The sequence below is a fragment of the Amycolatopsis sp. NPDC098790 genome (assembly GCF_044759945.1).
Classification (GTDB): domain Bacteria; phylum Actinomycetota; class Actinomycetes; order Mycobacteriales; family Pseudonocardiaceae; genus Amycolatopsis.
In genome coordinates this window covers 736173-849706 of the sequence record NZ_JBIWAI010000002.1, presented here as the reverse complement: position 1 = coordinate 849706, position 113534 = coordinate 736173, and the positions used below count along the sequence as shown (strand labels likewise).

Annotated in this window: 99 protein-coding genes, 2 tRNA genes and 3 pseudogenes (2 of these 104 cut by a window edge); 44 read left to right on the top strand and 60 right to left on the bottom strand. The window is 72.2% G+C overall.

Annotation, left to right across the window (positions count from 1 at the left end; translation table 11 throughout):
* The 10 genes from pabB to ACIQWX_RS17535 all read left to right on the top strand — a co-directional run.
* A protein-coding gene (gene pabB, locus ACIQWX_RS17580) for an aminodeoxychorismate synthase component I (RefSeq protein WP_400871516.1) crosses the window boundary here: on the top strand, nt 1-813 show its final stretch. It extends 1281 nt beyond the left edge of the window; 813 of the gene's 2094 nt are visible here — the last part of the coding sequence; the start codon falls outside the window, past its left edge; the stop codon is at nt 811-813.
* Entirely contained in the window at nt 810-1607 is a 798-nt protein-coding gene (locus ACIQWX_RS17575) for an aminotransferase class IV (RefSeq protein WP_400871513.1), read from the top strand. Before pabB ends, ACIQWX_RS17575 begins: the two co-directional genes overlap by 4 nt.
* Nucleotides 1585-2550 carry a diiron oxygenase gene (locus ACIQWX_RS17570; protein WP_400871510.1) on the top strand — a complete coding sequence of 322 codons (966 nt, stop codon included), beginning with the start codon at nt 1585-1587 and terminating at the stop codon, nt 2548-2550. Before ACIQWX_RS17575 ends, ACIQWX_RS17570 begins: the two co-directional genes overlap by 23 nt.
* Nucleotides 2534-3676, top strand: coding sequence for an acyl-CoA dehydrogenase family protein (locus tag ACIQWX_RS17565; protein ID WP_400871507.1), 1143 nt, complete (start codon nt 2534-2536; stop codon nt 3674-3676). The genes ACIQWX_RS17570 and ACIQWX_RS17565 overlap by 17 nt, the downstream gene beginning before the upstream one ends.
* On the top strand, nt 3673-4782 hold the full coding sequence (locus ACIQWX_RS17560; protein WP_400871504.1) for a Glu/Leu/Phe/Val dehydrogenase: 1110 nt from the start codon (nt 3673-3675) through the stop codon (nt 4780-4782). The genes ACIQWX_RS17565 and ACIQWX_RS17560 overlap by 4 nt, the downstream gene beginning before the upstream one ends.
* The gene (locus ACIQWX_RS17555; RefSeq protein WP_400871501.1) at nt 4779-6137 is read left to right on the top strand and encodes a class II 3-deoxy-7-phosphoheptulonate synthase; all 1359 of its coding nucleotides are present in this window, start codon (nt 4779-4781) and stop codon (nt 6135-6137) included. Before ACIQWX_RS17560 ends, ACIQWX_RS17555 begins: the two co-directional genes overlap by 4 nt.
* On the top strand, nt 6134-6694 hold the full coding sequence (locus ACIQWX_RS17550; RefSeq protein WP_400871498.1) for a MarR family winged helix-turn-helix transcriptional regulator: 561 nt from the start codon (nt 6134-6136) through the stop codon (nt 6692-6694). The genes ACIQWX_RS17555 and ACIQWX_RS17550 overlap by 4 nt, the downstream gene beginning before the upstream one ends.
* Entirely contained in the window at nt 6678-7781 is a 1104-nt protein-coding gene (locus tag ACIQWX_RS17545; RefSeq protein ID WP_400871495.1) for a phenazine antibiotic biosynthesis protein, read from the top strand. The genes ACIQWX_RS17550 and ACIQWX_RS17545 overlap by 17 nt, the downstream gene beginning before the upstream one ends.
* The gene (locus tag ACIQWX_RS17540; RefSeq protein WP_400871492.1) at nt 7781-9127 is read left to right on the top strand and encodes an aldehyde dehydrogenase family protein; all 1347 of its coding nucleotides are present in this window, start codon (nt 7781-7783) and stop codon (nt 9125-9127) included. Before ACIQWX_RS17545 ends, ACIQWX_RS17540 begins: the two co-directional genes overlap by 1 nt.
* 95 nt (nt 9128-9222) lie before the next feature.
* Nucleotides 9223-10038 carry an IclR family transcriptional regulator C-terminal domain-containing protein gene (locus tag ACIQWX_RS17535; protein ID WP_400871489.1) on the top strand — a complete coding sequence of 272 codons (816 nt, stop codon included), beginning with the start codon at nt 9223-9225 and terminating at the stop codon, nt 10036-10038.
* Between the two features lie 4 nt (nt 10039-10042).
* Here ACIQWX_RS17535 and ACIQWX_RS17530 read toward each other — a convergent pair whose 3' ends face one another.
* Nucleotides 10043-12211, bottom strand: coding sequence for a CoA transferase (locus ACIQWX_RS17530; protein WP_400871486.1), 2169 nt, complete (start codon nt 12209-12211; stop codon nt 10043-10045).
* 9 nt (nt 12212-12220) lie between these two features.
* A complete protein-coding gene (locus ACIQWX_RS17525) occupies nt 12221-12706 on the bottom strand; it encodes a MaoC family dehydratase (protein ID WP_400871483.1) in 486 nt (161 codons plus the stop codon).
* Nucleotides 12707-12826: 120 nt separating this feature from the next.
* Here ACIQWX_RS17525 and ACIQWX_RS17520 point away from each other — a divergent pair, with 120 nt between their 5' ends.
* From ACIQWX_RS17520 to ACIQWX_RS17510, 3 genes are read left to right on the top strand one after another with little or no spacing between them, the layout of a single operon-like run.
* Nucleotides 12827-14287 (top strand): aldehyde dehydrogenase family protein, encoded by a 1461-nt coding sequence (locus tag ACIQWX_RS17520; RefSeq protein ID WP_400871480.1) that lies wholly within the window; start codon nt 12827-12829, stop codon nt 14285-14287.
* Entirely contained in the window at nt 14284-14871 is a 588-nt protein-coding gene (locus ACIQWX_RS17515; protein ID WP_400871477.1) for a TetR/AcrR family transcriptional regulator, read from the top strand. The genes ACIQWX_RS17520 and ACIQWX_RS17515 overlap by 4 nt, the downstream gene beginning before the upstream one ends.
* Nucleotides 14868-15332 carry a hypothetical protein gene (locus tag ACIQWX_RS17510; protein ID WP_400871474.1) on the top strand — a complete coding sequence of 155 codons (465 nt, stop codon included), beginning with the start codon at nt 14868-14870 and terminating at the stop codon, nt 15330-15332. The genes ACIQWX_RS17515 and ACIQWX_RS17510 overlap by 4 nt, the downstream gene beginning before the upstream one ends.
* A 13-nt stretch (nt 15333-15345) precedes the next feature.
* Here ACIQWX_RS17510 and ACIQWX_RS17505 read toward each other — a convergent pair whose 3' ends face one another.
* The gene (locus ACIQWX_RS17505; protein ID WP_400871471.1) at nt 15346-16677 is read right to left on the bottom strand and encodes an MFS transporter; all 1332 of its coding nucleotides are present in this window, start codon (nt 16675-16677) and stop codon (nt 15346-15348) included.
* A gap of 476 nt (nt 16678-17153) precedes the next feature.
* Between ACIQWX_RS17505 and ACIQWX_RS17500 the strand changes: the two genes are divergently transcribed.
* Complete coding sequence (locus tag ACIQWX_RS17500) at nt 17154-17648, top strand: hypothetical protein (protein WP_400871468.1); 495 nt, start codon at nt 17154-17156, stop codon at nt 17646-17648.
* A gap of 81 nt (nt 17649-17729) precedes the next feature.
* On the opposite strand, the gene ACIQWX_RS17495 is transcribed toward ACIQWX_RS17500, so the two are convergent.
* Together ACIQWX_RS17495 and ACIQWX_RS17490 are read right to left on the bottom strand one after the other, a co-directional pair.
* Complete coding sequence (locus ACIQWX_RS17495; protein ID WP_400871465.1) at nt 17730-19394, bottom strand: helix-turn-helix domain-containing protein; 1665 nt, start codon at nt 19392-19394, stop codon at nt 17730-17732.
* Nucleotides 19395-19590: 196 nt separating this feature from the next.
* The gene (locus ACIQWX_RS17490) at nt 19591-20172 is read right to left on the bottom strand and encodes a TetR/AcrR family transcriptional regulator (RefSeq protein ID WP_400871462.1); all 582 of its coding nucleotides are present in this window, start codon (nt 20170-20172) and stop codon (nt 19591-19593) included.
* A 114-nt stretch (nt 20173-20286) separates the two neighbouring features.
* On the opposite strand from ACIQWX_RS17490, the gene ACIQWX_RS17485 reads away from it, so the two are divergent.
* Both ACIQWX_RS17485 and ACIQWX_RS17480 read left to right on the top strand, forming a co-directional pair.
* Nucleotides 20287-21021 (top strand): SDR family NAD(P)-dependent oxidoreductase, encoded by a 735-nt coding sequence (locus ACIQWX_RS17485; RefSeq protein WP_400871459.1) that lies wholly within the window; start codon nt 20287-20289, stop codon nt 21019-21021.
* Nucleotides 21022-21107: 86 nt separating this feature from the next.
* Entirely contained in the window at nt 21108-21491 is a 384-nt protein-coding gene (locus tag ACIQWX_RS17480; RefSeq protein WP_400871456.1) for a hypothetical protein, read from the top strand.
* Between the two features lie 25 nt (nt 21492-21516).
* On the opposite strand, the gene ACIQWX_RS17475 is transcribed toward ACIQWX_RS17480, so the two are convergent.
* The gene (locus ACIQWX_RS17475; protein ID WP_400871453.1) at nt 21517-22020 is read right to left on the bottom strand and encodes a hypothetical protein; all 504 of its coding nucleotides are present in this window, start codon (nt 22018-22020) and stop codon (nt 21517-21519) included.
* Nucleotides 22021-22064: 44 nt separating this feature from the next.
* The gene (locus ACIQWX_RS17470) at nt 22065-25139 is read right to left on the bottom strand and encodes an AfsR/SARP family transcriptional regulator (RefSeq protein ID WP_400871450.1); all 3075 of its coding nucleotides are present in this window, start codon (nt 25137-25139) and stop codon (nt 22065-22067) included.
* A gap of 121 nt (nt 25140-25260) precedes the next feature.
* Between ACIQWX_RS17470 and ACIQWX_RS17465 the strand changes: the two genes are divergently transcribed.
* The 6 genes and pseudogenes from ACIQWX_RS17465 to ACIQWX_RS17440 all read left to right on the top strand — a co-directional run bounded on the left by ACIQWX_RS17465 (nt 25261) and on the right by ACIQWX_RS17440 (nt 34006).
* Nucleotides 25261-26625: an FG-GAP repeat domain-containing protein gene (locus ACIQWX_RS17465; RefSeq protein ID WP_400871447.1), complete on the top strand. Its 1365-nt coding sequence runs from the start codon at nt 25261-25263 to the stop codon at nt 26623-26625.
* Between the two features lie 27 nt (nt 26626-26652).
* Nucleotides 26653-28245 carry a GH25 family lysozyme gene (locus ACIQWX_RS17460; protein ID WP_400871444.1) on the top strand — a complete coding sequence of 531 codons (1593 nt, stop codon included), beginning with the start codon at nt 26653-26655 and terminating at the stop codon, nt 28243-28245.
* 116 nt (nt 28246-28361) lie between these two features.
* Nucleotides 28362-29119, top strand: a pseudogene (locus ACIQWX_RS17455) (SDR family NAD(P)-dependent oxidoreductase).
* Between the two features lie 131 nt (nt 29120-29250).
* A complete protein-coding gene (locus ACIQWX_RS17450) occupies nt 29251-31065 on the top strand; it encodes a flavin-containing monooxygenase (RefSeq protein WP_400871441.1) in 1815 nt (604 codons plus the stop codon).
* Nucleotides 31062-32576 (top strand): hypothetical protein, encoded by a 1515-nt coding sequence (locus ACIQWX_RS17445; RefSeq protein WP_400871438.1) that lies wholly within the window; start codon nt 31062-31064, stop codon nt 32574-32576. Before ACIQWX_RS17450 ends, ACIQWX_RS17445 begins: the two co-directional genes overlap by 4 nt.
* Nucleotides 32573-34006, top strand: a complete 1434-nt coding sequence (locus tag ACIQWX_RS17440; RefSeq protein ID WP_400871435.1) for an MFS transporter — start codon at nt 32573-32575, stop codon at nt 34004-34006. Before ACIQWX_RS17445 ends, ACIQWX_RS17440 begins: the two co-directional genes overlap by 4 nt.
* Before the next feature lie 19 nt (nt 34007-34025).
* Here ACIQWX_RS17440 and ACIQWX_RS17435 read toward each other — a convergent pair whose 3' ends face one another.
* A complete protein-coding gene (locus ACIQWX_RS17435) occupies nt 34026-34844 on the bottom strand; it encodes a tyrosine-protein phosphatase (protein ID WP_400871432.1) in 819 nt (272 codons plus the stop codon).
* A 298-nt stretch (nt 34845-35142) separates the two neighbouring features.
* Here ACIQWX_RS17435 and ACIQWX_RS17430 point away from each other — a divergent pair, with 298 nt between their 5' ends.
* Complete coding sequence (locus tag ACIQWX_RS17430; protein ID WP_400871429.1) at nt 35143-36369, top strand: DUF222 domain-containing protein; 1227 nt, start codon at nt 35143-35145, stop codon at nt 36367-36369.
* A 337-nt stretch (nt 36370-36706) separates the two neighbouring features.
* On the opposite strand, the gene ACIQWX_RS17425 is transcribed toward ACIQWX_RS17430, so the two are convergent.
* From ACIQWX_RS17425 to ACIQWX_RS17405, 5 genes are all read right to left on the bottom strand, one after another.
* Nucleotides 36707-37435, bottom strand: a complete 729-nt coding sequence (locus ACIQWX_RS17425; protein WP_400871426.1) for a hypothetical protein — start codon at nt 37433-37435, stop codon at nt 36707-36709.
* Complete coding sequence (locus tag ACIQWX_RS17420) at nt 37428-40439, bottom strand: DEAD/DEAH box helicase (protein ID WP_400871423.1); 3012 nt, start codon at nt 40437-40439, stop codon at nt 37428-37430. The genes ACIQWX_RS17425 and ACIQWX_RS17420 overlap by 8 nt, the downstream gene beginning before the upstream one ends.
* 84 nt (nt 40440-40523) lie before the next feature.
* Entirely contained in the window at nt 40524-40793 is a 270-nt protein-coding gene (locus tag ACIQWX_RS17415) for a DUF1048 domain-containing protein (protein WP_400871420.1), read from the bottom strand.
* Nucleotide 40794: 1 nt separating this feature from the next.
* Nucleotides 40795-41151: a DUF1048 domain-containing protein gene (locus ACIQWX_RS17410; RefSeq protein ID WP_400871417.1), complete on the bottom strand. Its 357-nt coding sequence runs from the start codon at nt 41149-41151 to the stop codon at nt 40795-40797.
* Nucleotides 41148-41474, bottom strand: coding sequence for a PadR family transcriptional regulator (locus tag ACIQWX_RS17405; RefSeq protein ID WP_400871414.1), 327 nt, complete (start codon nt 41472-41474; stop codon nt 41148-41150). Before ACIQWX_RS17405 ends, ACIQWX_RS17410 begins: the two co-directional genes overlap by 4 nt.
* A gap of 136 nt (nt 41475-41610) precedes the next feature.
* On the opposite strand from ACIQWX_RS17405, the gene ACIQWX_RS17400 reads away from it, so the two are divergent.
* Genes ACIQWX_RS17400 through ACIQWX_RS17390 form a run of 3 tightly spaced genes read left to right on the top strand, consistent with a single transcriptional unit; the run spans nt 41611 to nt 43288 of the window.
* On the top strand, nt 41611-42369 hold the full coding sequence (locus tag ACIQWX_RS17400; protein ID WP_400871411.1) for an ABC transporter ATP-binding protein: 759 nt from the start codon (nt 41611-41613) through the stop codon (nt 42367-42369).
* A gap of 5 nt (nt 42370-42374) precedes the next feature.
* Nucleotides 42375-43136, top strand: coding sequence for an ABC transporter permease (locus ACIQWX_RS17395; RefSeq protein ID WP_400871408.1), 762 nt, complete (start codon nt 42375-42377; stop codon nt 43134-43136).
* Between the two features lie 2 nt (nt 43137-43138).
* Entirely contained in the window at nt 43139-43288 is a 150-nt protein-coding gene (locus tag ACIQWX_RS17390; protein WP_400871405.1) for a hypothetical protein, read from the top strand.
* Between the two features lie 4 nt (nt 43289-43292).
* Here the strand turns inward: ACIQWX_RS17390 and ACIQWX_RS17385 are convergent, their stop codons facing one another.
* The 3 genes from ACIQWX_RS17385 to ACIQWX_RS17375 form a co-directional block, all read right to left on the bottom strand.
* Complete coding sequence (locus ACIQWX_RS17385; RefSeq protein WP_400871402.1) at nt 43293-44285, bottom strand: HEAT repeat domain-containing protein; 993 nt, start codon at nt 44283-44285, stop codon at nt 43293-43295.
* Entirely contained in the window at nt 44279-44932 is a 654-nt protein-coding gene (locus ACIQWX_RS17380; protein ID WP_400871399.1) for a HEAT repeat domain-containing protein, read from the bottom strand. Before ACIQWX_RS17380 ends, ACIQWX_RS17385 begins: the two co-directional genes overlap by 7 nt.
* A 116-nt stretch (nt 44933-45048) precedes the next feature.
* Nucleotides 45049-45561: a lytic polysaccharide monooxygenase auxiliary activity family 9 protein gene (locus tag ACIQWX_RS17375; protein WP_400871396.1), complete on the bottom strand. Its 513-nt coding sequence runs from the start codon at nt 45559-45561 to the stop codon at nt 45049-45051.
* A 260-nt stretch (nt 45562-45821) separates the two neighbouring features.
* Between ACIQWX_RS17375 and lexA the strand changes: the two genes are divergently transcribed.
* Complete coding sequence (gene lexA, locus ACIQWX_RS17370; protein WP_400871393.1) at nt 45822-46475, top strand: transcriptional repressor LexA; 654 nt, start codon at nt 45822-45824, stop codon at nt 46473-46475.
* 6 nt (nt 46476-46481) lie between these two features.
* Here the strand turns inward: lexA and ACIQWX_RS17365 are convergent, their stop codons facing one another.
* Nucleotides 46482-47687: a cytochrome P450 gene (locus ACIQWX_RS17365; protein ID WP_400871390.1), complete on the bottom strand. Its 1206-nt coding sequence runs from the start codon at nt 47685-47687 to the stop codon at nt 46482-46484.
* A gap of 101 nt (nt 47688-47788) precedes the next feature.
* Between ACIQWX_RS17365 and ACIQWX_RS17360 the strand changes: the two genes are divergently transcribed.
* Nucleotides 47789-49237 carry an MFS transporter gene (locus ACIQWX_RS17360; protein WP_400871387.1) on the top strand — a complete coding sequence of 483 codons (1449 nt, stop codon included), beginning with the start codon at nt 47789-47791 and terminating at the stop codon, nt 49235-49237.
* A 34-nt stretch (nt 49238-49271) separates the two neighbouring features.
* On the opposite strand, the pseudogene ACIQWX_RS17355 reads toward ACIQWX_RS17360, so the two are convergent.
* Together ACIQWX_RS17355 and ACIQWX_RS17350 are read right to left on the bottom strand one after the other, a co-directional pair.
* Nucleotides 49272-49547, bottom strand: a pseudogene (locus ACIQWX_RS17355) (DUF4287 domain-containing protein); the annotation flags it as partial.
* A 52-nt stretch (nt 49548-49599) separates the two neighbouring features.
* Entirely contained in the window at nt 49600-50382 is a 783-nt protein-coding gene (locus ACIQWX_RS17350; protein WP_400871384.1) for a class I SAM-dependent methyltransferase, read from the bottom strand.
* 77 nt (nt 50383-50459) lie between these two features.
* Here ACIQWX_RS17350 and ACIQWX_RS17345 point away from each other — a divergent pair, with 77 nt between their 5' ends.
* On the top strand, nt 50460-51059 hold the full coding sequence (locus tag ACIQWX_RS17345; RefSeq protein ID WP_400871381.1) for a TetR/AcrR family transcriptional regulator: 600 nt from the start codon (nt 50460-50462) through the stop codon (nt 51057-51059).
* Nucleotides 51060-51127: 68 nt separating this feature from the next.
* Here ACIQWX_RS17345 and ACIQWX_RS17340 read toward each other — a convergent pair.
* A tRNA-Val gene (locus ACIQWX_RS17340) sits at nt 51128-51199 on the bottom strand.
* 38 nt (nt 51200-51237) lie between these two features.
* Nucleotides 51238-51312, bottom strand: a tRNA-Val gene (locus tag ACIQWX_RS17335).
* Nucleotides 51313-51494: 182 nt separating this feature from the next.
* Here ACIQWX_RS17335 and ACIQWX_RS17330 point away from each other — a divergent pair.
* Nucleotides 51495-52943 (top strand): DHA2 family efflux MFS transporter permease subunit, encoded by a 1449-nt coding sequence (locus ACIQWX_RS17330; protein WP_400871378.1) that lies wholly within the window; start codon nt 51495-51497, stop codon nt 52941-52943.
* A 544-nt stretch (nt 52944-53487) separates the two neighbouring features.
* Here the strand turns inward: ACIQWX_RS17330 and ACIQWX_RS17325 are convergent.
* The gene (locus tag ACIQWX_RS17325; RefSeq protein WP_400871375.1) at nt 53488-53895 is read right to left on the bottom strand and encodes a MarR family winged helix-turn-helix transcriptional regulator; all 408 of its coding nucleotides are present in this window, start codon (nt 53893-53895) and stop codon (nt 53488-53490) included.
* A gap of 74 nt (nt 53896-53969) precedes the next feature.
* Here ACIQWX_RS17325 and ACIQWX_RS17320 point away from each other — a divergent pair, with 74 nt between their 5' ends.
* The gene (locus tag ACIQWX_RS17320) at nt 53970-54884 is read left to right on the top strand and encodes a zinc-binding alcohol dehydrogenase family protein (protein WP_400871372.1); all 915 of its coding nucleotides are present in this window, start codon (nt 53970-53972) and stop codon (nt 54882-54884) included.
* Here ACIQWX_RS17320 and ACIQWX_RS17315 read toward each other — a convergent pair.
* The 13 genes and pseudogenes from ACIQWX_RS17315 to ACIQWX_RS17255 form a co-directional block, all read right to left on the bottom strand.
* Nucleotides 54874-58215 carry a serine hydrolase gene (locus tag ACIQWX_RS17315; protein WP_400871369.1) on the bottom strand — a complete coding sequence of 1114 codons (3342 nt, stop codon included), beginning with the start codon at nt 58213-58215 and terminating at the stop codon, nt 54874-54876. The genes ACIQWX_RS17320 and ACIQWX_RS17315 overlap by 11 nt on opposite strands.
* A gap of 26 nt (nt 58216-58241) precedes the next feature.
* Nucleotides 58242-59171, bottom strand: a complete 930-nt coding sequence (locus ACIQWX_RS17310; protein ID WP_400871366.1) for an ABC transporter ATP-binding protein — start codon at nt 59169-59171, stop codon at nt 58242-58244.
* The gene (locus ACIQWX_RS17305) at nt 59168-61057 is read right to left on the bottom strand and encodes a dipeptide/oligopeptide/nickel ABC transporter permease/ATP-binding protein (RefSeq protein WP_400871363.1); all 1890 of its coding nucleotides are present in this window, start codon (nt 61055-61057) and stop codon (nt 59168-59170) included. Before ACIQWX_RS17305 ends, ACIQWX_RS17310 begins: the two co-directional genes overlap by 4 nt.
* Nucleotides 61057-62037: an ABC transporter permease gene (locus tag ACIQWX_RS17300; RefSeq protein ID WP_400871359.1), complete on the bottom strand. Its 981-nt coding sequence runs from the start codon at nt 62035-62037 to the stop codon at nt 61057-61059. The genes ACIQWX_RS17305 and ACIQWX_RS17300 overlap by 1 nt, the downstream gene beginning before the upstream one ends.
* Entirely contained in the window at nt 62034-63623 is a 1590-nt protein-coding gene (locus ACIQWX_RS17295; RefSeq protein WP_400871356.1) for an ABC transporter substrate-binding protein, read from the bottom strand. The genes ACIQWX_RS17300 and ACIQWX_RS17295 overlap by 4 nt, the downstream gene beginning before the upstream one ends.
* Complete coding sequence (locus tag ACIQWX_RS17290; protein WP_400871353.1) at nt 63620-64510, bottom strand: serine hydrolase; 891 nt, start codon at nt 64508-64510, stop codon at nt 63620-63622. Before ACIQWX_RS17290 ends, ACIQWX_RS17295 begins: the two co-directional genes overlap by 4 nt.
* Nucleotides 64507-65886: a serine hydrolase domain-containing protein gene (locus ACIQWX_RS17285; RefSeq protein ID WP_400871350.1), complete on the bottom strand. Its 1380-nt coding sequence runs from the start codon at nt 65884-65886 to the stop codon at nt 64507-64509. The genes ACIQWX_RS17290 and ACIQWX_RS17285 overlap by 4 nt, the downstream gene beginning before the upstream one ends.
* A 118-nt stretch (nt 65887-66004) precedes the next feature.
* Nucleotides 66005-66157 (bottom strand): hypothetical protein, encoded by a 153-nt coding sequence (locus ACIQWX_RS17280; protein ID WP_400871348.1) that lies wholly within the window; start codon nt 66155-66157, stop codon nt 66005-66007.
* Entirely contained in the window at nt 66154-67260 is a 1107-nt protein-coding gene (gene menC / locus ACIQWX_RS17275; RefSeq protein ID WP_400871346.1) for an o-succinylbenzoate synthase, read from the bottom strand. The genes ACIQWX_RS17280 and menC overlap by 4 nt, the downstream gene beginning before the upstream one ends.
* A complete protein-coding gene (locus ACIQWX_RS17270) occupies nt 67257-68141 on the bottom strand; it encodes a GNAT family N-acetyltransferase (protein ID WP_400871344.1) in 885 nt (294 codons plus the stop codon). Before ACIQWX_RS17270 ends, menC begins: the two co-directional genes overlap by 4 nt.
* Before the next feature lie 32 nt (nt 68142-68173).
* A complete protein-coding gene (locus ACIQWX_RS17265) occupies nt 68174-69295 on the bottom strand; it encodes a M20 family metallopeptidase (protein WP_400871342.1) in 1122 nt (373 codons plus the stop codon).
* A pseudogene (locus ACIQWX_RS17260) lies at nt 69292-70767 on the bottom strand (amidohydrolase family protein); the annotation flags it as partial. The pseudogene ACIQWX_RS17260 and the gene ACIQWX_RS17265, both read right to left, overlap by 4 nt.
* 288 nt (nt 70768-71055) lie before the next feature.
* Entirely contained in the window at nt 71056-71694 is a 639-nt protein-coding gene (locus ACIQWX_RS17255) for a TetR/AcrR family transcriptional regulator (RefSeq protein ID WP_400871339.1), read from the bottom strand.
* Between the two features lie 126 nt (nt 71695-71820).
* On the opposite strand from ACIQWX_RS17255, the gene ACIQWX_RS17250 reads away from it, so the two are divergent.
* The 3 genes from ACIQWX_RS17250 to ACIQWX_RS17240 all read left to right on the top strand — a co-directional run bounded on the left by ACIQWX_RS17250 (nt 71821) and on the right by ACIQWX_RS17240 (nt 73851).
* Nucleotides 71821-72243, top strand: coding sequence for a DUF6010 family protein (locus tag ACIQWX_RS17250; RefSeq protein WP_400871336.1), 423 nt, complete (start codon nt 71821-71823; stop codon nt 72241-72243).
* A complete protein-coding gene (locus ACIQWX_RS17245; RefSeq protein ID WP_400871334.1) occupies nt 72240-72440 on the top strand; it encodes a hypothetical protein in 201 nt (66 codons plus the stop codon). Before ACIQWX_RS17250 ends, ACIQWX_RS17245 begins: the two co-directional genes overlap by 4 nt.
* A gap of 103 nt (nt 72441-72543) precedes the next feature.
* On the top strand, nt 72544-73851 hold the full coding sequence (locus ACIQWX_RS17240; RefSeq protein ID WP_400875795.1) for a jacalin-like lectin: 1308 nt from the start codon (nt 72544-72546) through the stop codon (nt 73849-73851).
* On the opposite strand, the gene ACIQWX_RS17235 is transcribed toward ACIQWX_RS17240, so the two are convergent.
* On the bottom strand, nt 73836-75023 hold the full coding sequence (locus ACIQWX_RS17235; protein ID WP_400871331.1) for an MFS transporter: 1188 nt from the start codon (nt 75021-75023) through the stop codon (nt 73836-73838). The two genes, ACIQWX_RS17240 and ACIQWX_RS17235, sit on opposite strands and share 16 nt — an antisense overlap.
* 69 nt (nt 75024-75092) lie before the next feature.
* Between ACIQWX_RS17235 and ACIQWX_RS17230 the strand changes: the two genes are divergently transcribed.
* A complete protein-coding gene (locus ACIQWX_RS17230; protein WP_400871328.1) occupies nt 75093-76061 on the top strand; it encodes a DUF5937 family protein in 969 nt (322 codons plus the stop codon).
* Here ACIQWX_RS17230 and ACIQWX_RS17225 read toward each other — a convergent pair.
* From ACIQWX_RS17225 to ACIQWX_RS17175, 11 genes are read right to left on the bottom strand one after another with little or no spacing between them, the layout of a single operon-like run.
* Nucleotides 76058-77284, bottom strand: coding sequence for a hypothetical protein (locus ACIQWX_RS17225; RefSeq protein ID WP_400871325.1), 1227 nt, complete (start codon nt 77282-77284; stop codon nt 76058-76060). The two genes, ACIQWX_RS17230 and ACIQWX_RS17225, sit on opposite strands and share 4 nt — an antisense overlap.
* A gap of 48 nt (nt 77285-77332) precedes the next feature.
* Nucleotides 77333-78148, bottom strand: coding sequence for an HpcH/HpaI aldolase/citrate lyase family protein (locus tag ACIQWX_RS17220; RefSeq protein ID WP_400871322.1), 816 nt, complete (start codon nt 78146-78148; stop codon nt 77333-77335).
* A complete protein-coding gene (locus tag ACIQWX_RS17215; RefSeq protein ID WP_400871319.1) occupies nt 78145-79353 on the bottom strand; it encodes a CaiB/BaiF CoA transferase family protein in 1209 nt (402 codons plus the stop codon). The genes ACIQWX_RS17220 and ACIQWX_RS17215 overlap by 4 nt, the downstream gene beginning before the upstream one ends.
* A complete protein-coding gene (locus tag ACIQWX_RS17210) occupies nt 79350-81197 on the bottom strand; it encodes a formylglycine-generating enzyme family protein (protein ID WP_400871317.1) in 1848 nt (615 codons plus the stop codon). Before ACIQWX_RS17210 ends, ACIQWX_RS17215 begins: the two co-directional genes overlap by 4 nt.
* Nucleotides 81194-82132, bottom strand: coding sequence for a ribokinase (locus ACIQWX_RS17205; protein WP_400871314.1), 939 nt, complete (start codon nt 82130-82132; stop codon nt 81194-81196). Before ACIQWX_RS17205 ends, ACIQWX_RS17210 begins: the two co-directional genes overlap by 4 nt.
* On the bottom strand, nt 82129-83421 hold the full coding sequence (locus tag ACIQWX_RS17200) for an ADP-ribosylglycohydrolase family protein (protein WP_400871311.1): 1293 nt from the start codon (nt 83419-83421) through the stop codon (nt 82129-82131). The genes ACIQWX_RS17205 and ACIQWX_RS17200 overlap by 4 nt, the downstream gene beginning before the upstream one ends.
* Nucleotides 83418-84572, bottom strand: coding sequence for an ADP-ribosylglycohydrolase family protein (locus ACIQWX_RS17195; RefSeq protein ID WP_400871308.1), 1155 nt, complete (start codon nt 84570-84572; stop codon nt 83418-83420). Before ACIQWX_RS17195 ends, ACIQWX_RS17200 begins: the two co-directional genes overlap by 4 nt.
* Before the next feature lie 13 nt (nt 84573-84585).
* Nucleotides 84586-85866, bottom strand: coding sequence for an ABC transporter substrate-binding protein (locus ACIQWX_RS17190; protein WP_400871305.1), 1281 nt, complete (start codon nt 85864-85866; stop codon nt 84586-84588).
* A gap of 32 nt (nt 85867-85898) precedes the next feature.
* Nucleotides 85899-86726 carry a carbohydrate ABC transporter permease gene (locus ACIQWX_RS17185; protein ID WP_400871302.1) on the bottom strand — a complete coding sequence of 276 codons (828 nt, stop codon included), beginning with the start codon at nt 86724-86726 and terminating at the stop codon, nt 85899-85901.
* Nucleotides 86726-87670, bottom strand: a complete 945-nt coding sequence (locus ACIQWX_RS17180; protein WP_400871299.1) for a carbohydrate ABC transporter permease — start codon at nt 87668-87670, stop codon at nt 86726-86728. The genes ACIQWX_RS17185 and ACIQWX_RS17180 overlap by 1 nt, the downstream gene beginning before the upstream one ends.
* Nucleotides 87667-88671: a LacI family DNA-binding transcriptional regulator gene (locus tag ACIQWX_RS17175; RefSeq protein ID WP_400871296.1), complete on the bottom strand. Its 1005-nt coding sequence runs from the start codon at nt 88669-88671 to the stop codon at nt 87667-87669. The genes ACIQWX_RS17180 and ACIQWX_RS17175 overlap by 4 nt, the downstream gene beginning before the upstream one ends.
* 335 nt (nt 88672-89006) lie before the next feature.
* Between ACIQWX_RS17175 and ACIQWX_RS17170 the strand changes: the two genes are divergently transcribed.
* Nucleotides 89007-89864: an alpha/beta hydrolase fold domain-containing protein gene (locus tag ACIQWX_RS17170; protein WP_400871293.1), complete on the top strand. Its 858-nt coding sequence runs from the start codon at nt 89007-89009 to the stop codon at nt 89862-89864.
* Nucleotides 89865-89868: 4 nt separating this feature from the next.
* Here the strand turns inward: ACIQWX_RS17170 and ACIQWX_RS17165 are convergent, their stop codons facing one another.
* Both ACIQWX_RS17165 and ACIQWX_RS17160 read right to left on the bottom strand, forming a co-directional pair.
* Nucleotides 89869-90687 carry a hypothetical protein gene (locus ACIQWX_RS17165; protein ID WP_400871290.1) on the bottom strand — a complete coding sequence of 273 codons (819 nt, stop codon included), beginning with the start codon at nt 90685-90687 and terminating at the stop codon, nt 89869-89871.
* A 256-nt stretch (nt 90688-90943) separates the two neighbouring features.
* Nucleotides 90944-91780 carry an NAD(P)H-binding protein gene (locus tag ACIQWX_RS17160; RefSeq protein WP_400871287.1) on the bottom strand — a complete coding sequence of 279 codons (837 nt, stop codon included), beginning with the start codon at nt 91778-91780 and terminating at the stop codon, nt 90944-90946.
* A gap of 78 nt (nt 91781-91858) precedes the next feature.
* On the opposite strand from ACIQWX_RS17160, the gene ACIQWX_RS17155 reads away from it, so the two are divergent.
* Nucleotides 91859-92482, top strand: a complete 624-nt coding sequence (locus ACIQWX_RS17155; RefSeq protein WP_400871284.1) for a TetR/AcrR family transcriptional regulator — start codon at nt 91859-91861, stop codon at nt 92480-92482.
* Nucleotides 92483-92574: 92 nt separating this feature from the next.
* On the top strand, nt 92575-94866 hold the full coding sequence (locus ACIQWX_RS17150) for a PQQ-dependent sugar dehydrogenase (protein WP_400871281.1): 2292 nt from the start codon (nt 92575-92577) through the stop codon (nt 94864-94866).
* A 31-nt stretch (nt 94867-94897) separates the two neighbouring features.
* Here ACIQWX_RS17150 and ACIQWX_RS17145 read toward each other — a convergent pair whose 3' ends face one another.
* The gene (locus ACIQWX_RS17145; protein WP_400871278.1) at nt 94898-96172 is read right to left on the bottom strand and encodes a sigma-70 family RNA polymerase sigma factor; all 1275 of its coding nucleotides are present in this window, start codon (nt 96170-96172) and stop codon (nt 94898-94900) included.
* Between the two features lie 286 nt (nt 96173-96458).
* On the opposite strand from ACIQWX_RS17145, the gene ACIQWX_RS17140 reads away from it, so the two are divergent.
* Nucleotides 96459-97847 carry an alpha/beta hydrolase domain-containing protein gene (locus tag ACIQWX_RS17140; RefSeq protein ID WP_400871275.1) on the top strand — a complete coding sequence of 463 codons (1389 nt, stop codon included), beginning with the start codon at nt 96459-96461 and terminating at the stop codon, nt 97845-97847.
* 52 nt (nt 97848-97899) lie between these two features.
* Here ACIQWX_RS17140 and ACIQWX_RS17135 read toward each other — a convergent pair whose 3' ends face one another.
* The gene (locus ACIQWX_RS17135) at nt 97900-98763 is read right to left on the bottom strand and encodes a DUF4394 domain-containing protein (protein ID WP_400871272.1); all 864 of its coding nucleotides are present in this window, start codon (nt 98761-98763) and stop codon (nt 97900-97902) included.
* A 158-nt stretch (nt 98764-98921) separates the two neighbouring features.
* Between ACIQWX_RS17135 and ACIQWX_RS17130 the strand changes: the two genes are divergently transcribed.
* Nucleotides 98922-99338 carry a hypothetical protein gene (locus ACIQWX_RS17130; RefSeq protein WP_400871269.1) on the top strand — a complete coding sequence of 139 codons (417 nt, stop codon included), beginning with the start codon at nt 98922-98924 and terminating at the stop codon, nt 99336-99338.
* 365 nt (nt 99339-99703) lie between these two features.
* Here the strand turns inward: ACIQWX_RS17130 and ACIQWX_RS17125 are convergent, their stop codons facing one another.
* The 3 genes from ACIQWX_RS17125 to ACIQWX_RS17115 form a co-directional block, all read right to left on the bottom strand.
* Nucleotides 99704-102808: a tetratricopeptide repeat protein gene (locus ACIQWX_RS17125; protein WP_400871266.1), complete on the bottom strand. Its 3105-nt coding sequence runs from the start codon at nt 102806-102808 to the stop codon at nt 99704-99706.
* A 102-nt stretch (nt 102809-102910) separates the two neighbouring features.
* Entirely contained in the window at nt 102911-104359 is a 1449-nt protein-coding gene (locus tag ACIQWX_RS17120) for a DUF6119 family protein (RefSeq protein WP_400875793.1), read from the bottom strand.
* Between the two features lie 11 nt (nt 104360-104370).
* A complete protein-coding gene (locus ACIQWX_RS17115) occupies nt 104371-104610 on the bottom strand; it encodes a hypothetical protein (protein ID WP_400871263.1) in 240 nt (79 codons plus the stop codon).
* A gap of 290 nt (nt 104611-104900) precedes the next feature.
* Here ACIQWX_RS17115 and fadD8 point away from each other — a divergent pair, with 290 nt between their 5' ends.
* The gene (gene fadD8 / locus ACIQWX_RS17110; RefSeq protein ID WP_400871261.1) at nt 104901-106490 is read left to right on the top strand and encodes a fatty-acid--CoA ligase FadD8; all 1590 of its coding nucleotides are present in this window, start codon (nt 104901-104903) and stop codon (nt 106488-106490) included.
* Between the two features lie 4 nt (nt 106491-106494).
* Here fadD8 and ACIQWX_RS17105 read toward each other — a convergent pair whose 3' ends face one another.
* Nucleotides 106495-107370, bottom strand: a complete 876-nt coding sequence (locus ACIQWX_RS17105) for an RNA polymerase sigma-70 factor (RefSeq protein WP_400871258.1) — start codon at nt 107368-107370, stop codon at nt 106495-106497.
* Nucleotides 107371-107494: 124 nt separating this feature from the next.
* Here ACIQWX_RS17105 and ACIQWX_RS17100 point away from each other — a divergent pair, with 124 nt between their 5' ends.
* Nucleotides 107495-108238: an SDR family oxidoreductase gene (locus tag ACIQWX_RS17100; RefSeq protein ID WP_400871255.1), complete on the top strand. Its 744-nt coding sequence runs from the start codon at nt 107495-107497 to the stop codon at nt 108236-108238.
* Between the two features lie 47 nt (nt 108239-108285).
* On the opposite strand, the gene ACIQWX_RS17095 is transcribed toward ACIQWX_RS17100, so the two are convergent.
* A complete protein-coding gene (locus ACIQWX_RS17095; RefSeq protein WP_400871253.1) occupies nt 108286-109122 on the bottom strand; it encodes a protocatechuate dioxygenase in 837 nt (278 codons plus the stop codon).
* Nucleotides 109123-109288: 166 nt separating this feature from the next.
* Here ACIQWX_RS17095 and ACIQWX_RS17090 point away from each other — a divergent pair, with 166 nt between their 5' ends.
* Together ACIQWX_RS17090 and ACIQWX_RS17085 are read left to right on the top strand one after the other, a co-directional pair.
* A complete protein-coding gene (locus ACIQWX_RS17090) occupies nt 109289-109678 on the top strand; it encodes a nuclear transport factor 2 family protein (RefSeq protein WP_400871250.1) in 390 nt (129 codons plus the stop codon).
* A 27-nt stretch (nt 109679-109705) separates the two neighbouring features.
* Nucleotides 109706-110242 (top strand): PadR family transcriptional regulator, encoded by a 537-nt coding sequence (locus tag ACIQWX_RS17085; RefSeq protein ID WP_400875791.1) that lies wholly within the window; start codon nt 109706-109708, stop codon nt 110240-110242.
* On the opposite strand, the gene ACIQWX_RS17080 is transcribed toward ACIQWX_RS17085, so the two are convergent.
* The 4 genes in view from ACIQWX_RS17080 to ACIQWX_RS17065 are tightly spaced (at most 25 nt apart) and all read right to left on the bottom strand, a layout consistent with a single transcriptional unit that may run on beyond the window.
* Nucleotides 110239-110883 carry a response regulator gene (locus ACIQWX_RS17080; protein WP_400871248.1) on the bottom strand — a complete coding sequence of 215 codons (645 nt, stop codon included), beginning with the start codon at nt 110881-110883 and terminating at the stop codon, nt 110239-110241. The two genes, ACIQWX_RS17085 and ACIQWX_RS17080, sit on opposite strands and share 4 nt — an antisense overlap.
* Nucleotides 110880-112013: a sensor histidine kinase gene (locus tag ACIQWX_RS17075; RefSeq protein ID WP_400871245.1), complete on the bottom strand. Its 1134-nt coding sequence runs from the start codon at nt 112011-112013 to the stop codon at nt 110880-110882. Before ACIQWX_RS17075 ends, ACIQWX_RS17080 begins: the two co-directional genes overlap by 4 nt.
* A 25-nt stretch (nt 112014-112038) precedes the next feature.
* Entirely contained in the window at nt 112039-112722 is a 684-nt protein-coding gene (locus ACIQWX_RS17070) for a hypothetical protein (RefSeq protein ID WP_400871242.1), read from the bottom strand.
* Nucleotides 112719-113534, bottom strand: the 3' portion of a protein-coding gene (locus tag ACIQWX_RS17065) for an ATP-binding cassette domain-containing protein (protein WP_400871239.1). It continues 87 nt past the right edge of the window; only the last 816 of its 903 coding nucleotides appear in the window; the start codon falls outside the window, past its right edge; the stop codon is at nt 112719-112721. The genes ACIQWX_RS17070 and ACIQWX_RS17065 overlap by 4 nt, the downstream gene beginning before the upstream one ends.

Genomic DNA, 113534 nt, shown 5'->3' with positions numbered 1-113534 from the left:
GACATCGAGGAGTGCCGTCGCCAGCTGGTCCGGGGCGAGAGCTACGAAATCTGCCTCACCAACCAGCTCACGGTCCCCTTCAACGAGGACGACGCTTCCTTCTACCGCAGGCTGCGGCGGGTGAACCCGGCGCCCTACTCGGCCTTTCTGCGCGTGGAGGACGTCTCCGTCTTCTGCTCTTCACCCGAGCGCTTCCTCAAGATCGAGCGCGACCGGAACGTGCAGAGCAAGCCGATCAAGGGCACCGCGCCGCGGCACCCGGACCCGGAGCAGGACGCCCGGATCGCCGCCGAACTCGCCGCGAGCGCCAAGACCCAGGCCGAGAACCTGATGATCGTCGACCTGCTGCGCAACGACCTCGGCCAGGTGTGCGAGATCGGCACCGTGCACGTCGACCCGTTCATGGCGATCGAGAGCTACCAGACGGTGCACCAGCTCGTCTCGACCGTGCGCGGGGTGCTCAAGCCGGACGTCACGCCGATGGCGACCGTGCGGCACTGCTTCCCCGGCGGGTCGATGACGGGCGCGCCGAAGCAGCGCACGATGGAGATCATCGACCGGCTGGAGACCGAGGCCCGCGGGGTCTACTCGGGCACGCTCGGGTTCTTCGGCCTCACCGGCGGGGCGGACCTCAACATCGTCATCCGCACCGCGGTCCGCCAGGGCGACCGGCTGACCATCGGCGCGGGCGGGGCGATCGTGCTGGACTCCGACACCCGCGAGGAGTACGAAGAGATGCTCCTCAAGGCCATGGCGCCGCTGCGGGCCTACCGGGCGCCCGCCGTGTCGTCGGACCCCGGGACCACCTCGTGACCAGCACCTGGCGGTGGCTGCCCGGACCCGGCCGGCTGACCCCCACCGACCGGCCGGCCGAGGTCGAAGTCGTCGACTCCTGGCTGGTCGAGGACGGCCGGTCGCGCGGCCTCGCCGAGCACCGGCGGCGGTTTTCCGCGTCCTGCCGGCGGTTCGGGCCGTCCGACGGCGAGGTCGGCCGGTTCTTCGACGCCGCCGTGCGGACGATCCCGTACCCCGGCCGCTGGTTCCCGCGGGTGGAACTGGTCCGCGAAGACGGCGAACCCGGTTTCCGGTTGCTGGTGCGGCAGGCCCCGCCGCGCACCGCCTCGGTGCGCCTGTGGGTGTGCGCCGACCGGCGGCGGGAGCCGGTCGTGAAGGGGCCGGACCTGCCGTGGCTGGCCGAGGTGCGCGCGGCCGCGCGGACCGCGGGCGCGGACGAAGCGGCGCTCGTCTCGCCGTCGGGCCACGTGCTCGAAGGCGGCACGACCAGCCTCGTCTGGTGGCGGGCGGACACGCTCTGCGTGCCGCCCGCGGAAGCCGTGCTGCCCGGGGTGACCCGGCGGCTGCTGGTGGCCGCCGCCGAGGCGGCCGGCTCCCCGGTGTCGGAAGAGGAAGCGACTCCGGCGGAGCTGGCGGACCTCCCGGTCTGGGCGGTCAACGCCCTGCACGGCATCCGGCCGGTGACCGGCTGGGCCGGGCTCGCCGAAGCGCCACCGGTCCGGCCGCCGGGCCGGTGGCAGCGGCACCTGGACGACCTCTCTGTCCCCCTGACCGAAGGAAGCGGTACCGATGCCCATCGAGTCCACCACTGAGCGCCCCGCGTTCGAACGCGACCTGCTCGGCGAGCTGGCCCGGCGCTGGGGCCGCCGGGTCGCGGTGAAGAAGGACGAACTCGACCTCGACGGCCACTTCGACGCCGGGATGCCGGACTTCCCGGAGCACCTCGTCCCGGTGCTCGACCTGCCCGGCGCCGAGAAGCTCGACCACGACGACCGGCGCCGGATCCTGGCCGCTTCCTGGATCGCCTACAACGCCAAGACCGCGGCGATCGAAGACGAGGTCATCCTCCCGGCCTGCCGGCTCATGCTGACCGGGCGCCTGCCCGTGCGCGGCGACGACAACGCTGTCGCGGCCCTGCACCAGACGATCATCGACGAGCACTACCACATCCTGATGTGCCACAACGCCGTCGGCGTGACGCGCCGCCGCCGCGACCTCGAAGACCTCGAGTTCGACCCGAAGGGCTGGTCGGTGGTCCGCGGCCTCGAAGAAGCGCGGGCCGGCACCTCCGGGTTCGAGCGGGACCTCGTCGAGATCGCCTTCTCGCTGGCGGCCGAGACGACGATCAGCGGGTTCCTCTCGACGCTGGCCTCGGCCGAGGACATCCAGCCGATGAACCGGATCACCACCGACCTGCACCGGCGGGACGAGAGCGGGCACGCGGTCGTGTTCCGCGAACTGTGCGGTTCGCTCTACCGCGGTCTCGACGCGCCAGACCAGGCCCTGTTCCGGGACGCGCTGGTGCGCGGCCTGACGGCCTTCCGCGCGGCGGACTTCGAGCCGTGGGTACTGGTCGCCGCCGAGGGCGGGCTCGGCATCGGCCCGGACGACCTGGCCGCCTGGGCCGCGAACCGGCCGGCTCCGGCCCGCGACACCGGGCCGCTGCAGCTGCTCCTGAACGACCTCGGCATCAGCAACGACCTCGTCGACCTGACCCGCCAGCGGAAGCAGCCCGGCGATGCCCGTGCTCACTGACGACCAGCTGGCGATCGCCAGGACCGCGGAGCAGTTCGCCGCCGAATACCTCGCGCCGCAGGCGGTCGAGTGGGACGAGCACCACACGTTCCCGGTCGACGTCCTGCGCAAGGCGGCGCAGCTGGGCATGGGCGGGATCTACGTCCGCGAAGACGCGGGCGGCAGCGGGCTGTCCAGGATGGACGGTCTGCTCGTCTTCGAGGCGCTCGCCGCCGGCTGCCCGTCCGTCGCCGCCTACCTGTCCATCCACAACATGGTCGCGTGGGTCGTCGACACCTACGGCGACCGGGCGCAGCGCGACCGCTACCTGCCGCACCTGTGCTCGATGCAGTTCCTGTCGAGCTACTGCCTCACCGAACCCGGGGCGGGCTCGGACGCGGCGGCCCTGCGCACCTCCGCCCGCCGGGACGGCGACGACTACGTCCTCAACGGCACCAAGCAGTTCATCTCCGGGGCCGGCACGTCGGACGTCTACCTCGTCATGGCCCGCACCGGCGCGCCCGGTCCCGGCGGCATCTCCGCCGTGCTCGTCGAACGCGACGACCCGGGGCTGTCCTTCGGGCCGGAAGAACGCAAGATGGGCTGGAAGGCCCAGCCGACGCGGCAGGTGTTCTTCGAGGACGTCCGGGTGCCCGTCACCCGGCGCCTCGGGCCGGAAGGCGCCGGGTTCCGGATCGCGATGAGCGGGCTCAACGGCGGACGGCTCAACATCGGGGCCTGCTCGCTCGGCGGCGCCGCGGAAGCGCTGCGCCGGACCGTCGCCTACCTGACCGACCGCAGCGCCTTCGGGCACCCGCTGATCGAGGCCCAGGCCCTGCAGTTCCGGCTGGCGGACATGGCCACGGAGCTGGAGTCCGCGCGTTCGCTGCTGTGGCGGGCCGCGCGCGCCCTCGACGACGGCGACGAGGACGCGCTCCGGTTGTGCGCCATGGCCAAGCGGGTGGCCACCGACGCGGGGTTCGCCGTCGCCGACGGCGCGCTGCAGCTGCACGGCGGCTACGGCTACCTGGCCGAGTACGGCATCGAGAAGATCGTCCGGGACCTGCGCGTGCACCGGATCCTCGAAGGCACGAACGAGATCATGCGCCTGATCGTGGCCCGCACCCTCCGGGAGGGAACCCGATGAGAACCGTCATCTTCGACAGCGATTCCGAACACGAGCAGGTCGTGTTCTGCCAAGACGTCCGCAGCGGCCTCAAGGCCATCATCGCCGTCCACTCGACGACGCTGGGCCCGGCGCTGGGCGGCACCCGGTTCCACCCCTACGAGTCCGAAGAGGACGCGCTGGCCGACGTCCTGGCGCTCTCGCGCGGAATGGCCTACAAGAGCGCGCTGGCCGGCCTCGACCTCGGCGGCGGAAAAGCCGTCATCATCGGGGATCCGGCCGAGGACAAGTCCGAAGCGCTGCTGCGCGCCTACGGCGCCTTCGTCGCCAGCCTCGGCGGGCGCTACATCACCGCCTGCGACGTCGGGACCTTCCCGGCGGACATGGACGTCGTGGCGCGGGAGTGCGCGCACGTGACCGGCCGGTCGCCGGAGTTCGGCGGCGCCGGCGATTCCTCCATCCTCACGGCGTACGGCGTCCTTCAAGGACTGTTCGCCGCGGCCGAACACCGGTGGGGCAACGCCGCCCTCTACGGCCGCCGCGTCGGCGTCGAAGGCGTCGGCAAGGTCGGCTCCCGGCTGGTGGGCCTGCTCGTCGAGAACGGGGCGACCGTCGTCGTGTCCGATGTGGACGGTGCGGCGCTCGAACGGGTGCAGGCCGCACACCCGGGTGTCGAGGCCGTGGCGGGACGCGCCGAGCTGGCCGCCGCCGATCTCGACGTGTACGCGCCCTGTGCGCTCGGCGGCGTGCTGACGCCGGCGTTCGTCGAAGCGCTGTCGGCGACCGTCGTGTGCGGCGCGGCCAACAACCAGCTCGCCGACGACGGCGTGGCGAAGCTCCTCCACGACCGCGGAATCCTCTACGCGCCCGACTACGTCGTCAATTCCGGTGGTCTGGTCCAGGTGGCGGACGAGCTGTCCGGGTTCGACTTCGCCCGGGCCGAAGCGCGGGTCCGCGGCATCCGCGACACGACCTCGCGGATCTTCCGGCTCGCCGCCGACCGGGCGGTGCCCCCGGCGACCGCCGCGGACCTGCTCGCCGAGGAGCGGATGCGGGAGGTCGGCGCGGTCCGGTCCCTGCGCTCCCGGCTGGCGACGCCGGTGGCCACGACGGGTGGTGCCCGGTGACCAAGTCCCTCCAGCTCCCCGGACCGGCGCTGCAGCAACCGGAGTGGCCGGACGGCGAACTGCTCGCGGCCGTGCTCGACGACCTCGCCCGCGTGCCGGGCCTGGTGGCGCCGGACGAGTGCGACCAGCTGACCGGCCGGCTCGCCGCGGTGGCCCGCGGGGAGGCGTTCCTGCTGCAGGGCGGGGACTGCGCCGAGCGGTTCGGCAGCTCGTCGGCCGGCGACGTGCACCGGAAGATGCGGCTGCTGCTGCAGATGGCCGTGATCCTCACCTACGCTTCGGCGCTGCCGGTGGTCAAGGTCGGCCGGATCGCCGGCCAGTACGCCAAGCCGCGGTCGAAGCCCACCGAAACCCGGAACGGGGTGACCCTGCCGGCCTACCGCGGCGACGCGGTCAACGGCTTCGAGTTCACCGAAGCCGCCCGGACGCCCGACCCGCGGCGGCTGCGGCGGATGTACGACTGCTCGGCGGAAACGCTGCGGGCGCTGCGCTCGTTCGCCGACGACGGCGGCGGCGCGGATCTGGCCCGGGCCCACGAGTGGAACCGCGACTTCGTCTTCCGCTCCCCCGCCGGGCGGCGCTACGAGCAGCTCGCCCGCCGGATCGGCCAGGCGATGTCGTTCATGCACGCCTGCGGCGTCGACCCGGCGGAGCTGCACAGCACCCAGCTGTTCGCCAGCCACGAAGGACTGCTGCTCGACTACGAGAAGGCGCTCACCCGCCGGGACCCGCGGACCGGCCGCGACTACGCCGGCAGCGGGCACATGCTGTGGATCGGCGAGCGGACCCGGGACGTCGACGGCGCGCACGTCGCCTACTTCTCCTCGATCGCCAACCCGATCGGCGTCAAGCTCGGACCGGCGACCACGCCCGACACGGCGCTGCGGCTCATCGACCGGCTCGACCCCGAACGGCGGCCGGGCCGGCTGACGTTCATCGTCCGGATGGGGGCCGCCCGCGTCCGCGACCGGCTGCCCGACCTCGTGGAGCGGGTGACCGGCACCGGCGCGCAGGTGGTGTGGACGTGCGATCCCATGCACGGCAACACCTTCGAGGCGCCGAGCGGGCACAAGACCCGGCGGTTCACCGACATCCTCGACGAGGTGTCCGGCTTCTTCGATGTGCACAAGGCGCTGGGGACCCACCCCGGCGGCATCCACGTCGAGCTCACCGGCGACGACGTGACCGAGTGCCTCGGCGGCGGGGACGAGCTGGGCTTCGACGACCTGCTGAAGAGCTACGAGTCCGCCTGCGACCCGCGGCTCAGCCGGAGCCAGGCACTCGACCTCGCGTTCCTAGTGGCCGAGATGATCCACCCGGAACCGGTGCCCGCGGGGCGGCGGAAGCCGTGGTGAGCCCGGCCGTGCCGCTGTCCTTCGACCCGATCGAGCGGGCCGCCGAGCTCTGGGGCGGCCGGATCGGCGACCCGACGGCGATGGCGGCGGTCACCAACGTGATGCGCGTCCAGCAGATCCTGCAGCGCGAGGTGGACGCGGCCCTGGCCCGCCACGGCATCACCTTCGCCCGGTACGAGGCGCTGGTCCTGCTGTCCTTCGCCCGCACCGGCCGGCTCGCCATGTCGGTCATGGGGCGGCGGCTGCAGCTGCACCCGACCAGCGTCACCAACATCGTCGACCGGCTGGAGGGCGACAAGCTGGTCCGGCGCGTCCCCGACGCCGGCGACCGGCGCACCACGCTGGTCGAACTGACCGCGGCGGGCCACGACGTCCTGGCCGCCGCGACCACCACCGTGATCGGCATCCGGTTCGGTCTCGCGGGCCTCACGCCCGCGCAGGCCCGGACGCTGACCGACCTGCTCACCAAGGTGCGCAGGGCCGCCGGTGACTTCCGGCAGGCACCCACCCACGACCACCACCACCCGGAGGCAAGACGCAATGTCGCTCGCTGCTGATGTGACGGACATCCTCGACCACCCCGCCGACCAGGTCCCCGGCGCCGACGAGTACGTGCGGGCCGCGATGCAGTGGCACTTCGGCCCGGAGACGGGGTCGCCGTACTGGCTCGAGAAGGCCAAGACCCTGGAGTTCGACCCGCGCACGGACGTCCGCGGCGTCGCCGACCTGACGCTCTTCCCCAACCTCGTCAACGAACTGCGGGACGTCCCGGTCGAGCAGCTCGTGCCCCGCGGGTACGGCGAGGGCGTCAAGCCATACGGCGTGTACGAAAGCGGTGGCACCACGGGCGCCCCGAAGCGGGTCGTCTGCATGGCCGACTGGATGGACCGCTGGGTCGCGTTCTGGACGGCGAAGATGGCCGAGCGCGGCTGCCCGGCCGACGCGAACATCCTGGCCGTCATGCCCACCGGACCGCACATCTACGGCACCGTGATGCAGCTGTGGGCCCAGCGCAACCGCGGCACGCTGTTCACCGTGGACATGGACCCGCGCTGGGTCAAGAAGTGCATCGCCCAGGGCCGCGCCGAGGAGGCCGGCCGCTACGCCGAGCACCTCATCGGCCAGGCGGAGTTCGTCCTGCGCACCCAGGAGGTCGGCGTGCTCGTCGCGACGCCGCCGCTGCTGGAGCGGATCAGCAAGAACGACGAGCTGGTCGAGCTGATCAACGAGAAGGTGAAGTTCATCCAGTGGGGCGGTGCCCACATGGACGCCGACACGCGGCACCTCTTCCGCACCGAGATCTTCCCCGGCGCCAAGCTCCAGGGGTCCTACGGCAGCACGATGATCCTCTGCGGCACGGTCGAGCGGATGGGGATGGGCGAGGACGACTGCGTCTTCGACACCTTCGCCCCGCACGTCTCGTTCTCGGTCGTCGACCCGGCTACTCGCGAGCCCGTGCCCTACGGCGAGCGCGGCCAGGTGGTCATGAACCACGTCAGCAAGGGCATGCTGCTGCCGAACAACCTCGAGCGGGACATGGCCACGCGGCTCGAAGCGCCCGAGGGGCACCCCGGTGACTCGGTCGCGGCGATCGGCCCGGTCGAGACGTTCGAGGACGAGACCGTCATCGAAGGCGTCTACTGATGCGGCTGATCCCGGCACTCGGCCCGCGCGGGCCGTTCGCCGCCCGCAACCGCCAGGACGTCCCGGACGTGACCGGGTCGCCGGTGGCCGAGCTGAGCCTGGTTCCCGGGCTGTACGTCCACCGCGCGACGACGGCGTTGCGCAAGGCGGCCCCGCTCCCCCCTGGCGAGCGCGCGGACGCGCTGGCCCGGGCCGCCGAGCTGTTCGCCTCCGGCACCATCGGCGAGCTGACCCACGAGGAGTACCTCCACGCGGTCAGCCGGGTTTCGGGCATGCCGATCACCTACGTGCGGGCGGCCGCTTCGGTGATCACGTCGGCGGTCGCCGACGCCCCGAAGACCGTCGAGCACGCCCGGCCGCTGGGTGCCGTCACGCAGTGGCGGGACCCGGTGGTCCGGCAGGGGCACGCCTTGTGGGCGCGCCGCGGTGACGTGTTCGCCGTGCACGCCGCCGGCAACCACCCGGGGATCCACGCGGTGTGGCTGGAGGCACTCGCGCTCGGCTACCGGGTCGCCGTCCGCCCGTCGCGCCGGGAGCCGTTCACGCCGTTCCGGCTCGTCTCGGCGTTGCGCGCGGCCGGGTTCGGGGACGACCACGTCGTCTTCCTGCCCACCGAGCACGCGGTCGCGGGCGATGTGATCGCGGGCGCCGACCTGGCGATGGTCTACGGCGGCGACGACGTCGTCGCCAAGTACGCCACCAGCACCGACGTGCTGCCGCAGGGACCGGGCCGCTCGAAGATCCTGCTGGCGGACGGGGAAGACCACCTCGACACGGTGCTCAGCTCGATCAGCTCCGAGGGCGGGATGGCCTGCGTGAACACCACCGCGGTGTTCGTCCGGGGCGATCCCCGCCCGGTCGCCGAGGCCATCGCCGAGCGGCTGGCCGCGCTGCCGAGCGTGCCGCCGGACGACGAGAAGGCGCGCCTGCCGGTGCTGCGGCTGGCCGCGGCGCAGGGGATCGAGCGCGCGGTCACCGCCGCGGCGCGCGGGACCGAGACCCTGACGAGCGGGATCGCGGACCTGGGCGACGGCAGCGCGGTGCTGCGGCCCGCGGTGCACGTGCTCGACCGGGCCGACGCGCCGCAGGCCGCGGTGGAGATGGGCTTCCCCTGCGTCTGGGTCGCCCCGTGGACGCCCGAGGACGGGGTCGCCCCGCTGCGCGACACGCTGGTGCTGACCGCCTTCACCGACGACGAGGCCCTGGTGGACCGGCTGGTGGACGAGCCGTCGATCAGCAACGTCTACGTCGGCGACCACCCGACGCACTGGATGCGCCCGCACGTCCCGCACGACGGGTTCCTCGCGGAGTTCCTGATGCGGACCAAGGGCGTGGTGCGGGACTGAGCCGGGGCCGCCGGCGCGGGAATCGATCCCGCGCCGGCGGCCCCGAAATGTATGATTACCGAACTTCTGTTCGCACCAGTGCCGGAAGGACTCTGTTGCCGAGGCTCAATCCCGACGACGCCGCGCGCCGCGAAGAACGCACCCTCACCTCCGGCGCCAACCCCGCCGACTTTTCGGAGGCGCTGGCGCGTGGCATCTCCGTCCTCCGCGCGTTCACCGCGGACCGGCGGGAGATGACGCTCGCCGACGTGGCCCGCGAGGTCGGGCTTTCGCGCGCGACCGTGCGGCGCTCACTGACCACCCTCGTGCACCTCGGCTACCTCGAGCTGCGCGGCCGCCAGTACACGCTGACCGTCCGCGTGCTCGAGCTGGCGTCCGCCTACCTGGGGGCGAGCCCCACCGGGGTGGTCGCGCAGTCGTTGTGCGAACGCCTGTGCCGCGAGACCCACCTCGCGTGCAGCACCGCCGTGCTCGACGACGACCACGCGGTGATGGTCGCCCGCGCGGCGCCGCAGCAGGTCTTCTACTACGGCGCCGGCGTCGGGTTCCGCCTCCCGGCGTGGCACACCGCGCTCGGCCGGGTCCTGCTGGCCGCGCTGCCCGACGACGAGCTGGACGCCCGGCTGGACAAGCTCGACCTCGTCCGGCACACGGAGCATTCGACGGCGGCCAAGGAAGAGCTTCGCGAGCACATCCTGACGGCCCGGTCGGACGGTTACGCCTACGTCGTCCAGGAAGCGGACTCGACGATCCATTCGGTCGCGGTGCCGCTGCGCCGCTGGGACGGCCAGGTGGTGGCGGCCGTCAACGCGGGCGCGCAGATCGGCGCCACCGACGGCACCACCATGACCGGGTCGGTCCTGGAACGGCTTCGCGCGGCGGCGCGGGACACCGCGCCCCTGCTGGTGTGACCGGTCAGGACCGCGCGGTCGCCGCCCCGGACGCCAGCAGCGCCGCGATCTCCGCCTCGGTCTTGCCCAGCACCCGCCGCAGCACGCCGGCCGTGTCGGCGCCCAGGCAGGGGGCCGGCCGCCGCACCCGGCCCGGCGTCTCCGCCAGCCGGTACGGAAGGCCCTGGTAGCGGCGCTTGCCGACCTCCGGGTGGTCGAGGGTCTGGTAGAAGCCGATCGCCTCGAGGTGCGGGTCGTCGGCGAGGTCCGCGCCCGAACACACCGGCGCGGCCGCGATCCCCTTCGCCTGCAACACGTCCGCGGCCTCGCGCTTGTCCCGCTGCCGGCTCCACGCCGCGATGGCGGCGTCCAGTTCCGCCCGGTGCCGGAGCCGGCCGTCGAGCGTCGCCAGCTCCGGGCGGTCGTCGACCCCGACGACCGCGCGCAGCCGTGCCCACTGCTCGTCGTCGTAGGCCGCGACGGCGAGCCACTCGTCCGTCCCCGAAGCCGGGAATATCCCGTGTGGACACACGCGCGGATCCGGGTCCCCGTGCAGGAACTCGCCGACCAGCTGCAGGCCGGCGCCGCGCAGGTTCAGCTCCAGGTGGTGGCCGCGCCCGGTCGCGAGCGCGGCGAGGACCAGCCCGGTCGACAGCAGGCCGGAAAGCGGATCGAGGTAGGCGCTGCCGCTGTTGTACGGCACGCCGTCGCCGTAGCCGATCAGGGACATGGCTCCGGTCGTCGCCTCCACCGTGGGACCGACGCCGACGTGCGAAGCCAGCGGGCTGGTGGCACCGAAGCCGTTGATCTCCAGGAACACAAGGCCGGGACGCAGGGTCCGGAGCGTCGCGTAGTCCAGGCCGAGCCGGTGCAGCGCGCCGGGCGCGAGGTTGCAGACGAACACGTCGCTGGCCGCGACCAGTTCGTGCATCGCGGCCATCCCGGCCGGGTTTTTGAGGTCCAGCTCGACCGAGAGCTTGTCGCTGTTCTCGGTGTTGAACCACGAACTCCGGTTGTAGGGCCGGTCGCCCGGTGTGAGGTCGGGATACCGGCGGACGTCGCCGCCGGTGGTCGCACCGCGCCACGAGTCGATGTTGCGGATCGACTCGACCTTGATCACCTCGGCGCCGAGGAAACCCAGTGACCGCCCGGTGAACGGGCCGGCCCACGCGGTCGTCATCTCCAGCACCCGCTTGCCCGCCAAGGGCGGCAGGCGCGGTTCGGCGGGAACCGGGAGCACGGCGGCCGGCGCGGGTCCGGAGCGCGGCAGCGGACCGGGAACCAGCGCGCCGTCGATCTCCTCCGCCCAGAAACCGGTGCTCCCCCGGCCCGGGTCGGCGGCCAGGGCGGGCAGGTCGAGGACGGCCTCCACGGCGAGGCGGTGTTCTTCGCCCATGGCGACGACGGAAGCGACGTCGAGGTCCCGGAGCTTGTCCGCGAGCAGCGCGGACGCCTCGGCCCAGTTGCGGTTGAGCGCCTTCGGGGTGGCGAAGCGTTCGTCGTCCACGAGCGCGTCGAGGCCGAGCGCGGCGCACGTGGCCTGCCACCGTCCACTGAGGACGAACATGACCACCCAGCCGTCCCGGCAGCGGTAGGTGTCGACCAGGCCCGGGTACGCGCCGCGACGCGGGTGGGTGCCGTTGTAGTCGTACTGCGCGATGAGGCTGGGGCTGGTCGTGGCCGCCACTTCGTCGACCGCGACCTCGACCCGCTGCCCGAGCCCCGAGCGTTGCCGCTCCACGACCGCGGCCAGCGCCGTCGCGAACGCCGCCGCGCCCGCGGCGTAGTACGCGCGGTGCCCGAAGCCGTACAGCGGTGGTTTGTCCGCCGCCCCGGTCGCGTGCGCGAGACCGGACAGGGCCTGGTGCACGAGTTCGCCGCCGCGCCAGCCGGCCCGCGGCCCGGTGGCGCCGAACTCGGTCACCCGGCACAGGACGGTGCGCGCCGTCACCGGCAGGTCCGCGTCTTCTCCGTCGGTGACGACGACGTCGGCGCGGCGGACCAGCTCGCCGACGGCTTCACCGCCGATCGGCTGTTTGCCCGCGTCCAGGTGGGCCGCCAGACCCGGTGCCCAGCCGGATTCCGGGGCCGCCAGGACGACGTCCGCGCCGTGGTCGGCGAAGCGGCGGGCGCAGAACCGGCCCGCCGGCGATCGCGAGAGGTCCGCGACGGTGAGGAAGCCGAGGTCGAGCACGGCGGGCGCTCAGACCGCGACGTTGCCGGGGAACATGCCTTCCCGCCAGTAGCGGAACAGGACTTCCGCCACGCACGCGGGCTTTTCCCGGCCTTCGAGCTCGAACGTCGCGGTGTAGGCGACCAGTTCCCCGTCGTCGAATTCCTTCACCGACGCGACTTCCAGTCCGAGCCGGATCCGGCCACCTTCGGCCGGCACCGGGGACGTGATCCGGACTTTGTTCATCCCGTAGAACAGCAGCAGCGATTTCTTGTCCACGACGACCATCTGGTTCCAGAAGTGCATGAACAGCGATAGAACGAAAAACCCGTGCGCCACAGTGCCGCCGATCGGGCTGTTCCGCGACCGCTCGACGTCGACGTGCGGCCAGCCGTGGTCGTCGGTCAGATCCGCGAACCGGTCGGTCTTCTCCTGGGTGAACTCGAACCAGTCGCTGAAGCCGAGGTGCTGCCCGAGGTGGTCGGCGAACTTTCCCACAGTGATGGTAGTCGGCATGAGCAGAACCCTAAGCGCACCAACGAAGAAGAAGGTGGTGCAACTGGCACCAGGCTATCCGATCGGCATTCCGGCAGAATCGTCCGGAGTAGCCGTGGATTACGGGAACAGGTGCGCGCAGTGAGTTTTCTGACCGAATCCGATTGGTCCGGGAATATCTACCTCGGCGGCTGGGTCCCGGGATCCGCGGCGCCGTTCCCGGTCCGGGAGCCGGCGACCGGCAAGGAACTCGGCGTGCTCGGCTCAGCCGGGCCCGAAGACGTCGCCCGAGCCACCGCACGGGCCGTCGCCGCGCAACGCGAGTGGGCGGCGGCCGGGTACCAGCGGCGCGCCGCCGTGCTGCGGCGGGCCGGCGACCGGTGGCTCGCCCACGCCGGCGAGATCGAAGAGTGGATCGTCCGCGAATCCGGTTCGGTGCGGGCGAAAGCGCGTTCGGAAGTCGAGCGCGCGGCCGACGAGTGCTACGAAGCCGCGGCTCTCGCCTCCGAGCCGGTCGGCGAGGTGCTCCGCACGGCGTCGCCGCGGCTGAGCTACTCGCGGCAGGTCCCGGCCGGCGTGGTGGGGGTGATCTCCCCCTTCAACTTCCCGGTGATCCTCGCGATCCGCTCGGTCGCCCCGGCACTGGCCCTCGGCAACGCCGTCGTCCTCAAGCCCGACACGCGCACGGCCGTCTGCGGCGGGGTGGTGCTGGCTCGCGTCTTCGAGGAGGCCGGGCTGCCACCGGGGGTGCTTTCGGTGCTGCCGGGCGACGCGGCCGTCGGCGAGGCGATCGTCACCGACCCCGCGGTCCGGGTGATCGCGTTCACCGGGTCCACGCGGGCCGGCCGGCGCGTCGGCCAGCTGGCCGGGGCGCACCTCAAACGCGCTCACCTCGAACTGGGCGGGAACTCGGCGCTCGTCGTGCTGCCCGGGGTCGACGTCGCCCGCGCGGCCGGGGTCGGCGCGTTCGGGTCGTTCCACCACCAGGGCCAGATCTGCATGGCGACCGGGCGCCACCTGGTCGCGGCCGAGATCGCCGACGAGTACGTGGCGGCGCTGACCGAGCGGGCGGCCGGCCTCCGCGTCGGCGACCCGGCGGCCGCCGACGTCGCCCTCGGCCCGCTCATCGACGAAGGGCAGCGCGACCGGGTCCACGCGCTCGTCACGGCTTCGGTGACCGCGGGCGCCGAACTGGCGTACGGCGGGAACTACAACGGGTTGTTCTACTCGCCGACGGTCCTGGCCGGCGCGAGCTCGTCCGCGCCGGCGTACGCCCAGGAGGTGTTCGGCCCGGTCGCGCCGGTGACGCGCTTCTCCTCCCCCGAAGAAGCCGTCGCGCTGGCCGCGGCCTCCGAACACGGCTTGTCGCTGGGTGTCCTGACCACCGACGGGCTGGCCGCGCTCGAGCTGTTCCGCGATGTGCCGGCGGGGAAGCTGCACATCAACGACCAGACGGTCGTGGACGAGACGCCGAGCCCGTTCGGCGGGATGGGGATCTCCGGCAACGGCACGCGGATGGGCGGCACGCGCGCCAACATCGAGGCCTACACCGAAACCCAGTGGGTCACCGCGCAGAGCCGGTTCGGGCCGGCCGGCCGGTGACCCTGCGGGCGCCGCGCTATGCCGGCGATCTGCGGGCCGACCTGGTCCGGGCTTCGTTGTCCCTGATCGCCGCCGAGGGCCCGCACGGGTTCTCCGTCGCCAAGGTGGCCAAGAACCTGGACGTCTCGTCCGCGGCGCCGTACCGGCACTTCGCCGACCGGGGAGCATTGCTCGCCGCCGTCGCGGCGGAGTCGGCCGCACTGCTGCGCACCCAAATCTCCCGCGCGACGCACGGCGTGACCGACCCGGCGAAGGCGCTGGCGGCGGCGGCCGGATCGGCGACCCTGTTCCTGATCGAGCACCGCGTCGACCTGGCCCTGATCTTCACGATCGCCCCGCGGGGCCTGGAAAACGAGCGCCGCCTGCTGCTCGCCGACTCGCTGAGGAGGTGCCGCGGGGTGGCGCCCGACCCCGAGCACGCCCGCCGGCTCCTGGCGCGGCTGGCCGCACACGTGAGCGGCACGGCAGCGCTGTACCTGTCCGGGCTCCGGACGCCCGGCCACGGCACGGCGGAGGCCGCGGCCCGCAGCGCGGCGAGCACCACCCACGCCCTGATCGAAGCGATTCCCGAGGAGCCAAGGTGAACTCACCCGTTGCCGTCCTGTTCGCCACCCACCGGCCCGGTACGTCCGCCGCGTCGATCGCCGACGCGGCGGACGTACCGCTCCACTACCTCCAGGCCTGGCTCGCCCCGGAGACGGCGGGACGGCCCGCGGCGCCGCCCGCTCGCGGCACCCTGGTCCGCATCGCGGCCGCGCTCGGCGCAGAGCTGCCGGCCGTCGACCGGGCGTTCACCGCCGCCTGGAGCACTCTCGGCGGCAGCTGCTGGAACCACTTCGCCGCCGGCGACCGGGTGCTCGTGTTCGGCGCGCCGGACCCGGAGACCGGGCGTTCGCTCGTCAGGCGGGCCACCGTGACGGCCACGTCCGGCGACCGGGTCGGCGTGGACTTCGACGCCGGCGGCGACGCGGAATACACGCCGGCGGACGGCGTTCGCCTGAGCCACGCGAACGGGTCCTGCCGGAATGTGGTGGCGCTTCCCTAGCATTTCCGGCCGTTCAGCCCCGTGCGGCGGGGACGGGCTCCGGTGTCGCCTCGGAAGCAGCCAGGTCACGGCCCTTCGTTTCCTTCGCCGACCACACGGCGACCGCGCTGGCCAAGCACGCCACCGCCATGTACACCGCGACGAGCACCGGGCTCCCGCCGGCCAGCGAGAGCAGGCCGACGCCGATCAGCGGGGCCAGCCCGCCGCCGAGCACCGCCGCGACCTGGTACCCGGCGGACACGCCCGTGTAGCGCACGCTGGTGTCGAAGGACTCGGCCAGCAACGCCGCCGAGGGGGCCAGCAGCGCACCCAGCGGCGGGCCCGCGAACACACCGAGCGCGACCCACAGCAGCACCGGGTCGCCCGTGCCGATCATCGCGAACACCGGGTAGGCCACCGCGGCGAGCAGCAGCGCGGCACCGATGAGCGTGCGGCGCCGGCCGATCCGGTCGGACAGCGCGGTCGCGACCAGCATCGCGACGGCGGCTCCGGTCCCGTTGAAGACCTGCCCGATGAGGATGTCCGTGCGGCCGACGCCGACGCCGGTCGCGTAGCTCACCATGAACGCGCTCGTCAGCGCCTGGGTCACGGTGGCACCGAAGACGAAGAAGCACGCTCGCAGCAGCTGGACGGGCCGCCGCAGCAGCTCGATCAGCGGTGCCCGCCGGTGCTCGGCGCCGGCGCGGCTGTCCAGGAAGACCTGGCTCTCGACGACCCGGGACCGGACGAACAGGCCCAGCGCCAGTAGCACGGCGCTGATCAGGAACGGAATCCGCCAGCCCCAGGTCAGGAAGTCTTCGTCGGGCATCAGGGAAACCAGGGCGAGCACCGCGGTGGACAGGATCGATCCGACGGGCCCACCGAGCTGCACGATCCCGGTGAGCAGGCCACGGCGGGCGGGCGGCGCGTGTTCCGCGGCGAGCAAGGTGGACCCGCCCCACTCGCCCCCGACGGCGATTCCCTGGCACAGACGCAGCAAAACCAGCATGATCGGCGCCCAGCTCCCGGCACTGGCGTAGGTCGGCAGCACACCGATCAGCGTGCTCGCCACCCCCATCAGGACCATCGAAGCCAGCAGCATCACCTTGCGGCCGTACCGATCGCCGAGGTGACCGAAGATCAAGCCACCGGCCGGCCGCGCGAAGTAGCCGACGGCGAACGTCGTGAACGAGGCGAACGTCGCCACCGCCGGAGACAGGCCGGCGAAGAAGAGCCGGTTGAAGACGAGCGCGGAAACCGTGCCGTACAGGAGAAAATCGTAGTACTCGATGACGCCGCCGAGCAGGCCCGAAAAGAGGACCCGCCGCAAGCGGCCCTGGTCCGGCGCTGGTGTTGCCTCGGTCACGTGCAGCCCTTCCTTTGTTGGTCGGTCGGCGCGGCAGAACGATTCGCCAGGGCGAGTGGGATTTGTCAAGCGCAGCCACTCGGAGATGGCGGCTGCCGGATCGAAACGGACGTTACACGACCAAATCACGAATGGCGTCGACGCTCGCACAGCAAACAATGGGGCATCCGAATTTCGCGCCACCGACGTAAGATCGGCCAACAGGGTGCAACTTCGCGCGCTTCACCGCCGAATGTGCGGCGCGGATCCGTCGCCACCGATCCCATCCCGGTTCGCGCCGAGCGTCCGGACGGTTGGGACGCCGTCCCAGCTCGCCGTGTCCTTCCTGGTCAGAGGCGGCATTCCGTCCCAGCGTTCCATTCGCTTGCGGAGGCCTTGTGCGATGCTGGCCCCCGCCGGACCGTTGCCCCCAGGTCGGTGCTCGCGCCCCGGCAGGGCCGGGGAACCCGAAGAGCACCGAAGGATGGAGGGGAACGATGAAGAGAGTCATCGCTTCGGTGACGGCGCTCGTCGCGTTGACGGCATTCGCACCGACACCGGCGCACGGCGCCGCGCCGCGTGATTCCGCGTCGCCGGTGGCGGCACGAGGAACCTGTTCCACCGTGGGGTGTGGCGGTGAGGTCACCAATCATTCGCAGCACTACATCCGGATCAGCAACGCCTGGTGCTGGTCACACGACAACGACTACTACGGTGACCGCCTGTACCCGTGCTATCCCTGGCAGAACTGGGACCGGAGCGACCTGTACCCAGCGGACATGTGGCTCACCCAGAACCAGTACTCCGGCAACTACGTGAAGTACCGCGATACCGACGCGTTCATGGCATCGGCCGGGTGCACCACGGTCGTCAACAAATGGATCGGCCCGGTGCTGCTCGGCCGGTACGTGTACGACCGCCACAACACGAGCAGCGTCTGGATCAAGATAACCGACGCACACTTCATCGACGTCCTGTCGATCACGTGCTGACGTCGCGGTGAGCCGGCCGGGCCGCCGGGAGAACTGTCCCCGGCGGCCCGCATCCGAAAGCCGGTCGGACTTGGTCCGCTCTCAACGCCCCGTGGGGTCCGACAAGACCAGAGCAGGTTCTTCGCTCACGATGATCGGGTCGCCCGGCCGCACCGGCTGCTCGGTCTCGTCCAGGCGGTGCAGCCGGCGGGCGCCCGCACCCGCCGTCAGGGTGGCGGTCCCTCGATCGGTCCACTGGATCACGGCGTCGTAGGTGCGGTCGGGCTCGATCACGGTGAACTCGCACTTCCAGACGTTCTCCGGCAGGCCCGCCGTGGTCCCGTGGCCACACGATCGGCTCTGGGCGCGGCGCAGCCAGCGTTGCAGCACCTCCACCGCGAGCGCGGCCGCCGTGGGTGTTCCGCCGACCGGTTGCAGCACGATCGGCACCCTCGTCCCGCCCCAGTTGTAGAAGTACATGCGTTCGAGGTTGACCTTGCGCGCATAGAGGCCCACCAGGAAGAACCTGACCGCGTGGTTGCGTGCGGTGGTCTCGTCGAGCGGCGCCTGGGTCGCGATCGAATACGTCGTCCCGGTGTTCCACAGGCGCGGGTGAACACCAGCCTCGTGCATGACCCGGTCGATCGTCGTGGTCAGCTCCAGCATGGACTCCGGCGGATCACTCGCTCTCTGCTGGAACAGCTTGACGCTCGCGACGTCGCACTGGTCGTACCCGTTCGAATCCGCGAAGCGCCGCAAGAAGGAGACGCCTTCCGGCGTCCACAGCTGGCCCATGCCCGGGCACACCACCGTCGCTCTCGGGTCGCCCGACCGGATGATGGCGGCTGCCCGGCGGGTCATCTCGACCAACGTTTCCACGTTGCCCGCGTAGAAGCGCCGATCGTTGGCCAGTACCCACAGCTCGTAAGCATCGATCCGCCCCCGGTAGCGGGTCACCACCGAGCCGACGAACCGGTCCCAGTCAGCCAGGTCGACGGGCGGGGCCGGGGTGCCCTCCGGGTAAGGGCCGGCCGGGCCGCCGGGGCTGGCCCACCTCGGTGTCCCGCCGAAGACGAACAGGGACGGCAGGCTCGCCTCCTCCGCACCGGCCACCAGGCGGTCGAGCGTGGACCAGTCGAACTCGCCGCGCAGGCGCTGGATTTCCGACCACCTCGTCCCGCCGTCCCAGAACCGGGCGGCGCCGACGTGGAACGACGGCATCCTCCCCGTGGCGCTGTTGATCGTGACCCCGAAGAACGTGCTCGGCACCGGGGCCGGCGGCAGTTTCCACGCGGGCCCGCCTATCCGCTGCGCTCGTGCGTCCGCCACCGGGTCCGGCCCGGCCGTGCTCGACACCAGGACGACGGCCAGGAATGCGGCCATCGCCGTGACGACACCCGGCAAGAGCCACCGGCGCCGGCGGCGAGGAAAGCGTGCCGGTTCGGCAGGGGCGGGCCGGAGAGCTGCTTCGGTGGGAGTCGATTCCGCTTCCTGGACGACGTCTTCGGCGACGTCCTCCGCGGGCGCCGTGGCGCGCAGCCACAGGCGGTGCAGCGCGACGATCTCATCCCGGCTCGCGCCGCACGCCAGCGCGATGCGCTCCACGACGCCGAACTCCTTCGGGGCGCTCACGCCGGTGCAGTAGCGGTGAACCGCGGACTTGCTCAGGTAGATCTTCCGGCCGATTCCCGTATAGCTGTGTCCGCTGCCCGCCTTGAGCTGCTCCAGCCGGTCCCCCAGGTCCCGATAACGCGCGTTGCCGGCCATGGCCCTCCCGTCCCCCGTTGGCCAGGCAGCCGCGGGTCCGCCGTCTTCGGGCACGGCGGGACCGCGACATCGTGGTGCACCAGTTTATGCCAGGGCGAACCCGGGATCGTCGCTGTTCGCCGGGAGCCGGTAGTCCGTTGCGAGCAACTCCGGTTCGTCCACAGGCCCGTGGCGGCGAGGTCGCTTCCGCGGGACTTCAGGAGGCCGTGGCCGGAATCGCGTTGTCGATGAGGACGGCGGCGATCGCGGCGGCGGCGGGGAAGCAATCGCTGCCGAGGGCCCGGGTGCGGACCGAGGCGCCGTCGATGAGCAGCGCCAGCTGTTCACCCAGTTGCTCGGGATCGATCGCGCCTGCTTCGCGGGCGGCGTCGGCGAGCCGCGCGGCGATGGCTTTCTTGTACTCGCGGGCGTATTCGGATGCCGGGTGCCGGGGATCGTGGAGTTCGACCGCCGCGCCGAGGTAAGGGCACAAGGGGGTGGACGCCGGCACGTCGAAGGCAGCGAGCAGCCGCTGGCGGGGCGTGAGGTCGGCGCGGTCGAACACTCCGGGCATGACATCGGGATCGAAGTGGCGCAAGTACTCGGCGACCAGTTCGTCCTTGCCCGCGAAGTGCTGGTAGACCGTGTGCTTCGACACCTGGGCCGCCGCGGTGAGCTGGTCCATGCCGGTGCGGTTGATGCCCTGTTCGCGGAACAGCTGCTGCGACGCGCCGAGGATCCGCTCGCGCGCGCCCCGGCCCCGGCGGCGGCCTTGCGGCCCCTTCTCCAACTCCGTCATGTGTCCAGCATAGCCAACGTCAGTACCGAACGGTGTACATAACTTGCGCCCGAGTCGACCCTTCGCTACGTTAACCACACCGACCAGTTCACATAACATGAAGGAGAAGCACTCGTGGGAAAGCTCGACGGCAAGGTCGCGGTGGTCACCGGCGGATCGACCGGCATGGCATTGGCCGGTGCCAAGCTGTTCGTCGACGAGGGAGCGCACGTCTTCATCCAGGCGCGGCGGCAGGACGCGCTCGACGAGGCCGTCGAGCTGATCGGCCGCAACGTCACCGCCGTGCCGGGCGACGCGTCCGAACTGGCCGACCTCGACCGGTTGTACGACACGGTCAGGCGGGAGAAGGGCTCGATCGACGTGCTGTGGGCCAGCGCCGGCACGGGCGAACCCGCCCGGCTCGGCGACATCACCGCGGAACAGTTCGAGCGCGCCTTCTCCCTCAACGCCCGCGGCACGCTGTTCACCGTGCAGAAGGCGCTGCCGCTGCTCAACGACGGCGGCTCGATCATCATGACCGGATCGAACGCCTCCCTCGGCGCCTTCCCCGGCTGGAGCCTCTACGCCGGGAGCAAAGCCGTGCAGCAGGCCTGGGCCCGCGTGTGGCTCAACGAACTGAAGGACCGCAAGATCCGGGTCAACGTCCTGACCCCCGGCCAGGTCGCCACGGCCAAGCAGGAAGAACTCTTCGACGAGGCCACCAAAGCCGCGTTCGAATCCCTGATCCCGCGGGGAGAAATGGGCCGCCCCGAAGAGATCGCCACCGTCGCGCTGTTCCTCGCCTCCGCCGACTCCAGCTACGTCAACGGCCTGGAACTGGTCACCGACGGCGGCACCACCGCCATCTGACGCACACCAACGGGACCCGGACGGGAGGACACTTCACGAGCAGCATCACCCTCATCGGTACGGGCACCATCGGCACCGTCGAAGTCGTGGGCCGCGACCACGCCAAGGCCGAAAACCTGGGCGGGGACACGACAACCGGCAAATGGGGTGCCGTCCCGGCCGGGGACATCGTCATCACCGCTCTGCTGTACGACGGTGTGGTTCCGCTCGGCGAGGCGGTGCGCGGGGTGGACGAAACGCTCGAGCACGTCGCGGCCGGCCGGGGCATCTCCTTCCTGGCCCGTTCGGCGACCGTCTTCTACTCGCACCCGGAAGTCCGTTACGTCCCCATCCCGGAGCTGGCCCCCGACCAGGTGTGCCTCGCGGCGGCCGGAACACGTGCCTCGGCAATGGTGGACGATTTCTTCTCGGCGGCCCAGGAAGCGGCCGGAACCGCGGCGGAATGCGGGAACTACGAGATGTGGCGGTGAGTCGGGATCGTTCCCCTGCGGCAGCTCATCGCCGGTCTCGCGCCACCGGGTGAGTGAGCCCGTAGCGAGCGAAAGGCGCCTGGTTCACCCAAGCCCAGAAGGGATCCCCGTACGACCAATGCCACCAGTGGGCCGGGTAGTTGACCAAACCGGCCGCGACCAACGCAGACGCGAGCAACCTCGCCGTCCTCTCCCCCGGTGGTGCGACCGCACCGGTGCAGCACGCCGGAAGCGGCCGGAGTGCATCGTCCACTTCGGACACCGTGACGTCCACGGCGCCCCCCGTCGGGTGCGCCGCGGCCGGGAACGGGGTCCCGCCGGGCGGGCGGTAGCCGTCGACCACCAGCAGGCGGACGTCGCGGGGCAAGAGGCTCTGGGCCGTCACCAAGCGGTCGACCAGGCCGTACCGGAGGTACGTCGGGCCGGCCACCCGCAGCGGGGCCGAGCGGACGTCCACCAGCGCCTCGCCGCTGTCGCGGATCGGGATGCCGGCCAGGCGGGGACCGGCCGGGGAATCTTCTGTGGGCACCGGTCCACCGTCGCCCACCGGGCTGCAGAAACCCTGGAATCGGATTACAGGGACGTCAGCTCGCCGTACTCGCGGGAGCCGTAGGCGCGGAACGTCTCGATGGCCTCGGCCAGGGCGGCCTTCGCCGCGGTGTGGTCGCCTCGGGCCTCCTCCAGCTGCGCGATGTCCCGCAGCGTGCGGGCACCGAACAGGAGGGCCTCCTGCGTGCGGAACGCCTCGAGTGCGCTGGTCAGCCACCCGGCCGCCTCCTCGAACCGGCCGGCGGCCAGGTCCAGCTCGCCGAGCGTGCGCATGACCATCGCCTCGCTCCAGCTGTCCCCTTCCGCCCGGTGGGCCTCCAGCGCCTTCTCCAGCGGTCCCCTCGCCTCGGCCAGGCGGCCCATCCGCAGGTGGGTCTTGGCCAGCCCGCGCAGGCAGAACGCGACCAGCTTCGGGTCGCCGAGCCGGCGGAACAGCGCCAGCGCCCTGCCGAAGGTCTCTTCGGCCTCGGGGAGCCGGCCGCGGCCGAGGTGGGTCAGGCCGATCGTGCGCAGCGTCAACGCTTCCCCGCGTTCGCTGCCCGCCCGGCGGTACGCCGTCAGCGCGGCGGCCAGCGCGGTGTCGGCGGCCGCGAAGTTGCCGCGTTCCAGGTGGACCGAGCCGATCAGCCGCTCGCAGTGGCCGGTCGCGCGGTCGTCGTCCAGGGTCCGGCTCACCGCGGCCGCCTGGGCCAGGAAGTGCTCGGCTTCGGGGAGGTAGCCCTGGTCGCGGCAGGCCAGGCCGAGCGCGGTCAGCGTGCTGGCCTCGCCCCGCGGGTCCCGCAGGTCGCGGAACCGTTCGACGGCGTCGGTGAAGTGCCGGCGGGCGTCGGCGAAGCGGTCCTGCTCGTACGCGAGCTGGCCGACCTGGGCCAGCAGGATCGCCTCGCCGTGCGGGTTGCCTGCCGCGCGGGCGGCGGCCAGCGCGGCGCCGTGCGCGCGGTCCCACAAGTCCACGACGCTGTTGAGGGCGTAGCCCGACGAGCACAGCACCGACGCGATGGCGACGGCCGGCTCGTCCAAGCCCGCCTCGGCGGCCCGCTCGACGGCGAGCACCAGCGACGCCTGCTCGATGTCCAGCCAGCCGCGGGGATCGGTCAGCGCGGTGCCGAGCACCTCGGGGTCGACCGGGCCGGACTCGGCCGTCGTCAAGGGGATCGCCCCGGAGGTCACGTGATCGGCGACGTGGTCCCGCAGCCGGTCGAGCACCGCGGTCCAGCCGCCGGCGACGCGGGCCGTCGAGTCCACCAGGTCGGCGTGGGACTCGTGCCGCTCGGCCTCCTCGCGGGCGTAGATGCGGACCAGGTCGTGCAACCGGTAGCGGACCTGGCCGGTGTCGTCGACGAAGGTGTAGTCGACCAGGTGGGTGTCGACGAGGTGCTCGACGACCTGCTCGGCCGTGCCGATGTCGGCGTCGAGCGCGTAGGCCACCACCCAGGCCCGGAAGTCGGCCAGCCCCAGGTACCCGAGCCGGCGGAGCGCGGTCCGGGCGGCCGGTTCCAGGTTGCGGACGCTCATTTCGATGCTCGCGCGGATCTGCTGGTCACCGGCGCACAGCTCGGTGAGACGGCGCCGCTCGTCGGTCAGCCGGGTCGCCAGCAGGCGTGCGGTCCACTGCCGTCGGGTGGCCAGCCGGGCGCCCGCGACGCGGACCGCGAGCGGCAGGTTGCCGCAGCAGGCCACGATGTCGGCGGCGGCGTCGGGCGCGGCGTCGATCCGGGCGGCGCCGGCGATCCGGGACAGCAGCGCGGTCGCCTCGCCCGCGGACAGGAGCCCCACTTCGACCAGGTGCGCGCCGGCGAGGCCGGCCAGCCGGTTGCGCGAGGTCAGCAGGACCGAGCAGGTGCCGGCACCGGGCAGCAGGGGACGCACCTGCTGCTCGTTCGCGGCGTCGTCGAGGACGATCAGCACGCGGTGGCCGGCCAGCGCGGTGCGGTAGGCGTCCATCCGCTCGTCCGGGTCGTCCGGGATCGCGGTCCGGTGGGGTTGCAAGGCGCGCAGGAAGCGGCCGAGCACCTCGGTCGGCGAAGCCGGGGTACCGGTGGTGCCCCGCAGGTCGACGTGCAGCTGCCCGTCCGGGTAGGCCGCGGACACCCGGTGCGCCACGTGCACGGCCAGCGCCGACTTGCCGACCCCGCCCGGGCCGAGCAGCGCCGCGATCGCCGGGCCGCTCCCGCCGCCGGTCAGCACGCCGGTCAGCTCGGCCACCAGCTCGTCCCGGCCGGTGAAGTCGGCCGCATCGGGCGGCAACTGCTTCGGCACGGCCACGCGCGGTTCGGCGCGGGCCGGCGAAGGCGAAGCGGGCTCGGGCACGACAGGCCGCGCGGGCGGCTCCGGCGACGGGCCGAGCAGGGCCGGGTCCGCCCGCAGGATCGCCTCGTGCAGCCGGGTCAGCTCGGCACCCGGCTCGATCCCCAGCTCGTCGATGAACACCTCGCGGCCCTGCCGGAAGACGGCGAGGGCGTCTGCCGTCCGGTCCGCGCGGTGCAGGGCGAGCATGAGCTGGCCCCGCAGCGACGCCCGGGTCGGGTGCTGCCCGACCAGCACGGTCAGCTCGCCGATCAGCTCGTCCGTGCGGCCCAGGGCCAGGTCGGCGGTGATCCGCGCCTCGATGACGGCGAGCCGCTGCTCGTCGAGACGGGCGGCTTCCCCGGCGAGGACGCGGCTGCGCACGCCGCCCAGCGCCGGCCCGCGCCACAGGGCGTCCGCGGCGCGGAAGGCGTTCGACGCCTCGCGGTAGCGCCCGCCCTCCGCGGCGGAGCGCCCATCCGCCGTGAAGCCCTCGAAGTGGTGCCGGTCGAGGCTGGTGGCCTCGAACCGCGCCAGGTAGCCCGGCGCCACCGTGCGGACGATGTCCGGGCCGGCGTCGCCGAGCGCGCGGCGCAGCGTGGAGACGTAGGTCTGGATCAGCGCCCGCGCGGTGGGCGGCGGCTCGTCGTCCCAGATGATGTCGACCAGGCGGTCCGTGGCGAGCACCCGGCCGGGCTCGAGCAGCAACGCGGCCAGCAGCGTGCGGATCTTGGTGCCGCCCAGGGCGAGCGGACCGGTCCCGTCGGCGACCTCGACCGGTCCGAGCAGCCGGAACTCCATCCCCCGCCCCACGTCGTCTCCCCCGAGATGTCACGGGGACCCTACGCCCCGGCAGCTTCGCCGGAAATCCGCTGTATGGCGGTTACCGGCGGATTTGCAGAGAACCTGCAGGGCGGGTCCCGACGCTGAAGCCATGAACACGAAGACGATCGCCCGGCTCACCGTCACCTTCGCCACCGCGGCTCTGGCCGCGGTCTCGATCGCCGTCCCGGGCACGGCGCACGCATCGACCGTCAACGGCCCGATCTCCCGCGGAGAGGTCCTCGACCGGGCGCAGTTCTGGGTGGACAAGGGCTACACCTACACCCAGACCGGCACCCACGTCCCCGGCCCGGACGGCGGGCAGACCTACCGCCGGGACTGCTCCGGGCTCGTCTCGATGGCCTGGCACCTCAACACCAGCCTGATCACCAACGAATTCCTCAGCAAGGCGCAGAGCGGCAACGGAATGCACGTCGTGGCCCGGGACGACCTGCGCCCCGGCGACGCGATGGTCCGCGACAGCGACGGCGGCGGCCCGGACGGGCACATCGAGCTGTTCGCGTTCTGGAAGAACCAGAACGACCACGGCCAGGGCGCCTACGTCTACTCGTTCAACTCCACCGGCCAGACCGTGCAGAACCCGTACAAGGTCAACAACAACGGCAACCTCGGGTTCGACTCCTGGTCCGAGGTCACCTCCTACACGGCCATCCGCTACGACCGGATCGTCGACCAGTCCTCCGGGGGCAACGGGGTCGCCTCGGGCGACGTCACCGGTGACGGGCGGGCCGACCTCGTCACCCGCATGCCCGACGGTTCGCTCTCGCTCTACAAGAACAACGGCAGCAACACCTCGCCCTACGACTCCGGCAGCCCGATCGGCAGCAGCTGGCAGGGCTTCTCCTGGTTCCGCGTCGGCGACGTCACCGGCGACGGCAAAGCCGACATCGTCGCCGGCAAACCCGACGGGACACTTTCCCTCTACACCAACAACGGCAGCTCCTCACCGTTCGACAACGGCACCCTGATCGGTTCGGCCTGGCAGCAGTTCAGCCACGTCACCCTCGCCGACGTCACCGGCGACGGCCGCGCCGACCTGGTAGCGGCCAAGCCCGACGGAACGCTGTGGCTCTACACCAACAACGGCAGCAACACCTCGCCCTACGACTTCGGGATCCAGGTCGGCGCCGGCTGGGCGCAGTTCGCCCGGATCGTGGGCGAGGACGTCACCGGGGACGGCCGGGCCGACCTCGTCGCCGCCAAGCCCGACGGCACGCTCTGGCTGTACACCAACGGCGGCAGCGACACCGCGCCCTACAGCACCGGCAGCCAGATCGGCTCCGGCTGGGCCCAGTTCGACCGCGTCCAGCTCGGCGACGTCACCGGGGACGACCGCGCCGACCTCACCGCCACCAAGCCCGACGGCACCCTGTGGCTCTACACCAACGGCGGCAGCGACACCGCGCCCTACAGCACCGGCATCCTGATCGGCTCCGGCTGGCAGACCTTCGCCTGACCCACTTTCTCGCAACGGGAGCTCATCATGCGCAAGTACCTCCTGGCGGTGCTGGCCGGAGCAGTCCTCCTCGGGGGAACGCCGGCCGCGATCGCCGAACCCATGCCCACCGACGTGCCGAACGGATCCGCCAAGGCCGCCCGGGAAACGCACGCCCCGGCGGCGCGGGCGGCCGGCCTCCCCCCGGGCTACAGCATTAACGGGATCGACGTCTCCAGCCACGACCACGCGAGCGGCAAGACGGTCAACTGGGCGAACCAGAAGGCCGCCGGCGACGAGTTCGCGTTCGTCAAGGCGACCGAAGGCACCGGCTACACCAACCCGTACTTCGACCAGGACTACCACGGCGCCAAGAACGCCGGGCTCTACACCGGCGCCTACGCGTTCGGCCGCCCGGACCTGGGCAACGCGGTGGGCCAGGCGAACTACTTCGTCGACCACCTGCAGTGGGCCACCGACGGCCGGACGCTGCCGCCGTTCCTCGACCTGGAGTGGCCCTACAGCTCGCTGAACCTGCCCGACTGCTACGGGCTCGGCCAGAGCGACATGCGGACGTGGATCAGCTCGTTCCTCAACCAGGTCAAGGCCCGCATCGGCCGCACGCCGATGATCTACACGAACGTCAACTGGTGGAACCCGTGCACCGGCGGCAGCACCGCGTTTTCGGGGTACCCGCTCGACATCGCCAGCTGCAACTCCGCGCCGCCGTCGGTGCCGGGCTGGGGTACCCGGTGGACGTTCTGGCAGTACGACATCGACGCGTGCGGCCGCGGCGCGGCCCACGACTCCAACGTCTTCAACGGATCGCTGGCCCAGCTGGCCGCGCTGGCGGGCGGCTCGGGCGGTGGCGCGAACGGCGTCTCGGCGGGCGATGTCACCGGTGACGGGCGAGCGGACCTCGTCGCCCGCATGCCCGACGGGTCGCTCTCGCTCTACAAGAACAACGGCAGCAACACCTCGCCGTACGACTCCGGCACCCTGGTCGGCAGCAGCTGGCAGGGCTTCAGCTGGTTCCGCGCCGGCGACGTCACCGGCGACCACCGAGCCGACATCGTCGCTGCCAAACCCGACGGAAGCCTGTGGCTGTACACCAACAACGGCAGCTCTTCACCGTACGACACCGGCACCCTGATCGGCTCCGCGTGGCAGCAGTTCAGCAACGTCACCCTCGCCGACGTCACCGGCGACGGCCGCGCCGACCTCGTCGCGGCCAAGCCCGACGGCACCCTGTGGCTCTACACCAACAACGGCAGCAACACTTCGCCGTACAGCACCGGGATCCAGGTCGGTGCCGGCTGGGAGGCGTTCACCTCGGTCCTCGGCGAGGACGTCACCGGAGACCACCGAGCGGACCTGGTGGCGGCCAAGCCGGACGGCACGCTGTGGCTGTACACCAACGGCGGCAGCGACACGGCGCCCTACAGCAGCGGGACCCAGGTCGGTGCGGGCTGGGCGCAGTTCGACCGGATCCAGGCCGGCGACGTCACCGGTGACGGGCGAGCCGACCTCACCGCCACCAAGCCCGACGGCACGCTCTGGCTCTACACCAACGGCGGCAGCAACACCGCGCCCTACGGCAGCGGCACCCTGATCGGCTCCGGCTGGCAGAACTTCGCCTGAGCCACCCAACCGCACCGCTGCCCCCGGCCGACGCCGGGGGCAGCGGTGCGGCGTGGGTGATCCGCCCCCGGCAAGATCTCCTCGAACACCACACCGGTTTCGACGAGGAGCAGCGGATGAGCAGTTTCGACGGTAAGAGCGTGATCGTCACCGGCGGCGGGTCGGGGATCGGCCGGGCGGCCGCGCTGCGGTTCGCCGCCGCGGGGGCGCGGGTCGTCATCGCCGACGTCGACGCCGCCGGGGCCCAGTCGGCGGTCGAGGAGATCACCACCGCCGGCGGGGCCGCGGTGGCCGTGCTCGGCGACCTCAGCGAGCAGGAGGTCGTCGACCGGGTCGTCGCCACGGCCGTCGAGCAGTACGGCGGCGTGGACGTGCTGGTCAACAACGCCGGCGTGATGGACGCCATGACCGCCACCGCGGACGTCACCGACGCCGAATGGGACCGGGTGCTGCGGATCAACCTCACGGCACCGTTCCTGCTGGCCCGGCCGTCCTGCCGCACATGCTCGCCAAGGGGGCCGGCGCCATCGTCAACACCGCCTCGGAGGCGGCCCTGCGCGGCAGCGCCGCCGGCACGGCCTACACCGTTTCGAAGCACGGCGTGGTCGGCCTGACCAAGTCGCTGGCGACCATGTACCGCAACGACGGCATCCGCACCAACGCGATCGCCCCCGGCGCGACCCGCACCGCCATCCTCGCGGCGCCGCCGGCCCCCGGGCACGGCCCGGCCGCGCTCGCCGCCTACACCGCGGGCTTCGGCCGCGTGGCCGAGGCCGACGAACAGGCCGCTGCCATCGTCTTCCTCGCCTCCGACGCGGCCGGCAACATCAACGGCGCGATCCTGCCGGTCGACAACGGGTGGTCCGCGGTCTGAACCCCCGGCGACCCGGGCCGGGCACGAGTCGGTATGCTAAATCAATCAGTTGATTTAACATTTTTCACGTCGGCGTCCGCGAGCTGGCGCGAAAGTCACGAGCCCGGCCCGTGACCGGCAGAAGGGATCGCATGTCCTCGCAGCTGGACCGCACGCGCTTCACCCCCGGTGAACTCGGCTTCGACCCCGATGCCCTGCGCGAGAAGTACCGGGTGGAGCGGGACCGCCGGCTCCGGCCGGACGGCGCCGCCCAGTACCGGCGCGTCGCCGGCGAGTTCGGCTACTACGCCGTCGATCCCTACACCGAGCGCGTCGAGCGGGACCCGGTGGCCGACCGCGTCGAGGCGCTCGTGGTCGGCGGCGGGTTCGGCGGCCTGCTCGCCGGCGCCCGGCTGCGCGAAGCCGGGGTGGCGGACATCCGGGTGATCGACGAGGCCGGCGGCTTCGGCGGCACCTGGTACTGGAACCGCTACCCCGGCATCCACTGCGACATCGAGTCCTACGAGTACCTGCCGCTGCTGGAGGAGGTCGGGTACGTCCCGCGGTGGCGCTACTCCCCCGGCGAAGAGATCCGGCAGCACGCCGTCGCCGTGGCCGAGCACTACGGCCTCGACCGCGACACGCTGTTCCACACCCGCGTCACCGAACTGCGCTGGGACGACGACGCCGCCGAGTGGCAGGTGCGCACCGACCGCGGGGACGGCTTCCGCGCCCGGTACGTCGTCGTGTCCTCCGGCACGCTCACGCAGCCGAAGCTGCCCGGCATCCCCGGCATCGAGACCTTCCGCGGGCACACCTTCCACACCAGCCGCTGGGACTACGGCTACACCGGCGGCACCGCCGACGGCGGCCTGCACGAGCTGGCCGACAAGAAGGTCGCGGTCGTCGGCACCGGCGCGACCGGCATCCAGGTCATCCCCCACCTCGGCCGCGACGCCGAGCAGCTCTACGTCTTCCAGCGCACACCCTCCACTGTGGACGTCCGCGGCAACCGGCCCACCGATCCGCGGTGGGCCGCTTCGCTCGAGCCGGGCTGGCAACGCGAGCGCATGGAGAACTTCCTGACCATCGTCACCGGCGGGCACGCCGCGGAAGACCTCGTCGGGGACGGCTGGACGAGCAGCGCCCGGCTGCAGCGCCAGATGCTCGGCGGCACCCTGGACACCGAGCTGTCGGACGCCGACCGCGAGTACCTCGACGAGATCGCGGACTTCCGGAAGATGAACGAGATCCGCGCCCGCGTCGACGACGTCGTCACCGATCCGGCCACCGCCGAGCTGCTCAAGCCGTGGTACCGGTACATGTGCAAGCGGCCGACCTTCAGCGACCTGTACCTGCAGACGTTCAACCGCCCCAACGTGACCCTGGTCGACACGGCCGACCACGGCGGCATCACCCGGATGACCGAGAACGCGGTCGTCGTCGGCGACCGCGAGTACGAAGTGGACTGCGTCGTCTTCGCCACCGGTTTCGAGGTCGGCGTCTCGGGCATCCTCTCGGGCACGCTGCCGGTCTACGGCCGCGGCGGGCAGTCGCTGCTGGAGTCCTGGGGCCGGGGACCGCGGACGCTGCACGGGTTCTACAGCCACGGGTTCCCCAACCTGTTCCACCTGGGACCGTTGCAGAACGCCTCGGCCGTCAACTTCACCCACATCCTCACCGAACAGGCCGGGCACATCGGCGCGGTCGTCGCCGAGGCCCGCAAGCGCGACGCCCGGTACGTGGAGCCCACCGCCGAAGCGCAGGACGCCTGGGTCGCCACCATCCGCGCGAACGCCCGCGACACGTTCCGCTTCCTTTCCGAGTGCACCCCGGGCTACTACAACAACGAGGGCAAACCGCGCCCGGTCAGCAACTCCTTCGGCCCGGGTCCGGTTGCTTTCCACGACCTGCTGCGGCGCTGGCGCGCCGACGGCGGTCTGGACGAAGTCCTGGTCGGCGCATGAGCCACCGAGCGCGCCGGCTGACCCGGCCCACTCCCCTGCGCGGTTCCAACGGCGTCGCCTTCGGCCCGGACGGGCGCCTGTACGTGGCCCAGTTCCTGGCCGGCGAGATCAGCGCCCTCGACCCGGCCACCGGCGACCTCGAAGTCGTCGTGCCCGCGGACGGACCGGTCCAGGCGCCGGACGACCTCGCCTTCGGCGCGGACGGCTCGATGTACATCACCGACCTCGTCCCCGGCCGCGTGTGGCGGCGCCACCCCGACGGCGCCTTCACCCTCGTCACCGACCAGGTGCGGCTGCCCAACGGCATCGCGTGCGTCGGCGACCGCCTCTTCGTCAACGAGATGATCCCGGGCGGCCGCCTGCTGGAGCTGACCGGCGGCGAGCCCGTCGTGCTCACCGGCGGGCTCGCCATGGGCAACGCCATGCAGCTCGGCCCGGACGGCCACCTCTACTACCCGCACATGCTCACCGGCGAGGTCTTCCGCATCCCGCCGGACGGCGGCACGCCGGAGCTCGTCGCCGCGGACGTGCACGAGCCCGTTGCCGTCCGCTTCGGCCTCGACGGCACGCTGCTGGTGCTCTCCCGCGGCGCCGAGGGCATCATCACCCGCATCGAACTGCACGGCACCGGCGAACGGTCCCTGCTCACCAGCGGCCTCGCCGGCCTGGACAACGCCGCCTTCGACACCGAGAACCGCCTGTTCGTCTCCAGCTACGCCGGCGGCGGCATCACGGAGGTCCACCCGGACGGCCGGACGCGGGAAGTCGCCCCACGCGGGTTCGCCGGGCCGTTCGGGGTGACCGTCGACCTGGGCGGCACCGTGCACACCGCCGACCACTACCGCATCGCCGAGCCGCGGGAGAGCGAGGTGGCCACCACCGAACTGCTCACGTTCGCCCACGGCATCGTCGCGGACGGCGACCTGCTGCACGTGACTTCGCAGTACGGCCAGGTCCGCACGTACGACCGGACCACCCGGGCGGTGCGCACGCGCGCGAAGGACCTCGACCAGCCTCTCGGCATCGCCGTTCGCGCCGACGGCGTCCTGGTCGTCGCGGAAGCCGGCGCGGGACGCGTGCTCGCCATCGACGCCGACGACACCGTCAGCGTGCTCGCCGACGGTCTGGGCCGCCCGGTCGACGTGGCCGTCGACGAGGAGAACTGTTACGTCAGCGACGAAGCACACGGCCAGGTGTACCGCCTCGACGACGGAACGCCGGTGGCCGGAGGGTTCGACGCTCCCCAAGGGATCGACGTCGCCGCCGGTCTGCTGCATGTAGCCGAAACCGGCGCCGGTCGAGTCGTCACGGTGGACCTGACCACCGCGGAAACCGTGACCACAACCGCGCTTCCGGCGGCCGCACCGTCCACAAGGGACCTCCCGGACCTCCGTGTGCACGGCTTTCCCGGCATCCCGCGGCCGTTCACCGCGGTCGCCGCGGCCGGCGGCTCGCTCTACGTCACCGCCGACGGCACCGTCCTGCACCTCATCCCCGCGGAGCACGCGTGACCACCCTCGCCACCCGCGGCCGGGTCCTCCAGGCCCTGAGCGGCCTGCTGCTCGCCCTGTTCGTCTCGACCTTGAGCAGCACCGTGGTTTCCACCGCCCTGCCCCGGATGCTGCGGGACCTGCACGGCTCGGCCACCCAGTACGCCTGGGTCGTCACCGCGACGCTGCTCGCGGCCACGGCCGCCACGCCGATCTGGGGCAAGCTCGCCGACCTCTACGCCAAGAAGACGCTCATCCAGATCGCCACGGTGGTGTTCATCGCCGGGTCGATCGCCGCGGGCCTAGCGCAGGACACCGGGCAGCTCATCGCCGCCCGCGCGTTGCAAGGCATCGGGGTCGGCGGCCTGCAGTCGCTGGTCCAGATCGCGATCGCCGCGATGATCCCGCCCCGGGAACGCGGCCGGTACGCCGGCTACCAGAGCAGCGTCACCGCGCTGTCGACCATCGGCGGCCCGCTGCTGGGCGGGTTCGTCGTCGACACGTCCTGGCTGGGCTGGCGGTGGTGCTTCTTCATCGGCGTCCCCTTCGCCGTCGTCGCCCTCGTCCTGCTGCAGTTGACGCTCCGGCTGCCCGTGGTGCGCCGGGAGAACGTCCGCATCGACTACTGGGGAGCCACCCTGATCACCGGCGGGGTCAGCCTGCTGCTGATCTGGGTGTCGTTCGCCGGCGACTCGTTCGGCTGGGCGTCGTGGCAGACCGCCGCGATGGTCGGCGGCAGCGCGCTCCTGCTCGGGCTCGCCGCGTGGACCGAAACCCGCGCCGCCGAACCCGTCGTCCCGCCGCGCATCATCCGTCAGCGCACCACGGCGTTGGCGATCCTGGGCAGCCTCGCCGCCGGCACCGCGATGTACGGCGCCGCGGTGTTCCTCAGCCAGTACTTCCAGGTCAGCCGCGGCCGCACCCCGACCGAGGCGGGCCTGCTCACCATCCCGATGATGGCGGGCATCCTCGTTTCGTCGATCACCGCCGGGCGCATGGTGAGCCGGTCCGGGCGGATCAAGCCGTACCTCGTCACCGGCTCGATCAGCCTCACCGCCGGCTTCGCGGGTCTCGGTTTCCTCGACGAGTCCACCCCGCTGGTCTTCATCGCGGTGGCGATGCTGCTGATCGGCGCGGGCGTCGGGATGACGCTGCAGAACTTCGTGCTCATCGTGCAGAACGCCGTGTCGCTGCGGGACGTCGGCGCCGCCAGCGCCACGGTGTCCTTCTTCCGCTCGCTGGGCGGCACCATCGGCGTCGCGGTCCTCGGCGCCGTACTGGCCCGGCAGGTCGCCGAGCAGACCGCGCACGGTGCCGGAGCCGCGTCGGCCTACGGCACCGCCACCGGGCACATCTTCGCCATCTCCGCCGGTGTCGCCCTGCTCGGCGTGCTCGCCGCCGTCCTGCTCAAGCCCATTTCGCTGCGCACCAGCCTGGACCGCGCCGACTGATCGGGCCGCCGGCCGCGGGTCAGACCAGCAGGTGGGCCTTCAGCGCGGCGATGGTCGCGTCGTCGAGGCGGAGGCCTTGGTGCGCGTAGGCGTCCATCGATCCGTACAGGTGGTCGACCTCGTCGAACGCGGCGCGCAGCCAGCTCAGCTCGACGGCCTTCGGGTTGCCCAGCTTGTCGTTGCTGAGCAGGAAGTCCGCCTCGATGGTCGCGCGCGGTACACCCAGCAGGCTCAGCAGGATCGCGGTGCCCCAGCCGGTGCGGTCCTTGCCCGCCGAACAGTGGAACACGGTCGCGCCGGTACCGTTCGCCGCGATGGCGCGCAGCAGGTCGCCGAACGCGTAGTCCGCGCCGACGAAGTCGACCATGAACGGGTAGCCGATCGACTGGCCCAGGTTGTCCGATCCGTTGAGCAGCCCGGCCGCGATGGCCTTCACCAGGGTGACCGCGGCGTTGTCGTGGAACCGCAGGCCGTGTTCGAGCGAGACCACGTCGGCCACTTGGTAGCGGGTGGCCGCGGGCTTGCGGTCCGGCTCGTCGTGGCGCTCCTTCACGTTGCGCAGGTCGACGTCCAGCGAGACGTTCAACGCCGTGAGCTGTTGGACATCCGCTTCGGTGAGCCCGGAAAGCTTGTTGGAGCGGTAGACCACGCCGGTGCGTACCGTGCGGCCGTCCGTTGTGGGGTAGCCGCCGAAGTCTCGGAAGTTCTTGGCGCCCTCGATGTTCACCGTGCTGACGACGACGGCCGGGGCTCCGGGGCTTGCCGATGCCGGGACGTTCACCGTGGCGGCGATCGCGGTTACCGCCGTGACGACCACGAGCAGCTTTCGCACGCGCATTTCGCTCCCTTCGCCGTGTTCCGCGACGAACGTGGATGTTTGCCGATTTCGGTGGGGAGCGCAACGGCAATCGGCGAAGGGTTTGCGGGGAGTTCAACGTGCGGACACCGGGGCGGACGTCCTTGACTCGTCTCCAAAGATACGGCTTCGCCGGGGCGTGGGAAATCGGCGCTTCCTATGGTCGTTTCTTGCCCGGTGCCGGAGCGCCGATTCCCCACGCAACGGTGCCCCTGCCGGACTTCTCGGGTCTACCCGAACGAGTGATGATCGTGTGTTCGGGTTCGGCTAACCTTGTTGTATGGCAACGGAAACGGCGTGGAAGACGGATGCGATGGCCTTGGCCGATCGTATCACCGCGCTGCTTACTGTTGTGCGGTCGGCGGAGGCGGAGATCGGTGCTCTGCTGGTCGACATCGAGTCGCGTGGGGTGATGGAGCTGTTCGGCTATCGCTCGGTGGCTCGGCTTCTCGAGCACCTGGCCGACATCCCGAAGTCTGCGGCGGAGACGGTGGTCAATCGAGCCCGTGGGTTGCACGGTGGTCATCACCTCGACAGTCCGCCCGCCGTGGCTCCCGCAACGGCGGCTGCCGCTTCTTCGGGCCGCTTGAGCAACCCGATGATCGACACCATCGTCGGAGCGTTGACCGAGGTTCCCCTTGAGCACCGTGACGATGCCGAGCAGCACCTGCTGGCCTTGGCCGAGAATGCGGGTTACAAGCAGGTCGCCGCCCTGGGAGCCCGCATCGTGGCGCACCTGGACCCCGACGGCCCCGAACCCGACTCCACCGAACCGCCGATTCCCAGCCGCGAACTCTCGCTGCGCCGGAAAAGAACCGGGGTATGGGAACTGCACGGCCGGTTCGACGACGAGACGGGCACCCGAGCCAGCGCGCTGCTGGACTCGTTGGCCGAACGCCGCACAGGCACCAACGAGGCGGGCGATCACCGTTCCCCGCAGGAACGCTACGGCGACGCTTTCTCCGACGCGATCGACCTGGCCCTCAACTCCCCAACCCTGCCCATGCAGGCAGGCGAACGAGCCCACGTGATGGTCGCGGTCCACCTGAAGGACCTCAAGTCCGGCCTCGGCGAGGCCACCCTGGGCGACACCGGCACAATGACCGCGGCCGAAGCGCGGGTCCACGCCTGCGACAGCATGATCATCCCAGCGGTACTGGGCGAGAAAAGCGAACCGTTGAACTTAGGCCGCCTCCGCCGCCTGATCTCCGCAGGCTTGCGCCGGGCGCTGTACCTGCGCGACCGAGGCTGCGCATTCCCCGGCTGCCACCGCCCACCACGCCACTGCCAGGGCCACCACATCCGCCACTGGGCCGAAGGCGGCCCCACAGACCTGCACAACCTGGTGTTGATGTGCGCCCACCACCACCGACTGCTACACCGTTCAGGCTGGGAAGTCCGCATCGCCGCCGACGGCCTGCCCGAGTTCCTACCCCCAGCATTCCTGGACAGGCAACGAAAACCCAGGCGCAACAACCTGCACCAACCGCTGCCATTCGCAGCGTAAGACAACCGAACACGGGAAAGGCCCGCAGCCAGAAGGCTACGGGCCTACACCCACATCCCAAGCGGCGAGAGCCCGCCACTGCCTTGATTCCACGACCACCCAGGTGCGCTCGATTGGCCTTCGAGGTGTAGGCCCTGCCCACATCCCCGATGCAGCTTGGTGGCCAATCCACAGCGGCACCGGCCCAACGCGTGATCATCAGGCTCGACGGTGACCCGCCCTGCAGAGCCCCTCTTCCGCGCACCGGCAGCAAGCTGATGCGATCGTGGAGTCCACACCGGCATCCCACGTGCTTCGCCCAGCCGCTCGGCCAAAGCCCGCAACTTCGATACAGGCCCTAGCCGTCCTGCTCACCGGCGAGTGCCCGGTACACCGGCCTGAGCAGCTCGGCGACATCCTCGCCGCCCACCGTGATCGCGAACGGCGGCGCCTGGTCCAGTAGCGCGTCCGACGCCGTTCGCGGGCTGTGCAACGGTGCCGAGCCGCCCTGGCCCGGGATTGGGCCGGCGTCGAAGAACGTGTCCATGGCGTCGGTCAGGGCCGCCGATGTGTCGTCGGGATCCTCTGGCCCGGCGGAGATGAGCCGGTTCTTCAGCTCCTCAAGCAACGCTTCCCGGCCTCGGCCGCGCAGAGCGAGGACCGTGAACGGGTCCTCGGCGACCCGCGCCACGAGCGCCGAAAACACGGCGTTCAAGTGGCCGCACGGCACCTCGGCGGCCGGGCACGTGCAGTCCAGCGACACCTCCCGGGCCGACGACGGGAACAACGGCAGCCGGACCGCCTTGCAGACCTGTTCGACGTCGCGGGGCAGCTCGCCGCCGAGCAACTGGACCGTGAGCGACGCCTTCGCGGCGAGGGCGTGGGTGATCGCCGCCCAGTCCGGTTTCCCGAACGCCGCCAGGCCGACTCGCACCTGGTGGAGGCCGCCGTCGCGCACCTCGGCGTCGACGCGCCCGGCGCCGACCGTCAAGGACACCACCTGCCCCTGGCCCGGCGCGGGCAGCAGGATGCCGATCGTCGTCAACGCGCGGATGAAGCGGGTCGCCCACCACGGGAGCTCAGTCATCGATCGCCTCCTCCCCCAGGGCGAGCACTCCGCGCAGCGCGTCGGTGGACATTTCGGTGAGCCAGCCGTCGCCTTCGCCCACGACCATTCCGGCGAGCGCGCGCTTCCGGGCGATCAAGGTGTCGATGCGGTCCTCGATCGTGCCGGGGCAGACGAACTTGCGGACCTGGACGTTCCGCCCCTGCCCGATCCGGAACGCCCGGTCGGTGGCCTGGTTCTCCACGGCCGGGTTCCACCAGCGGTCCAGGTGCAGGACCTGGCCGGCCGCGGTCAGCGTGAGCCCGGAACCGCCGGCCTTGAGCGACAGCAACAGGATCCGCGGCCCGTCGCCGGCCTGGAAGCGGTCCACGATCGCGTCTCGCGCCCCCTTCGCCAGTCCGCCGTGCAGGAACCCCACTTCGGTGCCGAGCCGGTCGGACAGGTGCGGCACGAGCAGGTGGCCGAATTCGGTGTACTGCGTGAAGCCCAGCACCCGATCGCCCGACGCCAGGATTTCCGCCAGGACCTCTTCGAGGCGGTTGACCTTGCCGGAGCGGTGCCCGATCGGGGAACCGTCGTGCAGCAGGTGCGCGGGGTGGTTGCAGACCTGCTTGAGCTTCGTGATCGCGGCGAGGACGTTGCCGCGGCGCTTGATGCCCTGGCTGCTCTCGATCTTCTTCATCATCTCGTCGACGATCGCGCGGTACAGCGTGCCCTGCTCGCGAGTGAGCCGGTACTCCTGGCGGATTTCGAGCTTTTCCGGCAGTTCGGGGACGATCGCCGGGTCGGTCTTCACCCGGCGCAGCAGGTACGGCTGCGTGAGCCGGCGCAGCTCGGCGGCCGTGGCGGTGTCGCCCCGCCGCTCGATCGGAGCCGCGAACCGCTGCCGGAACTCGTACCGGCTGCCGAGCAGCCCGGGGTTGAGCAGGTCCAGCACCGACCACAGGTCCGCCAGCCGGTTCTCCACCGGCGTGCCGGTCAGCGCGAGCCGGTGCCCGGCCGGGAACCGCCGCACCGCCTTGGCCGTCGCGGTGTCGGCGTTCTTGATGGCGTGCGCCTCGTCGAGCACCAGGCGCCGCCAGGCGACCTTCTCGAGTTCGTCCGCGTCACGGGCGGCGGTGGCGTAGGTCGTGACGACGAGGTCCGCCGCGGCGACCCGCTCGGCGAGCGCGTCCCCGTGCGCGCGGGCGCCGCCGTGGTGGTCGAGGACACGCAGGTGCGGCGCGAACTTCGCCGCCTCCCGCTGCCACATGCCGACCAGCGACATCGGGCACAGCACCAGCGTCGGCCCGTGCTCGGCTTCGGCCCGCTCGACGGCCTCGAGCGCCAGCGTCTGGACGGTCTTGCCGAGGCCCATGTCGTCGGCCAGGCACGCGCCGAGCCCCAGCGCCGACATGAACGCCAGCCAGGCGACGCCCCTTTGCTGGTAGGGCCGCAGGGTGGCCCGGAACGACGGCGGCAGCTCGACCGGCCGCAGCGTCCGGGGGACGCGGTCGGCCAGGAAGTCCCCGACCCAGCCGTCGGCGCTGACCCCGGTGACCGGGAGCGGCGTCTCCAGCCCGAGGTGGACGAGCTCCAGCAGCTCGGCCGCGGTGGGCGGCCGGGTCCGCCGGTGCGGGTCGCGGCGCAGGAACTCGAGGCCGGCGCGGAGGCGGTCGGCGTCGACGCTGATCCACCTGCCCCGCAGCCGCACCAGCGGGACCTTCGCCGCGACGAGCCTGGCCAGCTCTTCTTCGCCGATCTCGTCGTCGCCCACCGCGACCGACCAGCGGAACCCGGCCAGCTCGTCGCGGCCCACCCGGCTGCGGGTCACGACCTGCTCGGACGGCGTGCCGCGGACGGAAAGCCGCAGCCCGAGCCGGCGCCGGCCGTCCCAGGTGGCCGGGAGCTGCACTTCGAACCCGGCCTCGACCAGCCGGGTCGCGCCCGAGGTGAGGAACTGCTCGGCTTCCTCGACGGTCAGGTCGTACTCGGACGGCTGGGTCCGCCGCAACGCCGGGGCCAGCATCGGCTCCACCAGCGCGGCCCGGCCCAGTTCGGCGACGAACAAGCCCCTCGGGTCCCGGACCAGGCCGTGCGCCTCCCCCGACCAGATCTGCCCCGCCGACAGCAGCAGGCTCGGATCGGCCGTGGCGCGCAGCAGGAACTGCAGCTGCCACTTGGTGCCGTCGCCGGTCTGGTCGTCGGGATCGTCCGTGTCCGGCGCACGCAGGGTGCCGACCTCGGCCAGCCGGAAGCACGCCCGGCCGTCGACGACGTCGGTGTCGGCGACCTCGTCCCACTTCGCGACGGCGTCGGCCACGGCACCGAGCTCGTCCAGCGGCAGCTCGACGCGGGGATCGCCACCCTGCAACGCCGACAGCCACACCCCGGCCGCGCCCGGGCGCCCGCGCAGGTCGACCGGCGGCTCCGCCCGCGCCAGCCGGTCCCGGACCGCCGCGTCGACCAGGACGTGGAGGGCATCGGTGACGAGCGCGCGCGGCGAGGCCCCGATGCGCGGCGCGACCTGCTCGGCCCGCCCGACCGGCGGCATCGCCGCGACCAGTGCGTCGAACGCGACGAAGTCCACGCCCTGCAGCACCGGGCGCCACCGGGCCTCCGCGGCATCGCCGCGGCGGACCAGCGTCGGCAACACCCGCCCGTGCCGCACCAGGTCCTCGGCCAGGCGAACCACCGCCCTCAGGTAGGTGACCGAAGCGCCGTAGGACGCCGAGTCGTCGAGGTCGTCCAGCTCGATGGGGTCCACGACCAGCGCCGGCACCGACCACGGCCGCAGAGTGGGTGCACGCCGCTGGGCGCCCGTCTCGGCGGAGGCGAGCGGCCGGTTCGCCCGCGACGGCAGCAGCAACGTCACCGACGTCGGCTTGCCGGGGTGCAGCGCGGTCAGATCCGCACTGGAGACCGCGAACGGATGCGCGATCGCGACCTGCGTCGAACGGCTCGACGTGCCCGTCGGGCGCCGGTCCCGCTCCGCCCAGAGCAGCAGACCCCGCCCCGGCGACCACAGCGCGTGCACGACGGGCAAGGTCAGAGGCTCCTTCGTCCGATCCGGGTTACCCACAGATCGTCGCACGGCGGACTCGGCCCGGTCGTGCGTACGCCGGAGAACTCAGTGCTGGCCCTTCGCGTCGTCGATCAGGTCGTCGCAGAAGGCGGCCACGTCGGGGCCGATCAGGTCCAGGACTCCCGTGCCCGCCGCCGCTCCCTCCTCGAAGAAGTCCACGATCCCCGCGAGCAGCTGCCCGTCGAACGGGCCGACCTTGAAGAGGTACTTCTGCATCTCCTGGTAGACGATCCGGTAGTCCGGCGGAAGCGCCTTGACCCGCGCCGTGTGGGCCCGCCACTGCTTCTTGCCCTCGACGATCTCCTGGATGCCCACCTCAGCCTCCCAGCCGGGACAGTTTCTTCGCGACGGTCCGGTTCAGCTGCTCGCGCCACCGGTCGCGGTAGCTCCGGGCGCCTTCGCCGCCGGCCAGCGCCGCGCAGAAGCCCGCGATGTCGTCGCCCAGCATGTCGTCGATGCCCTGCCCGTCGGCCGCGGTTTCTTCGAGCAGGCCCAGGACTCCGTCGAGGATCGGCATCAGGTTGCGGCCGGTGAAGCTCCCGTAGGCCAGCAGGTGGACCGTGATTTCGCCCCACGCCGAGCGGAAGGCGGGTGGCAGCGCGTCCGCGCGGGCCTCGAACGCCTTCCAGTCCCTGGTGAGGTCGCTGCCCGTCATGGTCTCCCAGAGGTTCATCGCCCGCCCTCCCTGAGCTTTTCGATGCGCGAGGCCAGGAACTCCCACTTCGTCCAGAACCGCGCGAGCTCTTCGCGCCCCGCGTCGTTGAGCGCGTAGAACTTGCGCGGCGGCCCCAGCCCGGACGGCTGCTTCGTCACCTGGACCAGCCCGTTCTTCTCCAGCCGCAGCAAGATCGTGTAAACCGTGCCTTCGACGACGTCGGCGAAGCCGAGGTCGTTCAGCCGGCGCGTGATGGCGTACCCGTAGGTCTCCTCGCCGCCGATGATCTCCAGCACGCAGCCCTCGAGCGTGCCCTTGAGCATCTCCCTCAGGTCGTCCACCGCGGTCCCTCCGGCCTTGCCAGTACTACGTGATAACGAGTACTACTACAAAGTATCACTGAGTAGCCCGAGGAGGGAACGACCATGACCGAACCGGAAGACGGCGGCCTTCGACCAGGGCCGCCGGAGAAGAGCGATGACGGCCGCGATCCGGGTCCGCGGCCTGGAGAAGTCGTACCGGGACCTGCACGTGCTGCGCGGGGTGGACTTCGACGTGGCGCCCGGCAGCATCTTCGCCCTGCTCGGCTCGAACGGCGCGGGCAAGACCACCGTCGTGCGCATCCTGTGCACGCTGCTGAAGCCGGACGCCGGAACCGCCGAAGTCCACGGTTCCGACGTCCGCACCCAGGCCGGCGACGTGCGGTCGGTCATCAGCCTCACCGGGCAGTTCGCCGCCGTCGACGAGATCCTCAGCGGGCGGGAGAACCTCGTGCTCGTCGCCCGGCTGCGGCACCTGAAGCAGCCGGGCAGGATCGCCGACGACCTGCTGGCGCGGTTCTCGCTGACCGACGCGGGCGCGCGGAAGGTGGCGACCTACTCCGGGGGCATGCGCCGCCGCCTGGACATCGCCATGAGCCTCATCGGCGACCCGCCGGTGATCTTCCTCGACGAGCCCACCACCGGCCTCGACCCCGAAGCCCGCATCGAGGTCTGGGACGCGGTCAAGGGCCTGGCCGCGCGCGGTACGACGGTGTTGCTGACGACGCAGTACCTGGACGAGGCCGAGCAGCTCGCCGGCCGGATCGCGATCCTGCACGAGGGCCGCATCATCGTGAACGGCACCCTCGCCGAGCTCAAGCGGCTGCTCCCGCCCGCCGAGGTCGAGTACGTCGAGAAGCAGCCGACCCTCGAGGACGTCTTCTTCGCCGTCGTCGGCTCGCGCACGGAAAGGTGAAAACGATGGCCACGCACGTCTTCGGCGACACGACCGTCCTGTTGGGACGGTCGCTCAAGCACGTCACCCGCAGCCTGGACACCATCATCACGACGGCGATCATGCCGATCGCCATGATGCTGATGTTCGTCTACGTCTTCGGTGGCGCGATCGCCACCGGCTCGGACTCCTACGTCGGCTACCTGCTGCCGGGTATCCTGCTGATCACGATCGCGTCGGGCATCGCCTACACCGCGCTGCGGCTCTTCACCGACCTCAAGAGCGGGATCTTCGAACGGTTCCACTCCATGCCGATCGCGCGCTCGGCCGTGCTGTGGGCGCACGTGCTGACCTCGCTGGTCGCCAACCTGATCTCGCTCGTGATCGTCGTCGGCGTCGCCCTCCTCATGGGCTTCCGTTCGAGCGCCGGGGTGCCGGCCTGGCTCGCCGTCACCGGCATCCTGCTCCTGGTCACCCTCGCGCTGACCTGGATCGCGGTGGTCGCCGGGCTGTCCGCGAAGACCGCGGAAGGCGGCAGCGCGTTCTCCTACCCGCTGATCTTCCTGCCGTTCCTCAGTTCGGCGTTCGTCCCCACCGCCACAATGCCCGGCCCGGTGCGCTGGTTCGCCGAGCACCAGCCGGTGACGTCCACCGTCAACACGATCCGCGGCCTGTTCACCGGCCAGCCCATCGGCGGCGACATCTGGGTCGCGCTGGCCTGGTGCGCCGGAATCCTCGTCGTGGCGTACGTCTTCGCCACGGCGGCTTACCGCCGGAAGATCTCCTAGCCGTGTCATGCGGTGGCCGCCCCGTCGTCAACCTGTGGGGCGACCCCGACTCCGGTGTCGGCTTCGGCTACTTCACGAACCTCTGGAACTACCGGCCCGACGACCCGCGGGCGACCAACCTTGCCAAGGCCGTCCGGGCCTGCCTCGGCTGAGGAGTCACCGGAGGGCCACCAGGGCGGCGGCGACGCGGGCGACCGCCGGGTCGTCGTCGTGGGCCAGCTCCCGCAGGACGTCGTGCGCGAGGGACGGCGGCAGCTCGGCCAGTGCCTGGGTCAGGCGGATCCGCGCCGCGGAATCCCCGGTGCCGGCCAGCTCGCCGGCGAGCGCGGTCATGACCTGGTCCGCGCAGCCGTGTTCGGTGGCCAGCGAGCTCAGGACCTCGGCGGCCTCGACGTCGTTCGTGCCCTCGACGACCATGCCCGCGAGGATCGGCACCGCCGCGCTCCCGCCCCGGCTGCCCGTGGCCAGCGCGGCGCGCCGGCGCACCGACGGGTCCGGGTCGCCGAGCGCGCCCTCGAGCGCCGACGCGGCTTCGTCGCCGGGCAGCTCGATGAGCGCCAGCACCGCGCGCAGCCGGACACCGGCGTCGGGCGAACGCAGGCCGGCGGCCAGGCTCGCCACGCCGTCGCCGCCGGCGCGCGCGAGTGCCCAGCGGAGCGCGCCGGCGACGTTCGGGTCGGCCTCGGCGAGGAGCGCCTTGGCCAGGACGTCGGCGGGCACCGGGCCGTCCTCGGCCGGTGCGAGGACGGCCTGCTGCCGGTGCGCGGGGTGCGGCGAGTCGAGGCCGTGCAGCAGTTCCACGACGCGCAGGACGTCCGGCCAGCCGTCCGGCGCCGAAGCGTCGATCGCCCGCAGCCGTTCGAGCAGCTCCTGTTCGCGCCTCAGCCGGTCTTCCGTCCGCCGGATGAGGTCGCCGACCAGGGCGGACGGCGGAAAGTCCGCGTCCGCCAGCGCGGTTCCGATCTGCCGCAGCGACAACCCGAGGGACCGCAGGCCTTCCACGTGGAAGATCCGGCGGATGTCGGCTTCGGAGTATTCGCGGTAGCCGCCGACGGTCCGGCCGGTCGGCCGCACCAGCCCGAGGGAGTCGTAGTGCCGCAGCATCCGCGTGCTCACCCCGGACCGGCGGGCCACTTCGCCGATCAGCACGCGCGCTCCGGGCCGAGCGCCGCGACCCGCTTCGCCTGGTCGACGGCCAGGTCGAACCCGGCGTCCGGGTCGTGCAGGATCTGCTCCGTGGCGCGGGCGTGCGCACGCACCGCCGGGTCGGCGGCGGCCAGGGCCACCCGCAGGACCGGCTCGACCACGTCCCCGAGCGCGGCCAGGGCCCGGCTGAGGCTCAGGCGCGTGTCGCGGTCGCCGCGGCCAAGCTGGGCGGCCAGCCGCACCGCCAGCTCCCCGCGGCCGCCGTCGGGCACAAGGATGACCGCGGCACGCCAGGCGCTGCGCTTCACCTCGTCGTCGGCGTCGTCGAGCAACGCCGGCGTGATCGCGGGCCACGCGGCCCGGTCGCCGATCTTCGACAGCGTGTGCAGCGCCTGGCTCCTGGCCTGCGCGTGCTCCGACCGGACCTCCACGAGCAGCAGCGGGACCACGGTTGCGGTGGGCAGGCGGGTCAAGGCCCAGGTGAGCATGTCGCGCACGAAGAAGTCCGGCTCGACCGCGCACCGGCCGACGAGCGCGTCGGCGAGCCCGGGGTCGGCGTGCGTGCCGGCGGCGAGCGCGGCTTCCAGGCGGGTGGACGCGTCGCCGGCGGCGAGCGCGGCGAGCAGGCGCGGGTCCGAGTTGTGGTTCATCGCGAGTACCTCCTGCCGCCAGTGAAGACCTTGTCACTGTGTCAAGGTCAAGTGGCGGCCGCACCACGAGAACCGGTCACCCGGGAGCCGCGCGCTCCCGGGTGGACGGAGCTCTCTCAGCCCACCTGCACGTCGATGCAGCTGTAGAACGCGTTCGTCGTGTCCGCGATGTTCCAGACCGCCAGTACCGTCTGGCGGCCCGTGTGGTTGCCCAGGTTCACCTGGTGCGAAACGGTTTGCGGAGGCTGCTGGTTGTTGCCGCTGATGTCGGCGACCTTGTCGTTGCCGATCCAGTACTCGTAGTTCGCCGTGCTGTGGCGGGCCGTGAACGTCCACGTGAACGTCGCCGTGCGGCCGACCGGGGAGGCCTTCCAGCCCTTGCCGTTGTCGTTCAGCTCGGCGAACTGGGAATTGCCGCCGTTGCAGGACTTCAAGCCCTTCGGGCCTTCGACGCTCTGGGGCTCGTACTTGATGTTGCCGCAGGCCACCGTGCCCTGCGCGCACTGGGCTTGGCGGCTCGCCGGGGCGTTGACGTACCCGTGCGCGCTCGCGATGCCGGCCGGGTTCACCACCACCAGGACCGGTGCCAGGAGTGCACCCGTCGCGGCCGCGACCAGTTTGCGGTTCATAACAGCTCCTTCGGGGACAGGCTCGCTTCCCGGGTACGACGAAGTCGCGGCGGGGGTGCCCGCCGCTGCCGGGAAGGGGGTTCGAGCGAAGGAAAATTGTGGTCTAGACCATACGTCGAAACGGACACGAGGTCAACAGATGGCAAAGTCGAGGTTCATGTTGGTAAGACGCCAACTGTCACCCGGTGTTCCGGTCAGCGGGACCCGCCGGAGGTGACCAGGCCGCGCCGCGCGCCACGGCTGCCTCTAGGATTCCGCCGGTGACCACCTACGACGACACGTTCGAGCACCTCGACGCCTCCGCCCTGCCGGAGCGGCAGCAGAAGATCCTGGTCGTGATCCGCGACTGGGTGGTCCGCCACGGCTACTCCCCCAGCACCCGGGAGATCGGCGAGGCCGTCGGCCTGCAGTCGACGTCGTCGGTGTCGAAGCACCTGGCGAGCCTGGAGGACAAGGGTTTCCTGCGCCGCGGTGCCGGCGTGTCGCGCCCGATGGACGTGCGCGCGTTCCTGCACGGCAGCGCGCCCGCCGAGGACGCCGACTCGGTGCCCGTGCCGGTCGTCGGCGACATCGCCGCCGGCACGCCGATCTCGGCCGTGGAGCACGTCGACGACGTCCTCAAGCTGCCGCGCGACCTCACCGGGCGCGGCACCGTGTTCGGCCTGCGCGTGCGCGGCGACTCGATGATCGACGCGGCCATCTGCGACGGCGACATCGTCGTGGTCAAGCAGCAGACCGAGGCCCACTCCGGCCAGATCGTCGCGGCGATGATCGACGAGGAGGCGACGGTCAAGGTCTACCGCCGCCGCGACGGGCACGTCTACCTCGAGCCCCGCAACCCGGCCTACGCCGTCATCGACGGCGACCGGGCGGCGATCCTGGGCGTGGTCGTCTCGGTGCTGCGGAGCGTCTGACCCGCTTCACCAGGTGACCGGCAGCTCGTAGACGCCGTAGACGGACCCGTCGTGCTTGAACGGGATCCGCTCGACGTCGGTGGCCAGCGCCAGCGTCGGGATCCGCCGGTACAGCGTGCTGTAGACGACCTGCAGTTCGAGCCGGGCCAGCGGCTGGCCGAGGCACTGGTGGACGCCGAACCCGAACGCCACGTGCCGGTGGGAGTCGCGGGTGAGGTCGAGCCGGTCGCCGTCCGGGAAGACCGCGGGGTCGCGGTTGGCGACGTCGTTGGCCATGATCATGCCCTCGCCCGCGCGGATGGTCTCCCCGGCGATCTCGATGTCCTCGAGCGCGAGGCGGCGGCGGCCGTTGTGCGTGATGTTCAGGTACCGCAGCAGTTCCTCGACCGCCGACGCGACCAGGGCCGGGTCGTCGGACTCCCGCAGCAGCGCCAGCTGGTCCGGGTGCTCCAGCAGGGCCAGGGTGCCGAGCGCGATCATGTTCGCCGTCGTCTCGTGGCCGGCGATCAGCAGCAGCACGCCCATCTGCGCCGCCTCGGTCCGGGTCAGCTCTCCTGCGTTCACCCGGGTGGCGAGGCCGGAGAGCAGGTCGTCGGCGGGCGCCTCGAGCTTCTCCCCCACCAAGCGGTCGAGGTAGCCGATGAGTGCCCGGTGGCCGCCCGCGCGCTCTTCGGGCGTCGCGTCGCGCCGGACGATGAGCTTGCTGTTCTCCTGGAAGAAGTCGTGGTCGGTGTACGGGACACCGAGCAGCTCGCAGATCACCAGTGACGGCACCGGCAGCGCGAACGCCTCGACGAGGTCGACCGGCTTCGGGCCGGCCAGCAGCTTGTCGAGCTGCTCGTCGACGATCCTCTGCACGGCCGGGCGCATCGCGGCCGTGCGCCGGATCGTGAACGGCGCGGTCACCATCTTGCGCAGCCGCGCGTGTTCCGGGTTGTCCATCAGGATGAAGCTGATCCCGGTGCCACCCTTCGGCAGCGGCGCCGGGCTCGGGTAGCCGGGCCGGGTGATGTCGGCGCTGACGCGCGGATCGGCCAGCAGCGCCCGCTGCTCGGCGTAGCGCGTCACCAGCCACGGCGTGCTGCCGTCCCACAGCCGGACGCGCGCGAGCGGCGCCTCCGCCTGCAGCGCGCGGGCCGCGGGCGGCGGGTCGAACGGGCAGCCGGCGGCGCGCGTCATCGGGAACTCGGGGATTTCGGCGGTGCTCGTCATCGTTCCTCCGCGGTGGCCGTCAGTTCGTGATCAGTCAACCGAAGACTGCTACGCTAAGTCAAGCGACTGATTTAATTCGGACATCCCACGGAGGACTCCTCGTGCCCGACCCATCCACGCCCGCCAGAGAGGCGTCGCCGCGCGCGAACCTCGTCGTCGGGGTCCTCGCGCTCGCGGGCATCACCGTCTCGCTGATGCAGACGCTGGTCATCCCGCTGATCCCCGCCCTGCCCGGGCTGCTGCACGCCTCCGCGGCCGACGCCACCTGGGCCATCACCGCCACCCTGCTCGCGGGCGCGGTCGCGACGCCGACCATGGGCCGGCTCGGCGACATGTACGGCAAGCGGCGGATGCTGCTCGTCAGCCTCGGCGCGCTCGTCGCAGGCTCAGCGATCGGCGCGCTGTCGGACAGCCTCGTGCCGATGGTCGTCGGCCGGACGCTGCAGGGGCTGGCCGCCGGCGTCATCCCGCTCGGCATCAGCATCATGCGTGACGAGCTGCCCGTCGAACGGCTCGGCTCGGCGACGGCGCTGATGAGCGCGTCCCTCGGCGTCGGCGGCGCGCTCGGCCTGCCCGCAGCGGCCCTGCTGGCCGAAAACGCCGACTGGCACGTGCTCTTCTGGACCGCGGCCGGGCTCGGCCTGGTCGTCACCGCACTGGTCGTCGCGCTCGTGCCCGAGTCGCCGGTGCGCACCGGCGGCCGGTTCGACGTCCTGGGCGCGGTCGGGCTTTCGGTCGCGCTGGTGTGCTTGCTGCTGGCCATCTCGAAGGGCGCCGACTGGGGCTGGGGCAGCGCGGCCACGCTCGGCCTGCTCGCCGCGGCCGTCGTCGTCCTGGCGCTGTGGGGCCGATGGGAGCTGCGCACGCCGACGCCGCTGGTCGACCTGCGGACGAGCGCGCGGCGCCAGGTCCTGCTGACGAACATCGCGTCGGCGGTCTTCGGCTTCGCGATGTTCGCGATGTCGCTGGTGCTCCCCCAGCTGCTGCAGCTGCCGGCCGCCACCGGCTACGGCCTCGGGAAGTCGATGCTGGTCGTGGGCCTGGTGATGGCGCCGTCGGGGCTGGTGATGATGGCGCTGGCGCCGGTGTCCGCGCGCATCACGGCCACCCGCGGCCCGAAGACGACGCTGATGCTCGGCGCGGTGGTCGTCGCCGCCGGGTACGCGCTCGGCATCGTCCTGATGAGCGAGACCTGGCACCTGGTGGTGGTGTCGAGCGTCATCGGCGCCGGCGTCGGGCTCGCCTACGGTGCGATGCCGTCCCTCGTGATGGGCGCGGTGCCGGTGTCGGAGACGGCGGCCGCGAACAGCCTCAACACGCTGATGCGCTCGATCGGGACGTCGGTCTCCAGCGCGACGGCCGGACTGGTCCTCGCGCGGCTGACCATCCACTTCGGACCGGTGGAACTGCCGTCGCAGAACGGGTTCCGGCTCGTGCTGGGCATGGGGTCGGCCGCGGCGCTGATCGCGTTGGGCGTCGCCGCGTTCCTGCCGCGGCGGACGCCGGCGCCGGCGTCCCCGAGCCCGGAACCGGCCGTCGTGGGCCGCTGACCGCACGGCGCACCACGGCGGCGTGGTCGCCCGGTCAGGATCGGGCGGCCACGCCGTCGAGGTGCAGGACGCCGTCGGTGTGGTGCGCGGCGACGAACTCGGGTCCCTTCGTCACGAGCCGCGCGATCGCCGTCGCGTGGCCGTGACCGAGGCCGTGCTCGGTCTTCAGCCACGCGATGACGTCGCCGTGCTTCGTGAGGTTCTTCTCCGCCGCGAGGTCGAGGAACGCGCGCGGGGTGATGCCGGTCTGCTTCTCGGCGTTGTCGAGGTAGGCCTGAAAAGACATGGTGACTCCCAGTTCGGGCCGAAGGTTCTTCGGTCGCTCGTGCTTGTCCCCAAGGTCCCACCGACAACTTTTTTTGTCAAGGCTTCGTCGCGACCACCGCCAGGGTCGTGTACGACAGCGTGAAGCCGCCGCCGAGCGCGTCGATGGCCGCGCCGACGCCGTCGAGGACGTCCGCCAGCGCGTCCGGCGCGAGCCGCGTCAGGCCGCCGGTCGTGGGCAGGAGGTCCAGCCATTCGTCGCGGGTGTAGGCCCGCTCCCACGCGAACGACCACCGTTCGGGCGCGCCGAAGCGGCCCGAATCCCGGATGCCGTCGGCGAACTTGGCGAACATGACGTCGTAGAGGTCGGTGGCGCTTCTCGACTCCCCCGCGAACGGCGAGTCCGGCAGCACGCGGCGGATGCCTTCGGTGAGGGCGCCCGCCACCGGGGCCGGCGGCTGGAACACGTGGGCGAACACGGCGAGCAGGCCGCCGGGACGCAGGGCCGCGGCCGCCTTCGCCGCGCCGGCGACGGGATCGACCCAGTGCCAGGCCTGTCCGGCGACGACCGCGTCGAAGGTCCGCCCCCGATCGTCCCAGTCTTCGAACTTCGCGACTTCGACGTCGATGCCGGTGTCGCGCGCGAAGGCGGCCATCCGCGGATCGGGATCGACGCCGAGCACCCGGCAGCCGGCGGCGCGGAACTGCCGGGCTTCGATCCCGGTGCCACAACCGACGTCGAGGACGTCGCGACCAGGGCTTTCGGCGACAACGCGAGCGATGAGCTCGTCGGGGTACTCCGGCCGGGCGCGGTCGTAGCGTTCGGTGTCGGTCCCGAACGATTCGGCGAACTGACGGGCTTCATGGGGCTGAGTGGGCATGCGCCCACTCTAATGGGCACTCGCCCACTAGGGCAACCGCCCGCGCGTTCGCCGCCCGCGTAACGGAGAATGGGGCCATGCCGACCGGGGTCCACTTGCGCGACGTACGCAAGCAGCTGTTCGAGGCGGCGGAGCGCGTCCTGCTCCGCGAGGGCCCGAACGCACTGACGAGCCGAGCGGTGACGGCCGAGGCGGACGTGGCGAAGGGCGTGCTGCACCGGCACTTCACGGACTTCGACGAGTTCCTGGCCGAGCTGGTGAAGGAGCGGATCGCTCGCCTGGCGGACCAGTCGGCGATCCTGGAGGCATCAGCGGGAACGCAGACGGTGGCGGTGAACCTGACGGACGCGCTGACCGACCTGTTCGACCCGGTCTCGGTAGCGCTGACGAGCTTGGTGTTCTTCCGCGACGAGCTCCGATCCCGCCTGCGCCGCCCCGGCGACGGCCTGCCGTTTCTGAGGGAGGCGAGGGAGATGCTCGCGACTTACCTGAAGGCCGAGCGGGCGCAGGGCCGCATCGCGGCGGACGCGAACGTGGATTCCCTGTCGCTGTCGTTGATCGGAGCGAGCCACCTGCTGTTCGCGGGGCGCCGGAGGCACACGCTGCCGGACCCCACGGAGCTGGAAAAGCTGGTGGTTACGGTGATCGCGGACGTGGTGCAGCGCCGGCTGCTGTAAGAAAGTCCATTGAGGACGAAAAGAGCCCTGCCTGCGTACTCCGCAAACAGGGCTCTCCGCGAATCTCGTGGGCGATACTGGGATCGAACCAGTGACCTCTTCGGTGTGAACGAAGCGCTCTCCCCCTGAGCTAATCGCCCGTCGTACGAACTTCCACGAGATCCCGGGGGTGGGCTCGTGGTGCGCGATACTGGGATTGAACCAGTGACCTCTTCCGTGTCAGGGAAGCGCTCTCCCGCTGAGCTAATCGCGCGCTGCGGAACTCCGTACTTGCTGAAGCATAGCGGGGTGGTTTCGGAGAGTCAGCAGGGGGTCCCCTGTGACGGCGCGCACGGCGTAAACCGCCGTGACACGAAGGCGACGGAACGGGCAGACTGCAAGAAGACCGCCCGCCGTCGCGAGCGGCCGCGCCCGACCAGGAGAGCTTTCGCCCCGATGACCGACACCGTGTCCACTCCGCCCGCCGACCTGGATCGCGCTCCGGCGCGGCCGGGGCTCCTCATCGGGGTCCTGGTGCTGTCCGCGTTCGTGATGATCCTCAACGAGACGATCCTGAGCGTCGCGTTGCGTGACCTGACCGTCGACCTGCGGGTGCCGACGACAACCGTGCAGTGGCTGACCAGCGGGTTCCTGCTGACGATGGCCGTGGTCATCCCGACGACCGGCTTCCTGCTGGAACGGTTCTCGCCGCGGGCGGTGTTCCTGTTCTCGCTGTCGGCGTTCAGCTTGGGCACGTTGCTGTGCGCGCTCGCACCCGGTTTCGGGGTGTTGATGGCGGGGCGCGTGGTGCAGGCGTGCGGCACGGCGGTGATGCTGCCGCTGCTGATGACGACGGTGATGCGGCTGGTGCCGCCGGAGCGGCGCGGCGCGACGATGGGGACGATCACGATCGTCATCGCGGTGGCGCCGGCGATCGGGCCGACGATCGGCGGCGCGGTGCTGTCGGGGCTGGGCTGGCGGTGGATGTTCTGGATCGTGCTGCCGTTGTCGGTGGCGGCGCTGGTGACCGGTGCGCTGCAGCTGCGGCTGGACAGCGAGACGCGGCGGGTGCCGCTGGACGTGCCGTCGGTGCTGTTGTCGGCGATCGGGTTCGGCGGCGTGCTGTACGGGTTGTCGTCGAGCGGCGAGCAGGCCGGCGCGGAGCCGCTGGTGCCGGCGTGGGTGCCGATCGTCGTGGGCGTGGTGGCGCTGGTGGTGTTCACGTGGCGGCAGCTGCGGTTGCAGCGGCGTGACCGGGCGTTGCTGGACCTGCGGCCGTTCACGCACCGGAGTTTCGTGGTGGCGCTGGTGCTGACGGCGCTGCTGTTCGTGTGCCTGATCGGTGCGGCGGCGATCCTGCTGCCGCTGTACCTGCAGACGGTGCTGCACACGAGCACGTTCGTGAGCGGGCTGGCGGTGCTGCCGGGCGGGCTGGTGCTGGGCCTGCTGGGCCGCCCGGTGGGCGCGTTGTTCGACAAGGTCGGCGCGCGGCCGCTGGTGATCCCGGGCGCGGCGGCGATGGCGGTGTCGCTGTGGCTGTTCACGACACTGGGGCCGGCCTCGCCGCTGATCGCGGTGATCGGGATCCACGTGCTGCTGATGGCCGGGCTGGGACTGATGATGACGCCGCTGTTCACGGAGTCGCTGGGCGTGCTGCCGGACCACCTGTACTCCCACGGGAGCGCGATCCTGTCGACGCTGCAGCAGGTGGCGGGTGCCTTGGGGACGGCGGTGTTCGTGAGCGTGGCGACGCTGTGGAGCGCGGACGGGGCGGCCGCGGGACCGGACGCGTCGGGTCTCCGGGCGGCGTTCGTGGTGGCCGGGGTGGTCGGGCTGCTGGCCTTCGCGGGGACGTGGTTCATCCGCAAGTCGACGCCGGGAGCGACGGCCGCACCGCACCACTGACGGCAGTTGGGCTGGGAGCCCTTGCACGGCGAGGCGGACCGGTCGCCGATGTCATGAACGACTCTTTCACGGCGTCGGACGACATCAACGACCCTTTCACGGCCTCCGGCAGCAGGGGTCCCGGGCAAAGTCGGCGGCCGGTTCGGCGCGGCGGCTCTCCAGCAGCTTCGGTAGTTGCGGCGGTGTCTTGAATGAGTCATTCAGGACCTCCGAGGTCCTGAATGACTCATTCAAGACCTTTGCCGAGCCGCTCCGCACTCGAGGCGAAGAGGCGGCCGGCTCCGGCCCGCGCGGCGGGCACTCGCACCGTCAATCCGTCCACTGAGGACAAAAGTCCCGCTTCCGCTCGGCGAAGGCTGGGGGGAACCTGCGAGCGGAAGCGGGAGTTCGAGGCCGGTACGGGGGTCGCCTCGCGGCGAGTGGCGCTACACGGCTCCAGCCGGACTGGCACTCCGTGAAGGCGAGGGGTGAGGCCCGGGGACTCCTCCGTACCGACACCCCTTACAACGCCACGGGAACGCAAGTGTTCCCGACGTGACGCGGCTCATGCCAGCATCCGTCCGAGCAGCACACCCAGCCGGTTCCGGTCGGCCGTCGCCAGTCCCGACGTCAGCGGCGCCATCGCCCGGCCCACCTCCGCCGTCAGTTCGCGAGCCAGCGCCACGCCCGAAGCGGTCAGGCTGACGCGCACCGAACGGCCGTCGTCGCGGCTGGCTTCCCGGGCAACCAAACCGCGGCGGACCGCACGGTCGACCAGCCCGCTCACCGACGACCGGTCCAGGCCCAGGTGCGTCGCCAGCTCCGCCATCTTCGGCGTGCGGTCGCGCAGGATGCCCAGCACCCGCAGCTGCGTCAGGGAAAGCTCGTGCGCCGCCGCGACCTGGCTCAGCACCGCCATCACCGCGAAGGACACCTGGGCGAGGTTGTCGAGCACCTCGTCGGGTTCGGTCATGCCGTCGAGACTACCTTGAACTAGTTGGTACTGCCATCTAAAGTAGTGGGTATTACCAACTAAAAGGAGTCGTCATGCGCGCAGCCGTCGTCACCGAGTTCGGCCTCCCGCCCACCTGCCGGGACTTCCCGGATCCCCAGCGCACCAGCGAAAACGAAACGATCGTCGACGTCCTCGCCGCCGGGCTGCACCCGCGGGTGCGCTCTCAAGCCAGTGGCGAGCACTACACCGGAAAGGGTGAACTTCCGCTCGTCCCCGGCATCGACGGCGTCGGCCGGGACGAAGACGGCACCCTCCGGTACTTCGTCCTCCCCGACACCTCACTCGGCTCGATGGCCGAACGGACCGTCGTCGACACCCGGCGCAGCGTCGTCCTGCCCGGCGACGCCGACCCCGTCACCGTCGCCGCGGGCATGAACCCCGCGATGTCCGCGTGGATCGCCCTGCGACGGCGGATCGAGTTCACCGCCGGGCAGGACGTCCTCGTGCTCGGCGCCACCGGGAACGCGGGACGGCTCGCCGTCCAGGTCGCGAAGCACCTCGGCGCGGGCCGGGTGATCGCCGCCGGTCGCGATCCGGAGCGGCTCGCCGCGGTCGAGGCCGACGAAACCCGGACCTTCGACGACCTGGGCAAGGCCGCCGACGTGGACGTCGTCCTCGACTACGTCTGGGGCCCGCCGACCACCGACGCCCTGCGCACGATCGTCACCGAACGCGCCGACCGGGGCCGCCCGCTCACGTGGGTCGAGATCGGCTCGGTGGCGGGCCCGGCGATCGAGCTCCCGTCGGCCGCGCTCCGGGCGGCGCGCCTGCAGCTCGTCGGCAGCGGGCAGGGTTCGGTGCCCACCCGGGACATCGTCGCCGAGCTGACGGCGCTCGTGTCCGCGATCGGGAGCTTCCGGATCGACGCGCGCCCGGTGCCCCTCCAGGACGTCGAACGAGCCTGGCGGGACACCGGGAGCACTCAGCGCGTCGTCGTCACTCCTTGACCTTCGGCGTCGCCCGCACGCCGGAGTGCAGGTACCGCTCCCCCGTCGGCAGCTCGTAGAACGTCACCGACACCCAGCCGCGCATGCCCGCCGGGCTGTAGGCGAAGTGCGCCGGGCCGACCGGCACCAGCTCGTCTTCGGTCGTCGGCTCCGGCACCAGCTCGGCGAGCGGGCCGGTGACGGTCTGCCGGATCCACAGCTTCCCGTCGCGGTCGAGGACTTCGGTGCGGACCGACTCCCGCTCGTAGACGCCGAGGAACTCCGAGGCGTCGACGTCGGGAGCCGGCACGGCCGGTTCGAGCGGCTGCGGCATCGCGATCCCGGCCAGCTCGGCGAAGATCTCGCGGTAGAGCTCTTCGTACAGGTCGTGCGTGCTGCCGCCGTTGGTCAGCAGCGTGACCGCCAGCCCGTGCTCCGGCAGGACCCGCAGGAACGCCGCCTGCCCGATCGTGTTGCCGTCGTGGCCGTAGACGCGCCGGCCGTCCCAGCCGAAGCGGATCCAGCCGAGGCCCCACGAGTCGCCGAGCGTGTCCTTGTCCGGCATCTCGAACTGCTCTTCGGTCATGGCTTGGGCGGATTCGGCCGAGAGCACGCGCGAGCCGTCCGGGCCGAGGCCGCCGGTCAGGTGCAGGCGGGCGAACGCCAGGACGTCCTCGGTCGACGCCGTGATGAGCCCGGCCGGGCCCGCCGAGCGCGGCAGGCCCCACACCGGCGCCGGCTGCGGATCGGCGTCGCCCGCCGCGGCGTGCCCCATCGCGGCGCGGTGCAGCAGCGCTTCCTCCGGCAGCGTGCTCGTCCGCTTGAGGCCGAGCGGGGTGAACAGCCGCTCGCGCAGGGCCGCGTCCCAGGTCTTGCCGGTCAGCTTCTCGATCACCCGGCCGATGAGGACGAACCCCGAGTTGCAGTAGGACAGCGTCGCGCCGAGCGGGTGGCTCTGCGCGGCCTGGTCGAGGATCGCGACGTACTTCTCGAGGCAGTCGTCGCCGCGGCCGGTGTCGGTGAAGACGTCGCCGTCGATGCCGCTGGTGTGGGTCAGCAGGTGCCGCAGCGTCACCTTCTTCGTGACGTCGGGGTCGGCGAGCTTCAGCTCGGGCAGGACGTCGGCGATCGGCGCGTCCAGCGTCAGCAGTCCTTCGTCGACCAGCTGCATCGCCACGGTCGCCGTCCACACCTTGGTGATCGAGCCGATCTGGAACACCGAGTCGTCGGTGACCTCGACGCCGGTCGCCTTGTTCAGCACGCCGAAACTCGTGAGCACCTGGTCGTCGCCGCGCAGGATGCCCAGCGCCGCCCCGGGAACGCGGTGCTTGCGCGCGAGCTCGGCCAGCCGCCGTCGCCAGTGCGCGGCGTCGAGCGGCACCCGCGCCGGCTTGCCCGGCTCCCCCGCGTACTGCTCGACCCAGTCGACGACGCGGCGGTTGAAGTCCACGCGGTGCGACGGCTTGCCTTCGAGGATGAACAGGTGCGACGCGCCCGGGTAGAGCACCAGCCGGGTGGGCACGCCCTGCTCGCGCAGCGCGGTGAACCACTGCTCGGCCTGGCCCACCGGGCACCGGTCGTCGTCGGCGCCGTGCACCACCAGCGTCGGCGTGCGCACCTTTTCCACCTGCGCCAGCGGGGAAAGCGCCGCGTAGTGCGCGCGGTTCTCCGACGGGATCGCGCCGAGTTCGGCGACGCCGAGGTAGTGCCCGCTGTCGGACGTGCCCGCCATGCTCACCGGGTCGCTGACCACGCCGCCCGCGATGGCGGCGGCGAACCGGTCGTCGCGGCTGGTGAGGTAGCAGGTCATGTAGCCGCCGTAGCTGTAGCCGGTAACGGCGAGCCGACGCGGGTCCGCCACCCCTTCGGCGACGAGGTCGTCCAGCGGCTCGAGGAAGTCCTTGGCGTCGGCCAGGCCCCAGGCGCCGACCGCCGCGGTCAGGAACGCTTCGCCGTAGCCGTCGCTGCCGCGCGGGTTGAGCAGCAGCACCGCCCAGCCGCGGGCGGCGAGCTCCTGGTGGTGGACGTGCACGGCGTCGGCGGTGCCGTTCCACGCGTTGTGCGGGCCGCCGTGGATGTCGAGCAGCAGCGGCAGCGGGCCGGTGCGGGCCGGGTCGCGCAGCAGCCAGCCCTGCACGACCGTGCCGTCGGAGACGGTGAACTCCCGCTCCTCGCGGGTGAACAGCTCGGCATCGGTGGCGCTGTGGGTGGTGTGCACCCGCGCCGCTCCCCCGGTGACGTCGACCGTCGCGACCTCGCCGAACGACGTCGGCGTGGTCAGCACGACCGCCGCCGTGGTCCCGGCGACGCTCAATCCGTCGACGGCCGAACCGGCCTCGCCGAGGACGCGCCGCGGCTCCCCGCCGGTGACGTCGACCGCGTACAGGTGCGTGCAGCCGCGGTCCCGGACGCAGAACAGGACCGTCGAGCCGTCGCCGGCGAGCCGCGGGACGGCGCCGGGGTAGCCCGGACCGCCCGGCATGACGTTGCGGTCGAGCGACGCGGCGAGGTCGACGGTCTCGCCGCCGTCCAGTGGCACTCGCAGCAGCCCGGCGTGCCCCGGCGCGGTGTCCCGGCGGCCGATGACGAGCAGCGCTTCGCCGTCCGCGGTCCAGGTGACGGTCCCGGCCATTCCCTCGGCCGAGCCCGCCAACCGCGGTTCGGCGGTGCGGTCGCCGGGGTCGAGGACGTAGACGCCGGACCGGAAGGTGAGGTCGGCGTCGGCGTCACGCGCCGCGGGGAAGGCCAGCCAGCCGCCGTCGGGTGACCAGGCCGGGTCGCCGGCGTGCCAGTCCCCCGCCGTGACCCGGCGGACCTCGCCGGTGGCGATGTCGAGGACGTGGACGTGCTTGCGCAGCGTGCGCAGCAGACCGGCACCGTCGGCCTTGAAGTCGACGCGGTCGGCGACCACCGGGGCGCTCGCGCGGCGGCCTTGCGCGCCGTCGTCTTCGCCTTCGTCGGCGGCGAGGTCGATCGGGGCGCTGAAGGCGATCTCGGCGCCGTCGAGCCGCCACACGGGGGTGCCCGCGCCGAGCGGCAGCATGGTGACCTGCTCGGGCTCGCCGCCGTCGGCGGGCAGCAGCCACAGCTGCGCCGGGCCGTCCTGGGCGCGCAGGAACGCGATCCGCGTGCCGTCCGGCGACCACACCGGGGCCGCGTCGGCCCGGCCGCGCGTGAGCCGGCGGGCCTCGCCGCCGTCCGTGGCGACCTGCCACAGCGAGCGGGTGTCGGTGTCCTTCTCGCGGTCCGCGGTGCGCACGGCGTAGACGATCCGGGCGCCGTCGGGCGAGATCGCCGGTTGTTCGGGGAACTCCAGGGCGTACAGGTCGTCGGTGCCCAGACGTCGGGTCATGCGGGATCTCCTTGTGGGAAACGGGTTCACGCGGCGAAGTGGCAGGCCGCGCGGTGCGGCCGGTGGGCGGCGTCGTCGGCCGGATCGGCCTCGGTGCAGAGCGTGCGGTCGGTGTGCACGAGCGGGCCGATCGGGCAGCGCGGGTGGTAGCGGCAGCCGGCCGGCGGGTGGTGCGGGTCGGCGGGTTCGGTGTCGGCGAGCGGGTCGTCGGTGTCGGCGAGCAGGTTGCGGTGCGCGGACGGCGCCGAGGCGAGCAGGTCCCGCGTGTACGGGTGCTGCGGGTCGGTGAGCACCTGCTCGGCCGGCCCGGCCTCGACGATCCGCCCGAGGTACATCACGGCGACGACGTCGCTGACGTACCGCACCACGGCGAGGTTGTGCGAGATGAACAGCATCGACAGCGCGAGCCGCCGCTGGACGTCGCGGACGAGGTTGAGCACCGCGCCCTGCACCGAGACGTCGAGCGCCGAGGTGATCTCGTCGGCGATCAGGACCTTCGGCTGCCCGGCCAGCGCCCGGGCGAGCGCGACGCGCTGGCGTTGTCCGCCCGACAGCTGCCCGGGCAGCATCCCGGCGCGGTCCGGATCGAGGTGGACCAGTTCGAGCAGCCGGGCCACCTCGGCTCGGCGGGCGCCGCGGGACGTGCCGCGGGGCATGGCCTCGGTGATCGACTCGCCGATCGCCATCCGCGGGTCCAGCGACGAATACGGGTCCTGGAACACCATCTGCAGCGGACGGCGCCGAGGCAGCCGCCGTACATCGACGCCGTCGAGCAGCACCCGGCCCCTGCCCACCGGCGCGAGCCCGACCGCGGCTTTGGCGAGCGTGGACTTGCCCGAACCGGACTCGCCGACCAGGCCCACGACCTGTCCGGAAGGAACGGTCAGGTTCACGCCGTCGACGGCGGTCAGCTTGCCGTACCGGACACTGACGGCGTCGAACTCCAGTGCGCTCACGCGGCTCCCTCCTCGTGCGACTGTCCGGAAAGGACACTCACCTGCGGGTGCCAGCAGGCGACCCGGTGGCCGTCGGCGGTCGCTTCCAGTGCCGGGTCCTCGTCCCGGCAGCGCTCGGTCGCCAGCGGGCACCGGGCGGCGAACGCGCAGCCTTCCGGTACCTGGTCCGGTTCCGGCGGGCGGCCGGGGATCACGGCCAGTGGCTCGTCGCGGTCGGTGTCGAGGTCGACCGTCGTGGCCAGCAGCGCCCGCGTGTACGGGTGCTGGGCCGGGCTGCCGGTCGGCAGGTCCTCGACCACGCGGCCGGCGTACATCACCAGCATCCGTTCGCACGTCTGGGAAACGACGGCGATGTCGTGGCTGATGAGCAGGATCGCCGCGCCTTCGGCTTCGCGGGTGCGGGCCAGCAGGCGCAGGACCTGCCGTTGCACGGTGACGTCGAGGGCGGTGGTCGGCTCGTCGGCGATGACGAGCTTCGGCTGCCCCATCAGGCCCATCCCGATCATCGCCCGCTGCCGCATGCCGCCGGAGAACTCGTGCGGGTACTGCCGGGCGCGCCGGGCCGCGGCCGGGACGCGCACCGCGGCCAGCCGGTCGACCGCGCGGGCGAACGCCGCGCGCCGCGACAGGCCGTGGTGCTGTTCGGACACCTCGGCGAGCTGCCGCCCGACCCGGCGGGCCGGGTTGAACGACGTCATCGGGTCCTGGAACACCATGGCGAGCGCCGTGCCGAGCTCCCGGTCCGGCGCCTTGTCCACGGGCTTGCCGTCGAACTCCAGCCGGTCCGCGGTGACGACGCCGGGCGCTTCGATCAGGCGTGACACCGCCAGTGCGGTCAGGCTCTTGCCCGAGCCCGATTCGCCGACCACGCCGATCGCCTCGCCCGGGCGGACGCTGAAGCTCACGCCGCGCACCGGCACGGTCCACCCGTTCGGGCCCGGGAACGCGACCCGGAGGTTCTCGACGACGAGCACCGCGTCGGCCGCGGGCTCGGCGGCCGACGCCGGGGTCGCGGCAGGCAGCGGCCCGGCGGACCGCCGCGACGCGCGCGTGCGGACCCCGACCACCGCGGCCACCGTCTCGCCGACGAGGTTGAACGCCAGGCCGGCGAGCACCACCGCCGCGGCGGGCGCGAGCGCGGCCACCGGGCTGACGTAGATGCCGTCCAGCCCTTCGCGCAGGAGCCGGCCCCAGTCGTAGTCCGGGGCCTGCACGCCGATCCCGAGGAACGACAGCCCGGCGAACGCGAGCAGCGACGAGCCGGCCCCGATCGTCGCGTTGACGACGAGGGGTTCGCCGATGTTGGGCAGCACGTGCCGGGCCAGCAGGCGGACCCGGCCGACGCCGGAGACCCGGGCCGCGGCGATGAAGTCGCGCCCGCTCACCGACGCCGACAGCGTCTGCACGAGCCGGGCGAACGCGGGCGCCATCGCGAACGCGATCGCCAGCACCGCGCCCTGGGTGCCGACGCCGAAGATCACCGCGAAGAACAGCGCCAGCAGCAGCCCGGGGAACGCGACCGCGATGTCGACGGCCGCGGTGAGCAGCCGGCCCGCCCACCGCGGCAGGACCGACGGCAGCGTCCCGAGCACGACCCCGACGCCGACGCCGATCGCGGTCGCGAGGACCGCGAGCCCGATCGACAGCCGGGTCGCGACCAACGTGCGGAGCAACAGGTCGCGGCCGAGGGAGTCGGTGCCGAACGGGTGCGCGCCCGACGGGCCCTGGCCGATCGCGTCGGTGTCGATCGCCGCGGCGCCGTCGCCCCACACGAGCGGGGCGACCACCGCGAGCACGACCACCACCGCCAGCAGCACGGCCGAGCACGCGCCCACCGGCGTGCGCAGCGCCGCCGTCCACGCCGCTCCTCGTCGTCGCGCCGTCATCAGGCCTCCCGAATCGCCGAGCGGGGGTCGAGCAGCCCGAGCACGACGTCGACCAGCAGGTTGACCAGCAGCACGCCGACGCCGTAGACGAGCACGATCCCCTGCACCAGCGGGTAGTCCTTCGTCACGATCGACTGCACGATCGTCGAGCCGAGCCCGGGCCAGGCGAACACGTTCTCCACCAGCACCGTGCCCGCCACCATCGAAGTCAGCATCAGCCCGCCGAGGGTGAGGGTCGCGGTGAGCGCGTTCGGCAGCGCATGCCGGGCGTAGACCAGCCGCGCGGGCAGCCGTTTCGCCCGCGCGGTGCGGACGAAGTCGGCGCCCAGCACCGAAAGCAGCTCGACCCGGATGATCCGGGCCAGCACCGCCGCCGGCCCGAGCGCCAGGGCCGCGACCGGCAGCACGTACGCGCTCGCGTCGTCGGCGCCGGCCACCGGGAACCAGCCGAGGCCGACGGCGAGCAGCGCCACCAGCCCGACCCCGATCAGGAACTCGGGAATGGCGGCGACGAGCACGCTGACCGACGTGAAGCCCAGTTCCGCGCCCCGGCGGCGGCCGCCGCGCGTGAGCACCGCGAAGCAGACACCCAGCGGGACCGCGACGACCACCACGACCGCGAAGGCGAGCACAGCCAGCTGCAGTGTCGAAGGCAGCCGGTCGCCGATCACCTGCGCCACCGGCTGGCCGCTGGCCATCGACGTCCCGAAGTCGCCGGTGACCAGACCGCGCACGTAGTGCCCGTACTGCACCCACAGCGGGTCGTCCAGGCCCAGCTCGGCGCGTTTCGCGGCCACCAGGTCGGCGGACGCGGTCAGGCCGAGCGAGGCGCGCACCGGATCACCGGGGACCAGGTGGATCATCAGGAACGCCGCGGTGAGCAGCGCCCACAGCGAGACGGCGAACCGGGCCAGCCGCCGCGCGGCGAACGCCGGCCACGGGTTGCCCCGCAGGCCGGCGGGCGCCGCCGCCGTGGTCATTTCGCGAACATCCGGATCGAGGTCGGCGTCAGGCTGCCCTGGCTGAGGGCGAACTTCGCGCCGCTGGCGTAGAACGGGACGACGGAGTCGAAGTACGGCACCGCGTCCACCCGCTTGATCAGCGCGGTCTCCGCCGCGTTCCAGTCCGCGCAGCTGGCGTCGCCGGGCTTGGTGGCCGCCTGCTGCGCCCCCTGGTCGTAGCCGGGGTTGCTGATGTGGGCGAAGTTCGTCCCGTCGGGCGCGGCCGGGCCGGAGACGAACGGCACCAGCTGGCTCGGCAGCGAGAACCCGACCGGGCCGAGGGAGACCTCCCACTCGCCGGTGCCGAAGAGGACCTGGCTGAGGCCGGGGCTGTCGACGGCCTTGAGCGTCACGTCGGCGCCGAGCGACTTCCACGTCTGCTGGACCAGCTCCGCGGTCGGCGCCATCGTCGGGCCGAGCTGGGTGCCGTAGAGAACGGTGAGGGAAAGCTTCTTGCCGTCCTTGGCGCGGACGCCGTCGGCGCCCTTGGTCCAGCCGGCCGCGTCCAAGGCGGACGCTGCCGCGGCCGGGTCGTGGGCCGGCAGGTTCCCGGTGACCGTGTCGCCGGGGCACACCTCGGGCTCGTTCGTGATCATGCCCTTCGACGGCCGGCCGGCGCCGGCGGTCAGCACCTTGCCGAGCTGCGGCAGGTCGAGGGCCTGGGTCAGCGCGCGGCGGACGGCTTCGTCCTGCCCGGGGCGCCCGGTCGCCTGGTTGTAGAACACCTCGCCCATCGGGGCGGTGAAGTCGGTGTGGAAGAGCTTGCGCGCCTCCAGCCGCTGCCGGTCCGGCCCGTTGATCTGGGCCGCGTTCAGCTCGCCGGACAGCAGCAGGTTGGTCGCGGTCGTGGTGTTCGGGATGACCCGCACGACGACCTTGTCCGGCAAACCGGTTTCGGCCTTCCAGTCGCCGGGGCCCCACGTGTAGTCCTTGCGGCGGGTGAACGTGTAGTGGTCGTTGGGCACGGCCTCGCTGACGGTGAACATCCCGGTGCCGGCCTCGCCCTTGGCGAGCAGCTTGCGGTCCGCGAGCCCCTTGGCGCAGGCGATCGGCACCCCGCCGACGTTGCGGGCGAGGAACGCGTCCGGCTTCCCGCTGGTGACGCTGATCGTGCCGGCCGCGTCCGCGGTCGCCTTGGTGCCCGGGGCGATGTACAGGCCGGCGATGGGCGACTTGTTCGCCGGGTCGCCGATGAAGTTGATGTTGGCCGCGACGTCGGCGGCGGTCAGCGGGCTGCCGTCGGCGCAGGTGAGGCCCTGGCGCAGGGTGAAGGACGCGGTCGTCGTCGACGCCTCCCACTTCGCGGCCAGCCCGGCGACCGGCTTGCCGCTGTCGTCGATGTTCAGCAGCGTGTCGTAGAGGAACCGGTCGACCTGGATGGCCACCGACAGCACCGTCATGTGCGGGTCGAGGCTGCCGGGGTCGGAGCCGACGCCGAGGCCGAACGTCTTGCCGTCGACGGGCGTGCCGTCCCCGGCCGCGGCGCCGCCGCCCGATCCCCCGCAGGCGGTCGCGGTGAGCGCGAGCACGCCGAGCACGACCCCCGCCGTCCGAGTCCTGGTCATGGCGTTTCCTTCCGGAGGTGGTCCACGGCGAGGCGGGCGGCCTTGCCGATCGCGGCGTCGACGGCGGGCTGCCGTTCGGCGAGGGAGTCCGCGCGGGTGAAGACGGCGACGGCGAACCGGCGGCCGTCGGGGTAGGACAGGACGCCGGCTTCGTTGCGGACCGCCGGGAGCGTCCCGGTCTTGGCCGCGATCCGTACGTCGGAGCCGAAGCCGGAGGAGATCCGGTGCGGCCAGATCTGCTGGGCCATGATCGTGCGGACGCGCTCGCACGCGGCCGGGTCGCCGGCGCGGTCGGTCCAGATCGCTTCGAGCAGCGTGGTGACTTCCCGGGGCGTCGACGCCGTCGTGCGGTCCGGGTCGAGCACCGCGAGCTTCCACGTCTGTTCAGGCGTCGCCCCGGCGAACACGGCGTCGAGGTCGGCGTCCTCGCCCGCTCCGAGGTCCGCCAGCACGGAGGCGAACAGGTCCTCGCAGCAGCCGATCAGCCGCGTGCGGTGCAGGCCCAGGTCGGTGAGGACGCGGTCGACGGCTTCCCGGCCGACGCGGTGGTAGATCACGTCGGTGGCCGCGTTGTCGCTCATGGTCAGCATGAACAGCGCGAGGTCGCGCCAGGTCATCTCGACGTCGTCGGCGCAGCCCGCGGTGCCGATCCCGCCGATGCGGTAGCGCTTGCCGACGCGGGTGCGCTCGGTCTCGTCGAGCCGGCCCGCGGCGACCTCGCGGGCGTAGGCGACGGCGACCGGGATCTTGAACACCGACGCGAGCACCACCGGGTCGTCGGCCCCGACCGCCACCTCCGCCTCGCCGCCGATCTCCCGCGCGTGCAGGAAACCCTTCGCCCCGGCCGCCAGGAAGGCGTCGGCGATCCTCGTTTCGACCTTGCTCATACGCGCACCCGCCGGTCGGCGCGGCCGGTGTGCAGGTACAGCGCGCGGCCACTGCCGTCGTCGCCGACGAAGGCGTGCGGGAGGTACATGCCCTGCATCGGCTCGCGCAGGATCAGCGTGTCGCCGTTCATCGCGACCAGCTCGGTCTTCTCGGGCTTGGCCAGCTCGGCGAAGATCCCCTTCGGGACGCGCTCGACCCAGATGCGGCCGTCGTCGTCCTGGCTGACCGTGATGTCCGCGACCGACGAGGAGTACTCGCCGACGTACCGCGTGGCGTCGATCCGCGGCGCGGCCGGGTCGGGCACCGGCGGCACCTTGAGCTCGATGCCGGTCAGCTCCTTCAGGAGGTGGCCGACGACCTCGGTGTAGACGGCGATCGGGTTGCCGCCGTTGGTCAGCAGCGCCACGGCGACGTCGTGCTCGGGCGCGAGGCGCAGGAAGGCCGACTGGCCGATCGTGCCGCCGTCGTGGCCGACCACCGCGCCGCCTTCGGACAGCGACCAGCCGAGGCCCCACGCCTCGCCCATCAGGCCGAGGTCGGGCAGCTCCACGACGCGTTCCCGCATGGCGCGGGCGCTTTCCGCGCTGAGGACGCGGGTGCCGTCCGGGCCTTCGCCGTCGCGCAGGTGCATGCCGGCGAACGTCACCAGGTCGCGCGGGCGCATCGCGAGCATCGAGCCGGCCGGGGCGTTGGACGCGGCCAGCGCCCAGACGCCGGCGGGCTGCGGCTCGGCGCCGGGCTCGGGCGTGAGGTGGCCGAGCGCGGCCCGGAAGCGGATCGCCTCGTACGGGCTGGCCGCGGCGTGCGTCAGTCCCAAGGGGACGAACAGGTGGTCGGCCAGGCAGTCGTTGTAGGACTTGCCGCGCAGCACTTCCACGACCCGGCCGAGCACGCAGAAGGCGGCGTTGTTGTAGGAGAACATCTCGCCGGGCGCGAACAGCTGCGGCACGTCGCCGAGGGTGGCGACGTACTTTTCGATGCAGTCGGCGCCGCGGCCGGTGTCGGTGAAGATGTCGCCTTCGAAGCCGGAGGTGTGGCACATGAGCTGCCGGACCGTGATCTTCGCGGCGGCTTCTTCGTCGGCGATCGTGAACTCGGGCAGGTACTTGCGCACCGGCTGGTCGAGGTCGAGCAGGCCCTCGTCGGCGAGCTGCAGGGCCAGCGTGGTCGTCCAGATCTTGGTGATCGACCCGATCTGGAACAGCGAGTCGGCGTCGGCTTCGACGCCGGTGCCCTTGTTGAGCACCCCGGCCGCGTGGTCGATGATCTCGCCGCCGGCGTACACGGCCACGGCCGCGCCGGGCACGTCGTGCTCGGCCAGGACGGCGGGGAGCCGGCTCTCGAGCCAGGCGGCGAGTTCGGTGAGTTTCGACATGGTTGCCTCTCGTCCGACGGTGGGGAACCGGCGTTGCGGGGATGCTAGGGCGGGAACCGGGGCGGCCGATTCGTCGAAACCGACGAGACCCGGCGGAACTTTCATCGCGGACGACGAATCACCGCGGGTCGCGCGGCCGGAACCGCCGGGACGGCGCCGCCCGCACCGCCGCGTACGCCACCGCCACGCGGACCCGCACCTTCGACGTGGCGACCGCCGCCTTGAGCGCGTACTCCCGGACCCGCGCGGCCACCGCGTCCACTGTGGTCACGACGTCAGCCAGGACTTCGCGGTGGTCACCGCGGCCAGCCGGTCCGGGATCGGCGTGACGCCGAGGCCCGGCCCGGACGGCACCGGCAGCCGGCCGCCTTCGAGGACGAACGGTTCGGTGATGTCGCTGGTGTAGAACCGGTCCGACGCCGAGGTGTCGCCCGGCAGCGTGAACCCGGGCAATGACGCGAGAGCGACGTTGGCCGCCCGGCCGAGGCCGGTCTCGATCATCCCGCCGCACCACACCGGGACGCCGTGCGCCGCGCAGACGTCGTGCACCCGCCGCGCCTCCAGGTACCCGCCGACGCGGCTCGGCTTGATGTTGACGATCCGGCAGGCGCCGAGCTTGATCGCGTCGGCGGCCGAGCGCGCGGAGACGATCGACTCGTCCAGGCAGATCGGCGTCCGGATGTGCTTCGCGAGCTCGGCGTGGCCGAGCACGTCCTCCTCTTCGAGGGGCTGCTCGATCAGCAGCAGTTCGAAGGGGTCGAGCCGCTGCAGCAGCGGCACGTCGGAGAGCGTGTACGCGGTGTTCGCGTCGACCTGCAGCAGGACGTCGTCGCCGAAGCGCTCGCGGACCGCGCGCACCGGCTCGACGTCCCAGCCCGGCTCGATCTTCAGCTTGATCCGCACGTACCCGGCGTCGAGGTAGCCGCCGACGACGTCCAGCAGGTGCGGGATCGTCTCCATGATGCCGACCGACACCCCGCACGGCACCGAGTCCTTTGTGGACCCCAGCGCCGTCGCGAAGGACACGCCGTGCGCGCGCAGTTCGGCGTCGAGCACCGCCATCTCCAGCGCTCCCTTGGCCATCCGGTGACCTTTGAACTTGGCCAGCAGGGGCGCGACCTTGTTCGCGGTGAGGTCGTCGGCGGCCAGCAGCGCGGGCACGAGGAAGGTCCGCAGGACGTGCTCGACGCCGTCGACGTACTCCGACGAGTAGAGCGGGTCGACCATCGCGCCGCACTCGCCCCAGCCCTCGCCTTCGGACGTCACCGCCCGCAGGAGCAGGAGCTCGCGTTCGTTCTGCGTGCCGAACGACGTCCGGAACGGTGCCACGAGGGGCATCCGGACGCGCAGCAGTTCCACCCCGGTGAGTTTCACGACGACTGCTCCTTCGCGACGACGTACCAGCCGGCCCGATCGAATCCGATGACGGAGGCGCCGCCGGCGAGCAGGCCGCCGAGCACCTCCCGCAGTGCCACCCGCCACGCGCGGCCCCGCCCGGGGTCGGTGCGCCGGAGCGCCTCGATGTCCGGCGGCACGGCGACGAGCACGACCGGCGCGTCGGCCGGTCCGGTGACCGGGCCGCCGCCGGCGTCCGCCGCCAGCGCGACCGCGGCACCCTGCGCTCTCAACGCCGTCGCGTCGAAGGGCGTGGGCGAGCCTTCGGCGGCCGACCGCACGGCCGGGCTGGCCAGGTCCCAGACGGCCATGATCCGGTCGGTGTCGCCGGCGCCGTTGATGCCGTCGTTCATCGGGCCGTAGAAGTCGGGCAGGTACTGCTCCGGGAGGGCGGCGAGCTTGGTCAGGTTGAAGTGGGCGTTGCGGCGCACCAGCGGGTCGAACGTCCACGAGATCACCGGGACGTCCTGGCGCAGCGCCCACGCGCGCTGGTGCAGCTTCAGCGCGAAGCCGATGCCGCGGCCGTGCCCGGCGGTGGCGACGCCGGCGATGTGGCTGTGCAGTCCCCCCTTCGCCGGGCCGCCGAAGAACCCGAAGCAGGCGCCGAGCAGTTCGGGCCCGTCGAAGGCGCCGGCGACGTAGTTACCCGCCGAGACCATGGCCCGCAGCAGCTCGGACGTCACCGGCTGGTTGCCCGGTGCCGGGCGCCAGATCGACTCGAAGAGCCGGGTCACGGCGGTCAGGTCGGCGACCTCGGCCAGGGTCCGGACTTCGACCCCCGAGGCCGTGGCGGCGGCGGTCGCCGCGGCGGCCGCCTCGTCCCGCAGCGGCGGGGCTGTGTTCGTCACGACTTCAGTCACGTCTCCGATCCTCGCCGGAGACCGGCGGCCGGTCACCGTTGTCCCGCACCGGTTTCGCCCCGCGCGTTCGTCGGCGCGGACGAACTCCGTTGCGCCAGCACGGTTTCGGCGAGGGCTTTGAGCAGCGCGGCGCGGCGGGGCAGTTCGGCGACGACGACGTGTTCGTCGTCGGCGTGGGCCCCGCCGCCGACCGCGCCAAGGCCGTCGAGGGTCGGAATGCCCAGTCCCGCCGTGAAATTCCCGTCGGACGCGCCGCCGACCGCGGCTTCGGTGAGCGTCCCGGCCGCGAGTTCGTTCGCCAGCACGAACAGCTCGCTCGACGCTCGCGCGTCCAGCGGCGCGCGGTTGATGCCGCCGGCGACGTGGATCCGCGCCTCTTCGTGCACCGGTTCGAGGCTTCTGATGGCCCGGTCGACGCGTTCTTGTTCGGCCGCGTCCCACACCCGCACGTCGACCGCGACGCTCGCCTTGGCGGGCACGGTGTTCGTCGTCGTCCCGGCCGTCAGCGCGGTCGGGACGACGGTGGTGCCGGCCGCCGGGTCGGCGAGCGCGGCGATCGCGAGGATCTGGTGGGCGACCTCGATCCCCGCGTTGACGCCCTTTTCCGGCTCGAGCCCGGCGTGCGCGGCGCGGCCGTCGACCTCGACGCGGTAGAGGGAAACGCCTTTGCGGCGGGTCTTCAGCGCACCGCCGTCGGCCGATGCTTCGAGCACGAAGACCGCGTCGCAGCTCTTGGCTTCTTCTTCGATGAGCGAGCGCGACGACGGTGAGCCGATTTCTTCGTCGCCGGTGACGAGGATCGAGAGGCCGTCGCGGTCGGGCAGCGCGGCGGCGGCGTGCAGGGCCATCACGACCCCGGCCTTCATGTCGAAGCAGCCGGGTCCGCGCAGGATCCCGTCGCGGACTTCGAAGGGGTGCGTGCGCAGGGAACCGAGCGGCCACACGGTGTCGTGGTGGCCGAGCAGCAGGACCCGCGGCTCGCCTTCGCCGAACCGCCAGCGCAGGTGCGTGCGGCCGTCGGTGACGATCCGTTCGGGCTCGACGCCGAGCAGCCGCCGGCCGATCCCGGCGACGGCTTCGGCGCTGCGGGCGACGGCTTCGATGTCCTCGGACGGCGACTCGCAGCGGACGAGCGTCTCGATGTCGTCGATCACCGCGGCTCACCTCGCAGGGGCTTACCGGGCAGCGCGTCCGTGTTCAGGTTCCCGTCGCTGACCACGGGGACGCCGGCGACGAAGAGGTGCCGGACGCCGGTGGACGGTCGGGTCGGGTCGGTGTAGGTGGCGGTGTCGGTGATCGCGGCGGGGTCGAGGACCACGAGGTCGGCGTCCGCTCCGGTACCGAGGTGGCCCTTGTTCCGGGCGGCGGGCGCGACGTCGTCGAGGATCCGTGAGGGCAGGTAGGAGCAGCGGCGGAACGCTTCGAGCCAGCTCCACGCCCCGGTTTCGCGGACCATCAGGCGCAGGGTCTTCGCGAAGGTGCCCGCGGTGCGCGGGTGCGTCGTGCCGCCCGGGGGCAGCGGCCACTCGGTGCTCTCGGTGCGGCCGTCCCTCCAGTAGACGGGCATCGCGTCGCTGGCGACGACGGCGTCGGGGAAGGCGAGGGCCTGGTGCAGCAGACCGCGGTCGCGGGGGTCGGCCTCGTCGAGGAACTCCAGGAGGCAGGGCGCACCCGGGTCTTCTTTTCGCAGCTGGCGCAGGCGGGCTTCGTCGCGGACCCGCTCCCCCGTTTCGAGGATGACGACGCTCGACGGCTTCAACCCCTTGAGCCGCAGGCGGTCCGGCTCGATGAAGGCGGCACCGACGGCCGTGCTGCCCGCGCCGTAGGGGTATGCCTCGACGGTGACGCGCGAGCCTTCGCCGCGGGCGGTCTCGAGGGTGGCGAGCACGCGGTCGATGTGGTGGCCGGAGGTGCTGTTGACGTGGCAGTGGTGCATCGCGGCCCCGGTCTCCCCCGCGGCGGCGACGATCTCCACGGAGCCGTCGACCGGGATGTGCGGGTCGACCTCGACCAGTTCGCGGACGTGGGTGTAGGTCGGCACGCCGGCCTTCGCGGCGAGGCGCGCGACGGCCAGGAACTCACCGGGCTCGGTGGCGGGCGCGTAACCCATGAGGATGCCGATGCCGAGGGCGCCTTGCGCGAGTTCGCCTTCGAGGAGGGCGAGCCACGCGGCGAGTTCCTTCTTCGACGAACTCCGTTGCCACTGCGGGTTCCCGAGGACGGCGAGCCCGCTGTCGATGCTCGCGTCGGGCGCGATGTTCGCGAGGACCTGCGCCCGGGCGGCGCCCCAGGAGGCCGAGAAGCCGTAGTGCAGCGGACGGCCGGCTTTCGCGGCTTCGGCGTAGGCCCGCTCGATGGGCATGAGCCCGGCTTCGAGGTCGAGGGCGGTGGTGACGCCGTCCATGGCCTGCAGCCGCTGCCCGGCGACGGAGTGGACGTGGCTGTGCAGGTCGACGAACCCGGGCCCGACGACGAGCCCGGCGACGTCGACTTCGGTCGCCTCCGGCGCTCGGAGGCCGGGGCCGACGGCTTCGACGTGGTCGTCGTTCAGGAGGACGTCGGCGATGCCGTCGAAGCCGCTGCCGGGGTCCACGACCCGGCCGCCCCGCAAGAGTGTCCGCATCGGGGTGACGTTAGGAGGATTCCGGGCAGGACCGTTCGTCCGCGCCGACGAATCCCGACGGCGCGGTTGATCCGCGCGGACGAACCCGCGGCGCGCGGACCGGCCCGGTCACCAGCCTGGACGGGCTCAGTGGTCCTGAATGAGTCATTCAGGACGCCGGAGGTCCTGAATGACTCATTCAAGACGTTCGGCCGCGGCGCCGGGGCGGGTGAGCCGGGCGACTTCGCCGGAACCCTGGCCGAGTTCGGCGGAGTCCAGCCGCGCGGACGAACGCGCCCCAATGCGCTTCGGTCAGGCCGGGGTCACCGGGGCCAGGAGCAGGCCCGTGATTGCGTCGATCAACCCCGTTCCCGCGTCGTCCCACGTCGCTCGCGGGGTCGGCGTGCCCTCCGCCAATGCCCGCTCTCGCTCGGCCACCATGTGGATCATCAGCTGGCGGGCCATGTCGCCGCGCTCCGCGCGGACGTCCGGGGGCAGGCCGTCCAGGCAGCGGTTCAGCCCCTCCACCGCGCGGGCCAGTGCCGGGGACGACAGCGACTCCTCGGCGATGATCTCCCGCAGCGCCGGGTCCGTCATCACCTGGGCGCTGAACCGGGCGAACCACGTCGGGGCGCCCAGCTCGCGCAGGTACGTCGTGCTCGGGCGGACCAGGCAGGCCACCCAGTCACGCAGGTCGCCGTCGCCCTCGATCTCTTCGACCAGCTCCGCGCGCAGCCGCTCCATGCGCTCCGCGTGCCGGCGGACGATCGCCCGCACGAGGTCGACCTTCGTGCCGAAGTGGTAGTTGACCGCGGCGTTGTTGCCCTGTCCGGCGGCCTCGCTGATGTGCCGGTTGGACACCACCTGCACCCCGTGCTCGGCGAACAGCCGCTCCGCCGTCACGAGGATGCTTTCCCGCGTCGCACTCGCGCGGGCCGCCTTCACGTTCATTTCGAAACCACCTGATCGTCCACTGTGCCCCCACCTTACGGAGCCACCCGCGCTGGCGAGAAATCGGCGGAGCGTGGCAGAACAGCCACTGGCCGTCCGGGTGCCGCGTTCCTAGCGTGGTCGACCATGATCGCAGTGCTCGCGCCGATCCTGATCGGCCTCCTCTACGTCGGGCTCAGCTCCCTCATCGCCGAGCCGCACCGGCGGAAGTTCAACGCCGTCGTGGTCGGCGGCGCCGGCGCGGCCTACCTCTCCGGCGGCGCGCTCGGGCCGTGGGAGCTGGTGTTCTGCGCGGTCATGACCTACGTCGCCTTCCGCGGGCTCGACTCCTGGACGTTCATCGGCGTCGGCTGGCTGCTGCACACCGCCTGGGACGTCGTCCACCACCTCAAGGGCCAGCCGATCCTGCCGTTCGCGCACGACTCGTCGTTCGGCTGCGCCTTCTGCGACCCGGTCATCGCGATCTGGTGCTTCACCGGCGGCCGGTCGGTGTGGTCCCGGCTCCGGCGGGTTGGCGCGCCGGAGCCGCGGGTACCCGAGGGGGCATGAGCACCGACGTCGAACGCGCCGCGCACGCCTTCTGCCCGCGGTGTCACCCCGACCCGCAACCGGGCGAGGTGCTGACCGCGCTGTGCGGTGCCCGCCACCCGTACTACGGGCGCCGCGACCGGCCGGTGAACACCTGCCCGGCGTGCGTCCGGCTGGCGTCGGCGTCGGTCTACGCGTGCGGGCACCACGGCGGCTGAGGCGGTTGTGTGAGCGCGAACAACCGGCTAACGTGAGAAACCTTCACAATCCTGCCGGCTGTTCCCGCTTCCCCGCCACGGAAGGAACACCGCCTTGCGCAGAGTGTTCACCGCCTTCGCGACGGCCCTGCTGGCCGCGTCCGGGCTCGCCGCCACCACCCTCCCCGCCGACGGCGGCACGTTCGGCGTGCTCACCTACAACATCGCCGGGCTGCCCGAAGGCATCTCCAGCGCGCCCACCCCGCGCGCGCCGAGCACGACGGCGATCGGGCAGCGCCTCGGCCCGTACGACGTGGTGCACGTCCAGGAGGACTTCAACTACCACGCCAACCTCTACGCGGCCGACGCCCACCCGTACCGCACGCCGACGAGTGGCGGCGCCGGGTTCGGGAGCGGGCTGAACAGCCTGTCGTCCGTGCCGTTCGACGAGCTGGAGCGCGTCCGCTGGGAGTCGTGCCAGTTCGACTCCGGCGACTGCCTGACACCGAAAGGCTTCACGTTCACGCGGCTGCGGCTCGCCGAGGGCGTCTACGTCGACGCCTACAACATTCACGCGAACGCGGGCACGAGCGACGGCGACCTGGCGTCCCGCGCGGCGAACCTGAAGCAGCTGACGGCCTACATCGCCACGCATTCGGCGGGCAACGCGGTCGTCGTCATGGGCGACACCAACACGCGCTACACCCGCGCCGCCGACACGATCCGGGCGTTCGCCGCCGACAACGGCCTGACGGACGCGTGGGTCCGGCTCGAACGCGGCGGCGTCCCGCCCGCGGCGGGCAGTGACCCCCTGGTGTGCGACCAAAACGCGGTCACCGACGCCTGCGAGGTCGTCGACAAGGTGCTCTACCGCGGCAGCAAGCAGATCTCCCTGGACGCGACGGACTACCGCAACGAGCACAACGCGTTCCTCGACGCCTCGGGCGCGATGCTGTCCGACCACGATCCGGTGACCGTGCGGTTCGGCTGGTCGGCCGACCCCGCGTTCCGGCTGAGCGACCGCTTCGGCGGCCCGCACGGTACGCCGTTCACCGACCTGGACCACGTCCCACCGGCCGCCCGCGCCGCGTCGCTGACCCTGAGCGCGGGCAGCCGGGTCGACCGGATCGGCTTGACGCTGGCCGACGGCAGCTCCTTCACCCACGGCGGAACCGGCGGCACCCCGCGGACCTACCCGCTGGCCGACGGCGAGTACGCGGTGTCCGCCGAGCTGTGCCGCGGCACGTACAACGGGCACACCCGGATCTTTTCCGCCCGCTTCACGACGAACCGGGGCGGCACGCTCGCCGGCGGCACGAGGACGTCGGACTGCACCACGGCGACCGCGCCGGACGGGTGGCAGATCGCGGGCTTCCACGGCCGCGCGGGTGCCGAGGTCGACCAGCTGGGCCTGATCTACACGCGGCGCTGACCGGTCCACAAAGGACCGATCAGGACGGGCAGCGCGGCCACCAAGGCAATCCCGCGCACGACGGCCGCCACGAGGTACGGCGCCCGCAGGCCCAGCCCGTGGGCCACCAGCCCGCCGGCCAGGGTGCCCACCGGGATCAGGCCCCACGCGAGCAGCCGGTACGCGCTCGTCACCCGGCCCAGCAACCCGGCCGGCACCAGCTCCTGCCGCAGGCCGACGGTGACGATGTTCCACAACGTCGTCACGAAGCCGTTCACCGCGAGGAAACCGCCGAGCACGACCGCGTCCCGGCTCAGGCCGATGCCCGCGAACGCGCCGATGTTGGCCGCCAGCGACACGAGCAACGCCGCCCGGGCCCCGATCCGCGCCACGATCCGCGCGTTGACCAGGCCGCCGAGGACGCTGCCGAGCGCCGCCCCGGCGAGCAGCACGCCGTAGCCGCGGGCGTCGAGGTGCACGACCTGGGTGGCGAGCAGGACCAGCGTCGCGGCGGCGAGCTGGCCGCAGAAGGTGTTGACACCCACCAGGATCGCCAGTGTGCGCAGGAGCCGGTGCCGCCAGAGCCACGACAGCCCGTCCCGGACGGCGGAGCGCGTCCGGTCCCCGCGAACGCGGCGGGGCAGCGTCGCCACCAGCACAGCGGACAGCGCGAAGGAGACGGCGTCGAGCGCGAACGGCAGCACCGCCGCGACGCCGAACAGCAGGCTGCCCAGCGGCGGGCCGGCGAACTGTTCGGTGATCGTGGTGACCGCTTGCTGACGGCCGTTGGCGCGCGGCAGCAGCGCCGGCGTGACCAGGTCCGGCAGGATCGCCTGGGCCGCCATCGTGAAGACGACTTCCCCCGCGCCGAGCCCGAACGCCGTGACGACGAGGACCGGAACCCCGGCCGCGCCGCACGCGGCCAGCACCGCGGTCACGGCGACCAGCGCGGCCTGCGCCGCCTGCGCGCGCCACATCAGGCCGGCCCGGTCGTGGCGGTCGGCCAGCGCCCCGGCGGGCAGGGACAGCAGCAGCCACGGCAGGTAGGCCGCGGCCGAGACGAGCGACACGAGCCTCGGGTCGCGGGTCACCGTGACGGTCAGCAGCGGTACCGCCGCGGTGAACGCGCCGGTGCCGAGGTTGTCGATGCCGGTGGCCCACCAGAGCCGCCGGAACGCCTGGGGCAAGGTCATGGCCGGAAATCCTGGGGGCCCGGCCGCGGACCGGGACACTGTTTAGCCCGGTGCTACATACTCGGGCGCATGGCCCTGACGATCGAACTCGGCGTCGCGGAGCTGGCGGCGACGCGCGTCGCGATCTCGCCGCTGTCGGAGACGGTCGCGTGCCTTCGGCAGCTGGGCGGGTACGAGCGGCAGCCGAGCGTCCTGCCGTGGCTGCGCTGGGCGTCGGACGAGCTCGCCCGCGTACCGCTGGACCTGCCCTGGACGTGGCCGCTGATCGTCAACGACCGGCCGAACTGGCCGGAGTTCCTGGTCCCCGCGCCCCGCGGCTCCGGTCCGTCCATAGAGGACGATCTGGCGGCGCTGCGGCGGACGACCGCGCGGCAGGTCCGGCGCAGCCTCGGCCGGGTCTTCGGCACGGACCTGCGCGGGACGACCGCCGAACTCGCCGAGCGGCCGCCGGCGGGGCTGAAGGTGATCGCCGGCGAACTGCGGGAGGCGCACGACCGCCTGATCGCCCCGCACTGGCCGCGGATCCGGGCCGTCCTCGACGCCGACGTCGCCCACCGCGCCCGGGTGCTCGCCTCGGGCGGCGCGGCGAAGCTGTTCGACGGCCTGCACCCGGACCTGCGCTGGCGCGACGGCGGGCTGCTGCTGACCGGCGACCGGCCGGTGAACCGGGGTCCCGGCGGGCTGGTGCTCATCCCCGTCGTGCTCGGCTGCCCCCACGTCCTGGTCAAGCGGAACACGTCCACGCAGACGACGGTCCGCTACCCGGCCCGCGGCCGCGGCGCCCTGTGGACCGCCGGGACGCGGCCCCCGCCGGGCGGCACGGTCCGGCTGCTCGGCCGCGCGCGGGCCGGGCTCCTCGAAGCCCTGCGCTCCCCCGCCACGACGACCGAGCTGGCCCGCGCGCTCGGCGTGACGCCCAGCGCGGTGTCCCAGCACCTGGCCGTGCTGCGGGAAAACGGCCTGGTGGAAGGGGAACGATCCGGACGCCGGGTGCTGTACCTGACCACGGCGCTCGGAACGTCCCTGCTCGGCGGTTAGCCCAGCGAGGTCAGCGGGACCGCGAACACCGACCGGCCGCAGACCTGGCTCTTCGCGGCGCAGTCCGCCGTCGACCACTCCGACTGCGACCACACCAGCCCCGTCGACCAGTCGTACGTCAGCCCCTCCGGGTGGATCGCCCAGCACGCGGTCGTGGAGCCGCAGGTCGCCGACGTGCTCGCCGCCGTCGTCTGGGCCCAGAGCTGGCCGTTGATCGTCGCCGAGCTGTGGGCCACGTACCACTTGCCGTCGTGGGAGAGCACGCCCTGCATGTTGCCCACGTAGCTGCGGAACGCCTCGGACGCGGTCCCGGTCAGCAGGTAGTCCGCGCCCATCGGGAAGCGGTAGAGGCGGCCGTGGAGGCTCTGGTCGGAGAAGTACTCCGTCGTCACGATCGAGGCCGGGCTCGTGCTGCGGTCCAGCGACAGCGAGGAGAAGCACGGCACCCCGGTGTCGGACGCCATGCTGCACGTGCCGCCGGCGTAGGTGTAGTAGCCGACCTGCATCATCGCGTACTTGTACGTGTACGCCGCATACCCGCCGGAGGTCTTGCCGATCGCGTCGGACGTCGTGTCGGTCAGCTGCAGGATGTGCTTGGTGCTGAACACCCGGATCGCGGTCGAGGTGTTCCCGACGGCGGTGACGTAGATCTTGTCGCCGTACCAGGCCATCCCGCCCATGTGGGCCTGCGCGGCGGTGAAGCTGCTGCCGGTGTTGTTCGGCACCGCCAGGTACATCATCCGGTGCGCGGCCGACGCGGGATCGTTGTAGTTGACGGCCTGGATCCGCGCGTCGTTGTAGCGGCCGAGCGCGTCGGTGCCGTGCCAGCCGGACAGGATGATCTTGTCCGCGCCCCACATGCCGTCGTCGTCGGCGTCGCCGGAGGTCGTGATGCCCTGCGGGACCCAGCTCGTGCTGCCCGCGCGTTCGGCGTCCCAGCACAGCGACTTCGTGGCCGCGGGCGCCTTGGGCAGCGCGGCCTTCTCGGCGCTCGTGCAGCCGGTCATCGCGTAGCTGGGGTCGTTGACGACGGTGTTGAGGCTGACGTTCGGCAGCGCGTTGTCGAGCGCCGTCAGCGCGGCGGCCGGCGTGGCGTGCCAGACGAGGTTCTGCTTGGTCGTCGTGGTGAGCGGGTCGCTGTAGGCGGCGCTCGCCGTCCCGGGTAAGGCCAATGCGCCGGCCACCACGGCCAGTGCGATGAGGAGCACTTTCGGAGTTCGCATGGGCGGCAGTGCGCCACACGGGAATCCAAAATTCGTACAACGCCCGTACTAATCGGCCAGCGACAGCACCGTCCGCGCCTGCTCCACCATGGCGACGTCGAGGAACGTCCCGTCCGGCAACGCGATCGCGCCGACCCCGGCGGCCGTCGCGCCGGCGACCCGCGCGATCACCTCACGGGCACGCGAAACCTCCTCACGCGTCGGCAGGAACGCCGCCCGGATCGTGTCCAGCTGGACCGGGTGGATCGCAGTGCGACCGCGGAAGCCGAGCGCGCGGCCGGCCCGGCACGACGCCGCGAGCCCGTCGAGGTCGCGGACGTTCGCGTAGGCGGACATCGCGGGCGGCGCGAGCCGGGCCGCCCGGGCCGCGACGATCACCCGGCTGCGCGCCCACGTCAGCCCGGCGTCGTCGGCCACGCCGAGGTCGGACCGCAGATCGGCCTCGCCGAGCCCGATCGACGCGATCCGCGGCGACGCCGTCGCGATCGCCAGCGCCCGTTCGACGCCGAGCGCCGACTCGATCAGCGGGTGCAGTGCCCGGCCCGGCAGCACGGCTTCGACCGCCAGGACCTCCTCCGGTGTCTCGACCTTCGGCAGCCGCACGCCGACCGGGAGCGGCAGGCGCGCGACCGCGTCGAGGTCGGCGTCGTGCCACGGCGTGCTCGGGTGGTTGACGCGCACCTGCACCGGCCGGGACACCTCGGCCAGCAGCTTCACGGCGTTGGCCCGCGCTTCGTCCTTGCGGGCCGGGGCGACCGCGTCCTCGAGGTCCACGAGCACGACGTCGGCGGCCGATTCGAGGGCCTTCGCCACCCGGTCCGGGCGGTCGGCCGGCGTGTAGAGGAACGTCAGCGGCGGGCTCACACCGCACCCCGCTCGCGCAGTTCGGCGACGCGTTCCGGGGAGAACCCCAGCTCCTCCAGGACGGCGTCGGTGTCGGCGCCGTGCGGACGGCCGGTGTGGCCGATGACCCCGTCGTGGCCGGACAGCCGGAACAGCGGCCCCTGCATCAGCATCGGGCCGAGGTCGGCGTCCTCGATCTCGTGGATCGTGCCGAGCGCCCGGAACTGCGGGTCCGCGACGATGTCGGCGGCGTCGTAGATCGGCGCGACCGCCGCCTGCGCCTCCTCGAACGCGGCCACGACGTCGTCGCGCGTCCGCTGCCCGATCCACTTGCCGACGGCTTCGTCGAGTTCGTCGGCGTGCCGGGCCCGCTCGGCCCCGCTGGCGAACCACGGCTCGTCCACCAGGTCCGGGCGGCCGACCATCCGGACCACGCGTTCGGCGATCGACTGGGCCGACGTCGACACCGCGACCCACTGGCCGTCGGCGGTCCGGTAGGTGTTGCGCGGCGCGTTGTTGGTCGACCGGTTGCCGGTGCGCGGCTGGACGGTGCGCAGCTGGTCCCAGCGCGTGATCTGCGGGCCGAGCATGGCCAGCATCGGCTCGATGATGGCGGTGTCGACGACCTGGCCGCGTCCGGTGTTCGCCCGCGCGGCCAGCGCGACCATGATCGCGTAGGCCGTGGCCAGCGACGCGACGCCGTCGGCGAGCCCGAACGGCGGCAGCGTCGGCGGCCCGTCCGGCTCCCCGGTGGTGGCCGCGAACCCGCTCATCGCTTCGGCGAGCGTGCCGAAGCCGGGCCGGGACCGGTACGGGCCGAGCTGCCCGAACCCGGTGACGCGGGCGAGCACGAGCTTCGGGTTCCGGCTCGCCAGCTCGTCGTAGCCGAGGCCCCAGCGTTCGAGGGTGCCCGGGCGGAAGTTCTCGATCACGACGTCGGCCGTGGCGGCCAGCGCGAGGAACACCTCGCGGCCGCCGCCGCTGCCGAGGTCGGCGGTCACCGTGCGCTTGTTGCGGCCCAGCGTCTTCCACCACAGGTTGACGCCGTCCTTCGCGGCGCCGTGGGTGCGCGACGGGTCGGGCTTGCGCGGGTGTTCGACCTTGACGACGTCGGCGCCCATGTCGCCCAGGTGCATCGCGGCCATCGGGCCGGCGAAGAGCGTGGACGCGTCGACTACGCGCAGCCCGGCCAGCGCCCCGGCCGAGGGGTCACGGGAGACGGTCATGACGGCACCTCCCACGCGCAGCGGAAGCCGACCGTCGCGCTCCGCGCGAGTCCCAGGCCGGGCAGGAGGAGCTTCACGGTGTAGTCCGGGTCCTTGACGCCGCCTTCGACGTACCACTCGGAGCCTTCGGCGCGGTAGTCGCTGCCGCCCTTGAGCATCACGAAGCGCGTGCGGCCGTCGGAGTGTTCGCTTTCGGTCCAGTTCCAGACAACGGGAGTGCCGCGGCGGAGCTTGTCCCCCGCCAGCTGCCATTCGTCTTCCGTGGGCAGGCGGCCGCCGCGCCACGCGCAGTACGCGCGGGCGTCGTCGAGGTCGACGTGGGTGGCGGGTTCGTCCGGACCGCCCTTCGGGGTCCAGTCGTGGCCGGTGGCGGCCGCGAACTCCGCGAACTGCGCGTTGGTCACCTCGGTGGCCGCCACGGCCACTGCGGTGGTCAGTTCGCCTTCGCGCTGCAGGGTGCGGGCGTCGTGCAGGCGCGGTGGCAGCGGTTTCCATTCGTCCACATAGGGCGCTCCCTGGTACATGCCGGTCTCGCGGGCGCGGTAGCGGACGGTCAGCACGTACGGTCCTTGGGGGACTGTGATGACGTCGCCGTCGGGCTTTCCGGTAGTCCTTTGTGGACCTATCCGGGTGGCGAGCCGGTGCGGGAAGCGGGCGTCCGGGTTGTAGGGCAGGTCGGGGAGGTCCGGGTGCCACCCGTCGACGGTGGCACCGATGCCCCGGGCCGGCACCCCACCCAGGAGGTCGGTGCCGGGCAGCGGGCCGTGGTAGTCGGTGTCGCCGCGGTTGACGAGAGTCCACAGTGTCCGGCCGTCCAGCTCCCACTTGGACGCGTACACACCCGCGGCTTCCGCTTCGGCCGGCAGTTCGGCGAGGGGTGTCCACTCGCCGTCGAGGAGCAGATCCTTCGCCGCGCGCTGGAGCGTGACCATCCGGCGGACGGTCGCGGCGTCGCGCGGCGACCAGCCGACCCACACCCCGAAGACGACCTCCCAGACCATGACGCCGACGCCGTTGAGCCACGCGGACTGGAGTTCCTCGCTGTGGTCGCGGTGCCAGCGGCGGACGTGGTGCTGCATGTGGCGGCGCTCGTACCAGTGGGCGCGCAGGACACCGGGCACGGGCGAGTCGGCGAAGAACTGGGCCCACGACGCGGTGTGGTCCTCGATGCGCTCGACCGGGAGCTTGGACTCGCCTTCGAGGACGATGCCGGGCCGGGCGGCTTCGAGGCGGTCGACGAAGTCCGGCTCGGCCTTCTTGAGCGTGTCGAGGAAGACGCCGTCCGCCTCCAGGTCCTTGACGAGGGCAGCCAGCTCGGTCAGGTCGTCTTCGCCGCGGCGGGTGCCGACGTCCCAGGGGTTGTAGTCGACGAAGACGTGCAGGCCCTCGTCGTGCAGGGTCGCGATGAGGTCGGTGAGCCCGGGGACGTCGCGGTAGAAGTCCCACTGGTTGCGGTCGTCGAGGCCGATCACCGGGTAGGCGTGCCAGAGCACGACGGCGTCAAGGCCGCCGAAGCGGTCGCGGGCGTCGGCGAGGAAGCGGTCCGGGGTGAACACGCGGTTCTCGAAGGAGTAGAGGAGTTCGTCCCAGAGCCAGACCTGGGCGACGGTGTAGCAGGTCGTGGCCCAAGCCGACTGTGGACGGTCGTAGGCCGCGCCGGTGTAGCCGTGCCGGCTTCGGGCGTCCTCGCGCCATTCACGGAGTTTCGCGCGCCACGCCGGGCGGTCCGCGGCGTCGGCGGGTGCGGCGAAGATCTTGGCGTCGTCCAGTTCGGACAGTGGGCCGCCGACCTCGGTGGGCCGGTCGATCGGCCGCGGGACGAGCGGGTCGAACTGGTAGGTCATGACGTCTTCCCCGCGACCTCGGCTTCGGTGGGAACGGCGGCTTGGGCACCGGGCCGGGTGACGGCGAGCGCCCCGGCCGCCGTGGCGCGTCTGGCGGCCCCGGGGAGGTCTTCGCCGCGGGCCAGCGCGGCCGCGAGCACACCGCAGAAGGTGTCGCCGGCACCGGTGGTGTCGACGACGTCGACGCGGACGCCGGGGATGCGCACGGGGTCGCGATCCTTTTGCAGGACAACACACCCTTCGCCGCCGAGGGTGACGACGACGGCGGGTACGCGTTCGAGCAGCCTCTCGGGCTCGCCGGCGAGGTCGGCGGCTTCGTGCTCGTTGACCACGAGCAGATCGAGGACTTCCCAGAGCGAGTCGGGGAGGTCCCGCGACGGCGCGGCGTTGAGGACCATCAGGGCTCCGGTTTTCCTGGCCGCGGCGGCCGCGGCCACCACGTCGAGCGGAATTTCCAGCTGGGCGAGCACGACCTCGGCCTCGGCGATCCGCTCGGCCTGCGCGGCACCGATCTTGACGTGCTCGTTCGCACCGGGGGCGACGACGATGGCGTTTTCGCCGTCGGGAGCGACGGTGATGAAGGCGGTGCCGGTGGGTGCGTCGGCCCGTTCGACGAGATCGGTCCGGACGCCGGCGCCGCCGAGGGAGACGAGCAGGAGATCGGCACCTTCGTCTTCGCCGAGTGCGCCGACGAAGGTGGTATCGGCACCCCCGGCGAGCGCGGCGGCGACGGCCTGGTTGGCGCCTTTGCCGCCAGGGCTGCGGCGGAGCCGGTCGCCGAGGATGGTTTCCCCGGCTCTGGGTGGGCGAGGCACATCGACGGCGAGGTCGACATTGGCCGATCCGACAACGACAACCCGCCCGACGGCAGTGGGGTCGGCACCCTCCGGAGCGCCGGGTGCGGTCCGGTCTTCGGGTACTGGCCGGCCGGTCATCGTGCACCCTCCGCGAGCGCCGCCGTGCGGGCCGCCAAGTCCGCGATCCGCCTCTCCCCGCCCGGCAACGAAGTCGCGATCCGGCCGTCGAGCGGCTTGGCCCAGTACTCGTCCACTCCGCTCACCGCGCCGACCACTCCCCCGACCGTCGCGGCCGCGGAGTCCGTGTCCCAGCCCGCCGTCACCGCGATCGAAACACTCCGCCCGAACTCCCCGCCACCCGCGGCGAGCGCGTAAGCGATCACCGCCGCGTTGTTCAGCACGTGCACCCAATGCAGGTGCCCGTAAGCCTCGTGCAACCGATCGAGTCCATCAGCGACATCCCCCGACGTAGCCGCCGAGCGTCCGAAGTGGACCGCCGTCGCCAACTCACAACCGACCGGCAGCACCGTCGAAGCCGCGTCCAGCACCTCGTCCACCGTGTCGCACACCATCGCCGCCGACGCCAGAGCCGCCGCCCACATTGCGCCGTACACCCCGTTGCGCGTGTGGCTCAACCGCGCGTCCGTCCACGCCAGACGCGCCGCCGAAACCACGTCACCCGGCGACACCCAGCCGAACACGTCCGCGCGGATCAACGCACCGATCCACTCCCGGAACGGGTTCCGGAACGTCGCGGTGTCCGGCCTCGCGTCGAGCAAGTTCCGGTACGCCGCCCGCTCCGCCGTGAACACCCGCCCGGCCGGCAGGTTGTCCAGCCACAGCTGCCCGACGTCCTCCGTCGTGAACGCGCGGCCGTGCGTCTCCAGCAACGACAACGCGAGCATCGGGTAGTTGAGGTCGTCGTCCTCGGGCATCCCGTCGATGTTCTCTTCCAGGGACGTCGGCGCCGAGCGGCGGTTCCACGGCCACTTCGAAGCGACCTCGGACGGCAACCCGACCGCCGTGAACCACCCGGTCAACGGCCAGCGGCCGGTCGCCCGCAGGATCTCCTCGATGCCCTCCCGCGGGATCTTCTCCACCGGCTTGCCGAGCAGGCAGCCCGCGGCCCGGCCGGTCCACGCCGCCAGTTCCCGCCCTCGGGACCCGCGAGGCAGCGACGCCGCGGGCGGCAGCGAGAGCGAGTCCCACGAAGGGTCGGCGGGCGGGGCGTCCAGCGAGTCCAGCAACTCCCGCGCGAGGGACCGCAGCGAAGGCATCGCGGGCCCCGCTCCGCTCACCGCAGGCGTCGGCGAACCTCCCGCCGCGATCCACCGGTCCCGCACCGCCGTGACGTCCCGGCCCTCCGCGGCCGACTGCACCAGCTCGTGCGGGAGCAGGTCCTCCGGCTGGGCCCAGGTCAGCCTCACGCCGTCCCCTCCAGGAACTCCGCCCGGGCCGCGGCCCGCTCGCGGTCGGCCTTCAGGATGTCCGTCGCCGCCGAAGCCAGCAGGTGCCCGGTCTCCCGCAGGTCCATCCGGCTGGCGTCGCCGATCTCGTCGACCCACTCCGCGGGCACGACCGCCGTCCCGCCGAGGCCGGCGCACACCGCGCCCGCCATCACCGCGATCGAGTCGGCGTCCCGGCCGTAGTTGACGGCGGCGAGCACCGCGCCCCGGAAGTCGCCCCGGTGCGCGAGGACGAACGCCAGCGCGGCCGGCAGCTCCTCGATGGACTTGGTCCGCGACGGGCGCCGGGCGTCCATCGACATCTCCCGGTAGTGCGGCCCGACCGAGTCGAACGGCGCGACGGTCTCGCGGACGAGAGCCGCCAGCGCGCGTTCTTCCCCGTCGGTGGCCGGGGGAACGGACCGGCCACCGAACGTCTCCACGACCGCGCGCAACGCCGCCGCGGTCCCGTCGTGGGCCACGTCCAGCGCGGCCTTGACGACGTCGTCGAGCGACGCACCCGGGACGACCGCGGCCGCCACCATCGCGGCCAGCACACCCGCCGCCTCGCGGCCGTAGCTGGACTGGTGCGCGCCGGTGAGGTCGATCGCCTCGGCGTACGCCGCCCGCGGGTCACCCGCGTTGACGACCCCCACCGGGGCGACGTACATCGCCGCGCCGCAGTTGACCACGTTGCCCACCCCGGCTTCGCGCGGGTCGACGTGTCCGTAGTGGAGTCTCGCGACGATCCACTTCTCCGCCAGGAAGACCCGCTGCAGCAGCAACGCGGTCGACTCCAGCTCCGGCACCCAGCGCGGCTCGCCGATCATCAGCGGCACCAGGTCTTCGGCCATCGCGTACGCGTCGAGGTGCGCGCGGCGCTTCGCGTACACCTCGACGAGCGCCCGCGTCATGAGGGTGTCGTCGGTGATGTGCCCGTCGCCCTTGTGGTACGGCGCGATGGGCCGCGCCGTCCGCCAGTCGGGGTACCACGGCCCGACGACACCGGTCACCCGGCCGCCGTGCCGCTCTTCGATCTGCTCCGGGGTCCACCCTTCGGTGGCGCCGCCGAGGGCGTCCCCGACGGCCGCACCGGTGATCACCGCGACGGCCCGGTCTTCCAGCCAGCTCAAGAATCCGCTCCTGTCATTTGCTGACGCTCTTCCAGCCGTCTTCGAGCTGCTTCGCGAGGCCGGCGGCGTCGATCTTCTGGCCGAGGAACTGCTGGTACGCCGGGGTCGCGACGGTGTCCTTCCACTGCGCGTACTTGCCGGCGAACAAGTAGGGGGCCGAGGTCAGGTACTCCCCCGACGCGAGGATTTCCTTCCAGCCGTTCTTCCCGCCGAGCTTGGTGGTCAGCGCCTGCCGCGCGGACGTCGTCGGCGGGATCAGCGCGTCGGCCTCGTTGATCGCGGCGAGGTTTTCGGTGCCGGTGAAGAAGTCGACGAACTCGGCGGCTTCCTTGACGTGCCCGGAGTCCTTGTTGACCGACAGCGTCTGCGGGTTCGCGGCCTGCGCCGGCCCGGCCGAGCCGGCCAGCGGCGGCAGCACGACCCAGTCGAAGCCCTTCGGCGCGTCCTTCGCGATGTTGGCCGCCTGGTAGGAACCCTGCACGGTCATCGCGATCTGGCCCGCGTAGAACGGCGCGAGCGCCTTGGTGCCGGACTGCGTCAGCGTGACCGGGAGGATCGAGTGGTCCTGGTGCGCCATGGCGTCGACGAGCTGCGGCAGCGCCTGCTCGCCCTGGCCGACGCTGAGCTGCGCCTTGTCGCCGGTGCCGTCGAAGTACTTCCCGCCGAACCCGGGCGCCAGCGCGACGAACGCCGCCGTCGGGCTCGACAGGCCCCAGCCGAGGCCGAACTTGCCGTCCTTCGTGGTCGCCTTCGCGATGTCGCGCAGCTGGTCCCAGGACATCGTGGCGCCGGTCGGGATCGTGACACCGGCCTGCTGCAGCTGGGTCTTGTTCGCGAAGACCACATAGGACTGCAGCTCGGTCGGGACGGCGATCACCTTGCCGTCGACGGTCACCGAGTCCAGGACGCCCTTCGGGATGTCCGCGCGCTTCTGCTCCGGCAGGTACTGCGACAGGTCCGCGAGGTAGCCGTCGGTCGCGAAGGGCGCGATCCCGGCCGCCTCGTAGTGCACGATGTCCGGCGCGGTGCCCGCGTTGAACTGGGTGATCAGCTTGTCGTAGACGCCGTCCCAGCCCGCCTGGACGATATTGACCTGCACGTCCGGGTGCGCCTTGTTCCAGTCGCCCACGATCTTCTGCGTCGCGGCGATGGCGGCGGGCTGGTCCGAAAGGGACTGGAAGGTGAGGGTGACGGGCCCGTTCCCGCTGTCCCCGCTTCCGCTGCTCCCGCAGGCGGCGAGCAGCAGGCCGGCGACCGTCAGTGCGGCGGCGGCGATCATGCGTCGTGTCTTCATCGACCGACCTTTCGAGTGTTCCTTGGTGGGGTTCATCCCTTCACCGCCCCGGCCATCAGGCCGCTGGTGAGCTTCCGGCGCAGGATGCCGAAGAAGACGATGCTGGGGACGGCGGCGAGCACGGCGCCCGCGGCGAGCGGGCCGAGGGCGACCTTGCCCTCACCGCCGACGAACATGTTGAGCGTGATGGGCAGCGTGTAGTTCTCCGGCGACTGCAACAGCACGAGCGCGAAGAAGAACTCGTTCCACGACGAGACGAAGCTGAACATCGCGGTCGCGACGACACCCGGCATGAGCAGCGGGAACACGATGGTGCGCAGCACGGTCAGCCGGCTCGCGCCGTCCATCGCGCCCGCTTCTTCGAGTTCCACCGGGATCGCGGAGACGTACCCCTGCAGCATCCAGAGCGCGAACGGCAGCATGTACGTCGTGTGCACCAGCGTCAGGCCGGCGAGGTTGTCGGCCAGCCCGAGCGTCCGCAGGATCAGGAACAGCGGCAGGATGATCAGCACGACCGGGAACACCTGGCTGACCAGGATCCAGCCGACGCCGGCGGCGCGCACCTTCCCCTTGAGCCGCGCGAGGACGTAGGCCGCGGGCACGGCGATCACGACCGACAGCGCGGTGGAGGCGAGCGCGACGATCAGGCTGTTCGCCGCGGACCGGACCAGGCCCTGCTTGTTCAGCGCCTCGGTGTAGTTGTCCCAGTGCCACTCGCTCGGCAGCAGGCTGACCGTCAGCGAGTTCAGCTCGCCCGACGACTTGACCGACGCGGAAATCAGCCACAGCAACGGGAAACCGAGGAACAGGATGTACAGCGCGAGGGCGACGTACTGCGCCGGGCGCACGAGAACCCGCATCAGCGCCCCTTTCCGGTGGCGCGGTCGTCGCGGAACTGCGACCGCAGGTAGACGGCGAGGATGAGCACGACCACGACGACGAGCACCAGACCCATCGCGGCGGCGTAGCCGATTTCGCGGTTCTTGAAGGCTTCCAGGTAGATGAACAGCACCGGCACCATCGTCTTGCCGCCCGGCCCGCCCGCGGTGAGGACGTAGACCAACGAGAACGAGTTGAAGTTCCAGATGAAGTTCAGCGACGTGATCGACGTGACGATCGGGCGCAGGCTCGGCCAGGTCACCGCGGTGAACCGCCGCCACGCGCCCGCACCGTCGACCGACGCGGCTTCGTGCAGCTCGGCCGGGATCTGCTGCAGGCCGGCCAGGAGCGTCACCGTCGTCTGCGGCATGCCGACCCAGACCCCGACGACGATCACCGCGGGCAGCGCGACCGAGAAGTCGCCGAGCCAGTTGATGTCGTCGGGCAGGCCGACGCTGCCGAGGACGGCGTTGAGCGGGCCGCCGTTGGCCGAGTAGATCATCTGCCACATGATCGCCACGACGACCGGGGGCATCGCCCACGGCACGAGCGCGAGCACCCGCGTCAGGCCCTGCAGTTTCAGGCCGGAGTTGAGCAGCAGCGCGAGGCCCATCGCCGCGGCCAGCTGCAGCAGCGTGACGCCGACGGTCCAGATCATCCCGATCCGCAGCGAGTCCCAGAACAGGCTGTTGTCGGCCAGCTTCGTGAAGTTGTCGACGCCGGCGAAGCCGTAGTCCGGGTGGCGGACGAGCCGCGCGTCGGTGAAGGCGAGGAAGATCCCGACGACGAGCGGGGCGACGCTGAGCACGAGGATCGGGATCAGCGACGGCAGGACCAGCGCGATCGCCTCGCGCCGCCGCGTGCGGGCCAGCACGGGCTTCTTCTTCCCGGCCGGCGGCGCCGGGCGGGTCAGGGTCGCCGTCATCGCGCACCTCCGGTCGACTCGCGCACCATCAGTTCCGGGCCGACCGCGATCTGCTGCGCGTCGTGGCCCGGGTCGTCGGCGAGCTGCAGCATGATCCGCGCGGCCGCGCGGCCGCGTTCGGTCGAGCCGAGGGACACGCTGGTCAGGCTGGGCTGGAAGACCCGGCCGAGCTCGGTGTCGTCCATGCCGGTGATCGCGACGTCGCCGGGCACCGACCGGCCGGTTTCCCGCACCGCGCGGATGGCCCCGATGGCGAGCAGGTCGTTCGCGGCGACGACGGCGTCGAGGCGTTCGCGGGCCAGCAGCTTCCGCGCGGCTTCGAGCCCGGCGGTGACGGTGAAGTCGGCGGCGACCTCCTGGTCGACGCGCTCGAAGGCGGTTTCCCGGGTGGCGGCGTCGAACCCGCGCTGGCGGGCGGCGCCGGGGGTGGTGTCGAGCGGGCCGTTGAGGAACCCCACGCGACGGCGCCCGAGGGCGTGCAGGTGCCGGACGGCCGCGCCGATCCCGCCGGCGGAGTCCGTGGAGACGGAGCTGATGCCGCGGTCGTCCAGCGCCCGCCCGATCACCACGACCGGGACGGGGGCCTGCTGGATTTCCTCGATCAGCCGGTCGTCGGTGCGCAGCGGGCTGACGACCATGCCGTCGACGAAGCCGCTGTTGAGGCTGCGCACGAGCTCGGTGGTCGAGGTGGCGGTGTCCCCGGTGGACATGACGACGACCCGGTACCCGTGCGGCGCGAGGACTTCGTGGATGGCCCGCATCATTTCGACGTAGACGGGGTTCCCGATGTCGGCGACGGCGAAGGCGACCTGGAAGGTCTTCTTCAGCCGCAACGACCGCCCGATGGCATCGGCGCTGTAGCCGAGCTCGACGGCGGCGGCGCGGACGCGCTCGACCATGGCCGGGCTGGCCCCGGTCCCGTGCAGGGCGCGCGAGGTCGAGGCCAGGGAGACCCCGGCCCGCTCGGCGACCTGGAGCAGCGTGGCCCGTGTTGACGTCATCGGCTACCTCGGGGTGCGGGTTTGGAAACGTTTCCAAGTGCGGAAGACGGTGTTGGAAACGTTTCCAATCGGATTAATCCTGATAGTGGCACCCGGTTGGCGGATGTGTCAACACGGCACGGAGAGCGCGCAGATGGTTACTGCGGCGGGCGCGGGCGGGCTTGCGGCACGCGCGACACTCAGGCGGCAGGCTCCCGACTCGCAGGGCGGCAGCGCGCGGCCGGGCCGCGACTCACCGGCGCACACGGGCGCGGCGCGGATCGGCGCCGCCCGCGGCCTCTCCCGCATCCTGATACGGCTGGCCGCGGTGCCCGGTATGCCCCGATAGTGGTCGCGTGCTCACTTCCCGTGCCCCGCTCACCCTCCCCCGGGCCGACCGGACCGGGACGCGAGTGTCCTATCGGGACGCACTCGTCGCTCCCCTCGCCGGCTACCGGCCGCTGCTGCTGGACCTCGTCGTCCCGGCCACCGGTGGCAGCCACCCCGTGGTGGTCTACCTCTACGGCGGCGCGCCGGCGGCCGGGTCGCACAAGCACAGCCGACTGGGCGACCGGGTCACGGACCGGTTGGTGGCGGCCGGGTTCGCCGTCGCGCGGGCGCAGTACCGGCACGGGCGGGAGGCCCCGTTCCCCGCGCAGGTGCACGACGTCAAGGCCGCGGTCCGCTGGGTCCGCCACCACGCGGCCGAGCTGGAGCTCGACGCCGGCCGCGTGGCGGCGTGGGGACATTCGGCGGGTGGCTACCTCGCGGCCATGCTGGCGGTGACCGCCGACGATCCGGCCTTCGAAGGCGACCTCGGGATCACGGGCCCGTCGAGCCGGCTCGGCGCGGCGATCGCGTGGAGCGCGCCGACGGACTTCACGCGCATTCCGCCGCCACCGCCGGATTCGGTGTTGCACAGCAGCGGGCACGACCCGCACGACTGGTTCCCCGGCCCGACGGCGAGCCCGCTGCTGCACGCGTCGGCGACCGCGGCGCCGCTGTTGCTGGCCCACGGCACCGACGACGCCGGCATCCCGATCGCCCACAGCGAAGCACTGGTCGCCGCCTACTGGCGCGCGGGCGCCGACGCCGACCTGATCCGCCTCGACGGCGCGGGCCACTTCTACGGCGAACGAAAACTCGAACAGGTCACCGACGCCGGGATCGCCTTCCTGCGCAACCACTTGCGCGGCGCCTCGCCCACCGGATGAGCACTCAACCGACCACGTCGATGTCGAACGCCTCCGCGGCGCTGTACTCGAGGTCGGCCCACACCGCGCCCGGCAACGCGAAGCGGCGGTGGGACGTCAGCCGGTCGTCGTAGTTCGGGTCGGTCTTCGGGTTGTGGCCGACGCCCGTCCGGTCGGAGCCCCACGCGAAGATGTTGCCGACCCACATCGGCTTCGACACGCCGTCGCGGTTGATCCGGGGGCGGACGACGATGGCGGCGCCGGCGCTGCCGGACAGGTTCAGCCGCACGGTGTTCTGCCCGGCGTTGGGCGGGGTGACGGTGATGCGTTCCATGAGCTCCACTTCCGGTTCGGTGGTCAGCGACGCCGGCGAGTCCACGCCGGGCCAGTGGTCGGCCACGACGGAGATGTCGATGCCGGGCGCGACGTCGAGCAGGTACTGCGCGGCGATCGCGCCGGCGGGGATTTCGGGTTTGCCGGTGGCCGTGGCGATCCAGTACAGCGGCGGCTCGACGCCCTGGTCCTTGAACGCGGCCTTCACCTTCGGCCAGGTCGACCGGTTGCAGTAGATGACCGGGTGCGCGAACCCCGACCGGCGCCGCATCCGGGCCCAGCCCGGCGCCTCGGCGGGCGTGGCGTCGCCCGGCTCGACGTCGAGGACGTGCCCGTCGTTGGTCGACGCCTTCTTGACGATCTCCACCTTCAGCGCGTCCGGGAACAGGGCCCAGTCCGCGGCGGTCCACGGTGCGAGCTTGATCCGGTCGATGTACCCGGCCACGAGCACGGGCCGCCGGTCCTTCTTCAAGATGTTTCGCGCGGTGACCGCGTCGTACATGATACGCATCGGATCGCCTCGGAATCGTGGATCGGCGAATATCGGCGTATTCAGGATGTCCGAAAACGGAAAACGGCGCCAGGGCGATTGGGGCGCCTTTTCGGGCAGGATCTGCTTGCCCGAAAAGGCTTTCCGCGCGGCGGCCGGATCCGGAAACAACCGGACCGGCCACTTCGCCCGCTCATTCTCTCACAAATTCTTTACATGCCGCGGTCGCTATGGTCCACCGCGGAACAAATGGTGAGCGACCCGGCGCGCACAGTGATCACTTCAGCAAAGTCCGCAACGGCGTCGCGGGCCGCCCGAGCAGCTCTTCCAGCTCCGGACCGGTGACGGCGAACTCGCCCCGGCGAGCCGCCCGGAACATGCCGAGCAGCAACGTCGCCCGGCCTTCCGGGACCCCGTGCCCGAGCAACCCCGCCACCCATTCCTCGTCATCCACGACCACGCGGCGGATCGGGCGCCCGCACAGCTCGCTCAGCATGGTCGCGACGTCCGCCAGGTCGTACGCGACCGGCGCGGTCAACGGCGGTGTCACCCCGTCGAACCGCTCCTCGGCCAGGATGATCGCCGCCGCTTCGGCGAGATCGGCGTGCGCGGTCCACGACACCGGCCCGTCGGCGGGCGCGACCAGCTCACCGGTTTCCCGGGCCTGACCGACGAGCAGCGGCACGGTGCTGGCGTAGAAACCGTTGCGCAGCGCGGTGAACGGCCCGCCCGTCAGGTGCCGTTCGGTCGCGGCGTGGTCGGGCATCGGCGCGAACAGCGAGTCCCCGGCCGCACCTTGGTGACTCGTGTAGAGAACGCGCTTCGCACCCGCGTCCCGCGCGGCATCGATGGCCGCGACATGACGGCGGACGGCCGTCTCCCCCGATTCGTCCGTCGAGACGACGAGGACCTGCGAAGCGCCCTCGAACGCATGAGCAAGCGAGTCCGGATCGGCGAAGTCGCCGCGCCGGACCCGCACGCCGCGGCCGGCGAGGCCATCGGCCCGGCCGGGCTCCCGCACGCTCACGCCGACCTCCTCGGCCGGCACCCGCCGGAGCAGCTCCTCGACGATCCGCGAGCCCAGCTTGCCGGTTCCCCCGGTGATCACGATCATGGTCGCCCCTTCCTTGGTTACCACTGATACTAACCACGTTAGCATCATCGATAGCAAGCTTGAGTTACCATCGGAACCATGGCGAAGGACCGGAGCGAAACGCGGGCGCACATCCTCGAGACGGCCGCGCGGCTCCTGCACGACGAAGGCGCGGCCGCGCTCACCACCCGCGCGGTCGCCCAGGCCGCCGGCCTGCAGGCCCCCGCGCTCTACCGGTTCTTCGAGGACAAGGACGCGCTGCTCGACGCCGTCGCCGAGCACGTCTTCGCCGCCTACGTCCGCGAGAAGACACCCGACGAGGACAGCGACCCCGTCGACGACCTCCGCGCCGGCTGGACCGCCCACCTCGGCTTCGGCCTGGCCAACCCGGCCCTGTTCGGCCTGCTCGTGACGCCGGGCCGGACGTCCCCGGCGGCCGAAGCCGGGCTCGCGGTCCTTCGCGCCCGCGTGCACCGGGTCGCGGAGAGCGGCCGGCTCCGCGTCCCCGAACCCCTCGCGGTCGAACTGATCCACGCGGCAGGCACCGGCGCGGTGCTCACCCTGCTGGCCGGGTCCACCGAGGGCCTCGCCGACGCGATGTACGAAGCCGTGGCCGGCCGGATCCTGACCGACGCGCCGGCCCCGCCGGCCGCCCCACCGGACCTGTCGATGCTCACCGGCGCCGAGCACGCCCTGCTGGAGGAGTGGCTCGGCCGCGGCTGAGCGGTTCGAGTGCATTTTCCGTCCGGATGTAACAACTATCGGATTTCCGGCGCCATAGGGGACGGTCCGGTCCCCGCACCCCAGGAGTCCGCATGCTGCGTTTCCCGTTCCCCCGAAGATCGCGCCGTGCGCTGGCCGCGGCGGTCGTCGTGCCGCTCGCCGGCGCACTGGCGGTGGCCGTCGCGGCCCCCGCCGCCGCGGTGCCCACCGGCTTCGCCGACACCGTCGCGATCGGCGGCCTGACGTCGCCGACCGCCGCGGCGTTCGCCCCTGACGGCCGCGTCTTCGTCGCCGAAAAGAGCGGCCTGGTCAAGGTCTTCGACTCCCTGGCCGACCCGACGGCGACGGTGTTCGCCGACCTGCGGACGCAGACCCAGGACTTCTGGGACCGCGGCCTGCTCGGGCTGGCCGTCGACCCGGCGTTCCCCGCCCGGCCGTACGTCTACGTCTCCTACACGCTCGACGCCGTGCCCGGCGGCACCGCAGCGCGGTGGGGCGACGCCTGCCCGACGCCGCCGGGCGCGACCGACCAGGGCTGCGTGGTCACCGGCCGGGTCTCCCGGCTCACCATGGGCCCGGACGGCACCGCCGTCAGCGAGAAGCCCCTGGTGACCGGCTGGTGCCAGCAGTTCCCCAGCCACTCGGTGGGCTCGCTGGCCTTCGGCCCGGACGGCGCCCTCTACGCGGGCGGCGGCGACGGCGCCAGCTTCAACTACGCCGACTACGGCCAGACCGGCAACCCCTGCGCCGACCCGCCGTCCCCGGCCGGGACGAACCTCGCCCCGCCGAACGCGGAAGGCGGCGCGCTGCGGTCGCAGTCCCCGCGCCGCGCGGCCGGGCAGCCCGTGCTGCTCAACGGCACGCTGCTGCGCATCGACCCCGACACCGGCGACGGCCTGCCCGGCAACCCCTTCGCGAGCAGCTCCGACGCCAACGCCCGCCGCGTGATCGCCTACGGCGCGCGCAACCAGTTCCGGTTCGGCTTCCGGCCGGGCACCGGCGAACTGTGGGCCGGCGACGTCGGCTGGAACACCTGGGAAGAGATCAACCGGGTGGCGAACGCGGGCGACGCGGTGGCGGAGAACTTCGGCTGGCCGTGCTTCGAAGGCACCGCCCACCAGGCCGGCTACGACGGCGCCAACCTCGACCGCTGCGAGTCCCTGTACAGCTCCGGCGGCCAGACCGCGCCGTTCTACGCCTACAACCACAACGCCAAGGTCGTCGCGGGCGACCCGTGCCCGACCGGCGGCTCGTCGATCAGCGGGATCGCCTTCGAGTCGGGCAGCAACTACCCCGCCGCGTACGCCGGTGCGCTGTTCTTCGCCGACTCCTCACGCGGGTGCATCTGGGCGATGCGGACGGCGAACGGCCAGCCCAGCCCGAGCCTCCTGGAGCCGTTCGTGACCGGCGCGAACGCACCGGTGCAGGTCCTCACCGGCCCCGGTGGCGACGTGTTCTACGTCGCGCTGGGCAGCGGCGAGCTGCGTCGCGTGAGCTACCCCGGCGGCACCAACCGGCCGCCGGTCGCCGCCGCCACGGCGACCCCGTCGAGCGGCGCCGCGCCGCTGGCCGTGCAGTTCGACGGCACCGGGTCCACCGATCCGGACGCCGGGGACGTGCTGTCCTACGCCTGGGACCTCGACGGCGACGGCGCGTACGACGACTCGGCGGCCGCCCGGCCCACGTGGACCTACACCACGGCGGCCGCGGTCGACGCCGGGCTGCGCGTGACCGACTCCCACGGCGCGACGGCGGCCACCACGGTTCGCGTGACCGTCGGGACCCCGGCCGGGCTCGACCCGGTCCCGGTCGTCGACGCCCCCGCCGCGTCGCTGACCTGGTCGGTCGGCCAGACCGTCGCCTTCTCCGGCCGCGCGATCGACGCCCAGGACGGCGAGCTGCCGCCCTCGGCGCTGTCGTGGCGGCTCGCGATCCGGCACTGCGCGGCCAACGGCACCTGCCACACGCACAACGTCCAGGACTTCCCGGGCGTCGCGGCGGGCACGTTCGTCGCGCCGGACCACGAGTACCCGTCGTACCTGCAGCTCACGGTGACGGCGACGGACTCGACGGGCCGCACCGGGTCCAAGACGATCGACCTGCAGCCGAAGACGGTGACGCTGAACTTCACGTCCAGCCCGAACCAAGCGCTGCTGACGGTCGGCGGGACGCAGCAGCGGACGCCGTTCTCCCGGACGGTGATCGCCGGTTCGACGAACTCGATCAGCGCGGACAGCCCGCAGAACCTGCCGCCGCTCAACCTCAAGTACGCCTTCTCGAGCTGGGCGCACGGCGGGCCGCGGACGCAGAACATCGTCGCCCCGGCGGCTTCCGCCACCTACCAGGCGAAGTACCGGCTCTGCTGGCTGCTGCAGCCCTGCTGAGCGGGTGACCCGGCCCCGGTGCGGGGCCGGGTCACTCCTTGGGCTGCTTCGTCTTCTCCGCCTTCTTCGACTCTTTCGCGGCTTGCTTGGACTCCTTCGCCGCTTGCTTGGACTCCTTCGCGGCCGACTTCGAAGCTTGCTTCGACTCTTTCGCCGCCTGCTTGTCGTTCGTGGCCGTGCCCTCGGCGCCGGACGTCTCGGCCGATCCGCCGGCCGCCGCTTCTCCCCCGGGCGACTCCGGTGCGGAAGGCACCGACGTGAGCTGCGCCCCCGAGGTGGTCCCGCGGTCACCACCGGCCGGCACGCCCGCGGGCCGGCTCGGGACCGGTTGCACCGTCGTGCCTTCCGCGCCCGGAGCCGCGGGTGGCGCGATGTCGGACGTGCTCGCGCCGATGGTCACCGTCGTGACGATCGCCGCACTGGCGGCCGCCACCTTCGCGGCCGTCGCCCACGACAGCACGGACGCCCCGGTGCTCGCGGCCGCGCCGGTCGACGCGACGGACCCGGTCGCGGTCAGCCAGTGCGTCACGACCGGGAGGCCGAGGATCAGCGGGGCGATTGTCGCCGGCAGCTCCGCGTTCAGCTCCTTGAGCCCGATGGCCAGCTTCCGGCAGTCCGCGCAGCGGTCCAGGTGCGTCGTGATCCGGTGGCTCTTGTGGTCGCCGACCCCGTCGCGCACCCACCGGGCGAGCTGGCCGGAGACGACCCGGCAGGTGCGGCGCCGGGCTTCGGGGACGTGCTGGTCCAGGTAGGCCTGCCGCAGCCCTTCCCGGGCGCGGTAGGCCAGCGCGGCGACGCTGTTCGGCGTCATGCCGAGGTCTTCGGCGATGCGGGCGGGCGACTCGCCCTCGATCTCGGTGCGCCACAGCACGCTCCGCCACCGCTCGGGCAGGCTCGCGAACGCGCCCGCGGCGACGCTGCCGTGCAGCCGGCTGTCCACGGGCTCGTCGCTGCCCTCACTCGGCAGGACGTCCGGGACCTCGGCCACCAGCGACAGCGCGGAGTCGCGGCGGCGCCAGCTGATCATCGTGTTCCGGATCGTCGTGAGCAGGTAAGGCCGGAATTCTTCGTGCGGACCCTCGCCCGCGCGCAGAATCCGCAGTACGCGGGTGAACCCTTCGGCGATCAGGTCTTCCCGTTCGGCTTCGCCCGACGCGATCGCGGCCGCGACCCGGCGGGCGGCGACCAGGTGCCGGTCGTAGAGCTGGCCGTAGGCGGCGGGATCCCCGTCGCGCACCGCCTGGATCAAGACCGCGTCGCTCGGGACGTCCTTCGTCCCGGCCACCGCCGGTGCCACCTCGGTCACCCAACCCCCCTTGCTCGTGCGCTTGCACGTGCAGAACGTCACGCGATAGTCGTCCAACGAGAGGCCCAGCGCAAGGTTTCGGCGCGGAAAGCCCTTTTTCTTCCGCGGTGAGTGTCCCGGACCCGTGTCTTGTCAGGTGACTGAGCACTCCGGCCGGGTTTCGTCCCGGCCCGGCGACGCGTCGTTGCCGCGGCGTTACCGGAGGCGGTAGAGACGAGGGGCGGTGGCCACCGTCCCACTGTCCGATGTGGACGTTCGTTGTCCCTCCACCAGGAAGGTCTCCGAAATGCGCAGAGCAGTCTGCCTGCTGCTGACCTTGCTCCTCCCCGCCGTCGTGGCCACCGGCGTCGCCGCGGCCGCGCCCGCGCCCACCGTGACGCCGGTACCCGCGAACGCCGGCAAGGGCTGGCCGGTCAGCGGCGCCCAAGGCGTCCTCGACCTCGCCGCCCGCGGGTACGTCGAACAGGAGTACCTGCTGTCCGGGCAGGCCGACACCTACGCGCAGGACGGCCTGTGGACCGACGACGGCCGCTGGGCCACGCACGTCGCCACCACCGGGAACCCGTACACCACGCGGATGGTCGTCGTGCGGCCGGACAACCCGGCGCGGTTCAACGGCACCGTCGTGGTCGAGTGGCTCAACGTCAGCTTCGGCGTCGACATCCCGGTCGACTTCTCCCAGTCCTACGAGCACTTCGTCCGCGAGGGCTACGCCTACGTCGGCGTCACGACACAGAAAGCCGGAGCGGACAAGCTGAAGAGCCTCGACCCGGCCCGGTACGGCTCCGTGGACCTCGGCTCCGACACGCTCTCCTACGACGTGTTTTCGCAGGCCGCGCAGGCGGTTCGGACGCATCCGGAGCTGTTCGGCGGCCGCGCGCCGTCGGTCGTCCTCGGTACCGGGCACTCGCAGTCCGCGTTGCGGCTGACCACCTATGCGAACGCTGTTCAACCGGTGCGCGGGGTCTACGACGGCCTGATGATCCACGGCCGGGCGGCGCTCGCGGCCCCGATCGGCGACGGCGTCGTCGGCCCGCTGTCCGCGCGCATCCGCACCGACCTGGCCGTGCCGGTGTTCGTGCTGCAGTCGGAAACCGACGTCATCGCCTCGAACTCGGTCCGGCAGGACACCGCGCGGGTCCGCACGTGGGAGGTCGCCGGGACGGCCCACGCCGACCAGTACGGGCTCGACCTCTACAACGCCGCGAACGCCCGCGACCACTCGATCAACGACGGCGCACCGACGACCTGCGACAAGCCGGTGAACAGCATGACGTTCCGGTACGCGGAGAACGCGGCGTTCGCCCACCTGGACCGCTGGGCCCGCGGCGGTGCGGCCCCGCCGGCGGCACCGCCGATCTCCCTGCTGCTGGGCCTGTTCATCCGCCGCGACGCCGACCAGAACGCCCTGGGCGGCGTCCGCCTGCCGGACTTCGACGCCCCGGTGGCCGCCTACGCGCCCAACAACAGCGGCGGCAACGTGCCGGGGGCGTGCCTGTTGCTGGGGACGACGACGCCGTTGCCGGCGGCGCGGATCCGGCAGCTGTACCCGGATCACGCCGCGTACGTCGCGAAGTTCACCGCTGCGGCTGACCGGGCGCTTCGCGCTGGATACCTGCTGCCCGCGGACCGCGACGAAGCCGTCGCCCGCGCGCAGGCCGCACCCGTGCCGTGACCGACCGCGAGCCCACCACCGGCGTGGTGGTGGGCTCGCGGCCACCGGGGGTTCAGCCGGCGTCGAGGGCCAGCGCGATGTCGGTGATGGCCAGCGGCAGCTGACCGACCGGCGTCGCCGCACCGGTCAGCAGGTTCACCGAAGCCAGCGTCGCCGGACCGCCGGGCGGGACGATCGTCGCGAACGCCGTCGCCGAGACCGTCTTGCCGTTGACCAGGTCGCTGAAGATGTCGAAGCCCGCGTTCGGACCCGCGTCGACGCCGAGCGCGCCGGTCGGGGACAGGGTGCCGTTGTTGGCGGGCGCCTGGATGACGACCTGGTCGGTCGTCGTGTTGAGGTCGAACAGCGTCGTCGCCGTGTCGGGGTTGAGGTCGTTGTTCGTGTACGCCCCGGCCGTCACGCCGCGGGCCGGGGCCGTCAGCGGCGGCGTCGTGAGGATCGCGTCCTCGATCGTCGTGCCGTCGTTGAGGTTGTGCCGGAGGTTCTGGCCGTTGTCGCTGATCACGCGCAGCCGGTCGGCGGCCGGGTTGAAGTCGACGCCGAAGTTGGTGCCGTACAGCGGAACGCTCAGCTGCGAGACCTTCTTGACGACGACGTCCACCGTCACCGGCGGCATGGTGATCGTGTAGACGCCGCCGAGGTTGCCGACGCCGTACAGGGTGTTGTTCTGGACGCGGAAGTCGATGCCGATCAGCGCGGTGTCGCCGCTGAGCCCGGTGACCACCCGGACCCAGTCGAGCACCTGCGGCCGGTCGGTGGTGAACGTGGCCATCAGCGTGCCGTCGGCGGAGATGCCGTACGCGCGCAGCCCGGCGGCGTCGGCCACGCTGTCGCCCGCCGTGGCGACCGAGACGCCCGCGGCGGCCGACAGGACCGCGGCCGCGGCGGCGATCCCTCTCTTGATCCGTGCCTTCATCGTGGTTCCCCTCCTGGAGCTTCGGTGTGCGAGAGGAAGCTATTCGGACGAACTGGACAGCCGTTGGACGTCGGCTGGACTGGGCGGATCGGTGTCTTGCGGCTGCCCCGGCGAGCCAGGACATTGGGAGCACAACCGGAAAACAGGGGGTTTTCACGATGTCCATCGGACTCGGACTGGGCGCGTTGACGGCGGGTTTGCTTGCCGCTTCGTCTTTCGCGCCGGGCGTCACGGCGACGGCAGGGGAACGGACGTGCTGGAGCATCGAACCGATCGAACTCGGCCTCGACGGCGTCTGGAGCTACACCTACGAGGTGTCGTGGTGCGCCGAGGGTGCGGAAATCGTTTCGGTCGACCCGGTGGTCACTTACGAGGTGATCGCCCCGGTGTGCCGGTGGGTGGGCAGCGTGGAGGAGTCGGTGACGAAGTCCGAGGAGGGCACCCGCACGGCGTTCAACCTGAGCGAGTTCTCCTGCCCGGGCGACATCGGGGCCAAGGGCGTCACGCCGTGGGCGATCGTGACGGTGCACGCCGACGGGACCTACACCGTCGACGCGACCGGCATCCGCCCGTAGCCGGGCCGGCGGGCCCCGCGTGCCCGCGTGCCCGGGTGGACGGCACGGCGTCCGGCGTCCCCAGAGCCGTGCCGTCCCCCGGGGCACGCGTGCCGGTCCGCGCGTGCCCAGCACCGCAAGCGCTTCCCGGGCGACGGCCCGTTTCGCGGTGCACGACGGGCGTGCCGGACCGAGTCACCCGCCGCAGCGCTCCACCATCGCGAGCGCCTCCCGGTGCGGTGGACCGCCACTGCCCGGCGGGCACGCTCGTCGGCGCACCGGGTCAGGCGTCACAACGCTCCAGCACCGCCAACGCCTCCCCCATGCCATGGCCCATCTCGCGGTGAACCGCCAACGCCCGGCCCGACTCGCCCTGCCGCACCGGGTCAGGCGTCACAACGCTCCAGCACCGCCAACGCCTCCCCCATGCCATGGCCCGTCTCGCGGTGGACCGCCAGCGCCCGGCGGGCATGCTCCGCCGCCGCTTCAGGTTCGCCCCGAGCCAGCAAAATCCCTGCCAGCACCGTCAACGCCTGGCCTCGCAATGCCCGATAGCCCGCCCGCTCGGCCAAAGCCAGCGCCTGCCGGCCCGGCGCGAGATCGTCGGCCGCCGCCGCCAAGCCGAGCAGCGCGTCGGCTTCCGGGTAGCGGTCGCCGGTCTCGCGGATCAAATCGAGAGCCTGGCCGTACCGCCGGAGCGCCCCAGCGCGGTCGCCGGTGCGGTGGAGCACCGCGCCGAGCGTGGCCAGCGCCTCCGCCTCGGTTCGCGGGTCGCCGGCCTCGCGGGCCAGCGCGAGACCCGCTTGGGCGCACTCGAGGGCCTCGTCGAGCCGGCCGAGGTCGGCGTACGCCGCCGCCAGCCGGCTGCGGGTTTCGGCTTCGCCGCCGCGGTTTCCGGCCTCGCGTTGCAGCCGCAGCGACCTCCCCAGCAGGTCGGCCGCCTCGGCGGGCCGGCCGCGGGCCCGCTGCGTCTGCCCGAGGTTGGCGAGGTTGATCGCTTCGCCGTAGCGGGACCCGATGCGGCGGAACCGCCGCAGCGCCTGCGCGTAGTGGTCGGCCGCCGCCGCGAGCCGGCCCATCTCCCAGTGGACGAGCCCGAGGTTGGCGAACGCGACGGCCTCCCCCGCGACCTGGCCGAGCCGCCGGCTGAGCGCCAGTCCGCGCTCGAACCGCGACGCCGCCGCGGCCAGCCGGCCGGACTGCCAGTAGACGCACCCCAGGTTGCCGAGCACGGCGGCCTGCGCCTCGGCCCAGCCCGCCCGCCGGGCCAGGAGCAGCGCGGCGGTGTAGTGCCGCACGGCCGGCCGGTACCGCCCCTGACGGAAGTTCAGGTCGGCGAGGCTGAGCCGCGAGACGGCGCAAGCCCGCGCGTCCCCGGCGGCTTCCGCGGCCGCCAGCCCGGCTTCCGCGGCCGCGGCCCACTCGACCCGCCGCATGCCCATCCAGAAGTACCCGCGCAACGCGTCCGCGAGCAGCCACGCGCGCGGCCGCGGCCCGGCCGCCCGGATGGCCGCGACGAGGTTGCCGCGTTCGGCGTCCAGCCAGTTCGCCGCCTCGCCCAGCCCGGCGAACGGGGTGCCCGTCTCGGGCAGCGGCAGCCGGAGCATGTGCGGGTAGAGCAGCCGGGCCGCGGCGTCGACCGTGCGGAGGTACCAGTCGTAGAGCCGGTCCAGCGCGCGTTCGCGGTCCGGCTCGGCCCGTTCGGCCTGCTCGGCGGCGTAGCGGCGCAGGAGGTCGTGGAAGCGGTAGCGGCCGGGGCTGTGGTGTTCGACGAGGTGGGCGCCGGCGAGCCGGTCCAGCACCGCGCCCGCCCGCGCCGGCTCGGTACCGGTGAGGGCGGCGACCGCGTCGGTGCCGGCATCGGGACCGGGGACCAGGCTCAGCAACCGGAACAGCCGCTGGGCGTCGGCGGGCAGAGCCGCGTGCGACAGGTCGAACGCCGTCCGGACGGCGGTCTGCTCGTCGCCCTGCACCGCGAGCGCGGCCAGCAGGTTGCCCTCCCGCAGTTCGGCGACGTAGTCCTCGACGCCGTGGCCGGGCCGGTCGGCGAGGTTCGCCGCGGCGATCCGCAATGCGAGCGGCAGGTACACGCACAGCTTCGCGAACTCGACGGCCGCCTCCGGCTCGGCGCGCACCCGGTCGGGTCCGAGGACGCCGGCCAGCAGGTCGACGGCGTCTTCGGGGTTCAGCACGTCGAGGGTGAGCCGGCGCGCACCGTGCACGGCGACCAGGCCCGTCATGCGGTCGCGGGCGGTCACCACCACCAGGCACCCGGGCCCGGCCGGCAGCAGCGGCCGCACCTGCGCCGGGCCGGCGGCGTTGTCCAGCAGCACCAGGACCTTCCGGTCGGTGGTCAGCGTCCGGTACAGCGCCGCGGCGGTTTCCTCGTCGGCGGGCACGCGCTCGGCCGGGATCCCCAGCGCGGCGAGGAACTGGGCGAGGACCTCCGCCGTCGACGCCGGGGCGCCGGGTGCGTGGCCACGCAGGTTCGCGTAGAGCTGCCCGTCGGGGAACCGGTCCCGCACGCGGTGCGCCCAGCGCACGGCCAGCGCCGTCTTGCCGACCCCGGCCGTACCGGAGATCGCGGCGATCGCCCCGCCCGCCGCCGGCACGCTGTCCAAAAAGGACAGCTCGGCGGCGCGGCCGGTGAACCCGCCCGGCTCGGCGGGCAGCTGTTTCGGGATCCGTTGCGCGGGCCGGGGTTCCGCCGGTTCGGCGGCCGCGACGCCGTCGTCGTGCAGCAGTGCCTCGTGGGCGGCCAGCAGTTCCGGCCCGGGGTCGATGCCGAGCTCCTCGACGAGCCGGGCCCGCGTCCGCCGGTAGAGGCGGAACGCCTCGCCCCGCCGGCCGAGGGCGTGGTGGGCGCGGATCAGCAGGGTCTGCGCGGACTCGTCGAGCGGCTGTTCGGCGGCGGCCTCGGCGATCCCGGGCAGCACCTCGGCCGCGGCGCCGGCGGCGATCATCGCGTCGGCGTACCGGGAAAACGCTTCCTTGCGCTCGGCGACGAGCGACACGACCTTCGGGTGCGCGGCCAGCGACGGCAGGTCCCCCAGCGGCCGGCCTCGCCACAGCCGCAGCGCTTCGCCGAGTGAAGCGGTCACGCGGGCGGTGTCCGCTTCGCGGTGGGCGTCGTTCGCCTCGGCGATGGACTCCCGGAACCGCCACAGATCGACGTCGACGGCGTCGCGCCGCACCGCGTACCCACCACCGACGTGCGGCAGCACTCCGCTCCCGGACCGCGGCGCGCGGCCGGGTTCGAGCAAGCGGCGCAGGTGCTTCACGTGCGTCTGGACGACGTTCACCGCACTCGGCGGCGGCCGGTCGCCCCAGAGCGTGTCGACGAGTTCGCGCCGGGCAACGGCATCCCCGCCGGCCAGGGCGAGCAACCCGAGCACCGCGCGACGGCCGGGCGGGCCGAGCTCGAGCTCCGCCCCGTCGCGCCACGCCCGCACCGGACCCAGCACCTGGATGCGCACCGATCTCGTCGCCACGGTGTCCCCCGCCATCGGCTGCCGATCACCGAACGTAGCCGTCCCGGCGGCCGGCACACAAGGAAGTGGCTCCGCTCAGCCCAGCGGCGCCCGTCGGGCGGGCTAAGGGATCACTGCGATGCGAAGCGGAACGTCGGCGGCGGCGAGGGAAATGGCCGCGGAGACGAGTGCCGACCTCGCGAAGGTGAAGAGCGTGTCGGGAGTGAGCGTCTTGTCCGAGCGGTGGATGGCGTAGACCAGCCCCGCGGGCCGGGTTCCGAGCGCTGCGGCCCGCTCCGGGCTTTCGGCGCCGACGAGCTCGGCGAATTCCGTCCACGTCGACGAGTCCGTCAAGCTCTCGATCGCCACCAACCCCTGGGCGAAGAGGTGGCTGAGCACGGACGATCCGGTGGAGCTGCTCACCTTTTTGACGTGGACCAGGACGTTGTCCGGGCCCAGCAGATCACAAGTCTCGAACCCACGCGGATGAACCCTGGTCTTCAGAAGCTTGCGATCGAGACAGAGGAAGCGGTGATCGACGTCCGCGACATGCTTGTTGTAGTCGCGCTCGAGAACCTTGCCCTCAGGATCGGTGGGCGCCGAGTCCCAGGCGGGCAGCACCCATGGTGGTGCGCCTTCGAAGGCCCCCTCCACGATGTGCGCGACATGGTGCAGGTACTTGTCGCCGAGCCGGTACCAGTCACCGTCCAGCAGGATGTAACGACATTCCGGGTCGACGATCTCGGCGGCCAGCCAGTGCAGGGCGGAGACGGAGCCACCGAGTGAACGGCCGGTATCGTCGAAGCCTTCGATGACACTGGCGTGCAGCACACGGAGTTGTTCCGCCGGTTGCCGGCCACGGATCCCCGCTCGCAGGTCGTCGATACCGAGCTCCGGTGTGTCGACGGGCACGTCACCCACGTGACCGCGGTAGACCTGCACGTCGGGCCCGTCGTAATAACGAGCCGGGTAGGCGACCCCGACTTCGCCGCGGTCCGGATCGGGGTGAGCGAGCAGGTCGGCGACCGTGGAGTCGAGGACTTCACGCAGGTCGTGCCCGGGTGCGAGCCGACGAACCCACTGCAACGGCTCGAGCCGGTCGTGAACCTCCATCTCCGTGACAACCCTGGTCAGTACCCGCAGATCCGATACGAGCGATTCACCTTCTATACTGAGCGGCAATTGGATCCCGTCACCGCAATCGAGGCCAAGCCGGAAATTGCGGTACGCGCCGCGTCGCCGGACGTGCGCCAAATCCACGGTGAGGTCACCGTGAACCTTGCCGCTCAGCCGACGCACGAGCTCCGCGTGCTCCCGCAAGCCGAACGCCCAGAGTCCCTGGCCGCCCGGGACCATGTTCTGATCGACCCGGGCCTTGGCGCTCAGGGCCCATCGCGTGATCCGCCGGATCTCGTCGGGATCGAGCAGCCGCACCGCGACGTCCAGCCCGAACTCCCGGTCGATCTTGTTGTCGCTCAGGTAACGCCAGCCCTGCCCGAACGCCACGGCGTAGCTGACCTTCCCGACACGCAGGAACAAGACCGCCGACGCGGTGGTGTTGGTGAATCCCAGGTGGACTCCGGTCAGGGAGCTGACGGCCGGTACCCAGCCGACCGCTCGGCGTGCGATTCACCGGCGACGAGCAGAGCGGGAACACCGCCGACCTCGACCTCGTGGTGGGCGAACTTCTCGTCCGGATCGTCGACGACCTTGGTCGCGGCCAGGTCGAGCAGACGATCGGATGCGTACATCCGGTAGAGGCTCATCTTCCGCGTGGCACCGACGCCCGCCGTCTCATCCTGTTCCGAAAATTCATCAGTCATCAGGATTCCCGCCGACCGATTCAGGGCCGAAAGACTCGAATCATTTAAAGATCGTATCGAAGATGTCTGGACAACAAACAGACAGATCATGGTGAAATGCACGCCATCACGAAGGCGCCCGGCAGCAGCGGCAGCGCACACGACCCGCCAACGACACTCAGCACGGCCACCTAGCACCTCAAGCTGCAACCTGTTCCAGCTACGTGACGCGCGATGACAGCCGGACAGGCGGCGGGTATAGTGCCGAAAACAGTAACGTGTTCTAGTAACTCGCGGTGGAAGGGACTTCGATGAGCGAACCGGCGATGCGGTATCCGAACCACCTCGGGCACCTGGTCGTCTCCGCCCTGAAGCGCCACCGGGACGCGCCCGTGATGGTGCTGGGCGAGACCACGATGACCGGGGCCGGGACCGCCGAGCAGGTCAGCCAGTACGCCCAGGCCTTCGAGGAACTCGGGGCCGGCACCGGCGCCGCGGTCGCGTTGCTGTCGCTGAACCGCCCCGAGGTCCTGCTGATCATCGCGGCCGGCCAGCTGCAGGGCTCGCGGCGGACCGCGCTGCACCCCCTCGGCTCGCTCGACGACCACGCCTACATCCTCGGCGACGCCGGCATCACCACGCTGATCATCGACCCGGTGCCGATGTTCGTCGAGCGGGCGCTCGGCCTGCTCGAGAAGGTCGCCGGCTTGACGCAGGTGCTCACCATCGGGCCGGTGCCCGAGCCGCTGGCCCACGTCGGGCACGACCTCACCGCGACCGCCGCGAAATTCGCGCCCGGCCCGCTCGAGCCCGCTCCCCTGCCGCCGGACCAGGTCGTCTCCATCACCTACACCGGCGGGACGACCGGCAAGCCGAAGGGGGTCATGGGCACCGCGCAGGCGATGGCGACGATGACCCAGATCCAGCTCGCCGAGTGGGAATGGCCGGAAGCGCCGAAGTTCCTCATCTGCACCCCGCTTTCCCACGCCGGCGCGGCGTTCTTCGCGCCGACGCTGCTGAAGGGCGGCTCGCTCGTCGTCGTGCCGAAGTTCGACCCCGCCGGCGTCCTGCGGATCATCGAAGAGGAGCGGATCACGGCCACCATGCTGGTGCCGACCATGCTCTACGCCCTGATGGATCACCCGGACTCGCACACGCGCGACCTCTCATCGCTGCAGACGGTCTACTACGGTGCCGCGTCGATCAACCCGGTGCGCCTCAAGGAGGCGATCGACCGGTTCGGGCCGATCTTCGCGCAGTACTACGGCCAGTCCGAGGCGCCGATGGCGATCAGCTACCTCGCCAAGGGCGACCACGACGACGCGCGGCTGTCCTCCTGCGGGCGCCCGTCGGCGTTCCTGCGCACGGCCTTGCTCGACGCCGAGGGCAATCCCGTGGCGCCCGGCGAACCCGGCGAGATCTGCGTCGCGGGCCCGCTGCTCGCGGCCGGGTACTGGAACCTGCCGGAGATCACCGCGGAGACGTTCCGCGACGGCTGGCTGCACACCGGCGACGTCGCCCGCGAGGACGAGGACGGCTTCTGGTTCATCGTCGACCGCGTCAAGGACATGATCGTCACCGGCGGGTTCAACGTGTTCCCCCGCGAGGTCGAGGACGTCGTCGCCGAGCACCCGGCGATCGCGCAGGTGGGCGTGATCGGCACCCCGGACGAGAAGTGGGGCGAAGCGGTGACGGCGGTGGTCGTGCTGCGTTCGGACGCGGCCGCCGACGACGCCGCGATCGAGCGGCTGACGAGCGAGATCCAGGCGTCGGTGCGGGAGCGGAAGGGACCCGTGCACGTGCCCAAGCAGGTCGTCATCGCCGAGTCCCTGCCGATGACCGGGCTGGGCAAGCCGGACAAGAAGGCGCTGCGGGCGCAGTACGAGCGCGCGAGCGTGTAGGGCGTTATACGGCGGTGACCGCCGTGAGCTTGCCGGGGTTCATCATCCACAGCACCTGGTCGATGCCCTCGGCCGAGGCGGTCACCGTCAGCACCGTGAACACCTCGCCGTCGCGGGAAAGCCGCACGGCGTGCGCGCCGTTGACGAGCGCCGGCGTCACCGTCACGCCCACCCAGAAGCGGTCCTTGAACGCTCGGACGTACTTCGCCACCGTCGTTGCGCCGCGAACCGGGATGCGCGACGCGCGGGCCACGCCGCCGCCGTCGGAGTAGCTGGTCACGTCGGCCGCGAACAGCCGCTCCAGTGTCGACAAGTCGCCTTCCTGGGCGGCGGTGACGAACGCCGTCAGGAGGCGTCGCTGCTCGGCCGGCTCGGCCGGGGTGCGCCGTTCCGCGGCCAGGTGCTTGCGCGCGCGGCTGACCAGCTGGCGGGCCGCGGCCTCGCTCGTCCGCACGACCTCGGCGATTTCGCGGTACGGGTAGTCGAACGCCTCGCGCAGCACGTAAGCCGCGCGCTCGGTCGGGGTCAGCTTCTCCAGCAGGAGCAGGACCGCGAGCTCCAGCGCGGCGCCCCGCTCCGCGCCCAGCTGCGGGTCGGCGGAGGTGTCCACGGGCTCCGGCAGCCACGGGCCGACGTAGGTCTCGTGCCGCGCGTACGCCGTCTTCGTCGCGTTGATCGCCAGCCGGGTGGTCGTCGTCGCGAGGTAGGCCGCCGGGGTGCGCACCGCGGCCCGGTCGCTGGCCTGCCAGCGCAGCCACACGTCCTGGAGCAGGTCTTCGGCGTCGAGGACGCTGCCCAGCATGCGGTAGGCGATGCCGAACAGCCGCGGCCGCACGTCAGCGAAGACGGCCGCCGCGTCCTCCAGGCCGGTGTCCTCCATGCGCGCATCCCTCCCGGCGGGAGCGTATCCACCCGGCGGTTGTCACGAACGAGAGCGCCGTCTTGTCTTGACTGGTGCGCACCTCCCGGGCCGTCCGGGCGGGCGCCGAACGGGAGGAACGGACATGAAGGTCGTCGTCATCGGCGGAACCGGCCTGATCGGCACGAACGTGGTCGCCCGGCTGACCGAGCACGGCCACGAGGCGGTCGCCGCCGCCCCCAGCACCGGCGTGGACACGCTGACCGGCGAAGGGCTGAAGGAGGTGCTGCAGGGCGCGGACGTCGTGATCGACGTGTCGAACTCGCCGTCGTTCGCCGACGACGACGTCATGCACTTCTTCCGCACCTCGACCGGCAACCTCGTCGCCGCGGCGAAGGAAGCGGGCGTCACGCACTACGTCGCGCTGTCGGTGGTCGGCACCGACCGGCAGCCGGACGTCGGCTACTTCCGCGCCAAGGTCGCGCAGGAGCGGCTGATCACCGAGTCGGGACTGCCGTTCTCGATCGTGCGCGCGACGCAGTTCTTCGAGTTCGCGGGCGGGATCGCGGACACGTCGACGACGGACGGCGTGGTGCGCCTGCCGGGCGCCGGCGTCCAGCCGATGGCGGCGGCCGAGGTGTCCGCGGCGGTCGCCCGCACCGCGGCCGGCCGGCCGGTCGGCGGCATCACCGAGATCGCCGGCCCGGAGGTCTTCGGCCTCGACGAGTGGGTCCGCACGGTGCTGACCGCGCGCCAGGACCCGCGCGAGGTCGTCACCGACCCGGCGGCGCCGTACTTCGGCGCGGTGCCGGGCGCGGAGGAGCTGCTGCCCGGGCCGGGCGCGCAGCTCGCGGAGACGAAGCTCGCCGACTGGCTGACCCGGTCGTGACGCCGGCCGCACGGGTGGCCCCCGCGCCACCCGTGCGGTCCTCCGCGTCAGGCGCCGTCGTGGTCCGGGTCGGCGTTGAGCACGATGCAGCCGACGTACCCGTCGCGCGCCTTGGTGACCTTCAGCAGCATGCTCGGCTCGTAGATGGAATCGTTGTCGTTGAACGTGTCCCGGCCGGTGCGCTGCGCGTACGGCTGGGTCGCCAGCACCTCGGTGTTCAGCGCCTCGTCGAACATCAGCTGCGTCGTGAGCGTCTTTTCGTTGCCGACGTGGACCATCACGTGGACGTGGACCGTCCGGCCGCGGTACCAGCCCGGCCAGATCGTGGTGAACTCGACGGTCCCGCGCTGGTTGGTGACCTGCGCGCCGCGCAGGTAGCGCTCGTCGTCGGTCGGCTCGAGGTCCTGGTCGCCGCCGGGCGGCGGGCCGCCGGTGGGCGGGGTCCCGGTCGGCGGCGGGCCGGTGGGCGGGGTGCCGCCACCGCCGGACGCCGCCACCGCGCCCGAGTACAGGCCGCCCGCGTCGCAGTGCCAGATCTCGACGACCGCGTGCGGGATCGGCTTGCACGTTTCGCTGTCCTGCAGCTGCAGGGCGAGCCGCAGCTTCGCGCCCTGCTTGTCCTCGCGGACGTCGCTGCGGATCTTGTCCGCGTCGAAGTAGTACGGGCCCTGCGTGGTACTGGCGGTGAGGGTGCAGGTCCGCGCGCCGGTGAACAACGCGGTGAGGTCCGCGTCGGTGACCGCCTGCAGCGCGACCGTTTCGCCGGTGGACGTCGTGACGGGGCGTTGGCCCGCGCACGCCGTGACGAGTGCGCCCAAGCCGACCGAGCTCACACCGGTGAGCAACCGCCGCCTGCTGACGCGTTGTCCCTCGTGGTGGTCCATGTGGTGTCCTTCCGCGGTGGGGGTCCGGGAGTAAAGGCCGGTTGACGGGGACCTGAACCGGCCTTGAACCAAGGTGGCGGGCGGGGCTGTGCCGGAGCTGTGGTGAGGCTGTGGGTCGCCGAGCGGTACACTGGTACTCAACTTGTTGATTAGGTGAGGTGAAGGCATGATCAGCTTCCGGAAGGCCGTCGAGGCCCGCGATCCCGACGCGATGGCCGCGGCACTGGCGGAGAACGTCGTCTTCCGGAGCCCGGTGGCGTTCAAGCCCTACCCGGGCAAGGCGATCACCGCCGCGATCCTGCGGGGCGTGCTGCGGGTGTTCGAGGACTTCCGGTACGTGCGCGAGCTGAGCGGCGGCGACGGCCGGGACCACGCGCTGGTCTTCGAGGCCCGGATCGGCGACGCCCGGGTCGAGGGCTGCGACTTCCTGCACTTCGACGACGACGGGCTGATCGACGAGTTCACGGTCATGGTCCGGCCGCTGTCGGCCGCGCAGGCGTTGTCCGAAGCAATGGCCGCGCAATTCGGTCAGATCCAGCGCGAGGCACTCAACTAAGTGAGTAGGTCGCTGCGCCACGCGCTGATGGCGGCGCTGCTGGAGGGCGAGGCCTCGGGCTACGACCTGGCGAAGGTGTTCGACGCGTCGGTGGCGAACTTCTGGCCGGCGACGCCCCAGCAGCTCTACCGCGAACTGGACGCGATGGCGGACGACGGCCTGGTCCGCGCCCGCGTGGTCCACCAGGAGAAACGCCCGGACAAGCGGCTCTTCTCCTTGACGGACGCGGGGTTCGCCGCCCTTCACGAGTTCACCGCCCGGGCCCCGCGCCCGGGCGTGATCCGCGACGAGCTGCTGGTCCAGGTGCAGGCCGTCGACGTCGGCGACGGCGCGGCGGTCCGCCAGGCGTTGAAGGAGCGCATGACCCGCGCGGAGGCGAAGATCGCCCGCTACGAGCGGCTGCGGGCGGGTCTGCTGGACGGCCGTTTCGAGGACGACTACCTGGCCGAGGCCGAGCGGGTGGGCCCGTACCTGACGCTCATGCGGGGGCTGGCGTTCGAGCGGGAGAACCTCCGCTGGTGCGAACAGTCGCTGAAGATCCTGGAGCGCCGGGCGGCGCGCTAGCTCAGGCCGGCGTCGTGGACCACCAGGGCCACCTGGGTGCGGTTGGCCGCCTCCAGCTTGGCCATGATGTGTCCTATGTGGACTTTCACCGTCGACTCGCTCACGACCAGCGCGCGGGCGATCTCCGCGTTGCTCAGCCCCTGTCCGATGTGGACGGCCACGTCGTGTTCCCGGGGCGTCAGCTCCGCCAGCCGCGCCCGAGCCCGCGCACTGCCGCCCCCGGACGCGAAATCCGTCAACAGCCGCTTCGTGATCTTCGGCGACAGCATCGCCTCGCCGCGGGCCGCCACCCGGACCGCGTTGACCAGCTCACGCGGCGGGGTGTCCTTCAGCAGGAAGCCCGCCGCGCCGTGGCGCAGGGCCGCGTAGACGTATTCGTCGACGTCGAACGTCGTCAGCACCACCACCGCCGGTGCCGCCGGGTGCCCCGCGAGCCGGCGAACCACCTCGATGCCGTCCACCTTCGGCATCTGGACGTCGGTCAGCACCACGTCCGGCCGGTACCGGTCGGTCAGCTCGACCGCCCGCGCACCGTTGGTGTCCTCGGCGACCACCTCGACATCGCCCGCCGACTCGAGGATCATCCGGATGCCGCTGCGGACCAGCTCCTCGTCCTCCAGCAGCACGACCTTGACCGTCACACGCCCTCCCCCACCGGCGAGCCCACCGAAAAGCGCGCGGACACCTGAAAACGGCCGTCGCCCGTCGGGCCGGTGCGCAGCTCGCCGCCGGCCAGCTCGACGCGTTCGCGCATGCCCACCAGCCCGTAGCCGGACCCCGGAACGGCGCTGCCGTGCGGGGTCAGCCGGTTGGTCACCTCGACCGCCAGCCGCTCCCCGGTGACGGCGAGCCGGACGTCGACGGCCGCGTGCGGCGCGTGCTTCCCCGCGTTGGTCAACGACTCCTGCACCACCCGGTAGACGGCCCGGCCGACCTGGTCGGGCACCGCGGGCAGCGGGTCCGGCAGGCTCAGCTCGACCCGCGCCCCGGTCGCCACGACCTCCGCGACGAGGTCTTCCAGCGACGCCAGTACACCCGGACCCGCGTCCGCTGAAGGGGCGTCGTCGCGCAGCACGCGCAGGACGGCGCGCAGCTCGTCGAGCGCCGTCGCGCTGGTGGCCCGGATCGTCTCGGCGGCCTGCTCGGTCTTCTCGTCCGGCGCCCGCAGCGACAACGCACCCGCCTGCAGCGCGACCGCCGTGACCCGGTGGGCGACGACGTCGTGCATCTCACGGGCGATCCGCCGCCGTTCGGCGAAGACGGCCTGGTCGGCGAGCAGCGTCCGGGTCCGCTCGGCCTCGTCGGCGCGGTCCCGCAGCACGGCCAGCAGCGCGGCTCGCTGGTGCATCCACAGCCCGGCCAGCACCGGGCCGAACACGAAGAACCCCAGCACGATCACGACCTGGGTGAAGCTCTCCGGCGCGGTCAACGCCGGCACCACCTTCCCGGCGAGCACGGCGACGACGACCCCGAGCCCGGTCACCCAGCTGACGCCGTGCCGGGCCGCGACGGAGTACTGCGCGACCATCAGCGGCAGCAGCGTCACCCCGGCCGGCAGGCACGCCACCGCGACCAGCAGCACCAGGAACGGCCACCGGCGCCGCGCCAGCAGCGCGAGCCCGGAGACGACCACCGCCGGCACGTAGAACGCCGGGTGCGGGTCACGCGGGTCGCCGCCGGTCAGCGTCACCACGATCACCGCCGCGGCCACCGCGACGTCGAGCGCGAGCAGGACGACGCGGCCGTCCCACCAGCTCAGCCATCGCTTCATCGCGTACAGGCTAGGGCGTGCCCGGTCAGCCGTCACGGCGAGCCAGGGTGAACGCCGTCGCGCCCAGGGCGAGGACGACCAAGGCGGCGAACACGGCCGTCCCCGGCAGCGCGGACAGTGCCGTGCCGCTGAAGGGCAGTGCGGTCACCGGCACATGACCAAGCGCGGCCAGTGTCGTCTCCGCGACGAACGTCCACACCGCGAACACGCCGACGGCGAGCCCGGTGTGCCGCAGCAGCCCGCCGAGCGCGACGCCGGCGAGTCCGGAAAGGACGGTCAGCGGCAGCACCGCGCCCGCCGCCCTGCCTGCCGCCCCCGCGCCGGCAGGCAGGGCGCCCCCGCCGGTGAGCACCCCGGCGGCGGTCAGCACCACCATCAGCACCCCGCCCAGCAGCGCGAGCCCGGCGGTGACCAGCGCCCGCGCGGCGACGATCCGCGACGGCGAGCGCAGCACCAGGCGGGTGGTCGCGAGGGTGCCGTGCTGGTGGTCGAGCCCGAACGCGGCGATCCCGACGGCCGCGACCAGCAGGGCGCCGAGCCGGTCGACCAGCCCGAACGCCGAGGTGAACGCGTCGAGCGTGCCGAGGTCGCGTTTGAGACCCCAGTACAGGCCCGACGCGAACTGCAGCACCCCCGCAGCCGCCAGCAGCAGCCACGTCGAGCGCAACGAGCGGGCCCGCACCCATTCATAGGCCAGCGCGTGCTTCACGGCAGCTCCCCCCGGTGCCGGACGGCGGCCGCGGTCGCGGCGAGGAACGCGTCCTCCAGCCCGCTGCGCCGCACGAACAGCTCGCGCACCGCGACCCCCGTCCGGCCGGCGACCGCCGCCACCCGCTCGGTGTCGGCGGTCTCGACCACCAGCTCCCCGGCTTCCTGCCGCACCCGCAGCCCGTCGCGGGCCAGCGCGACCAGCAGTTCGCTGGGCCGGTCGGCGCGCACCACGACGTCGGCGTGCGCGTGCCGCCGGACGAACTCCTCCAAGGGCTCGGCCGAGACGAGCCGGCCGGCGCCGATCACGATCAGGTCGTCGGCCAGCAGCGACATCTCGGCCAGCAGGTGCGACGACGCGAGGATCGTGCGCCCCTCCCCCGCCAGCCGGCGCAGGAGGTCGCGGATCCACCGGACGCCTTCCGGGTCGAGGCCCGTGGCCGGCTCGTCGAGGATCAGGTACTCCGGGTCGCCGAGCAGCGCCGTCGCCAGGCCGAGCCGCTGCTTCATGCCGAGGCTGAACCGGCCGGCGGGCCGGCGGGCGACGGACTCGAGGCCGACGGTGCCCAGGACCTCCCGGACGCGCCGGGCCGGGAGACCGCCGCCCGCGGCGACCATCCGCAGGTGCGCGGCGGCCGGCCGGGCGGGGTGCACGGCGGCGGCGTCGGTCAGCACGCCGACCGTCCGCAGTGGACCCGGGACGTCGGCGTATTCCCGGCCGCCGAAGGTGGTGCGCCCGCGGCCGCGCGTCAGGCCGAGCATCAGCCGGATGGTCGTCGACTTGCCGGCGCCGTTGGGCCCGAGGAAACCGGT

Bases quoted from the DNA above. Each gene is read 5' to 3' on its own strand.
- ACIQWX_RS17570 (WP_400871510.1), top strand. From the start codon at position 1,585: ATGCCCATCGAGTCCACCACTGAGCGCCCCGCGTTCGAACGCGACCTG.
- ACIQWX_RS17565 (WP_400871507.1), top strand. From the start codon at position 2,534: ATGCCCGTGCTCACTGACGACCAGCTGGCGATCGCCAGGACCGCGGAG.
- ACIQWX_RS17560 (WP_400871504.1), top strand. From the start codon at position 3,673: ATGAGAACCGTCATCTTCGACAGCGATTCCGAACACGAGCAGGTCGTG.
- ACIQWX_RS17545 (WP_400871495.1), top strand. From the start codon at position 6,678: ATGTCGCTCGCTGCTGATGTGACGGACATCCTCGACCACCCCGCCGAC.
- ACIQWX_RS17540 (WP_400871492.1), top strand. From the start codon at position 7,781: ATGCGGCTGATCCCGGCACTCGGCCCGCGCGGGCCGTTCGCCGCCCGC.
- ACIQWX_RS17525 (WP_400871483.1), bottom strand. From the start codon at position 12,706: ATGCCGACTACCATCACTGTGGGAAAGTTCGCCGACCACCTCGGGCAG.
- ACIQWX_RS17500 (WP_400871468.1), top strand. From the start codon at position 17,154: ATGAAGAGAGTCATCGCTTCGGTGACGGCGCTCGTCGCGTTGACGGCA.
- ACIQWX_RS17495 (WP_400871465.1), bottom strand. From the start codon at position 19,394: ATGGCCGGCAACGCGCGTTATCGGGACCTGGGGGACCGGCTGGAGCAG.
- ACIQWX_RS17490 (WP_400871462.1), bottom strand. From the start codon at position 20,172: ATGACGGAGTTGGAGAAGGGGCCGCAAGGCCGCCGCCGGGGCCGGGGC.
- ACIQWX_RS17465 (WP_400871447.1), top strand. From the start codon at position 25,261: ATGAACACGAAGACGATCGCCCGGCTCACCGTCACCTTCGCCACCGCG.
- ACIQWX_RS17460 (WP_400871444.1), top strand. From the start codon at position 26,653: ATGCGCAAGTACCTCCTGGCGGTGCTGGCCGGAGCAGTCCTCCTCGGG.
- ACIQWX_RS17450 (WP_400871441.1), top strand. From the start codon at position 29,251: ATGTCCTCGCAGCTGGACCGCACGCGCTTCACCCCCGGTGAACTCGGC.
- ACIQWX_RS17445 (WP_400871438.1), top strand. From the start codon at position 31,062: ATGAGCCACCGAGCGCGCCGGCTGACCCGGCCCACTCCCCTGCGCGGT.
- ACIQWX_RS17435 (WP_400871432.1), bottom strand. From the start codon at position 34,844: ATGCGCGTGCGAAAGCTGCTCGTGGTCGTCACGGCGGTAACCGCGATC.
- ACIQWX_RS17430 (WP_400871429.1), top strand. From the start codon at position 35,143: ATGGCAACGGAAACGGCGTGGAAGACGGATGCGATGGCCTTGGCCGAT.
- ACIQWX_RS17425 (WP_400871426.1), bottom strand. From the start codon at position 37,435: ATGACTGAGCTCCCGTGGTGGGCGACCCGCTTCATCCGCGCGTTGACG.
- ACIQWX_RS17410 (WP_400871417.1), bottom strand. From the start codon at position 41,151: ATGAACCTCTGGGAGACCATGACGGGCAGCGACCTCACCAGGGACTGG.
- ACIQWX_RS17400 (WP_400871411.1), top strand. From the start codon at position 41,611: ATGACGGCCGCGATCCGGGTCCGCGGCCTGGAGAAGTCGTACCGGGAC.
- ACIQWX_RS17395 (WP_400871408.1), top strand. From the start codon at position 42,375: ATGGCCACGCACGTCTTCGGCGACACGACCGTCCTGTTGGGACGGTCG.
- ACIQWX_RS17380 (WP_400871399.1), bottom strand. From the start codon at position 44,932: ATGAACCACAACTCGGACCCGCGCCTGCTCGCCGCGCTCGCCGCCGGC.
- ACIQWX_RS17375 (WP_400871396.1), bottom strand. From the start codon at position 45,561: ATGAACCGCAAACTGGTCGCGGCCGCGACGGGTGCACTCCTGGCACCG.
- ACIQWX_RS17365 (WP_400871390.1), bottom strand. From the start codon at position 47,687: ATGACGAGCACCGCCGAAATCCCCGAGTTCCCGATGACGCGCGCCGCC.
- ACIQWX_RS17350 (WP_400871384.1), bottom strand. From the start codon at position 50,382: ATGCCCACTCAGCCCCATGAAGCCCGTCAGTTCGCCGAATCGTTCGGG.
- ACIQWX_RS17345 (WP_400871381.1), top strand. From the start codon at position 50,460: ATGCCGACCGGGGTCCACTTGCGCGACGTACGCAAGCAGCTGTTCGAG.
- ACIQWX_RS17330 (WP_400871378.1), top strand. From the start codon at position 51,495: ATGACCGACACCGTGTCCACTCCGCCCGCCGACCTGGATCGCGCTCCG.
- ACIQWX_RS17325 (WP_400871375.1), bottom strand. From the start codon at position 53,895: ATGACCGAACCCGACGAGGTGCTCGACAACCTCGCCCAGGTGTCCTTC.
- ACIQWX_RS17320 (WP_400871372.1), top strand. From the start codon at position 53,970: ATGCGCGCAGCCGTCGTCACCGAGTTCGGCCTCCCGCCCACCTGCCGG.
- ACIQWX_RS17315 (WP_400871369.1), bottom strand. From the start codon at position 58,215: ATGACCCGACGTCTGGGCACCGACGACCTGTACGCCCTGGAGTTCCCC.
- ACIQWX_RS17305 (WP_400871363.1), bottom strand. From the start codon at position 61,057: ATGACGGCGCGACGACGAGGAGCGGCGTGGACGGCGGCGCTGCGCACG.
- ACIQWX_RS17300 (WP_400871359.1), bottom strand. From the start codon at position 62,037: ATGACCACGGCGGCGGCGCCCGCCGGCCTGCGGGGCAACCCGTGGCCG.
- ACIQWX_RS17295 (WP_400871356.1), bottom strand. From the start codon at position 63,623: ATGACCAGGACTCGGACGGCGGGGGTCGTGCTCGGCGTGCTCGCGCTC.
- ACIQWX_RS17290 (WP_400871353.1), bottom strand. From the start codon at position 64,510: ATGAGCAAGGTCGAAACGAGGATCGCCGACGCCTTCCTGGCGGCCGGG.
- ACIQWX_RS17285 (WP_400871350.1), bottom strand. From the start codon at position 65,886: ATGTCGAAACTCACCGAACTCGCCGCCTGGCTCGAGAGCCGGCTCCCC.
- ACIQWX_RS17255 (WP_400871339.1), bottom strand. From the start codon at position 71,694: ATGAACGTGAAGGCGGCCCGCGCGAGTGCGACGCGGGAAAGCATCCTC.
- ACIQWX_RS17250 (WP_400871336.1), top strand. From the start codon at position 71,821: ATGATCGCAGTGCTCGCGCCGATCCTGATCGGCCTCCTCTACGTCGGG.
- ACIQWX_RS17245 (WP_400871334.1), top strand. From the start codon at position 72,240: ATGAGCACCGACGTCGAACGCGCCGCGCACGCCTTCTGCCCGCGGTGT.
- ACIQWX_RS17235 (WP_400871331.1), bottom strand. From the start codon at position 75,023: ATGACCTTGCCCCAGGCGTTCCGGCGGCTCTGGTGGGCCACCGGCATC.
- ACIQWX_RS17230 (WP_400871328.1), top strand. From the start codon at position 75,093: ATGGCCCTGACGATCGAACTCGGCGTCGCGGAGCTGGCGGCGACGCGC.
- ACIQWX_RS17225 (WP_400871325.1), bottom strand. From the start codon at position 77,284: ATGCGAACTCCGAAAGTGCTCCTCATCGCACTGGCCGTGGTGGCCGGC.
- ACIQWX_RS17215 (WP_400871319.1), bottom strand. From the start codon at position 79,353: ATGACCGTCTCCCGTGACCCCTCGGCCGGGGCGCTGGCCGGGCTGCGC.
- ACIQWX_RS17210 (WP_400871317.1), bottom strand. From the start codon at position 81,197: ATGACCTACCAGTTCGACCCGCTCGTCCCGCGGCCGATCGACCGGCCC.
- ACIQWX_RS17205 (WP_400871314.1), bottom strand. From the start codon at position 82,132: ATGACCGGCCGGCCAGTACCCGAAGACCGGACCGCACCCGGCGCTCCG.
- ACIQWX_RS17190 (WP_400871305.1), bottom strand. From the start codon at position 85,866: ATGAAGACACGACGCATGATCGCCGCCGCCGCACTGACGGTCGCCGGC.
- ACIQWX_RS17185 (WP_400871302.1), bottom strand. From the start codon at position 86,726: ATGCGGGTTCTCGTGCGCCCGGCGCAGTACGTCGCCCTCGCGCTGTAC.
- ACIQWX_RS17180 (WP_400871299.1), bottom strand. From the start codon at position 87,670: ATGACGGCGACCCTGACCCGCCCGGCGCCGCCGGCCGGGAAGAAGAAG.
- ACIQWX_RS17175 (WP_400871296.1), bottom strand. From the start codon at position 88,671: ATGACGTCAACACGGGCCACGCTGCTCCAGGTCGCCGAGCGGGCCGGG.
- ACIQWX_RS17165 (WP_400871290.1), bottom strand. From the start codon at position 90,687: ATGCGTATCATGTACGACGCGGTCACCGCGCGAAACATCTTGAAGAAG.
- ACIQWX_RS17160 (WP_400871287.1), bottom strand. From the start codon at position 91,780: ATGATCGTGATCACCGGGGGAACCGGCAAGCTGGGCTCGCGGATCGTC.
- ACIQWX_RS17155 (WP_400871284.1), top strand. From the start codon at position 91,859: ATGGCGAAGGACCGGAGCGAAACGCGGGCGCACATCCTCGAGACGGCC.
- ACIQWX_RS17150 (WP_400871281.1), top strand. From the start codon at position 92,575: ATGCTGCGTTTCCCGTTCCCCCGAAGATCGCGCCGTGCGCTGGCCGCG.
- ACIQWX_RS17140 (WP_400871275.1), top strand. From the start codon at position 96,459: ATGCGCAGAGCAGTCTGCCTGCTGCTGACCTTGCTCCTCCCCGCCGTC.
- ACIQWX_RS17135 (WP_400871272.1), bottom strand. From the start codon at position 98,763: ATGAAGGCACGGATCAAGAGAGGGATCGCCGCCGCGGCCGCGGTCCTG.
- ACIQWX_RS17130 (WP_400871269.1), top strand. From the start codon at position 98,922: ATGTCCATCGGACTCGGACTGGGCGCGTTGACGGCGGGTTTGCTTGCC.
- ACIQWX_RS17115 (WP_400871263.1), bottom strand. From the start codon at position 104,610: ATGACTGATGAATTTTCGGAACAGGATGAGACGGCGGGCGTCGGTGCC.
- fadD8 (WP_400871261.1), top strand. From the start codon at position 104,901: ATGAGCGAACCGGCGATGCGGTATCCGAACCACCTCGGGCACCTGGTC.
- ACIQWX_RS17105 (WP_400871258.1), bottom strand. From the start codon at position 107,370: ATGGAGGACACCGGCCTGGAGGACGCGGCGGCCGTCTTCGCTGACGTG.
- ACIQWX_RS17100 (WP_400871255.1), top strand. From the start codon at position 107,495: ATGAAGGTCGTCGTCATCGGCGGAACCGGCCTGATCGGCACGAACGTG.
- ACIQWX_RS17095 (WP_400871253.1), bottom strand. From the start codon at position 109,122: ATGGACCACCACGAGGGACAACGCGTCAGCAGGCGGCGGTTGCTCACC.
- ACIQWX_RS17090 (WP_400871250.1), top strand. From the start codon at position 109,289: ATGATCAGCTTCCGGAAGGCCGTCGAGGCCCGCGATCCCGACGCGATG.
- ACIQWX_RS17085 (WP_400875791.1), top strand. From the start codon at position 109,706: ATGGCGGCGCTGCTGGAGGGCGAGGCCTCGGGCTACGACCTGGCGAAG.
- ACIQWX_RS17075 (WP_400871245.1), bottom strand. From the start codon at position 112,013: ATGAAGCGATGGCTGAGCTGGTGGGACGGCCGCGTCGTCCTGCTCGCG.